At 56.1% G+C, this 114,472-nt stretch carries 111 protein-coding genes, 1 tRNA gene, 1 other RNA gene and 1 pseudogene (2 of these 114 cut by a window edge); 39 read left to right on the top strand and 75 right to left on the bottom strand.

The window, feature by feature from the left end:
- The 9 genes from recC to rppH all read right to left on the bottom strand — a co-directional run.
- Positions 1–1,770, bottom strand: partial view of an exodeoxyribonuclease V subunit gamma gene (recC, locus tag ACOTX5_RS02205; protein WP_045910744.1) — the 5' portion only. 1,605 nt of this gene lie to the left of the window's left edge; only the first 1,770 of its 3,375 coding nucleotides appear in the window; the start codon lies at positions 1,768–1,770; the stop codon falls past the left edge of the window.
- A 12-nt stretch (positions 1,771–1,782) separates the two neighbouring features.
- Positions 1,783–2,106, bottom strand: coding sequence for a prepilin-type N-terminal cleavage/methylation domain-containing protein (locus ACOTX5_RS02200; protein WP_023295356.1), 324 nt, complete (start codon positions 2,104–2,106; stop codon positions 1,783–1,785).
- Positions 2,091–2,489 (bottom strand): DUF2509 family protein, encoded by a 399-nt coding sequence (locus ACOTX5_RS02195; RefSeq protein WP_023295357.1) that lies wholly within the window; start codon positions 2,487–2,489, stop codon positions 2,091–2,093. Before ACOTX5_RS02195 ends, ACOTX5_RS02200 begins: the two co-directional genes overlap by 16 nt.
- Positions 2,486–3,046 carry a prepilin peptidase-dependent protein gene (locus ACOTX5_RS02190; protein ID WP_015571748.1) on the bottom strand — a complete coding sequence of 187 codons (561 nt, stop codon included), beginning with the start codon at positions 3,044–3,046 and terminating at the stop codon, positions 2,486–2,488. Before ACOTX5_RS02190 ends, ACOTX5_RS02195 begins: the two co-directional genes overlap by 4 nt.
- Positions 3,037–3,501, bottom strand: coding sequence for a prepilin peptidase-dependent protein (locus ACOTX5_RS02185; RefSeq protein ID WP_039269872.1), 465 nt, complete (start codon positions 3,499–3,501; stop codon positions 3,037–3,039). The genes ACOTX5_RS02190 and ACOTX5_RS02185 overlap by 10 nt, the downstream gene beginning before the upstream one ends.
- 184 nt (positions 3,502–3,685) lie before the next feature.
- Entirely contained in the window at positions 3,686–4,480 is a 795-nt protein-coding gene (thyA, locus tag ACOTX5_RS02180; protein WP_015571751.1) for a thymidylate synthase, read from the bottom strand.
- A gap of 6 nt (positions 4,481–4,486) precedes the next feature.
- Positions 4,487–5,362 carry a prolipoprotein diacylglyceryl transferase gene (gene lgt, locus ACOTX5_RS02175; RefSeq protein ID WP_003862787.1) on the bottom strand — a complete coding sequence of 292 codons (876 nt, stop codon included), beginning with the start codon at positions 5,360–5,362 and terminating at the stop codon, positions 4,487–4,489.
- A gap of 228 nt (positions 5,363–5,590) precedes the next feature.
- Positions 5,591–7,837 (bottom strand): phosphoenolpyruvate--protein phosphotransferase, encoded by a 2,247-nt coding sequence (gene ptsP, locus ACOTX5_RS02170; protein ID WP_015571752.1) that lies wholly within the window; start codon positions 7,835–7,837, stop codon positions 5,591–5,593.
- Between the two features lie 12 nt (positions 7,838–7,849).
- Entirely contained in the window at positions 7,850–8,380 is a 531-nt protein-coding gene (rppH, locus tag ACOTX5_RS02165; RefSeq protein ID WP_003862791.1) for an RNA pyrophosphohydrolase, read from the bottom strand.
- Between the two features lie 683 nt (positions 8,381–9,063).
- On the opposite strand from rppH, the gene mutH reads away from it, so the two are divergent.
- The 3 genes and pseudogenes from mutH to ACOTX5_RS02150 all read left to right on the top strand — a co-directional run bounded on the left by mutH (position 9,064) and on the right by ACOTX5_RS02150 (position 11,276).
- Positions 9,064–9,756 (top strand): DNA mismatch repair endonuclease MutH, encoded by a 693-nt coding sequence (gene mutH, locus ACOTX5_RS02160; protein ID WP_017692735.1) that lies wholly within the window; start codon positions 9,064–9,066, stop codon positions 9,754–9,756.
- 128 nt (positions 9,757–9,884) lie between these two features.
- Positions 9,885–10,103 (top strand): YgdI/YgdR family lipoprotein, encoded by a 219-nt coding sequence (locus ACOTX5_RS02155; RefSeq protein ID WP_003862794.1) that lies wholly within the window; start codon positions 9,885–9,887, stop codon positions 10,101–10,103.
- A 132-nt stretch (positions 10,104–10,235) separates the two neighbouring features.
- A pseudogene (locus ACOTX5_RS02150) lies at positions 10,236–11,276 on the top strand (NADP(H)-dependent aldo-keto reductase).
- Positions 11,277–11,369: 93 nt separating this feature from the next.
- On the opposite strand, the gene lplT reads toward ACOTX5_RS02150, so the two are convergent.
- Positions 11,370–12,563: a lysophospholipid transporter LplT gene (gene lplT / locus ACOTX5_RS02145; protein WP_045333553.1), complete on the bottom strand. Its 1,194-nt coding sequence runs from the start codon at positions 12,561–12,563 to the stop codon at positions 11,370–11,372.
- Positions 12,556–14,715, bottom strand: coding sequence for a bifunctional acyl-ACP--phospholipid O-acyltransferase/long-chain-fatty-acid--ACP ligase (aas, locus tag ACOTX5_RS02140; protein WP_045910746.1), 2,160 nt, complete (start codon positions 14,713–14,715; stop codon positions 12,556–12,558). The genes lplT and aas overlap by 8 nt, the downstream gene beginning before the upstream one ends.
- Before the next feature lie 617 nt (positions 14,716–15,332).
- Here aas and galR point away from each other — a divergent pair.
- Complete coding sequence (gene galR / locus ACOTX5_RS02135) at positions 15,333–16,355, top strand: HTH-type transcriptional regulator GalR (RefSeq protein WP_003862806.1); 1,023 nt, start codon at positions 15,333–15,335, stop codon at positions 16,353–16,355.
- Here the strand turns inward: galR and ACOTX5_RS02130 are convergent.
- From ACOTX5_RS02130 to ACOTX5_RS02115, 4 genes are all read right to left on the bottom strand, one after another.
- Entirely contained in the window at positions 16,310–16,786 is a 477-nt protein-coding gene (locus ACOTX5_RS02130; protein WP_045910747.1) for a GNAT family N-acetyltransferase, read from the bottom strand. The two genes, galR and ACOTX5_RS02130, sit on opposite strands and share 46 nt — an antisense overlap.
- Entirely contained in the window at positions 16,783–17,556 is a 774-nt protein-coding gene (locus ACOTX5_RS02125; protein WP_003862809.1) for a GntR family transcriptional regulator, read from the bottom strand. Before ACOTX5_RS02125 ends, ACOTX5_RS02130 begins: the two co-directional genes overlap by 4 nt.
- A 78-nt stretch (positions 17,557–17,634) precedes the next feature.
- Positions 17,635–19,062 carry a glycoside hydrolase family 1 protein gene (locus ACOTX5_RS02120; protein ID WP_045910748.1) on the bottom strand — a complete coding sequence of 476 codons (1,428 nt, stop codon included), beginning with the start codon at positions 19,060–19,062 and terminating at the stop codon, positions 17,635–17,637.
- A gap of 7 nt (positions 19,063–19,069) precedes the next feature.
- A complete protein-coding gene (locus ACOTX5_RS02115) occupies positions 19,070–20,395 on the bottom strand; it encodes a PTS sugar transporter subunit IIC (protein WP_032649375.1) in 1,326 nt (441 codons plus the stop codon).
- Positions 20,396–20,694: 299 nt separating this feature from the next.
- On the opposite strand from ACOTX5_RS02115, the gene ACOTX5_RS02110 reads away from it, so the two are divergent.
- Positions 20,695–21,732: a LacI family DNA-binding transcriptional regulator gene (locus tag ACOTX5_RS02110; RefSeq protein ID WP_003862814.1), complete on the top strand. Its 1,038-nt coding sequence runs from the start codon at positions 20,695–20,697 to the stop codon at positions 21,730–21,732.
- Here the strand turns inward: ACOTX5_RS02110 and lysA are convergent.
- The gene (lysA, locus tag ACOTX5_RS02105; RefSeq protein WP_017692727.1) at positions 21,702–22,964 is read right to left on the bottom strand and encodes a diaminopimelate decarboxylase; all 1,263 of its coding nucleotides are present in this window, start codon (positions 22,962–22,964) and stop codon (positions 21,702–21,704) included. The two genes, ACOTX5_RS02110 and lysA, sit on opposite strands and share 31 nt — an antisense overlap.
- A 120-nt stretch (positions 22,965–23,084) precedes the next feature.
- On the opposite strand from lysA, the gene ACOTX5_RS02100 reads away from it, so the two are divergent.
- Positions 23,085–24,011 carry a LysR family transcriptional regulator gene (locus ACOTX5_RS02100; RefSeq protein ID WP_017382857.1) on the top strand — a complete coding sequence of 309 codons (927 nt, stop codon included), beginning with the start codon at positions 23,085–23,087 and terminating at the stop codon, positions 24,009–24,011.
- On the opposite strand, the gene ACOTX5_RS02095 is transcribed toward ACOTX5_RS02100, so the two are convergent.
- Entirely contained in the window at positions 24,006–24,698 is a 693-nt protein-coding gene (locus ACOTX5_RS02095; RefSeq protein ID WP_045910749.1) for an aspartate/glutamate racemase, read from the bottom strand. The two genes, ACOTX5_RS02100 and ACOTX5_RS02095, sit on opposite strands and share 6 nt — an antisense overlap.
- A 135-nt stretch (positions 24,699–24,833) precedes the next feature.
- Between ACOTX5_RS02095 and ACOTX5_RS02090 the strand changes: the two genes are divergently transcribed.
- Positions 24,834–25,157 carry a cupin domain-containing protein gene (locus ACOTX5_RS02090; protein WP_039269867.1) on the top strand — a complete coding sequence of 108 codons (324 nt, stop codon included), beginning with the start codon at positions 24,834–24,836 and terminating at the stop codon, positions 25,155–25,157.
- A gap of 33 nt (positions 25,158–25,190) precedes the next feature.
- On the opposite strand, the gene wzz(fepE) is transcribed toward ACOTX5_RS02090, so the two are convergent.
- Positions 25,191–26,327, bottom strand: coding sequence for an LPS O-antigen length regulator Wzz(fepE) (gene wzz(fepE), locus ACOTX5_RS02085; protein ID WP_017382859.1), 1,137 nt, complete (start codon positions 26,325–26,327; stop codon positions 25,191–25,193).
- Between the two features lie 544 nt (positions 26,328–26,871).
- Here wzz(fepE) and ACOTX5_RS02080 point away from each other — a divergent pair.
- Genes ACOTX5_RS02080 through ACOTX5_RS02065 form a run of 4 tightly spaced genes read left to right on the top strand, consistent with a single transcriptional unit; the run spans position 26,872 to position 31,097 of the window.
- Entirely contained in the window at positions 26,872–27,762 is an 891-nt protein-coding gene (locus tag ACOTX5_RS02080) for a carbohydrate ABC transporter permease (RefSeq protein WP_003862825.1), read from the top strand.
- Positions 27,755–28,657: a carbohydrate ABC transporter permease gene (locus ACOTX5_RS02075; RefSeq protein WP_017692724.1), complete on the top strand. Its 903-nt coding sequence runs from the start codon at positions 27,755–27,757 to the stop codon at positions 28,655–28,657. The genes ACOTX5_RS02080 and ACOTX5_RS02075 overlap by 8 nt, the downstream gene beginning before the upstream one ends.
- A gap of 12 nt (positions 28,658–28,669) precedes the next feature.
- On the top strand, positions 28,670–29,797 hold the full coding sequence (locus tag ACOTX5_RS02070; RefSeq protein WP_017382861.1) for an ABC transporter ATP-binding protein: 1,128 nt from the start codon (positions 28,670–28,672) through the stop codon (positions 29,795–29,797).
- Between the two features lie 13 nt (positions 29,798–29,810).
- Complete coding sequence (locus ACOTX5_RS02065; RefSeq protein WP_017382862.1) at positions 29,811–31,097, top strand: ABC transporter substrate-binding protein; 1,287 nt, start codon at positions 29,811–29,813, stop codon at positions 31,095–31,097.
- Between the two features lie 84 nt (positions 31,098–31,181).
- Here ACOTX5_RS02065 and ACOTX5_RS02060 read toward each other — a convergent pair whose 3' ends face one another.
- From ACOTX5_RS02060 to kduI, 3 genes are all read right to left on the bottom strand, one after another.
- The gene (locus ACOTX5_RS02060) at positions 31,182–32,597 is read right to left on the bottom strand and encodes a sugar porter family MFS transporter (protein WP_045910750.1); all 1,416 of its coding nucleotides are present in this window, start codon (positions 32,595–32,597) and stop codon (positions 31,182–31,184) included.
- A gap of 312 nt (positions 32,598–32,909) precedes the next feature.
- Positions 32,910–33,671 (bottom strand): 2-dehydro-3-deoxy-D-gluconate 5-dehydrogenase KduD, encoded by a 762-nt coding sequence (kduD, locus tag ACOTX5_RS02055; RefSeq protein ID WP_003862835.1) that lies wholly within the window; start codon positions 33,669–33,671, stop codon positions 32,910–32,912.
- A 63-nt stretch (positions 33,672–33,734) separates the two neighbouring features.
- Positions 33,735–34,571 carry a 5-dehydro-4-deoxy-D-glucuronate isomerase gene (gene kduI, locus ACOTX5_RS02050; RefSeq protein ID WP_017382863.1) on the bottom strand — a complete coding sequence of 279 codons (837 nt, stop codon included), beginning with the start codon at positions 34,569–34,571 and terminating at the stop codon, positions 33,735–33,737.
- A 300-nt stretch (positions 34,572–34,871) separates the two neighbouring features.
- On the opposite strand from kduI, the gene ACOTX5_RS02045 reads away from it, so the two are divergent.
- A complete protein-coding gene (locus ACOTX5_RS02045) occupies positions 34,872–36,047 on the top strand; it encodes an oligogalacturonate lyase family protein (protein ID WP_047727306.1) in 1,176 nt (391 codons plus the stop codon).
- A 153-nt stretch (positions 36,048–36,200) separates the two neighbouring features.
- On the opposite strand, the gene ACOTX5_RS02040 is transcribed toward ACOTX5_RS02045, so the two are convergent.
- The 3 genes from ACOTX5_RS02040 to ACOTX5_RS02030 all read right to left on the bottom strand — a co-directional run bounded on the left by ACOTX5_RS02040 (position 36,201) and on the right by ACOTX5_RS02030 (position 39,339).
- On the bottom strand, positions 36,201–36,884 hold the full coding sequence (locus ACOTX5_RS02040; RefSeq protein ID WP_003862842.1) for an oligogalacturonate-specific porin KdgM family protein: 684 nt from the start codon (positions 36,882–36,884) through the stop codon (positions 36,201–36,203).
- 317 nt (positions 36,885–37,201) lie between these two features.
- A complete protein-coding gene (locus ACOTX5_RS02035; protein WP_015571770.1) occupies positions 37,202–38,380 on the bottom strand; it encodes an acetyl-CoA C-acetyltransferase in 1,179 nt (392 codons plus the stop codon).
- Between the two features lie 92 nt (positions 38,381–38,472).
- Positions 38,473–39,339 (bottom strand): LysR family transcriptional regulator, encoded by an 867-nt coding sequence (locus ACOTX5_RS02030; RefSeq protein ID WP_032649394.1) that lies wholly within the window; start codon positions 39,337–39,339, stop codon positions 38,473–38,475.
- Positions 39,340–39,440: 101 nt separating this feature from the next.
- On the opposite strand from ACOTX5_RS02030, the gene ACOTX5_RS02025 reads away from it, so the two are divergent.
- Positions 39,441–39,905: a multidrug/biocide efflux PACE transporter gene (locus ACOTX5_RS02025; RefSeq protein WP_045344638.1), complete on the top strand. Its 465-nt coding sequence runs from the start codon at positions 39,441–39,443 to the stop codon at positions 39,903–39,905.
- 116 nt (positions 39,906–40,021) lie between these two features.
- Positions 40,022–41,251, top strand: coding sequence for an amino acid permease (locus tag ACOTX5_RS02020; RefSeq protein WP_003862847.1), 1,230 nt, complete (start codon positions 40,022–40,024; stop codon positions 41,249–41,251).
- A gap of 33 nt (positions 41,252–41,284) precedes the next feature.
- On the opposite strand, the gene ACOTX5_RS02015 is transcribed toward ACOTX5_RS02020, so the two are convergent.
- Together ACOTX5_RS02015 and yjdI are read right to left on the bottom strand one after the other, a co-directional pair.
- Positions 41,285–41,557: a GNAT family N-acetyltransferase gene (locus ACOTX5_RS02015; protein ID WP_003862848.1), complete on the bottom strand. Its 273-nt coding sequence runs from the start codon at positions 41,555–41,557 to the stop codon at positions 41,285–41,287.
- Between the two features lie 10 nt (positions 41,558–41,567).
- Complete coding sequence (gene yjdI / locus ACOTX5_RS02010) at positions 41,568–41,798, bottom strand: 4Fe-4S mono-cluster protein YjdI (RefSeq protein ID WP_015571774.1); 231 nt, start codon at positions 41,796–41,798, stop codon at positions 41,568–41,570.
- Positions 41,799–42,251: 453 nt separating this feature from the next.
- Here yjdI and ACOTX5_RS02005 point away from each other — a divergent pair, with 453 nt between their 5' ends.
- The 7 genes from ACOTX5_RS02005 to ACOTX5_RS01975 all read left to right on the top strand — a co-directional run bounded on the left by ACOTX5_RS02005 (position 42,252) and on the right by ACOTX5_RS01975 (position 48,604).
- Positions 42,252–42,440 (top strand): general stress protein, encoded by a 189-nt coding sequence (locus ACOTX5_RS02005; protein WP_015571775.1) that lies wholly within the window; start codon positions 42,252–42,254, stop codon positions 42,438–42,440.
- A 90-nt stretch (positions 42,441–42,530) separates the two neighbouring features.
- Positions 42,531–43,028, top strand: coding sequence for a ferritin-like domain-containing protein (locus ACOTX5_RS02000; protein ID WP_003862851.1), 498 nt, complete (start codon positions 42,531–42,533; stop codon positions 43,026–43,028).
- Positions 43,029–43,089: 61 nt separating this feature from the next.
- Positions 43,090–43,596, top strand: coding sequence for a ferritin-like domain-containing protein (locus tag ACOTX5_RS01995; RefSeq protein ID WP_017382870.1), 507 nt, complete (start codon positions 43,090–43,092; stop codon positions 43,594–43,596).
- A 17-nt stretch (positions 43,597–43,613) separates the two neighbouring features.
- Entirely contained in the window at positions 43,614–44,486 is an 873-nt protein-coding gene (locus ACOTX5_RS01990; protein WP_045910752.1) for a manganese catalase family protein, read from the top strand.
- A gap of 70 nt (positions 44,487–44,556) precedes the next feature.
- The gene (locus tag ACOTX5_RS01985; RefSeq protein WP_045910753.1) at positions 44,557–45,960 is read left to right on the top strand and encodes a cytochrome ubiquinol oxidase subunit I; all 1,404 of its coding nucleotides are present in this window, start codon (positions 44,557–44,559) and stop codon (positions 45,958–45,960) included.
- On the top strand, positions 45,960–46,970 hold the full coding sequence (cydB, locus tag ACOTX5_RS01980) for a cytochrome d ubiquinol oxidase subunit II (protein ID WP_015571779.1): 1,011 nt from the start codon (positions 45,960–45,962) through the stop codon (positions 46,968–46,970). Before ACOTX5_RS01985 ends, cydB begins: the two co-directional genes overlap by 1 nt.
- Positions 46,971–46,978: 8 nt before the next feature.
- Positions 46,979–48,604, top strand: coding sequence for an alpha-amylase family protein (locus tag ACOTX5_RS01975; protein ID WP_047727304.1), 1,626 nt, complete (start codon positions 46,979–46,981; stop codon positions 48,602–48,604).
- Here the strand turns inward: ACOTX5_RS01975 and ACOTX5_RS01970 are convergent, their stop codons facing one another.
- Genes ACOTX5_RS01970 through ACOTX5_RS01955 form a run of 4 tightly spaced genes read right to left on the bottom strand, consistent with a single transcriptional unit; the run spans position 48,605 to position 51,097 of the window.
- The gene (locus ACOTX5_RS01970; RefSeq protein WP_015571781.1) at positions 48,605–49,591 is read right to left on the bottom strand and encodes an SDR family oxidoreductase; all 987 of its coding nucleotides are present in this window, start codon (positions 49,589–49,591) and stop codon (positions 48,605–48,607) included.
- A 16-nt stretch (positions 49,592–49,607) separates the two neighbouring features.
- Complete coding sequence (locus ACOTX5_RS01965) at positions 49,608–50,126, bottom strand: 2-oxo-tetronate isomerase (protein ID WP_003862863.1); 519 nt, start codon at positions 50,124–50,126, stop codon at positions 49,608–49,610.
- Positions 50,127–50,137: 11 nt separating this feature from the next.
- Positions 50,138–50,584: a DUF421 domain-containing protein gene (locus tag ACOTX5_RS01960; RefSeq protein WP_006811854.1), complete on the bottom strand. Its 447-nt coding sequence runs from the start codon at positions 50,582–50,584 to the stop codon at positions 50,138–50,140.
- 9 nt (positions 50,585–50,593) lie between these two features.
- A complete protein-coding gene (locus ACOTX5_RS01955; protein ID WP_015571782.1) occupies positions 50,594–51,097 on the bottom strand; it encodes a hypothetical protein in 504 nt (167 codons plus the stop codon).
- Between the two features lie 139 nt (positions 51,098–51,236).
- Between ACOTX5_RS01955 and ACOTX5_RS01950 the strand changes: the two genes are divergently transcribed.
- Complete coding sequence (locus tag ACOTX5_RS01950; RefSeq protein WP_003862868.1) at positions 51,237–51,626, top strand: YdeI family stress tolerance OB fold protein; 390 nt, start codon at positions 51,237–51,239, stop codon at positions 51,624–51,626.
- Between the two features lie 61 nt (positions 51,627–51,687).
- Complete coding sequence (locus ACOTX5_RS01945) at positions 51,688–52,572, top strand: SDR family oxidoreductase (RefSeq protein ID WP_032649406.1); 885 nt, start codon at positions 51,688–51,690, stop codon at positions 52,570–52,572.
- A 102-nt stretch (positions 52,573–52,674) separates the two neighbouring features.
- Here ACOTX5_RS01945 and ACOTX5_RS01940 read toward each other — a convergent pair whose 3' ends face one another.
- Positions 52,675–54,657 (bottom strand): alkyl/aryl-sulfatase, encoded by a 1,983-nt coding sequence (locus tag ACOTX5_RS01940; RefSeq protein ID WP_045910755.1) that lies wholly within the window; start codon positions 54,655–54,657, stop codon positions 52,675–52,677.
- Positions 54,658–54,828: 171 nt separating this feature from the next.
- On the opposite strand from ACOTX5_RS01940, the gene ACOTX5_RS01935 reads away from it, so the two are divergent.
- A complete protein-coding gene (locus tag ACOTX5_RS01935; protein ID WP_045910756.1) occupies positions 54,829–55,227 on the top strand; it encodes a hypothetical protein in 399 nt (132 codons plus the stop codon).
- 59 nt (positions 55,228–55,286) lie between these two features.
- On the opposite strand, the gene ACOTX5_RS01930 is transcribed toward ACOTX5_RS01935, so the two are convergent.
- From ACOTX5_RS01930 to actS, 8 genes are all read right to left on the bottom strand, one after another.
- Positions 55,287–55,898: an outer membrane beta-barrel protein gene (locus tag ACOTX5_RS01930; protein WP_047727302.1), complete on the bottom strand. Its 612-nt coding sequence runs from the start codon at positions 55,896–55,898 to the stop codon at positions 55,287–55,289.
- Between the two features lie 100 nt (positions 55,899–55,998).
- Positions 55,999–56,628, bottom strand: a complete 630-nt coding sequence (locus ACOTX5_RS01925; protein ID WP_015571785.1) for a winged helix-turn-helix transcriptional regulator — start codon at positions 56,626–56,628, stop codon at positions 55,999–56,001.
- A 63-nt stretch (positions 56,629–56,691) separates the two neighbouring features.
- Complete coding sequence (locus tag ACOTX5_RS01920) at positions 56,692–57,867, bottom strand: OmpP1/FadL family transporter (protein WP_045910758.1); 1,176 nt, start codon at positions 57,865–57,867, stop codon at positions 56,692–56,694.
- Between the two features lie 222 nt (positions 57,868–58,089).
- Positions 58,090–58,758 (bottom strand): isochorismatase family protein, encoded by a 669-nt coding sequence (locus tag ACOTX5_RS01915; protein ID WP_023295377.1) that lies wholly within the window; start codon positions 58,756–58,758, stop codon positions 58,090–58,092.
- A 259-nt stretch (positions 58,759–59,017) separates the two neighbouring features.
- The gene (locus tag ACOTX5_RS01910; RefSeq protein ID WP_017382882.1) at positions 59,018–59,161 is read right to left on the bottom strand and encodes a hypothetical protein; all 144 of its coding nucleotides are present in this window, start codon (positions 59,159–59,161) and stop codon (positions 59,018–59,020) included.
- 295 nt (positions 59,162–59,456) lie between these two features.
- Positions 59,457–60,026 carry a hypothetical protein gene (locus ACOTX5_RS01905; protein WP_080340097.1) on the bottom strand — a complete coding sequence of 190 codons (570 nt, stop codon included), beginning with the start codon at positions 60,024–60,026 and terminating at the stop codon, positions 59,457–59,459.
- A gap of 548 nt (positions 60,027–60,574) precedes the next feature.
- Positions 60,575–60,648: transfer RNA gene (locus ACOTX5_RS01900), tRNA-Gly, on the bottom strand.
- An 80-nt stretch (positions 60,649–60,728) separates the two neighbouring features.
- Positions 60,729–61,469 carry an amidase activator ActS gene (actS, locus tag ACOTX5_RS01895; protein ID WP_022651807.1) on the bottom strand — a complete coding sequence of 247 codons (741 nt, stop codon included), beginning with the start codon at positions 61,467–61,469 and terminating at the stop codon, positions 60,729–60,731.
- A 163-nt stretch (positions 61,470–61,632) separates the two neighbouring features.
- Between actS and idi the strand changes: the two genes are divergently transcribed.
- Entirely contained in the window at positions 61,633–62,175 is a 543-nt protein-coding gene (gene idi / locus ACOTX5_RS01890) for an isopentenyl-diphosphate Delta-isomerase (RefSeq protein ID WP_047727300.1), read from the top strand.
- Between the two features lie 48 nt (positions 62,176–62,223).
- Here idi and lysS read toward each other — a convergent pair whose 3' ends face one another.
- From lysS to xerD, 5 genes are all read right to left on the bottom strand, one after another.
- Complete coding sequence (lysS, locus tag ACOTX5_RS01885) at positions 62,224–63,741, bottom strand: lysine--tRNA ligase (RefSeq protein WP_003863452.1); 1,518 nt, start codon at positions 63,739–63,741, stop codon at positions 62,224–62,226.
- 9 nt (positions 63,742–63,750) lie between these two features.
- Positions 63,751–64,849 (bottom strand): peptide chain release factor 2 gene (gene prfB, locus ACOTX5_RS01880; protein ID WP_096147815.1). Its coding sequence is split into 2 segments (ribosomal slippage): positions 63,751–64,773 and positions 64,775–64,849, totalling 1,098 coding nucleotides; the frame shifts between segments, so codons are not numbered across the junction.
- A 90-nt stretch (positions 64,850–64,939) separates the two neighbouring features.
- The gene (gene recJ / locus ACOTX5_RS01875; protein ID WP_017382886.1) at positions 64,940–66,673 is read right to left on the bottom strand and encodes a single-stranded-DNA-specific exonuclease RecJ; all 1,734 of its coding nucleotides are present in this window, start codon (positions 66,671–66,673) and stop codon (positions 64,940–64,942) included.
- Positions 66,674–66,678: 5 nt separating this feature from the next.
- Entirely contained in the window at positions 66,679–67,392 is a 714-nt protein-coding gene (gene dsbC, locus ACOTX5_RS01870) for a bifunctional protein-disulfide isomerase/oxidoreductase DsbC (RefSeq protein WP_003863443.1), read from the bottom strand.
- Positions 67,393–67,420: 28 nt separating this feature from the next.
- Positions 67,421–68,317 (bottom strand): site-specific tyrosine recombinase XerD, encoded by an 897-nt coding sequence (xerD, locus tag ACOTX5_RS01865; protein ID WP_003863442.1) that lies wholly within the window; start codon positions 68,315–68,317, stop codon positions 67,421–67,423.
- Positions 68,318–68,417: 100 nt separating this feature from the next.
- Between xerD and fldB the strand changes: the two genes are divergently transcribed.
- Positions 68,418–68,939, top strand: a complete 522-nt coding sequence (gene fldB, locus ACOTX5_RS01860; protein ID WP_015571793.1) for a flavodoxin FldB — start codon at positions 68,418–68,420, stop codon at positions 68,937–68,939.
- Position 68,940: 1 nt separating this feature from the next.
- Here fldB and ACOTX5_RS01855 read toward each other — a convergent pair whose 3' ends face one another.
- Together ACOTX5_RS01855 and sdhE are read right to left on the bottom strand one after the other, a co-directional pair.
- Entirely contained in the window at positions 68,941–69,351 is a 411-nt protein-coding gene (locus ACOTX5_RS01855) for a protein YgfX (RefSeq protein ID WP_023295382.1), read from the bottom strand.
- Complete coding sequence (sdhE, locus tag ACOTX5_RS01850; protein ID WP_003863437.1) at positions 69,332–69,598, bottom strand: FAD assembly factor SdhE; 267 nt, start codon at positions 69,596–69,598, stop codon at positions 69,332–69,334. The genes ACOTX5_RS01855 and sdhE overlap by 20 nt, the downstream gene beginning before the upstream one ends.
- A 294-nt stretch (positions 69,599–69,892) precedes the next feature.
- Between sdhE and ygfZ the strand changes: the two genes are divergently transcribed.
- Positions 69,893–70,873, top strand: coding sequence for a tRNA-modifying protein YgfZ (gene ygfZ / locus ACOTX5_RS01845; RefSeq protein WP_022649306.1), 981 nt, complete (start codon positions 69,893–69,895; stop codon positions 70,871–70,873).
- A 111-nt stretch (positions 70,874–70,984) separates the two neighbouring features.
- On the opposite strand, the gene trhA is transcribed toward ygfZ, so the two are convergent.
- On the bottom strand, positions 70,985–71,644 hold the full coding sequence (trhA, locus tag ACOTX5_RS01840) for a PAQR family membrane homeostasis protein TrhA (RefSeq protein ID WP_003863433.1): 660 nt from the start codon (positions 71,642–71,644) through the stop codon (positions 70,985–70,987).
- A 266-nt stretch (positions 71,645–71,910) separates the two neighbouring features.
- Here trhA and ACOTX5_RS01835 point away from each other — a divergent pair, with 266 nt between their 5' ends.
- From ACOTX5_RS01835 to ACOTX5_RS01810, 6 genes are all read left to right on the top strand, one after another.
- Positions 71,911–72,642: a MurR/RpiR family transcriptional regulator gene (locus ACOTX5_RS01835; RefSeq protein ID WP_015571796.1), complete on the top strand. Its 732-nt coding sequence runs from the start codon at positions 71,911–71,913 to the stop codon at positions 72,640–72,642.
- Positions 72,643–72,758: 116 nt separating this feature from the next.
- Entirely contained in the window at positions 72,759–74,192 is a 1,434-nt protein-coding gene (locus ACOTX5_RS01830; RefSeq protein WP_045910760.1) for a 6-phospho-beta-glucosidase, read from the top strand.
- Between the two features lie 124 nt (positions 74,193–74,316).
- On the top strand, positions 74,317–74,676 hold the full coding sequence (locus ACOTX5_RS01825) for a hypothetical protein (RefSeq protein WP_003863427.1): 360 nt from the start codon (positions 74,317–74,319) through the stop codon (positions 74,674–74,676).
- Between the two features lie 48 nt (positions 74,677–74,724).
- Positions 74,725–76,734 (top strand): protein-disulfide reductase DsbD family protein, encoded by a 2,010-nt coding sequence (locus ACOTX5_RS01820; protein WP_045910761.1) that lies wholly within the window; start codon positions 74,725–74,727, stop codon positions 76,732–76,734.
- Position 76,735: 1 nt separating this feature from the next.
- Entirely contained in the window at positions 76,736–77,338 is a 603-nt protein-coding gene (locus tag ACOTX5_RS01815; RefSeq protein ID WP_039269832.1) for a DsbA family protein, read from the top strand.
- Entirely contained in the window at positions 77,328–77,828 is a 501-nt protein-coding gene (locus tag ACOTX5_RS01810) for a protein disulfide oxidoreductase (RefSeq protein WP_045910762.1), read from the top strand. The genes ACOTX5_RS01815 and ACOTX5_RS01810 overlap by 11 nt, the downstream gene beginning before the upstream one ends.
- A gap of 2 nt (positions 77,829–77,830) precedes the next feature.
- Here ACOTX5_RS01810 and ACOTX5_RS01805 read toward each other — a convergent pair whose 3' ends face one another.
- The 8 genes from ACOTX5_RS01805 to ACOTX5_RS01770 form a co-directional block, all read right to left on the bottom strand.
- Positions 77,831–78,574 carry an SDR family oxidoreductase gene (locus ACOTX5_RS01805; RefSeq protein WP_045910763.1) on the bottom strand — a complete coding sequence of 248 codons (744 nt, stop codon included), beginning with the start codon at positions 78,572–78,574 and terminating at the stop codon, positions 77,831–77,833.
- A gap of 70 nt (positions 78,575–78,644) precedes the next feature.
- A complete protein-coding gene (gene gcvP / locus ACOTX5_RS01800) occupies positions 78,645–81,518 on the bottom strand; it encodes an aminomethyl-transferring glycine dehydrogenase (RefSeq protein ID WP_039269830.1) in 2,874 nt (957 codons plus the stop codon).
- A 124-nt stretch (positions 81,519–81,642) separates the two neighbouring features.
- Positions 81,643–82,032: a glycine cleavage system protein GcvH gene (gene gcvH, locus ACOTX5_RS01795; protein WP_006811885.1), complete on the bottom strand. Its 390-nt coding sequence runs from the start codon at positions 82,030–82,032 to the stop codon at positions 81,643–81,645.
- 23 nt (positions 82,033–82,055) lie between these two features.
- Positions 82,056–83,150 carry a glycine cleavage system aminomethyltransferase GcvT gene (gene gcvT, locus ACOTX5_RS01790; protein ID WP_023304391.1) on the bottom strand — a complete coding sequence of 365 codons (1,095 nt, stop codon included), beginning with the start codon at positions 83,148–83,150 and terminating at the stop codon, positions 82,056–82,058.
- 397 nt (positions 83,151–83,547) lie between these two features.
- Positions 83,548–84,750 carry an FAD-dependent 2-octaprenylphenol hydroxylase gene (ubiI, locus tag ACOTX5_RS01785; protein WP_023295388.1) on the bottom strand — a complete coding sequence of 401 codons (1,203 nt, stop codon included), beginning with the start codon at positions 84,748–84,750 and terminating at the stop codon, positions 83,548–83,550.
- A 12-nt stretch (positions 84,751–84,762) separates the two neighbouring features.
- Positions 84,763–85,941 (bottom strand): 2-octaprenyl-6-methoxyphenyl hydroxylase, encoded by a 1,179-nt coding sequence (gene ubiH / locus ACOTX5_RS01780; protein ID WP_063438899.1) that lies wholly within the window; start codon positions 85,939–85,941, stop codon positions 84,763–84,765.
- Positions 85,938–87,251, bottom strand: coding sequence for a Xaa-Pro aminopeptidase (gene pepP, locus ACOTX5_RS01775; protein ID WP_026080576.1), 1,314 nt, complete (start codon positions 87,249–87,251; stop codon positions 85,938–85,940). Before pepP ends, ubiH begins: the two co-directional genes overlap by 4 nt.
- 31 nt (positions 87,252–87,282) lie before the next feature.
- Positions 87,283–87,861, bottom strand: a complete 579-nt coding sequence (locus ACOTX5_RS01770) for a YecA family protein (protein ID WP_003860099.1) — start codon at positions 87,859–87,861, stop codon at positions 87,283–87,285.
- Positions 87,862–88,028: 167 nt separating this feature from the next.
- On the opposite strand from ACOTX5_RS01770, the gene zapA reads away from it, so the two are divergent.
- The 3 genes from zapA (at position 88,029) to ACOTX5_RS01755 (ending at position 89,204) form a co-directional block, all read left to right on the top strand.
- Positions 88,029–88,358, top strand: coding sequence for a cell division protein ZapA (gene zapA, locus ACOTX5_RS01765; protein WP_003860096.1), 330 nt, complete (start codon positions 88,029–88,031; stop codon positions 88,356–88,358).
- Positions 88,359–88,399: 41 nt separating this feature from the next.
- Positions 88,400–88,583: non-coding RNA, 6S RNA (ssrS, locus tag ACOTX5_RS01760), on the top strand.
- Positions 88,584–88,607: 24 nt separating this feature from the next.
- Positions 88,608–89,204: a 5-formyltetrahydrofolate cyclo-ligase gene (locus tag ACOTX5_RS01755; protein ID WP_015571804.1), complete on the top strand. Its 597-nt coding sequence runs from the start codon at positions 88,608–88,610 to the stop codon at positions 89,202–89,204.
- 154 nt (positions 89,205–89,358) lie between these two features.
- Here ACOTX5_RS01755 and serA read toward each other — a convergent pair whose 3' ends face one another.
- Positions 89,359–90,591: a phosphoglycerate dehydrogenase gene (gene serA / locus ACOTX5_RS01750; protein ID WP_017692705.1), complete on the bottom strand. Its 1,233-nt coding sequence runs from the start codon at positions 90,589–90,591 to the stop codon at positions 89,359–89,361.
- Between the two features lie 265 nt (positions 90,592–90,856).
- Entirely contained in the window at positions 90,857–91,516 is a 660-nt protein-coding gene (rpiA, locus tag ACOTX5_RS01745; RefSeq protein WP_003860091.1) for a ribose-5-phosphate isomerase RpiA, read from the bottom strand.
- A gap of 127 nt (positions 91,517–91,643) precedes the next feature.
- Here rpiA and argP point away from each other — a divergent pair, with 127 nt between their 5' ends.
- The gene (argP, locus tag ACOTX5_RS01740) at positions 91,644–92,537 is read left to right on the top strand and encodes a DNA-binding transcriptional regulator ArgP (protein ID WP_003860089.1); all 894 of its coding nucleotides are present in this window, start codon (positions 91,644–91,646) and stop codon (positions 92,535–92,537) included.
- A gap of 42 nt (positions 92,538–92,579) precedes the next feature.
- Here argP and ACOTX5_RS01735 read toward each other — a convergent pair whose 3' ends face one another.
- From ACOTX5_RS01735 to tkt, 7 genes are all read right to left on the bottom strand, one after another.
- Positions 92,580–93,302 (bottom strand): oxidative stress defense protein, encoded by a 723-nt coding sequence (locus ACOTX5_RS01735; protein ID WP_017382904.1) that lies wholly within the window; start codon positions 93,300–93,302, stop codon positions 92,580–92,582.
- Between the two features lie 92 nt (positions 93,303–93,394).
- Entirely contained in the window at positions 93,395–94,030 is a 636-nt protein-coding gene (argO, locus tag ACOTX5_RS01730; protein ID WP_003860085.1) for an arginine exporter ArgO, read from the bottom strand.
- A gap of 145 nt (positions 94,031–94,175) precedes the next feature.
- Positions 94,176–95,030: a small-conductance mechanosensitive channel MscS gene (mscS, locus tag ACOTX5_RS01725; RefSeq protein ID WP_045910765.1), complete on the bottom strand. Its 855-nt coding sequence runs from the start codon at positions 95,028–95,030 to the stop codon at positions 94,176–94,178.
- A 187-nt stretch (positions 95,031–95,217) separates the two neighbouring features.
- Positions 95,218–96,297: a class II fructose-bisphosphate aldolase gene (fbaA, locus tag ACOTX5_RS01720; protein WP_017692704.1), complete on the bottom strand. Its 1,080-nt coding sequence runs from the start codon at positions 96,295–96,297 to the stop codon at positions 95,218–95,220.
- A gap of 92 nt (positions 96,298–96,389) precedes the next feature.
- Positions 96,390–97,553, bottom strand: coding sequence for a phosphoglycerate kinase (gene pgk / locus ACOTX5_RS01715; RefSeq protein ID WP_032102947.1), 1,164 nt, complete (start codon positions 97,551–97,553; stop codon positions 96,390–96,392).
- A gap of 49 nt (positions 97,554–97,602) precedes the next feature.
- The gene (epd, locus tag ACOTX5_RS01710; protein WP_015571810.1) at positions 97,603–98,622 is read right to left on the bottom strand and encodes an erythrose-4-phosphate dehydrogenase; all 1,020 of its coding nucleotides are present in this window, start codon (positions 98,620–98,622) and stop codon (positions 97,603–97,605) included.
- A gap of 356 nt (positions 98,623–98,978) precedes the next feature.
- Positions 98,979–100,970, bottom strand: coding sequence for a transketolase (gene tkt / locus ACOTX5_RS01705; RefSeq protein WP_017382908.1), 1,992 nt, complete (start codon positions 100,968–100,970; stop codon positions 98,979–98,981).
- A 272-nt stretch (positions 100,971–101,242) separates the two neighbouring features.
- On the opposite strand from tkt, the gene ACOTX5_RS01700 reads away from it, so the two are divergent.
- Together ACOTX5_RS01700 and ACOTX5_RS01695 are read left to right on the top strand one after the other, a co-directional pair.
- Positions 101,243–102,001 (top strand): M48 family metallopeptidase, encoded by a 759-nt coding sequence (locus tag ACOTX5_RS01700; protein WP_017382909.1) that lies wholly within the window; start codon positions 101,243–101,245, stop codon positions 101,999–102,001.
- A 210-nt stretch (positions 102,002–102,211) separates the two neighbouring features.
- The gene (locus ACOTX5_RS01695) at positions 102,212–103,480 is read left to right on the top strand and encodes an OprD family outer membrane porin (RefSeq protein WP_032654949.1); all 1,269 of its coding nucleotides are present in this window, start codon (positions 102,212–102,214) and stop codon (positions 103,478–103,480) included.
- Positions 103,481–103,582: 102 nt separating this feature from the next.
- Here ACOTX5_RS01695 and ACOTX5_RS01690 read toward each other — a convergent pair whose 3' ends face one another.
- The 11 genes from ACOTX5_RS01690 to ACOTX5_RS01640 all read right to left on the bottom strand — a co-directional run.
- The gene (locus ACOTX5_RS01690) at positions 103,583–105,223 is read right to left on the bottom strand and encodes a thiamine pyrophosphate-binding protein (protein ID WP_045910766.1); all 1,641 of its coding nucleotides are present in this window, start codon (positions 105,221–105,223) and stop codon (positions 103,583–103,585) included.
- Positions 105,224–105,236: 13 nt separating this feature from the next.
- Positions 105,237–106,706 (bottom strand): aldehyde dehydrogenase, encoded by a 1,470-nt coding sequence (locus ACOTX5_RS01685; protein WP_045910767.1) that lies wholly within the window; start codon positions 106,704–106,706, stop codon positions 105,237–105,239.
- A 9-nt stretch (positions 106,707–106,715) separates the two neighbouring features.
- Positions 106,716–107,486: an aspartate dehydrogenase gene (locus tag ACOTX5_RS01680; RefSeq protein WP_023295404.1), complete on the bottom strand. Its 771-nt coding sequence runs from the start codon at positions 107,484–107,486 to the stop codon at positions 106,716–106,718.
- 9 nt (positions 107,487–107,495) lie between these two features.
- Positions 107,496–108,290 (bottom strand): SDR family oxidoreductase, encoded by a 795-nt coding sequence (locus tag ACOTX5_RS01675; protein ID WP_015571822.1) that lies wholly within the window; start codon positions 108,288–108,290, stop codon positions 107,496–107,498.
- Positions 108,274–109,044 (bottom strand): alpha/beta fold hydrolase, encoded by a 771-nt coding sequence (locus tag ACOTX5_RS01670; protein WP_032619068.1) that lies wholly within the window; start codon positions 109,042–109,044, stop codon positions 108,274–108,276. Before ACOTX5_RS01670 ends, ACOTX5_RS01675 begins: the two co-directional genes overlap by 17 nt.
- A 9-nt stretch (positions 109,045–109,053) precedes the next feature.
- The gene (locus ACOTX5_RS01665; RefSeq protein WP_045910769.1) at positions 109,054–109,584 is read right to left on the bottom strand and encodes a cupin domain-containing protein; all 531 of its coding nucleotides are present in this window, start codon (positions 109,582–109,584) and stop codon (positions 109,054–109,056) included.
- Positions 109,585–109,594: 10 nt separating this feature from the next.
- Entirely contained in the window at positions 109,595–110,851 is a 1,257-nt protein-coding gene (locus ACOTX5_RS01660) for an MFS transporter (protein ID WP_015571825.1), read from the bottom strand.
- A gap of 25 nt (positions 110,852–110,876) precedes the next feature.
- On the bottom strand, positions 110,877–112,064 hold the full coding sequence (locus tag ACOTX5_RS01655; RefSeq protein WP_045910770.1) for an NAD(P)/FAD-dependent oxidoreductase: 1,188 nt from the start codon (positions 112,062–112,064) through the stop codon (positions 110,877–110,879).
- Entirely contained in the window at positions 112,061–112,987 is a 927-nt protein-coding gene (locus ACOTX5_RS01650) for a VOC family protein (RefSeq protein ID WP_015571827.1), read from the bottom strand. Before ACOTX5_RS01650 ends, ACOTX5_RS01655 begins: the two co-directional genes overlap by 4 nt.
- 78 nt (positions 112,988–113,065) lie before the next feature.
- A complete protein-coding gene (locus ACOTX5_RS01645) occupies positions 113,066–113,854 on the bottom strand; it encodes an IclR family transcriptional regulator (protein ID WP_045910781.1) in 789 nt (262 codons plus the stop codon).
- Between the two features lie 12 nt (positions 113,855–113,866).
- Positions 113,867–114,472 carry the 3' portion of an SDR family oxidoreductase gene (locus ACOTX5_RS01640; protein ID WP_017382918.1) on the bottom strand. The gene runs 144 nt beyond the window's last position, so only the last 606 of its 750 coding nucleotides appear in the window; the start codon falls outside the window, past its right edge — the gene reads right to left on this strand; it ends in the stop codon at positions 113,867–113,869.

The raw sequence follows: 114,472 nt of genomic DNA, 5'->3' as shown, positions 1-114,472 counted from the left end.
CAGCCACTCTTCGAGCGGGCGGGGCTGCATCAACGCACGGCGCCAGCGGTTGAGCTGCATAAGCAGCGAGGCTAAGTGACCAACCAGTTCCGCGATCAACCCACTGGATTCATCGTACGGCAGCACGTCATTCCATTCGCCGTGGATGCTCTCCATCGCATACCCCAGCAGCATGCGCGTCAGGCCAAACTGCCAGGTATGCTGGCCGGTCGCAGGCAGTTCGAACTCCTGGACGTTATCATCGTCGATACCCCAGCGGACACCAGATTCGTTGACCCACTGGCGCAGATAGCGCAACCCCTCTTCGTTAATGTTGAAACGTGCGGCCAGAACTGGCACATCCAGCAGTGCCAGCACATCCTCAGAGATAAACCGGCTATCAGGCAGCAAAAGCAGGCTGAGAAAGGCCTGTAGCGCCGGGTGTGACTGACGAGCGCGACGGTCAGAGATTGCGTAGGGCAGATAGCGGTCGCCCGTTGCGCTGCCAAATACCGCCTGAATAAACGGGCTGTAGCTGTCGATATCCGCCACCATCACCACGATATCGCGCGGTGTCAGGGTTGGATCGTCCTGTAACATGGCCAGCAGGCGGTCATGAAGAATTTCAACTTCACGCTGTGGGCTGTGGCAAACGTGGATCGCGATACTGCGATCGTCAGGATCCAGTTTTCGCTTCTTGTCGCTTCGCGCAAACTCTTCGGCAGTGATCCCGGCAACGGCACGGTTTTCCAAATCCAGAATATCAAGCTGAATATTGTGCAGCAGGCTGTCCGGCGTAATATCCGCAAACGCATCCACATCCCCTTCTCCCGAAGAGGTGATATCTGAAAGCAGATAAATATAGTCGCGTCCGAGCTTGCCCCACGAGGCAAGCAGCGGGTTCGGCAGGTTCTGAATCCCTTCTTCATCAAAAAGCTGCGCCGCGTTTTCACTGTCTTTAAACAGCGGCACGGCGCGCTCTTCAAAGAGGCGCTTTCTCTGGCGGGTAACCAGCCGTGAAAGCCAGCGCGGATCCTGAATATCCCCCCAATAGTGTCGACACGGGTTGGTAAAGAGGATATGGATATCAGTGTGCTTACCGAGCGCTTTTAGCGCGTTCAGGTAGACAGGCGGCAGCGCGGAGATACCGCAAATGAACACGCGTGACGGCAAACGGGCTGGCCGTTCTGCGCTGTTCTCAAGTATTGAGATAAAGCGATCGTACAGGTTAGCACGGTGCCACTTAGGCTGACCGAGTTTCCCGGTATGCTCGACCAGCGCTTTCCAGAGCGGCGCCTGCCAGATTTGCGCTTCCGGTAACCCATCGACTAATTCTCCCGCTTCCCAGCGAATCAGCCATTCTGCACGGTAAACCAGATACTGGTCATAAAGGTCGGCAGTACGTGAGGCAAGCTGGAAAAGTTTACGCTTGTCGGTGTCGTCATTCAGGTAGTGCCGCAGCATGGCAAACTCATCATGCGCCAGCATGTCCGGCAGCAGCGTCATCAGTTTCCAGGCCATACTTTGTTTGTTGAAGGCGCTCTGCTCAGGAATATCCGGCAGGACGCGAACAAACATCTCCCAGATAAAGCTCGCGGGCAGCGGAAAATCGATGTTCGCCGCAATGCCAAATTTCTGCGAAAGGGACATTTGCAGCCACTGCGCCATACCGGTGCTCTGCACCAGCACCATTTCTGGCTCAAACGGATCGTCAAGACGCTCTTGCTCAACGATATACTCCATCAGTGCTTCCAGCACATCCAGACGATTTGAGTGGTAAACCCTTAGCATAAACGCTCCCGACTAGCGGCTAACCGGGCAATGCAGACGCGTCAACGCGCCCTGCCGCCCCATAGGAGAAATAAGTGTGACCGTGATGCTGACACATCCGGACTGTGTTGTCTGCCCCCGGCTGACCTGCCAGCCCGGCGGGAGCGTTAATGTTGAGATCTGCGACTGATTCCACGCATGATGCCATAGCTGACGATACTGGCTAAGCGCCGCATACCGGGCTGCCAGCGCGCGATGATAGCCGGATAACGCCATCACAACCACAACCAGCAACATCATTGCCAGCAAAACCTCAACCATGCTAAATCCTTTTTGTCTGCTCAGGGTAACTGACATAGCGTACTTTCCTTAAGGGGGCAGAAATCACTCCAGCCGTGGGCGGAAAAGCGTATCTGCCCCTCCGAGATGTCCCCGCCTCGCCATAGCAATAGATTGTCATTGCCGGCAATAAGCAACACACGCGCCCCAAACAGCCTTATACAGACCCGCAAACGTTGTGTCTGTTTGCACTGAACCTCTGGCTGTAAAGCCCATTCCTGAACGCGCCCCCACTCCAGTGCAGATTGCACGGTAGCCTGCTGGCGAACAGACAAACTCTCGCCACTTACCAGCGTGCTAAAGGTTTGCAGCTGCTGATTTAATCCGGTGAGGATCAGCGTGCCGAGCACCAGTAATAGCAGGACCAGCGCCAGCGATGACATGCCCCGCTGACGATTCACAGATTAAACCCCGTTACGGTATGGCGAGCCGAAAAGGGTGCGGCCAGTTCACCTTTGCGGCGGGCACGCAGCTCGATACTGATGACCGGCGCAAAGCCATCATGATCGGTTTTAGTGACCATAAATTGCTCTATCAGGACCCGATCCGGGTCGGTGAGCTTATCCCATCCCTTACCGTCACAGGATGTGGCGCCCCGCAGCGTTTCAAGCGATCCGGACTCAAGCCGGAATCCCGTACTGTCGTTTTCTGATGCGGTGCTATCCCACTGGCCGTTGCTGTTCGCATCCCATAGCACAATCGCACATCGTCCTTGCCTGCCGATGATCATCCCCTGCCCCTGGCAATGCCCTGCACAATATCCTGCCCTCTGAAACTGTTTACCGATCGCGAACAGACGTTGCCAGACCTCATCCTCCAGCTCCTGCTGTCCGGATTGCAGTAAAACACCCCGCTGTAGCCCCGGTAAAAAACGTGACGTGCTGAGTAACAGAATGCTGCTTATCGTCATCGCAATAAGCACTTCCAGCAGGGAAAACCCTTTTCGATTTACTGGCATGCACCTTCTCCTGCGGCATTACACAGCCTGATACGTCCGCCATTTGAGACAATAACCCACCACCCACCAGCGCGGCTCTGCACGCGGATATGTCCGGCCCATGCGGTATCCCTTAAACCGTAAAATCCCAGCGCAGGGGTTATGTCGCTTATCGTGACCTCGGGCCACATCGGCTTCATCACGAACGGTCCGCCGCTGTCACAACCGGTCACCGCTGAACTGGCCAGACACTCCTTTTCACCGTCGTTATACAGCGCGATCCTGTGCTCGCTGTTGTGACGGTTGGCGTCATTGCGCAAAAACACCAGGTAATCCCGCACCTGGCAGGCGGTTTGCCAAAGCCGCTGCCGCTGCTGCCAGCTGTCCCAGACATAGAGCCCTGTGGCGCTGAGGATCACTGTCAGCGAAACGGCGATAAGGGTTTCGATAAGCGTAAAGCCTTGTTCGTTTTTCATGGCGGGAGTGTGGCGGAATAGCAAAAACGGTGCGAGCGTCAAACCAGAACTTTACGAGCCGCTTTCCGGAGATTTTCACCCGTTGCAACGCGTTGCATCATCTCTGGAAACAGGCTCGAAAAACAAAACGGGCGTGAAAAAAAACCGGCGCTAAAGAGCACCGGTTGTGTCAGGATTTGCCGTATCAGATGGCGACAGGAGCTTTAATGCCGGGATGCGGGTCGTAACCCTCAATCTCGAAATCATCAAAACGGTAATCGAAGATCGATTCCGGTTTACGTTTGATCACCAGCTTCGGCAATGCACGCGGTTCGCGCGTCAGCTGGAGATGCGTCTGTTCCATATGATTACTGTAGAGGTGGGTATCACCGCCCGTCCAGACAAAATCGCCCACTTCAAGATCGCACTGCTGCGCCATCATGTGCACCAACAGCGCGTAGCTGGCGATGTTAAACGGCAAGCCGAGGAACACGTCGCAGGAGCGTTGATAGAGCTGGCAGGAGAGCTTGCCGTCCGCCACATAGAACTGGAAAAACGCGTGGCAAGGCGCCAGCGCCATTTTATCCAGTTCCCCCACGTTCCAGGCAGAGACAATGATACGGCGCGAGTCCGGGTCATTTTTCAGCTGGTTCATGACGGTCGTGATCTGGTCAATATGGCGGCCGTCCGGGGTAGGCCACGCGCGCCATTGCTTGCCGTAGACCGGCCCCAGGTCGCCGTTCTCATCTGCCCACTCGTCCCAGATGGAGACATTGTTTTCATGCAGATAAGCAACGTTGGTATCGCCTTGCAGGAACCAGAGCAGTTCATGAATGATCGAGCGCAGATGGCAGCGCTTCGTTGTCACCAGAGGAAAGCCTTCTTGCAGATTGAAGCGCATCTGGTGGCCAAAAATGGAGAGCGTACCGGTGCCGGTACGGTCGTTTTTCGGCGTGCCCTCGTCGAGCACTTTTTTCATCAATTCAAGATACTGTTTCATGATTCCTCAGGAAAGTTGTTGCTGTGGACGACGACGATACGCCCAAATCATCATAATGGCACCCGCGACAATCATCGGGATGGAGAGGATCTGCCCCATGCTGATGTACTGTACCCATTCCCCGGTAAACTGCGCATCCGGCTGGCGGAAGAACTCGACGATGATACGAAACGCGCCGTAGCCAATCAGGAACAGACCGGAGACAGCCCCCATTGGGCGCGGTTTGCGGATATACAGATTCAGGATGATGAACAGCACCACGCCTTCCAGCGCCAGCTCATAGAGCTGTGACATATGGCGCGGCAGAACGCCGTAGGTATCGAAAATGGACTGCCACTCAGGATGCGAAGGCAGCAGCGCGATGTCCTCCGCGCGGGAACCCGGGAACAGCATGGTAAACGGCACGCTCGGATCGACACGCCCCCACAGTTCACCGTTGATGAAGTTGCCAAGACGCCCTGCGCCCAGCCCAAACGGGATTAACGGCGCAATAAAATCAGCCACCTGGAAGAAGTTGCGTTTGGTGCGTCTGGCGAAGATCACCATGACCAGGATCACACCAATCAGCCCGCCGTGGAAAGACATGCCACCGTCCCAGACGCGGAACAGATAGAGCGGGTCGTTCAGGAATACCGGGAAATTATAGAACAGGACATAACCGATGCGACCGCCCAGGAACACGCCGAGGAAGCCGGCATAAAGCAGGTTTTCCACTTCGTTCTTCGTCCAGCCGCTGCCTGGACGACTGGCGCGACGGCCAGCAAGCCACATGGCAAAGACGAAGCCCACCAGGTACATCAGACCGTACCAGTGCAGCGCTACAGGTCCTATTGAGAAAATAACCGGATCGAATTCCGGAAAATGCAGATAACCACTGTTCATCTGTCACCACAAGATGTTGTTATTCCGCTGAAAGTGGACAGCGGGTGAATTGCATTCCCGCCGTTGGCAGGTGCTCCAAAGTTGCGAATCATAGCATAAGGCAGGCGTGGAGGATGCGCCTGAGATGTAAAAGATGTGTATAGGGTTTCATGCGCGCTGTTCCCCCTCACCCCATCCCTCTCCCTCAAGGGAGAGGGGGTCGTCGGAGCCGTCATTATTTTGTGGGGATCAGCGGCCGCCCCGGATCAAACCGCCCATGCCGCGTCGCTCCATAAACGCAGCCACCTGATGGCGCACTTCGGCTGCCAGCTGTGCTTCCAGGCTACGCGCGGCCAGTTCGCGCGCCTCATCTTGTTCGATGTGACGTAACAGGTATTTCACACGCGCAACGGAACGTCCGTTCATTGACAGGTGACGGAAACCGAGACCAATCAGGATCGCCACGCACATCGGATCGCCGGCCATTTCACCGCACAGGCGCAGGTCGATATTATGCTGCTCGGCTTCGCGGGCGATCATCGCCAGGGCACGAAGCATCGCCGGATGCAGGCTATCGTAGATGCTGGCAACGCGCGTATTGTTGCGATCGACCGCCAGAATGTATTGCGTTAAGTCGTTGGTGCCAACGGAGATAAAATCAACGCGGGTCGCCAGCTGCGGCAACATAAAGACCATCGAAGGCACTTCAAGCATCACGCCAATACGGGGTTTAGGGATCGCATAGCCGATCATCTCTTCCACTTCGCGCCCTGCACGTTCTATCAACCGCCGCGCTTCGTCGATCTCGTCAATACTGGTGACCATCGGCAGCAAAATGCTGAGATTCCCCGTGGCCGCGTTGGCACGCAGCATCGCACGAACCTGGATAAGGAAGATTTCCGGCTGATCGAGGGTTATGCGGATCCCACGCCAGCCGAGGCAGGGATTCTCTTCACTGATGGGCATATAGGGCAGTTGCTTATCCGCGCCGACGTCCAGGGTGCGCAACGTGACGGGTTTATCGTTAAACATCTGCAACATGCCCTGATACTGCGCCACCTGCTCCTCTTCTGACGGGAAGCCGCTTTGCAGCATAAACGGTATTTCGGTGCGGTAGAGGCCGATGCCATCGATGCGGCTGCCGAGCTTCTCTTCATGCTCAGGGCTTAAGCCAGCATTGAGCATCACCTTCACACGCTCACCGCTCTTGAGCTGCGCGGGCAGGTTGACGTCATCTTCCGCCAGCTTGCTTAATTCATTCTCTTCGCTGATAAGACGCTGGTACTCCTGAAGGAGAACCGGCTCAGGATCCACCAGCAACTCACCGCGGTATCCGTCCACCACCAGCGTACGGCGGTGCAGTACGGAGGGCTGAATATCCGCCCCCATCACGGTCGGAATACCGAGCGCGCGCACCATAATGGCGGCATGGGAGTTAGCTGCGCCATCGCGCACCACTACGCCCGCCAGCCTGTCCTGCGGTAATTCCGCCAGCGTCGTCGCCGAGAGTTCATCGGCCACCAGTACAAACCGGCTCGGCCAGGCATTCGCCCCCTGAATAGTATCATCAAGGTGGAACAGCAGACGTTGCCCAAGCGCGCGTAAATCGCCGGCGCGCTCTTTCAGATAACCGTCAGTCAGCACCGCAAACTGCTCGGCAAATTTTTCAATGACCTTTTTAACCGCCCACTCTGCCACCGAACCTTTATCGACCTCGGCAAATAACTCACGACGCAAACGCGCATCGGAAAGCAGGTGTGAGTAGAGGTCGAAAATGGCCGCCGTCTCTTTTTGAGCGCCAGCGGCAAAGCGTTTGCTGTAGCGACGAAACTCATTCGCCGCCTCTTCCAGCGCAGCGGTAAGCCGTTCGCGCTCAAGCGCTTCATCCAGCGTCGAGGCTTCATAGACCTGCTCCATCAGGGGGAGCGTGGCATCCATCCAGCCTTCGGCAATCGCGACGCCCGGCGAGGCCGGAAGCGCGCGGATGCGGGTATGACGATACTGCCCAAAAAGGGCTGCCAGCTGAGACTGGGAGAGGATCGCAGCCATCTGCGTTGCCAGCGTAACGAGGAAAGACTCCTCGCTTTCGTCGTACTGCCGCAACTCTCGTTGCTGGACAACAAGCACGCCAAGCAGTTGACGGCGCTGAATAATCGGCACGCCAAGGAAAGCGCGGAACCGCTCCTCTTTGACGGAAGGGATATATTTGAAGCTGGGGTGTTTTTGCGCATCGGCAAGGTTGATTGGCTCCGCCAGTCGCCCGACCAGGCCAACAATACCTTCATCAAACGCGAGCGTGACGGTGCGTCCCCGTGGTTTTTTTAAACCGCGGGTTGCCATCAGGTAGTAGCAACGTCGGTCATGGTCGGCCAGGTAGACCGAACAGACCTCGGTTTCCATCGCAAGACAGATGTCCGTCACCAGAATATTCAGCGCCTCGTTGAGGCGAGGCGCACTGGCAACCTTTTCAACTATTTCTCGCAAGCGGGTGAGCATGATTTGCGTAGCTTAACCTCTTTTACGTCGCCAGGCAGGTGCGCTCTGTGGCTTCGGAGGCGTCTCCTGAAGCTGCATCACGACACTTGCGAACTCTTTCATCACCCTACGATATACATCGCGCTTAAATGACACGACCTGACGAACCGGATACCAGTAGCTTACCCAGCGCCAGCCATCAAACTCTGGCGTGCTGCTGGTTTGCATATTGATATCTGAATCGTTGCCCACCAACTGCAAAAGAAACCACTTCTGTTTCTGGCCGATACAAACCGGCTTTGTGTCCCAACGCACCAAACGTTTCGGTAACTTGTAACGCAACCAGTTGCGGGTCGAAGCCAGGATGCGAACATCTTTTCGGCTTAAACCAACCTCTTCAAACAGCTCCCGGTACATCGCTTGTTCTGGGGACTCTCCGGGATTGATCCCGCCTTGCGGGAACTGCCAGGAGTGCTGACCATATCGCCGGGCCCACATCACCTGGCCCTGACGATTACAAATTACTATTCCTACGTTTGGGCGGTAGCCATCGTCATCAATCACCGGACTACCCCAAACTAAATCTGATATATGAATGATTGTTTCACACTACAGGGAGGCGGTAAACCACTCTCTTACAGGCCTGCAACCTAATAACATTTGAATAACTCACAATTTAGGGAGGAGTTATAAACAGATGCGGGCAACAGAGACCGTTTTTATTCACCTTTTCTGTGGATATAGTTGTGAAGAAGTACGGAATTACCGATGAACAACCTTGTAACCCGACGAGTCGCCAAGTTACCCCGCTTAGAATAAATCATATAAATTCATAGGATTATATTGAAATTAAGGGTGTCCAGGGCGATAAACGTGACGATCATCACATCAAAGATCCTCCTGCTGATGAAAGATCGAACAGCGTCGGTTTTATCCACAGTTTGTGCCAATAAGTTAGGCACAATTTGTGTGAAAATTCGATTTTCATCGCACGTCAAGGCTGTAAATTGAAACAGTAGTGGCAGTTATTCCCAGTTATCCCATTTTTCTGTGGATAACATGGTGTAAGATCCTGTTTATTGTCAGTGACCAGAATTGCACAACCTGTTTTTTAGCCGCCGCGGGACGGATTATATTCTAAAAAAGATGATATAAATCATCCACATGGAATAGGTGCACAGAAAAAGGTAAACTCTGTCCACAAGGGATAAAATATCAGCTCATTTTTAAATCAAAAGGTCGTTAGCATGCATTCTCTCGCCCCACTGCTCTCTCCTCCCGTCAGTGAAGCCCAGTTGCTCCAGCAGGCACAACGCCTGGCAGGCTATTCACTGGGCGAGCTGGCCGTGATGGCGGGGTTGACGATACCTAACGATCTAAAGCGTGATAAGGGCTGGATCGGCGTGTTGCTGGAACGCTGGCTGGGCGCAAGCGCGGGCAGTAAACCCGAGCAAGATTTTGCGGCGCTGGGGGTGGAACTGAAGACGATCCCCATCGATAGCCAGGGGCGGCCGCTGGAAACCACCTTTGTCTGCGTTGCGCCGCTCACAGGTAACAGCGGAGTGACATGGGAAACCAGCCACGTCAGGCATAAGCTGAAGCGGGTGTTGTGGGTACCCGTTGAGGGCGACAGGCAGATCCCGCTGGCTGAGCGTCGCGTTGGCGCCCCGCTGCTCTGGAGCCCGAATGAAGAAGAGGAGAGACAGCTTTCCCAGGACTGGGAAGAGCTGATGGACATGATTGTGCTGGGACAGGTTGAGCGTATCACCGCCCGGCATGGTGAAGTGCTGCAACTTCGTCCCAAAGCCGCCAACAGCAAAGCGCTCACTGAAGCGGTAGGCGCACAGGGCGAACCGATCCTGACGCTGCCGCGCGGTTTCTATCTTAAAAAGAATTTCACCGGGGCGCTGCTGGCACGCCACTTCCTGTTGAAAACATAGTTTTTTACCAATTTTGCGCTCCGGCTAACATAATCTCCTCCTTTTTAAGATTTCCCCCCTTTCACCTGTCGTAATATCAGGTTATTACTACACTATGATTTGATACGAGCCAGGTGAGGATGAGAACGATGAAAAAATGGGCAGTAATTATCTCAGCAGTCGGTTTAGCGTTTGCGGTATCGGGTTGCAGCAGCGACTATGTCATGTCAACGAAAGATGGTCGTATGATCCTGACCGATGGCAAACCCGAAGTCGACGACGATACCGGTCTGGTGAGTTACCGCGATCGCGAAGGCAATCAAATGCAGATTAATCGCGACGAAGTCTCCCAGATCATCGAGCGTTAAACAGATAAAGGTCAGTAGCTTGCTGGCCTTTTTGATTTTTTCCTTCCCCTTTTGCCTTCCCTCTGCCATGTTTATATTCCTTTGTCGGGAGGTTCCTGACGCAGTCTGTATGTCAAAAAAAGGAAACCGGCTATGCATTATCACCGTATCCCCCACAGCGCTCTGGAGATCAGCCAACTGGGGTTGGGCACCATGACTTTTGGTGAACAAAACAGCGAAGCCGATGCCCATGCACAACTCGATTACGCCGTCAGCCAGGGCATTAACCTGATTGACGTGGCGGAGATGTACCCCGTTCCTCCCCGCCCGGAAACACAAGGTCTTACTGAAACGTATGTCGGCAACTGGCTGGTGAAACGCGGCAATCGCGAAAAGCTGGTCATCGCCTCCAAAGTCAGCGGCCCTTCCCGTAATAACGATGCCGGGATCCGCCCTAACCAGATCCTCGATCGCAAGAATATCCGTGCCGCGCTGGATGCCAGCCTCAAGCGCCTGCAAACCGACTATCTCGATCTTTATCAGGTGCACTGGCCGCAGCGTCCGACGAACTGCTTCGGTAAGCTTGGCTACACCTGGAACGAAAGTGCTCCGGCAGTTACCCTGCTGTAAACGCTGGAAGCGCTCACGGAGTGCCAGCGGGCGGGTAAGATCCGCTACATTGGCGTTTCCAACGAGACGGCGTTTGGCGTGATGCGTTATCTGCATCTGGCCGATAAACACGACCTGCCGCGCATCGTGACCATTCAGAACCCGTACAGCCTGCTGAACCGCAGTTATGAAGTGGGTCTGGCGGAGGTGACGCAGTACGAAGAGGTGGAGCTGCTCGCCTACTCCTGTCTGGGCTTCGGTACCCTGACGGGCAAATACCTGAACGGCGCGAAACCGGCTGGCGCGCGTAACACGCTTTTCAGCCGCTTCACCCGCTATAGCGGCGAGCAGACGCAAAAAGCCGTTGCGGCCTACGTGGATATCGCGAAACGCCACGGACTCGATCCGGCGCAGATGGCGCTGGCCTTCGTGCGTCGTCAGCCGTTTGTGGCGAGTACCCTGCTCGGCGCAACGACGATGGATCAGTTGAAAACCAATATTGAGAGTTTCCATCTGAACCTGAGTGAAGAGGTATTAGCGGAGATTGAAGCGGTGCATCAGGTTTATACCTACCCGGCACCGTAATAAAAGCAAAACGGCAACGTGCGTTGCCGTTTTTAGGGTTTTCACCCTCTCCCCGTGGGAGAGGGCCGGGGTGAGGGCATCAGGCCGCACAATTCAACGACGACGCTGCCAGACCCACAGCCCGCTAATCGCCAGCGCGAACAGCGCGCCGAATCCTACCCCGATTGCCACGACCGGCGCACCTGCTTTTACCGCCAGCGAGTAAATCCCCAGCATCAGTAACATCGCCATGTTTTCACCAAGGTTTTGTACCGCAATGGCGTTGCCCGCCCCAACGGTCTGCTTGCCGCGCTCCTGCAACAGCGCGTTTAGCGGCACCACAAAGAAACCGCCTAACATGCCGATCAGCAACAGCAGGACATAGGCCGGCAATAGGGCATGTTGCAGGGAGAAGAACAGAACGCCGACGCCAATCAGGATCCCCGCAGGCATGCAGCGCGCGACGGTTTCCAGCGTCACCAGTTTTGCCGCAGCCCCGGCCCCGACAACAATCCCGACGGCGACCATGGCATTCAGATAAGTCGGCGTGGCGTTGTCAGTAATGCCCAGCGCCACCGGCACCCACAGCACCAGCAGGAAACGCAGCGTAACGCCGGCCCCCCAGAACATGCTGGTGCCCATCAGCGAGAAGCGTGTTTCACCGTTACGCCACAGTACGCGGCAGGCGTTGAAGAAGCTGCCGGTCATTGGCCCGAAGCGCCAGGATTGCCCCGGACGCGCCACGGCCAGTTTGGGGATAAACAGGTTGGCGATCACCGCGCCACCGTACATCAGGGCGCAGATGCCAAGCGCGGCGAGCACATGCCAGTCTGCCAGTACGCCACCCGCCACCGAACCCAGCAGAATAGCCGCAATGGTGGAGGACTCCATCAGGCCGTTGGCCTTCACCAGCTTATCACCGGTAGTGAGCTCACCCAGAATACCGTACTTCGCCGGGGAGTAGGCTGCCGCACCAATGCCCACCAGCGTGTAGCCGACAAACGGGTTGATACCAAAGCAGATACTTGCCGCGCCCAGGAGCTTAAGGCTGTTGGCAAACATCATGACCCGACCTTTCGGGAAGCTGTCCGCCACCTGGCCGACAAACGGCGCAAATACGATGTAAGCACCCACAAACACCATCTGTAGGATCGGCTGGCTCCAGTCGGGATAAAACTCAGCTTTCAGCAATGCCAGCGTGGCAAACAGCAACGCGTTATCGCCGAACGCGGAAAGAAACTGGGCGGCGATAACCGCCATCATGCCTTTCGACCAGATTGAAGTGTTAGTGTGCACTGACTCACGCATTTTGCTGTTCTGCCTCTTCAACCATGCCCTTCAGGGTCACGAAATCGGGTTTACCGCTGCCCAGCACCGGTAACTGTTTGAGGTAACGAATATCGCGGGGGACCGCCAGCTCGGGGATACCGTGTTCGCGTGCATACCTGAGCAGCGCGTCACGCTTCAGTTCACCGTCTGTCGTGAAGAGCACCAGCGCCTCGCCTTTACTGGCATCACTTTTCACCACGGTCGCATGCATTTTCTCCGCCGAGACGGCGGTCGCCAGCGTTTCGACCATTTCAAGAGAGACCATTTCCCCGGCGATTTTGGCGAAGCGTTTTGCACGTCCCTGGATCTGCACGAAGCCCTGATCGTCGAAGCGCACGATATCGCCCGTGTCGTACCAGCCCGTTTCAACCTCGCCATTGACGTTCTCGGCCGTCGGCGCCTCAAGCACGCCCGGGTTTTCCACACGCAGATAGCCGTTCATGACGTTCGGCCCTTTCAGCTGAAGACGTCCGCCGTCTTCAATACCCGGCACCGCCAGCAGACGTGCGTCCAGCCCCGGCAGAATGCGGCCAACCGTTCCCGGTTTTGCCGCCATCGGAACGTTGATGGAGACCACCGGCGCGCACTCCGTCACGCCATAGCCTTCCAGAATGCGCAGGCCAAACTTGTCCTGCCAGATCTGGCGCGTGCTGTCCTGGAGTTTTTCCGCGCCCGCCACCACGTAGCGTACGCGGAAGAAATCATACGGGTTGGCGAAGCGCGCGTAGTTACCGAGGAAGGTGGACGTCCCGAACAGCACCGTGCAGTTACGGTCATAAACCAGTTCCGGCACAATGCGGTAGTGCAGCGGGCTTGGGTAGAGGAACACCTCGGCACCGGTCAGCAGCGGCGTAAAGAGACCCACGGTCAGACCAAAGGAGTGGAACAGCGGCAGCGCCGACATAAAGCGATCGTTGGCGGTAAAGTCAGCAATAGTTTTAATCTGTTCGACGTTCGCCAGAATGCTTTTGTGGCTGTGAACCACACCTTTCGGGTTACCTTCAGAGCCAGAGGTAAAGAGGATAATGGCATCATCTTCCGGCTGCTGCTTAACCTGCGCCAGACGCGGCATCAGCAGGTGCGCGAAAATCCACAGCTTGTCGGCGGTCGTGACGTCTGCTTTCAGATCTTCCAGGAACACCCAGCGCACCTGCATCAGCTGTTCCGGCAGGTGCCACAGCTTGCCTTTATCCAGGAACTGGCGGGAGGTAAAGATGGTGTTGATTTGTGCTGCGGTAATCGCGCTGGAGAGCCCTTTCACGCCCGCCGTGTAGTTCATCATCGCCGGAATGCGGCCCCGGGAGACGGCACCAAAGATTACCGCCGCGCTGATACCCGCGTTTGGCAGCATCAGGCCGATCTTTTCGCCCTGTTTGCTGTACTTTTCCAGAATACGCCCGACAAACAGCGTTTTGGTCAACAGCTTACGGTAGGTATCTGGCGTAAAACTGATGTCTTCGATGCAGTTTTTCTTCGCACCGTAGCGATACTGCGCCGACAGCAACGATTCATACAGCGTTTCGCGCGGGCGAACGGCCATGCGCGCTTCCATCATAATCTGGTGCAGCATTTCCCCGGCGATTTTACGGCGGTCGCGCGCACGCGGCGCCTCGGGCATCGGCAGTGACGTCGGCGGTAATATATGCAGGGTAATTTTCGGGAACAGACGCTGCTTCACCAGCCCTTTCAGACGGCTGAAAAAGGTCAGCTCAGCCCCGTCGATGCGTAGCGGCACGACGGTGGCCTGAGACTTCGCCGCGACAAAACCGGCCCCGTCGTAAATTTTCATCAGGGAGCCCGTCACTGAAATACGCCCTTCCGGGAAGATAACCACCGGGCGCCCCTGCCCAATCAGACGCACCAGATGTTTAATCATCATCGGTTTGGTTGGGTCGAGCGGGACAAAATCAATCAGCGGTTTGAGCCAGCGCATGTACCATTTTTCACTGATGGAGCTGTACACCGCGAAGACGGGCCGCACGGGCAAAAACAGCGCCAGCAATACGCCATCAAGAAAAGAGACGTGATTCGGTGTGATAAGCACACGCTCGCCATAGAGTGCCTGCGTATCGCCAGTCACGCGGATGCGAAACAGGACACGAAACAGTGTGCGGAAGAACCCAAAAAGCATTTCAACTCCCTTTGCCAGCCAGTGTGAAAGGTATAAATGGTGGCAGATTACACGAGAAGTAGTGAGGGAGCGATAGCAAAAACAGAGGCGAAAAAAAACCTGCGCATCCGCGCAGGTTGGTGCAAGAGAAGAGTACGAAAACGTACCAGGAATTCTCACCAATCAATACCTCTGGGATCTTGATTGTGGCCTCCGGCGACAGGCTTCGCCAGCGGGAAAACGCAAGGGAATGAGCCGAAGTGCAACCAGGTGTGAATATTCTCTTTTGCTGTTACAGGTTGAACTTACAGGCAAAAAAAAACCTGCGTAAAACGCAGGTTGGTGTAAATCGTGTTAATCAACCGAAGTTGATTCCACCTATCAATACCTCTGGGATCTCGACTCTAGCAATTCACTACGCATCGTTGCTAACGGACAATCGCAACAGCCTGAGGCAAAGTGTAACTAAAGGTTCAGATTGACATTATTCAGACATGACTGGCCGTGTAACGATTACACCGTGAGGGAGGTTCTGCTTCACGTTTGCAGAGGACGCCCACCCGCTCCCCTTGAATGCGCGCTGCTTTTCCGCAACACTAGTTAGTGTGTAAACGCTTACCCCTATAAGAAGGTATTGAATGGCGACAATTAAGGATGTGGCTCGTCTGGCCGGTGTTTCCGTCGCGACCGTCTCCCGCGTGATCAACAACTCCCCTAAAGCGAGTGATGCATCGCGCCAGGCCGTGCAGGACGCCATGGAAAACCTGAATTATCACCCTAACGCCAACGCGCGCGCCCTTGCCCAGCAGTCGACAGAAACCATCGGGCTGGTGGTCGGGGATGTATCCGATCCGTTTTTCGGTGCAATGGTCAAAGCCGTAGAACAAGTCTCTTATCACACCGGAAATTTCCTGCTGATTGGTAATGGCTACCACAATGAACAGAAAGAGCGCCAGGCCATTGAGCAGCTGATCCGTCATCGCTGTGCGGCGCTGGTGGTCCATGCAAAAATGATCCCCGACGCCGAGCTGATCCATCTGATGAAACAGATGCCGGGGATGGTGATTATCAACCGTATTATTCCCGGTTTTGAAACCCGCTGCGTGGCGCTCGACGACCGTTACGGCGCATGGCTCGCAACCCGTCATCTGATCCAGCAGGGCCATACCCGAATTGGTTATCTGTGCTCCAACCACCCAATTTCCGATGCGGAAGATCGCCTTCAGGGCTATTACGACGCGCTGCGCGAAGCCGGTCTGCCGTGCAACGATCGTCTTGTGGCGTACGGAGAACCGGATGAGAGTGGCGGCGAGCAGGCGATGACGGAGCTGCTGGGCCGCGGGCGGAATTTCACCGCCGTGGCCAGCTATAACGACTCCATGGCCGCCGGCGCAATGGGCGTGCTGAATGATAACGGGATTGACGTCCCGGCAGAAATTTCGCTGATTGGCTTTGATGATGTGCTGGTGTCGCGCTACGTGCGCCCTCGCCTGACCACCGTGCGCTACCCGATTGTGACCATGGCAACGCAGGCGGCAGAACTGGCGTTAGCGCTGGCCGAGCATCGCCCGCCACCGGAAATTACCCACCTGTTCAGCCCAACCTTAGTGCGCCGTCACTCGGTGGTATCGCCCGCGGAAGCCGTGAGCGAACAGCGATAGAGATGGACGGTTTTATCCGGGTATTCCAGCGCATCGCCGATGTAGTGCCAGCCGTAACGTTCGTAGAAGTCGCGGCAGGCAGACCAGAGATGAAGCTCGTGATACCCGGCGCGTCGCGCGTAGCCGATAACATGCTGCTGAAGTTTTCCCGCCAGCCCGTTTCCCCGGGCGGCTTCATCGACATACAGCGCAGCCAGCCAGGGGTGGAGATCCTGCCGGGAAATTAAATCGCAACGCCACAACCCAACGGTGCCCAGCAGCTGGTCATCCTCAACGGCAATAAAGGTGAGCGGTAACTTGCCCGGCGTCAGGCTGTGCTCAACAATGCTCTGGAAAAAGGCACGCGGCATACCTTCACCAAACGCGTTCCAGATCCAGTCGATCACCCGCTGTGTAAACTGCGGCGCAGCGTGAAGCGGCAGTATATTCACACCAGTTTCCCCTGGAAAAGGGGGACCGATTCAAAGAGATAGCCGTCAAAATCGGGCGCGTCTTCGTCTGACAGCTCAAGCAGGCTCTTTTTGACGTTTTCAAGGTGCTGGAACATCGCCTGCCACGCCCCCATCACGTCGCGGCGGCGGAGCGCAGCGAGAATGGTTTGCCTGTCGCCGAGCCATTTCAGCCGCCATGCGCGGCTGGCGATGTGGCCGTTGAATTGCTGCCACAGTGGGCTGCTGTCCATGTGATGCCAGACGCTTTCAACGGTCGCCAGCAGCATCTGGTTTTGTGTGGCCCCCGCCAGCACCAGGTGGAACATTTTGTTGTTGTCCTGGCTGCGATCGTCGGCGGCAATTGCCCGTTGCTCCTGCTCGATGATGCGGCGCAGGTTGTCGATATCCGCCCGCGTCGCCATTTTTGCGGCAAAGGCGGCAATGTTGCTTTCAAGCAGCTGGCGCGCCTGAAGAATTTCAAACGGACCCACGTCACTGTTCAGAAAACGCTCTTCCTCGTTTTCATGCTCCTCCGGAATGCGCATCACGTACACGCCAGACCCCTGGCGAATATCCACCGTCCCCTGTAGCTCAAGCATCAGCAGCGCCTCGCGCACGATAGTGCGGCTCACGCCATACGTCTCGGCGATGTTGCGCTCCGGCGGCAGACGCGATCCCACGGGATAATGCCCCTGGATAATCTGCGCCCGTAAATCCTCGCCAATCTCCTGGTACTGTTTTTTTTCCGGCAGGATGACAGCCTTATCCACGTTTTCACCTGTGTTTTTCAGTTAATGCGCGGGCCGGACGTCCTCCCGGCCAGTTTGTGCGCTATTTTACCAGAAGGCTTACTTCCATTCATCGTCAACCCTGAGCGTCAGCACATGCTCATCGCGCATCTGGCGAAACCAGGATGCCGATTTCTTTGCCCGCCGTGCGCGATGGTTTTCAAGGTCGATCTCAATAAGCCCGTAGCGGTTTTTAAACGCGTTCATCGGGGAGACGTTGTCGGTGAAGGCCCACAGCATATAGCCGTGGCAGTTAGCCCCCGCCTCCCGCGCCAGCAGCGTGTAATAAAGATGTTCGCTGAGAAACGCAATGCGGTACGCGTCATCGATAATGCCGTCGCGATTGCGAAACTGCGCTTCGTTCTCCACGCCCATCCCGCTTTCCGCTACAAACCAGTCAATGTTGCGATAGTCGTTTTTAATCCGCATCGCCATGTCGTAAATAATGCGCGGGAAGATCTCCCAGCCGCGGGAGGTGTTCATCCTCCGCCCCGGCAGCTCGAACGGCTCGTAGTAGTACGCCGGGTGGAACGGCGTCTCCGGGTGCCAGGCGCGGGACGGGGCTTTGACGCGATGCGGGTAATAGAGGTTAATGCCCAGCTCGTCGACGGTGTTGTCGGCAATCAGCGCCAGCTCGTCAGCCGTGTAATCCCACTGCACCTGATGCTGCGCCAGCAGGGTAAAAAGCGCCTGCGGATAGCGCCCGTGCACCAGCGGGTCAAGAAAGACGCGGTTATAGAACAGATCGTACATCTCTGCCGCCCGCACGTCATGCGGCGCGCGCGAGCGCGGGTAGGTCACCTCCGGGTTGAGAATACAACCCACCGTGCCGTCATACCCTTTCTCGCGAAACAGCTTCACCACTTTCGCCGTCGCCAGCACCTTATGGTGGTTCCACTGCATCCAGGTGCTGGTGTTCTGCTCATAGGGCCAGCGCAGTGCGTCAAGGTAGACGCGCGTCTGGACCACAATCGGCTCGTTGAAGGTAAACCAGCGGGTGACTTTGCCGTGAAAGCGCTCAAACACCTTTTCCGCATAGCGAACGAACAGCTCGACGACGTGCTTCGACGCCCAGCCGCCGTAGGTCTCCAGCAGCACGCCCGGCAATTCGTAGTGTTCCAGGCAGATCATCGGCTCAATGCCCTGACGGTGCATTTCATCGAACAGCGCGTCGTAATAGGCGGCGTACTCTTCATCTACGGTAGCGTTTTCATAGTCGGTCAAAAAGCGCGACCAGTTGATCGAGGTGCGATAGTGCGTCAGTCCCGCCTGCTTCATCAGCGCCACGTCTTCGCGAAAGCGATTGATAAAGTCGGTTGCCACCGCCGGGCCGTAGCCGTTGTGCCAGACGTGACGATCGTTCTTGTACCAGAGATCGATCCACGAATCCTGCCCCGGCTTTTTGCCGCTCCAGCCCTCGGTCTGCCAGGCCGATGCCGCCGCGCCCAGCATAAAATCTGGCGGTATGGTTATCTGTTTTATGCTCATCCTGTCCTCATGCGTTATCGGTGGCTTGTTGCAGTGCGGCCTGATCTGCGCGGCGTGAGGCAATTTTCACAAACGGCAGATAGATAATCACCGCGGTCACGATGCAGATAAACTGGGTGATCACCGCCCCCATGGAGCCCGCGGTTGACAGCCAGGCGTTGATTAGCGGCGGCGTGGTCCACGGCACCATCACCACGGCTTTGCCGGCAAAACCGGTCACCGTCGCAAAATAACCGATGGAGCCCGTCACCAGAGGGGTAATGATGAACGGAATGGCAAGGATCGGGTTGAGCATGACTGGCATCCCGAAGATCACCGGCTCGTTGATGTTAAAAATACCCGGGCCGATGGAGAGCTTAGCGATCTCCTTCATCTCTTTACGTTTGGTGGCAATCATGACGGCTATCAGCAGGCCGATGGTCAGGCCGGAGCCGCCGATGCTCATATAGACGTCCCAGAACGGCATGGTGATGATGTTTGGCACCTCTTTGCCCTGCTCGAACGCGCTCATGTTAACGGTGATTGCCCCCAGCAGCAGCGGCTCGCGGATCGGCTTGATCATCTGGTTGCCGTGGATACCAATCACCCAGAACAGCTGGGCGACAAACATCAGCAGCAGGATCCCCGGCAGGCTTTGCACCACGCGCTCCAGCGGCTGTTGCACCACCTGGTAAACCGCGTCGTAGAGATACATTCCGGTAACCCGATGAAACACGAAGCCAAAGGTGGCGATGGCGGTGGTGGTGATAATGGCCGGGATCAGCGCAGAGAACGACGCGGCGACGTTCGGCGGCACCGTGTCTGGCATCCTGATTTTCAGCCCCTTGCGGTTTTCCAGCCAGCAGTAAATCTCCACTGACAGGATGGCGATAAACATGCCGAGGAACAGGCTGCGGGTATCCGAGAACTGGCGCAGCAGCACGTCTTTCACCACGTGCATCTCGCCGTCCACCAGCATTTCCACCGTGGTCGGCGTCACGCAGATAAAGCAGATCACCGCCAGCAGGCCGGGGAACAGGGACTTAATGCCGTTAATACGCCCCAGCTCAATGCCGATTAAAAACACCGCGCCGATGTTGAGAAAGTTGAGCGTGGCATAGTTCAGCGCGCTGGTGATCGGCTTTAACGCCGCCAGAAACGACAGCGACTGAAAGCTCGCCAGGCCGTTTTTCGGATCCAGCACCATATTGGAGATCAGTACCGAGAACGCCCCCACAATGATGACCGGCATTAAGGTAATAAACGCAGACTTGATCGCCTGGATATAGCGATAGCTGTTGAAGGTGGTGGCAAAACTGCCCAGAGCGTCGATCAGTTTTTCCTGAAATGCCATAGGGTAATACCTCAGTAAAAGGGCTTTTATTGAATAAGATGGACAGCCGGATACTATTGGTATGCCAAAAATAGCGTCCACAGGCGCTTTGTTCTGTGATTAAGCTCTCAATGAGGTAAGAGGTATTCCAGATTGCGATTTATCACCATTTTGGCATGCCAATGACAGGCATTTATCCCGCGGGCGAGGATCGTTACCGAAAAGCGTGATCGTTATGGGGTTTTGCCCTTCCCACGTCGCTTATGCGCCGGATGGTCTGTGTTAAACTGCAAACCATTACGTGGAAACAGGAATTTCGAATGGCAACAATGCTGGATGTCTCACTGCGTGCGGGCGTGTCGAAGGCCACCGTTTCGCGCGTGCTGAACGGCACAGGTCAGGTTAAAGAGAGCACGCGTCAGCAGGTATTTCGCGCGATGGAGGAGCTGGGCTATCGTCCGAACTTTCTCGCGCGTTCGCTGGCTAACCAGACCAGCAACAGCATTGGTCTGGTCGTCTCGACGTTCGACGGTTTTTACTTTGGTCGTTTGCTACAGCAGGCGTCACGGCAGACCGAAAAGCACGGAAAACAGCTGATTGTTACCGACGGTCACGACGCCCCTGAGCAGGAAGAACAGGCGGTCCAGATGCTCGCCGATCGCAAGTGCGACGCCATCGTGCTGTATACGCGTTACATGAGCGAAAAGACGATCCTGAAGCTGATCAACAGCGTGCAGACGCCGCTGGTGATCATTAACCGTGAAGTGAGCCAGGCGGCGGATCGCTGCGTCTTCTTTGAACAGCAGGACGCAGCCTTCAAAGCGGTGGATTACCTGATAAGCCAGGGCCACCGGGAGATCGCCTGTATCACCGTCCCGATCCACACGCCAACGGGTAAAGCGCGACTGATGGGCTACCGTAAGGCGCTGGAGAAGCACGGTATTCGTCTCGACGAGCGGCGGATTAAATACGGCGATGCAGGCATGACGCGGGGTTACGAGCTGTGCAAGGAGCTGATTGCGGAAAAGACATCGTTCAGCGCCCTGTTTGCCTGTAACGATGATATGGCCCTGGGCGCCTCCAAAGCATTACACCAGGCCGGGCTGAAGATCCCGCAGGATATTTCGCTGTTTGGTTTTGACGATGCCCCCAGCGCAAAGTGGCTGGAGCCTGCCCTGTCGTCGGTGTATCTGCCGATCGACAACATGATCGTCACGGCGATCGACCAGGCGATCCGGCTGGCAAAAAACCAGCCGGTTGAAGCGATCCCGCCGTTCACCGGCACCCTGGTGTTACGCGATTCGGTGACAACAGGGCCCTGGTTTAATCAGACCAGCTCTAACGCCAGCAGCTCCTGAATGGTCTGGCGACGGCGAATCAGCCGCGCCACGCCGTTATCAAACAGCACTTCCGGCAGCAGCGGGCGGCTATTGTAGTTGGAAGACATAGACGCCCCGTACGCACCGGTATCATGCAGCACCAGATAATCTCCCGGTTTTACCTCTGGCAGCGAACGGGTTTCGACTTTCCCGCCTTCCTGCTGAGTAAAGACGTCACCGGATTCACACAGCGGGCCGGCAACAACGGTCTCGATGCGCGGGGCGTTGACCAGATCGCGGCCATCGGCGGCAAGCGCGGTGATGTGATGATAACTGCCGTACATGGACGGGCGCATCAGGTCGTTGAAGCCAGCATCAATCAGCACAAAGTGACGGCTTCCCATCTCCTTCACGCTCCGCACCTGCGCCACCAGCACGCCGGCTTCAGCGACCAGGAAACGACCCGGCTCAATCTCCAGCTTCACCGCATGGCCCAGATGGGCGGCGATGCTGTCACGCGCGGCGCTCCACAGGCCGTAATAGTGATCCGTGTCGATCGCCTCTTCCCCTTCGCGGTAAGGAATCGAAAGCCCTCCCCCGGCGGAGATCGCCTCCAGATCCTGACCAAAATCGATAACCTGACGCACCATGGCGCCACAGACCTGCTCAAGATGGCCGTAATCCACGCCGGACCCGATATGCATGTGAATGCCCACCAGCTTGAGGTTGTAGCGTTGTAAAACCTCCAGCGCCGCAGGCATATCGGCATACCAGATCCCGTGCTTGCTGTTTTCGCCCCCGGTGTTGGTTTTCTGACTGTGACCGTGACCAAAGCCCGGGTTGATGCGCAGCCAGACGCGATGGCCAGGAGAGACCTGCCCAAGCTGTTCCAGCATATCCACCGAACCGGCATTGACCGGGATTTGCAGCTCGTGCACGCGCGCCAGCGTGGCGTCGTCAATCAGGTCAGCGGTGAAGACGATCGCGTCGCTGTCGGCTTTCGGATCAAACCCGGCCGCCAGCGCACGTTCGATTTCACCCAGCGATACGGAGTCAACCTTCACGCCCTGCTCGCGCATCAGGCGCAGAATATGAATATTGGAGCAGGCCTTCTGCGCAAAACGCACCACATCAAACTGATGCAGCGCGGCGATCTTCTCGCGCACAATCTGCGCATCGTAGACCCACACCGGGCAGCCGAATTCGGCAGGCAGGCGCAGCAGGTTATCGGCGTTTAAATCGGTCTCAGTCTGGTTGAGTGGGCGTGGCATGGTCGTCTCCGGAAATCTGTTTTTTATCATTACGCCATAGCCTGAAGAGAATAAAAAATATCGTTTTATCGTGAGTCTATGCAAAAATGATATGGACTACGCTCAGCCATCAGGTGCCCTATGCCCGCCGTTAACCTACGCCATATCGAGATTTTTCATGCGGTAATGACCACCGGCAATCTCACTGAAGCCGCGCACATGCTGCACACCTCGCAGCCGACGGTCAGCCGCGAGCTGGCGCGTTTTGAGAAAGTGCTGGGGCTGAAGCTGTTTGAACGCGCCCGCGGCAGGCTGCATCCAACGGTGCAGGGTTTACGCCTGTTTGAGGAGGTTCAGCGCTCCTGGTACGGGCTGGACAGGATCGTGAGCGCGGCAGAGAGCCTGAGGGAGTTCCGCCAGGGCGAGCTGTCCATCGTCTGCCTGCCGGTCTTTTCCCAGTCATTCCTGCCGGTACTGTTACAGCCGTTTCTGGCCCGCTATCCGGAGGTCAGCCTGACCATCGTGCCGCAGGAGTCGCCGCTGCTGGAGGAGTGGCTTTCGGCCCAGCGCCACGATCTGGGTCTGACCGAAACCCTCGTCACGCCAGCGGGAACGGAACGCACGGAGCTGCTGTCGCTGGATGAGGTCTGCGTGCTACCTGCCAGCCACCCGCTTGCCCACAAAGCGGAGCTGACGCCGGCGGATTTTCACGGTGAGAACTATATCAGCCTGTCGCAGACCGACAGCTACCGGCAGCTTCTGGATGGCCTGTTTGCCGAACATCAGGTGAAGCGGCGGATGGTGATGGAAACGCACAGTGCGGCGTCTATTTGCGCGATGGTGCGCGCGGGCGTGGGTATTTCGGTGGTGAACCCGCTCACGGCCATGGACTACGCCAGCAGCGGCGTGGTTCTGCGCCGTTTTAGCGTTTCCGTTCCCTTTACCGTGAGCCTGATCCGCCCGCTGCACCGGCCCGCCTCAGCGCTGGTTGATGCCTTTAGTGAACACCTGATTGCGCACGCGCGTCAGGTGGCGCTTCGCTTACCTGACCTGCAAAAACCACTATGACAGCATGAACTCCACCGCATCCGCGGCATGGATGGCGGCGGTATCGAAGACCGTTATCGGGCTTTGGTCTGCCGGCACCAGCAGGCCAATTTCGGTACAGCCGAAGATAATCCCTTCCGCCCCCTGCTGCGCCAGTTTCTCAATCACGCTGACGTACCATGCGCGCGACGTTTCGCTGAAGGTGCCCAGACACAGCTCATCAAAAATAATCTGGTTAATGCGCGCCCGGTCAGCCTCTTCAGGGATCAGGCTTTCAATTCCGAACTGGCTGTTCAGCCGCCCGCGGTAAAAATCCTGCTCCATGGTGTAGCGCGTCCCCAGCAGCGCCACGCGCGTCATGCCGGCGGCACGTATGGCACGCCCGGTGGCATCCGCGATATGTAAGAACGGCAGCGAACAGCGGTCTTCAATCTGCGACGCCACCTTATGCATGGTGTTGGTACACAGCAGAATACCCTGCGCGCCCGCACGCTCCAGCCCGAGCGCGGCGTCCGCCAGCATCTGCCCCGCTTTGTCCCACTCCCCGCTCGACTGGCAGGCTTCTATTTCATGGAAATCCACGCTGTGCAGCAGCAGGCTGGCCGAATGCAGACCGCCCAGACGCTGTTTGACACCTTCATTAATCAGGCGGTAGTACGGGATCGTTGATTCCCAGCTCATGCCCCCTAACAGACCGATCGTTTTCATCTTTCCTCCTGTGCGTTTCACCCAGTGAAGCAAACTTGTGATCGCCTTTCCAGTTATTTGGCTAAACGTTTCCTTTTCGCCGCGGGTGCGATAAGTTAAATGAAACAATGTTTCATTACATAACAGGGCGAAAATATGTTTATTTTCCATAAAGAGACCACGCTTGAGGATCTGGGCAACGGCGTGACGCGTCGTATTCTGGCGCACGACGGCAGGATGATGGCGGTGGAAGTGAATTTCGAGCAAGGCGCGATTGGCCCGATGCATAACCACCCGCATGAGCAGCTCACCTACGTTCTCTCGGGGGAGTTTGAATTCACCATCGGTGAGGAGAAACATGTGGTGACGGCGGGCGATACCCTCTATAAAGCGCCGCACGTGATGCACGGCTGCGTTTGCCTGAAACCCGGCACCCTGCTGGATACCTTTACGCCGGTTCGCGAAGATTTCCTGAAATAAAAAAAGGCGCTCAGTTGAGCGCCTTTTTTGAAGTTATTCCGTAACCGGCTCAGGAAGTTGTTCCGGCAGCGGGTTGCGGGTGCTCATAGCCTCGCGCAGCAGCACGCTGCCACAGGCGAACAGACCACCCAGAATACACGCCAGCAGCACGATCAGGGCTTTGCCCGGGCCATCTTTTTTCACCGGCATAGAAGGTGAAAGCTGGTATTTGAACGGCTCCAGGCTCACATCTTCGAAGGAAAGTTTTTGCAGCTGTGCCAGATAGTATTCGCGGTTCTGGAAATCGGCGTTCAGCTCAGAAACGTCCTTCAGATTTTTTTCAATCTGCAATTTCTGCGCAATCCCGTCCGCACCGAGGGCGACGGAATAATCCGGATCGTCTTTCACCGCCTGTCCATTGCTGTAGACCGGCTTTTTGATCCCTGCCGCGTTCGCCACTTCCAGCGAGTAGTTCAGGCGTTGCAGGTTGGTATTATGGATATTTGTCAGACGGACCCGATCCAGCTCCAGCTGCTGCTGAACCGTTTTGGTTCTCAGGATCAGCTGATCGCGAATGTTTTGCATGGTCTCCTGCTCGACGATGCGGGAGATGTACTGAATGTAACCATTCAACACTTTCTGCGCGTCCTCTGCCGTTGGGGCAGTGAAGCTTAACGTCCAGGAGAGGTACGGTGCTTTATCGGCATTTTTTTCCTGCGTGTTATCAACGGCTTTCATCTTTTCGGCAATATTGACCACCGCGCGGTGCAGCTCCAGCGGGTCAACCTGAGCGCCATCGAGCTGAGCCATCACGTAAGGTGAGCTCTTCATGTACTCTTCAAGCAGAGACTGGGACTGAAACTTTTTGATAAACAGATTAAACACATCCGCACGGGTAATTTTCACGTCGACATCAAGCACCTGGAGCGCCACCATCATCTGGCGCAGCGAACTCCACTGCGTCTGTTCCGCGGGCGTAATGACCGCTTTACTGGTCCATTTTTGCGGTATCAGAAAGGCGATTGCCAGGCCGACCAGTGCAAATGCAAAGACAATGGTGATGATGCGTTTTTTTGCTGCCAGCAGGACGTCCAGCAGACCCAGAAGATCTATTTCTTTAGCGCTGACCGCCGGGGGAGCATAGTGAGGAAAGTTGAGATCCGTATGTTTTTTGAAATCCATCGCTGACATAACTGTTCTTCTTTTAAGGATGCAGTGAAATTCTGCCTGACTGGTTCCGGTGTAACAAATCATACAAGAATGTAAGAATTATCTGAATGACGAATTGGTACATCTGTAGACCTGCTATCAGATCTGGTAGTTAGCCACGCTGCGTGACTATTCTTATTCCCGCTCCCTTTTTGCTTCGTTATCTCTTCCTCATGGCCGGCGGCAAAGCTTCGTGAAAAGTCAAAAATGCCACCTCCCTCACTATATTGAAACAGCGTTTCGACGCCGATCACATTTCCACCATTAAGCGAATGACGCAGAAATAAATCGCAATAATATAAAATAAAACGATGTTTTAGTATCCAAGAACGCCGGTTCATCTCTTTTGAAACCAGAAGCGCTTACAGCACAAAGAAAGACAAAAAAGCGTTAAAAAACAAACATAGATTTCGCCGTTGCCAGACGTTGCACCCTGAATTTGAGCTCTCATGCCGCGCATCGCAGGCCTGGGAAAATGTAACAAAGCAGATTTCGTATTAAACCATTGATTGCCAGGTAGGTATGTATGAATGAAAACAAGCTGCTGGGGCTCGCATGGATATCACCCTACATCATCGGGCTGATACTCTTTACGGCATTCCCCTTCGTCTCATCGTTTTTCCTCAGCTTTACGGATTACGATTTGATGAGTCCGCCGGTGTTTAACGGCATTGAAAACTATCGCTACATGTTTACCGAAGACACGCTCTTCTGGAAATCCATGGGCGTGACCTTTGCCTATGTATTTTTAACCATCCCGTTAAAGCTCGCCTTTGCATTAGGCATTGCCTTTGTCCTGAACTTTAAATTACGCGGCATCGGCTTTTTCCGAACGGCCTACTATATTCCGTCGATCCTCGGCAGTTCCGTCGCCATTGCCGTATTGTGGCGCGCCTTATTTGCCATTGATGGTCTGCTGAACAGCTTTATCGGTGTATTTGGCTTTGATCCGGTGAACTGGCTGGGCGAGCCGTCGCTGGCGCTGATGTCCGTTACCCTGCTACGTGTCTGGCAGTTCGGTTCCGCGATGGTCATCTTCCTGGCCGCGCTGCAAAACGTCCCGCAGTCCCAGTATGAAGCGGCGATGATCGATGGCGCATCGAAATGGCAGATGTTCATGAAGGTGACCGTGCCGCTGATTACGCCGGTGATCTTCTTCAACTTCATCATGCAGACCACGCAGGCGTTCCAGGAATTTACCGGGCCGTACGTCATTACCGGCGGCGGGCCAACCTATTCGACCTATCTGTTCTCGCTCTACATCTACGACACCGCGTTCAAGTATTTCGATATGGGCTATGGCGCGGCGCTGGCGTGGATCCTGTTCCTGGTGGTGGCCGTCTTCGCCGGTATCGCCTTTAAGTCGTCGAAATACTGGGTGTTTTACTCAGCCGATAAAGGAGGCAAAAATGGCTGATATTCAACAACTCTCCACGGCAAGAAGCGTCGCCGAACGCGAAGTGGCCCGCACGCTGCGCAGAGAGAAAATCAACGCCTCCGTTCGCTATGTGATCCTGCTGGTTGTCGGCCTGCTGATGCTTTACCCGCTGGTGTGGATGTTCTCCGCGTCGTTCAAACCGAACCACGAGATCTTCACCACCCTGAGCCTGTGGCCAGCCCACGCCACCTGGGATGGTTTCGTGAACGGCTGGAAAACCGGCACCGAGTACAACTTCGGCCATTACATGCTGAATACCTTTAAGTATGTGATCCCGAAAGTGATCCTGACCATTATCTCCTCCACCATCGTGGCGTACGGCTTTGCCCGCTTCGAGATCCCGTGGAAGAAGTTCTGGTTCGCCACGCTCATCACCACCATGCTGCTGCCCAGCACCGTGCTGCTGATCCCGCAGTACCTCATGTTCCGTGAAATGGGCATGCTCAACAGCTATATGCCGCTGTACCTGCCGCTGGCCTTCGCCACTCAGGGGTTCTTCGTCTTCATGCTGATCCAGTTCCTGCGCGGCGTCCCGCGTGACATGGAAGAGGCGGCGCAGATTGACGGCTGTAACTCCTTCCAGGTGCTGTGGTACGTGGTGGTACCGATCCTGAAACCGGCCATTATCTCCGTCGCCCTGTTCCAGTTCATGTGGTCCATGAACGACTTTATCGGGCCGCTGATTTACGTCTACAGCGTGGATAAATACCCCATCGCACTGGCGCTGAAAATGTCCATCGACGTCACCGAAGGCGCGCCGTGGAACGAAATTCTGGCAATGGCGAGCATCTCCATTCTGCCATCCATCATTGTCTTCTTCCTGGCACAGCGCTACTTCGTACAGGGCGTCACCAGCAGCGGAATTAAAGGTTAAGAGGGAAATACCATGGCTGAAGTTATTTTCAACAAGCTGGAAAAGGTCTACTCCAACGGCTTTAAAGCGGTACACGCTATCGATCTTAAAATTGCTGAAGGGGAATTCATGGTGATCGTCGGCCCATCCGGCTGCGCCAAATCCACGACCCTGCGCATGCTGGCGGGGCTGGAAACCATCAGCGGCGGCGAGGTGCGCATCGGCGACAAGATCGTGAACAACCTCGCGCCGAAAGAGCGCGGTATTGCAATGGTGTTCCAGAACTACGCCCTCTATCCGCACATGACGGTGCGCGAGAATCTGGCCTTTGGTCTCAAGCTGAGCAAACTGCCGAAAGATCAGATTGAGTCTCAGGTGAATGAAGCCGCCAAAATTCTTGAGCTGGAAGAGCTGCTCGACCGCCTGCCGCGCCAGCTTTCCGGCGGCCAGGCGCAGCGCGTGGCGGTAGGCCGTGCGATTGTGAAAAAGCCGGATGTGTTCCTGTTCGATGAGCCGCTTTCAAACCTCGACGCCAAACTGCGCGCTTCGATGCGTATCCGTATTTCTGACCTGCACAAGCAGCTGAAGAAATCGGGTAAACCAGCAACTACCGTTTACGTGACCCACGACCAGACCGAAGCGATGACCATGGGCGACCGCATCTGCGTGATGAAGCTCGGCCATATCATGCAGGTGGACACGCCGGACAACCTCTACCACAAGCCGAAGAACATGTTCGTGGCGGGCTTTATCGGCGCGCCGGAGATGAATATACGCAAAAGCGTGCTGGTCGAAAAAGCGGGTCAGCTGCACATCGCCATTGGCGATGAAACCATGCCGCTGAACGCGGAGAAGCAGGAGAAAGTCGCGGCTTACGCGGGTCAGGAGATCTTCTACGGCGTGCGCCCGGAATTTGTATCGCTCTCTGATGAGCCCTTCCCGGACGGCGGCTGTAGCGGGGAGATGGTGCGCGTTGAGAACATGGGCCACGAATTCTTTGTGTACCTGAAGGTCGCGGACTACGAACTGACCGCCCGAATCCCGTCCGATGAGGCTAAGCCAATGATTGATAAGGGGCTTCATCGTAAGGTGTATTTCACGTTTGAGATGAACAAGTGTCATATTTTTGACGCAAAAACTGAACAGAACCTCTCTCTCTGATGGAGTGATAAAAATGAAAAAAGTGCTTTTAAGCGCAGCAATCTCCGCGACCCTCGGCCTTACCGCTTTGCCATCGATGGCGCAGAATGTGGATTTACGGATGTCCTGGTGGGGCGGCAACGGCCGTCACCAGGTCACCCTGAAAGCGCTGGAAGAGTTCCATAAGCAGAACCCGGACATCAACGTGAAAGCGGAATACACCGGCTGGGATGGTCACCTCTCCCGTCTGACTACCCAGATTGCGGGCGGCACCGAGCCGGACGTGATGCAGACCAACTGGAACTGGCTGCCGATCTTCTCCAAAACCGGTGACGGCTTCTACGATCTGAACAAGATGAAGGACGTGATCGACCTGTCGCAGTTCGATCCCAAAGAGCTGCAAACCACCACCGTGGACGGCAAGCTGAACGGCATTCCGATCTCGGTGACGGCGCGCGTGTTCTACTTCAATGACGAAACCTGGAAAAAAGCGGGTATTGCGTACCCGAAAACCTGGGACGAGCTGATGGCGGCCGGTAAAACCTTCGAGAGCAAGCTCGGCAAGCAATACTATCCGGTGATCCTGGAGCACCAGGATACGCTGGCGCTGCTGAATTCGTACATGATCCAGAAGTACAACATTCCTGCGGTGGATGAGAAAACCAAAAAGTTCAGCTACACAAAGGAACAGTGGGTGGAGTTTTTCCAGACCTACAAAAAGCTGATCGACAGCCACGTCATGCCGGACACCAAATACTATGCCTCGTTCGGTAAGAGCAACATGTATGAGATGAAGCCGTGGATCCAGGGTGAATGGGGCGGCACCTACATGTGGAACTCCACCATCAACAAATATTCCGACAACCTGAAGCCACCGGCGAAACTGGAGCTGGGCAGCTACCCAATGCTGCCGGGCGCCACCGACGCGGGTCTGTTCTTCAAACCGGCGCAGATGCTGTCGATTGGTAAGACAACCAAAAACCCGGAAGCGGCAGCGAAGCTGATTAACTTCCTGCTCAACAGCAAAGAAGGGGTTGATACGCTGGGCCTTGAGCGCGGCGTGCCGTTGAGCAAAGTGGCGGTGCAGTATCTGACCGAAGACGGCACCATTAAAGAGGACGATCCATCCGTGGCGGGCCTGCGCCTGGCGCAGTCGCTGCCGGCGAAACTCACCGTCTCGCCATACTTTGACGACCCACAGATTGTGGCGCAGTTCGGTACTTCTTTGCAGTATATCGACTACGGGCAGAAAACCGTGGAAGAGACGGCCGCTGACTTCCAGCGTCAGGCGGAGCGTATTTTGAGACGTGCGATGCGGTAAATACAAAGCCGGGTGGCGGCTACGCCTTACCCGGCCTACAGGCTATCGTAGGCCCGGTAAGCGAAGCGCCACCGGGCAATGACATTACACGCCGATATTACGTAGTTTCTCCCCTCTCATCAGCTTGCGTTCAATATGCTCCAGGGTCACGCCTTTGGTTTCCGGAATCAGCCAGAAGGTCACGCCGATAAACGCCACGTTCAGCACCGTATAGAGCCAGAAGGTGCCTGCCGCGCCAATCGCCTCCAGCAGCGTCAGGAAGGTCGCGCCAATGATCATGTTCGACACCCAGTTGGTGGTGGTGGAACAGGTGATACCAAAGTCGCGGCATTTCAGCGGCTGAATTTCAGAGCACAGGATCCACACCACCGGCGCGGCGCTCATCGCGTAACCGGCGATGCACATCATGGTCATGCCAACGGAGAGCCAGGAGAGGCCGCTGGACGCCGTGCCGTTATCGAACTGCATCAGGCAGTAGCCAAGGATCAAGGTGCCGAGCGCCATCACGCTAAAGCCAATTTTCAGGGCCGGCTTACGACCGGCCTTATCGACGGTGAACACCGCGATAAAGGTGGCGAACATAAAGGTCAGCCCCACTACCAGCGTGGCGATCATCTGCTGTTCGGTGGTGGTAAATCCGGCCATTTTAAAGATGCGTGGGGCGTAGTACATGATGATGTTCATCCCCGTGAACTGCTGCATCGCCTGTAACAGCATGCCGAGGAACACCGCGCGGCGCACGTTGCGGTTCGCCTTAAACAGCGACCAGCCGCCCTGCTTCAGCTTCAGGCTCTCGCGGATTTCGTTCAGCTCTTCACGCGCTTTTTCAGACGTGTCGCGCAGCATGCGCAGCACCTCTTCCGCCTCCACGTGACGCCCTTTTTGCGCCAGCCAGCGCGGGCTGTTCGGCAGGAAAATGACTAACACAATCAGCAGCACCGCAGGCAGCGCCAGCACGCCAAGCATTGCCCGCCAGTTGCCGCTGTAGCTGAAGTATGTATCCGACAGGAACGCCAGCACGATACCGAGCGTCACCATCAGCTGGTACATGCTGATCATCTTCCCGCGCACGTTTTCACTCGCCATTTCGGAGAGGTAAAGTGGCGCGGTGTAGGACGCGATACCCACCGCCACGCCCAGCAGCACGCGGGAGAGCAGCAGCACTTCAACGTTGGTGGCAAACGCCGAGCCAATGGAACCGGCAACAAACAGGATCGCCCCAACCATCAGGCTGTATTTGCGCCCGAGACGGAACGACAGCCAGCCATTAAACAGTGCGCCGATGGCCGCACCCAGCATCATGCTGCTCACCACCCACTCTTGCAGGCGGTTGCTTAACGTAAAGTGGTCGGTAATAAAGGGCAGTGCGCCAGCGATAACGCCGATATCCAGACCAAACAGTAAACCGGCTACGGCGGCCGCAACAGAAACAAACTGGTTCATGCGTCGGGTATCGCGCAGCGCAGCGGGCATAAGGGTAGAGTCATTTACAGATGTCATAGTTTCCTGCCTCAACAGCGAAATTCGTTAAGTGAAATTACGAGATACCGGAAGAAAGTGTCAGGCCGGAACTGGTGAAGATATGGATTATTTCGCTACGACATACCGATCTGTGATGGACATTACAATTTAAAATCAGGGTGGTTTAACCTTATTTTTTATTAATTAGTTAATATTTAAGCAATAAATGTGTGATACCCATCATCCATTCCTTTTCAGTATGGATTTTTCATCTTTAAGGATATGGATAAAGCCAATTTTGGCGCAAAAAAAAACCTCTGCCTGAGGGCAGAGGTTCTTTATTCGGGCTGATTAACGAGCCAGCCAGCCGCCGTCAACGGCAACGGTGTAGCCGTTAATGTAATCCGAAGCCGGGGACGCCAGGAACACAACCGGGCCCATCAGATCGCTCGGCAGACCCCAGCGGCCCGCTGGAATACGCTCCAGGATAGCTGCACTGCGCTCTTCATCCGCACGCAGCTGCTGGGTATTGTTGGTGGCCATGTAGCCCGGCGCAATCGCGTTGACGTTGATGTTGTGCTGCGCCCACTCGTTCGCCAGCAGACGGGTCACGCCCATCACGGCGCTCTTCGATGCGGTGTAAGACGGCACGCGGATGCCGCCCTGGAAAGAGAGCATGGAGGCAATATTGATGATCTTGCCCCCTTTCCCCTGGGCGATGAAGTGCTTCGCAGCCGCCTGGGACATAAAGAACACGCTCTTGATGTTCAGATTCATCACGTCGTCCCAGTCCGTTTCGCTGAAGTTAATCGCGTCTTCACGACGGATCAGGCCGGCGTTGTTGACCAGAATATCGATATGCCCAAACTCCGCCACCGCGCGATCCAGCAGCTCAGGGATCGCATCGATTTTGCGCAGGTCCGCGGTCAGGCTCAGGAAACGGCGGCCCAGTGCGGTAACGCGCTCGATGGTTTCCGTTGGCTCAACGATGTTAATCCCGACGATATCGCAGCCCGCTTCAGCCAGACCTAACGCCATACCCTGCCCCAGCCCGGTGTCACAACCGGAAACCACAGCCACTTTACCTTGCAGAGAAAATGCATCCAGAATCATGTTTATTCCTTAATCGTTCAGCGCCTGTCAGCAACAGGCAGATATATACTTAACTGCCTGCGACTAGCGCAGATCCTTAACAGCGACGTGGTCCATGTCATCGAAGACCTGGTTTTCACCGACCATACCCCAGATAAAGGTATAGGCTTTCGTTCCCACGCCAGAGTGGATGGACCAGCTCGGCGAAATGACCGCCTGCTCGTTGTGCATAACGATATGGCGCGTCTCCTGCGGCTGTCCCATCATGTGGAACACGCAGGCGTCTTCATCCATGTTGAAATAGAAGTAGACCTCCATGCGGCGCTCGTGGGTATGGCAAGGCATGGTGTTCCACAGGTTGCCCGGCGCAAGCTCGGTCAGCCCCATGCTGAGCTGACAGGTTTCCAGCACATCCGGAACAAAGTATTTGTTGATGGTGCGACGGTTGCTGGTGAGGTTATCGCCAAGGGTCACCGGGGCAACATCCGCTGGCGTGACTTTTTTGGTGGGGTAAGTCGTATGAGCCGGGGCGCAGTTGTAGTAAAACTTCGCCGGTTTGCTGCCATCAATGCTGGCGAACACCACTTCTTTCGCGCCTTTGCCGACGTACAGCGCGTCGCGGTGACCAATTTCGTAGCACTGGCCATCAACGGTAATGGTGCCCGGCCCGCCGATGTTAATCACGCCCAGTTCACGGCGTTCGAGGAAGTAGCTCACGCCCAGCTGTTTGCCCACTTCACCGCCCACGGAGACGGTTTTCGCCACCGGCATAATCCCGCCCACAATAATGCGGTCAATATGGCTGTAGACCATGGTGTACTTGTCGGCTTCGAACACTTGCTCAACTAAAAACTCACTGCGCAGCCCCTGAGTATCCAGCGTTTTAGCGTGCGCACTGTGGATGCTTTGTCTGACGTCCACGTAAACCTCCAGAAATGATCGTGCCCGAAGGCAAAGACAATTAACGAAACAACGTTCCGTTTTCGTGATGAACACATATTATCCCCTGACCACGGGGTTTTCAATTGCATTTAAAACAACGTTTCATTTTTTCTGCTTGTTTATGCCAGAAATGGTGTTTCGATCACGATAAATCTTTAAGACCCTCAATCTGGTTAATGAAACTGAGAAAGTGCGCTGTCAGTCACACATAATGAAACAACGTTTTGATAATTTAACACCCAGTTTTCAACCTACATTACGCGTTCAAAGGAGTGCATTATGGCTAAAGGTATGCGGGTCAAGCTGAGCTATGAGGTCAGCCGCGATCCGGATACAGGCGTGGAAGTCACCCGCCTGACCCCACCGGAAGTAACCTGTCATCGCAACTACTTTTACCAGAAGTGCTTCTTTAACGATGGCAGCCACCTGCTGCTCGCCGGGGAGTTCGACGGTCACTGGAACTATTACCTGTTGGATCTGAAAAACGCCGAAGCGGTACAGTTGACCGAAGGCGCGGGCGATAACACCTTTGGCGGGTTCCTCTCTCCGGACGATAAATCCCTCTACTATGTGAAGAACGATCGCACCCTGCTGGAGGTGGATTTACAGACGCTGGCAGAGCGCGAAGTGTACCGCGTCCCGGAAGAGTGGGTCGGCTACGGCACCTGGGTCGCGAACAGCGACTGCACCAAACTGGTGGGTATTGAGATTGCCAGACGTGACTGGACGCCACTCAACGACTGGAAAATTTTCCACGACTTCTTCCACAAAGGGCCGCACTGCCGCCTGCTGCGCGTTGATCTGAAAACGGGTGAAAGCACCACCATTCATGACGAGAAGATCTGGCTGGGACATCCGATTTATCGCCCGTTCGATGACAATACCGTGGCCTTCTGTCATGAAGGGCCGCACGACCTGGTCGACGCCCGCATGTGGCTGGTCAACGAAGATGGCAGCAACGTGCGGAAAGTGAAAACGCACGCGGAAGGTGAAAGCTGTACACATGAATTTTGGGTGCCGGACGGGTCCGCGCTGATCTACGTTTCTTACCTGAAAGGTCAGCAAGGGCGCACCATCTCCCGCTTCAACCCGGACACCGGCGTGAATGAAGCGGTAATGAATATGCCCGCCTGTTCGCACCTGATGAGCAACGTCGACGGCACCCTGCTGGTTGGCGACGGCTCCGGTACGCCTGTCGATGTGAAAGACACCGGCGGCTACACCATTGATAACGATCCTTATCTGTATGCCTTTGACGTGGCGAAGAAAGCCTGTTACCGCATCGCCCGTCATGACACCTCATGGGCTACGGTGGCGAACAGCCGCCAGGTAACCCACCCGCATCCGTCCTTCACGCCGGACGAAAAAGCGGTGCTGTACAGTTCCGATAAAGACGGCAAACCGGCCCTCTATATCGCGAAACTCCCTGAGCAACCTGAAATGTTGCATGCCTGACTTGAGTTAGTGTTTCTGTAACTGGCCTTGCCCTCCGATTCGGAGGGCTTTTTTTTGAGTGATTACGCGACATACGAAACGACGGAGTGGAAGGAAGGTGTAGGCCGGGTAAGCGAAGCGCCACCCGGCGGTTTTAGCGAAGAAGATAAATTATCAGAAGGAGTACGCCACGCCTAAACGGAACCGGGTCTGGCGTTCGTCCGTGTCTTTAACCCCCACGTTGCCCACCTCCACATACGGCGCCCAGTTTTTATCCCATTTGTAGGCCAGCTTGGCATTATATTCGTTGGAATAATCTTTATTGTTATTTCGGGCCACGCCTTCAGAACTTTTCGCGTAAACATAGTTCAGCTCGGTACGCCAGTCACCTAATACCCAACCGACCCACGCATCGCCACGGTTAACTTTATCATCGTCCTTATTTGAGCTTGACGGGTAGCGGGTATATTCGTAACGGTAACGCGCAGCCACGTAGAAGCCATTATCGAAGCTATATTGCACATGCAGATTCGGTTTATAAATGGTGCGACTGTCTGTGCTTTCAATCGTAAACGCAGGGGTCAGGGCGATATTGTCTGTCGCTTTCCAGCGCCAGCTTATCTGATCTTCGTGACCGTTCCCCACTACATCCGCGAATGGCTGATCTGCCTTGTCCCCGCCTGATTTCCACTTCGCCTCGACTGAAAAACCAAAGCCATTATCAAAGCGGTGCGAGACGGCAACACGGTCGGCATTCGAGCCGCTGTCAATATATTCGTGACGCAGATCGACGGTAACGGCGCTAGCCGCAAAAGAGGCACTAATAAGGGAAGCAAGGAGCAGAGATTTCTTAAACATGAAAAAACCCTCAATTAAAATAACGTTTCGTTTTTATGAAACTTGAGTTTATTTTTTATGCACCGTTATTTTAGTGACAAGGATCGAAATTATTTGTTTCATTTTTTTTGGCAAAGATCGACGTGAACCCCATCAACAAAAAAAGGGTATTAACCGTAAATTTCAGGCGTGAGATCACATTAAGCACTTCACAAAGCCAATAATTAACCGCGCAATAATTATTGCGGGCTTCAGAAAGAACGCATAAGTGTTAAAAAAGGATTCTGCGGACACAAAAAAACCTCCCGTGGGAGGTTTTCTGTGCGCAGAGGGAGAAATTACCGTTCGATAGCCAGGGCCACCCCCTGCCCCCCGCCAATACAGAGCGTTGCGATCCCTTTTCGGGCGTTACGCTTTTTCATTTCGTGGACCAGCGACACCAGAATGCGGCAGCCGGAGGCGCCAATGGGATGGCCCAGCGCGATGGCTCCGCCGTTGACGTTGACCCGCAGCGGATCCCATTCCAGCATTTTCCCGACCGAGATCGCCTGTGCAGCAAAAGCTTCGTTGACCTCAATCAGATCCACATCGTTCAGCTCCCAGCCCGCCCGCTCCAGGCAGCGGCGCGTGGCATAGACCGGGGCGATCCCCATTAACGCGGGATCAACGCCCACGCTGGCAAACGCTTTGATCCGCGCCAGCACCGGCAGCGCCAGCTCCTGGGCTTTGCTTTCACTCATCATCATCACCGCCGCCGCACCGTCGTTAATGGATGAGGCGTTGCCTGCCGTTACGGAACCGAGCGTTTCAAAGGCCGGATCGAGTTTTGCCAGCCCTTCTGCGCTGGCATCGGTGCGCGGCTGCTCGTCGGTATCGACGATGAGCGCTTCACCGTTCTGGCGCTGGGTACTGACCGGGACAATTTCATCGCGAAAACGCCCGGAGTCGATCGCTGCACGCGCTTTTTGCTGTGAGCTGAGGGCATATGCATCCTGAAGCTCGCGGCTGATACCGTATTCCCGCGCCAGGTTTTCCGCCGTTACGCCCATATGGTAGTCGTTGAAGGCGTCCCACAGCCCGTCGTGAACCAGGCTGTCAAGCAGCTGACTGTTCCCGAGCTGCGCGCCGGTCCGGCTGTCGGTCAGGACATGCGGGGCGCGGCTCATATTCTCCTGCCCGCCGGCAATGACCACATCCGCTTCACCACACTGGATGGCCTGCGTTGCAAGATGGAGCGCTTTCAAACCTGAACCACAGACATCGTTGATGGTAATTGCCGAAACGGTATTAGGCAGTCCGCCCTTCAGCGCCGCCTGGCGCGCAGGGTTTTGTCCCGCGCCAGCGGTCAGCACCTGGCCCAGGATCACCTCATCAATTTCATGTGCGGCAATCCCGCTGCGTTCCACCAGCGCTCTTACCACCACGCTGCCAAGATCAACCGCAGAGTGACGCGCAAGCGCTCCCTGAAAACAGCCGATAGCCGTACGTAACGCACCCACTATAACGACATCTTTCATCACGACCTCTGTGCAAAATGACATGACGATAGTAGAGGATTGTTATCAACAATTGACGCAAATGTTTAAAATTAGTGAGTTTAGTCACAGGATTATCGTGCGTCCTGCAAGTACTGGCGCAGCCAGCTTCCGGCGACGCCGGGCGGGGTTCGTTTGTTCCATACCAGATCGATGGCAATCGACCTCGGCCAGCCCGGCACGTTCAGCTGCACCAGCGATTTCGACGCGGCAAATTCGTCGACCAGCGCGCAGGGTAACGCGCACCAGCCAAAGCCCTGTACCGCCATGCTCAGCAGTAACAGGTAATTCGGCGCAGACCAGACCGGCCCGCGCGAAAGGGGCGCTTCCCGTTCAAGATAGGTGCTCAGCCGCAGCTCGCGCCAGCCATGCAGCTCGTCCGCCTGCGTCTCATGTTGCCCTGCCAGAGGATGTCCGGCAGAAACGTAGATGGCCATCCGCGTCTGCATAGGCAGACGGGTCGCGCCAATATCGGTCGGGTAGCTGTCGCGCGCTTCCGTCAGGCCAATTTGCGCCCGCTCCTTTTGCAGTAGATCGATCACGTCCTCCTCTTCTCCAATCAGGCACTCAAATTCCGTGTGCGGAAAACGCTGGTCGAACTGGCTCATCATCTGTTCCAGCACGGCCGGGTTAAGCGTATCGGAGAGAACAAAGGTAAAACGCGCCTCCGTTTGCGCGGTTAAAGATACGGCCAGCTCATCCAGGCGCGCGCTGGCGGCGAGTATCGACTGGACATAGCCCAGCACCTGTTCACCCTGGGCGGTTAATACCGGGTGACGCGCCGAGCGATCGAACAGCTCAAAGCCAAGGTCAGCTTCAAGGTTGGCAATGGAGGTGCTGATGGTGGACTGGCTTTTACGCAGCCGCCGTGCCGCAGCAGAAAACGAACCTGCGGCGACAGTTTCAACAAACGCGGTCAGTGCTTCGGGAGAGTAACGCATGATGTATCTACTTTATCGATGGATACCATCTTTTATATATCACCTTAAACGATAAGAATAGGCCGCATCAACGCCCATACTGGCGTCAATATGAGGTAAATATGCAACATCAGGATGCACTCCAACGTAAATTGCCGGAGCGGATCTTCCATGCCGTCTGTTTTGAAGGCATTGCTACGGCGATCCTCGCCCCGACGGCCGCGTGGCTAATGCAGCGCTCGGTGGTTGAAATGGGGGGTCTCACCATTATTCTGGCGACCACGGCAATGCTCTGGAACATTATCTATAACTTTGGCTTCGACCGTTTCTGGCCCGTCCAGCGGGTGAAGCGCACGGCGAAAGTGCGCGCCCTGCATGCCCTGGGTTTTGAATGCGGCTTTATTGTGATTGGCGTAACCATCGTTGCCGCCGTGCTGGGCGTGACGCTGCTCCAGGCTTTTACCCTGGAATTTGGTTTCTTTCTGTTCTTCCTGCCGTACACCATGCTCTACAACTGGGCGTACGACACCCTGCGGGAGAAAATCATCAAGCGCCGCCAGCAACGACGCGCCCTGGCAAGCGAATAACCTTCCGGCCGGAGACCTGCTCCGGCCCACCCCCTGCGAAGCAACGGCGACCTCAACGCATAATTATGGTAAATTGCACTCCTTTTTGTTCGTTTTATAGTTGATACGTTGCTCTAATGTCGAAAATTTGGTCAAAAGAAGAGACTCTCTGGAGTTTCGCCCTCTACGGCACTGCCGTGGGCGCAGGAACCCTGTTCTTGCCCATTCAGCTCGGCTCTGCTGGCGCGATTGTCCTGCTGATCACCGCCCTTGTGGCGTATCCCTTAACCTACTGGCCGCATAAAGCGCTGGCGCAATTTATTCTGTCGTCGAAGACGAAAGGCAACGAAGGGATCACCGGTGCCGTTTCGCATTACTACGGCAAAAAGATCGGCAACCTGATCACCACACTCTATTTTGTGGCCTTCTTTGTGGTAGTTCTGATTTACGCGGTGGCGATAACCAACTCACTCACTGAACAGCTGGCGAAACGGATGACGGTGGATACCGGCATGCGGATGCTGGTGAGCTTTGGCGTAGTGCTGATTTTGAATCTGATCTTCCTGATGGGGCGGCACATCACCATTAAGGTGATGGGTTTCCTTGTCTTTCCGCTGATCGCCTATTTTCTGTTTGTCTCGCTGTATCTGACGGGCAGCTGGCAGCCGTCGCTGCTGACCAGCCAGATGGCCTTCGACCAGCATACGCTGCACCAGGTGTGGATTTCGATCCCGGTGATGGTTTTCGCTTTTAGCCATACTCCGATCATCTCGACCTTCGCCGTAGACCGTCGCGAGAAATACGGTGAAGAGGCGATGGGTAAATGCAAAAAAATCATGAAAGTGGCGTACCTGATCATCTGCCTCAGCGTGCTGTTCTTTGTGTTCAGCTGCCTGCTTTCGATTCCACCGTCGTATATCGTGGCGGCAAAAGAGGAAGGGGTGACGATCCTGTCCGCGCTGTCGATGATGCCTTCCTCCCCGGCATGGCTGGGCATTTCCGGCATTATCGTGGCGATTATTGCGATGTCGAAATCGTTCCTCGGCACCTATTTTGGCGTGATTGAAGGGGCAACGGAAATTGTGAAATCGTCGCTGAATCAGGTGGGTGTGAAGAAAAGTCGCGCCTTTAACCGCGCGGTTTCGATTCTCGGCGTGTCGCTGATTACCTTTGCGGTCTGCTGCATCAACCCGAATGCGATCTCAATGATTTATGCCATCAGCGGTCCGCTTATCGCCATGATCCTGTTCATCATGCCGACGCTGTCGACGTACCTGATCCCGTCATTAAAACCGTACCGCTCCATCGGTAACCTGCTGACGCTGATTGTGGGTGTGCTGTGTGTGTCGGTGATGTTTGTGGGTTGAGTATGCTGCCCGGCGCAATGCCGGGCATCTTTTTTACGCCCGAATATCGTCATACTCCCGCGTATTATCAAACTCATGCTTCGCAAATGGACACAGCGGGATAATTTTACGATTCTCACCGCGCATCTTCTCTACCACCTTCGCCACCAGCTGTTTACCCACACCCTGCCCTTTCAGGCTCGGATCCACATCGGTGTGCTCAATGATGCTCAGATGCTCGCCGGTCGGGACAAAGACGATCTCCGCTACCTGATTGCCTTCGGCGTCGTTGACGTAAAACTTGTTATGGCCTTCAAGAATTTCCATGGTTCCTCACTTATTTTTGGCGGTACTTCAGCGCACCGCTCGGGCAGGTATCAATTACGCGCATAACCGTTTCTGCATCTACTTCATCCGGCGCGATCCATGGTTTACGCTTCAGATCGAACAGCTTCGCGCTGCCGCGCACGCAGTTGCCCGAGTGTTTGCAGATCCCGGTGTTGAAGTAGACATCGATTTTCTCACCGGTATAGGCCCGGTACCCCGCATCCAGTAGCTCCTGATCCATGACATTGCCTCTGTAATTATTGTGGTGACAAAAGAAGCATACCCTCACCCGATCCGCCTGACCACGTCAAAAACGAGGTTTAGCCACACTCTTTTCAGCGCATGACTTCTTCACGTTCATAGGATTATTCCGAATACAAGAACACCCGTTGCGAAGATATATTTTTGCGCTGTGTCAATTCTTGTAATAATTCACGCCACGTTCACATTAGGATTATTAGCTAAGCGCAATCTTAACCTCCGGATTTATTTTCATCTAACTGATGGATTTCCCATCCGTTTTTAAAACTCGTAACGAAGCGGTATTTCTTCACTCCCTGCAAAATTACCGCAAAACAACCCAGACAAGAAATTTGACTCTTCTCACATAACGACTAATGTTAATTTCTGAACGACAACTGATACGAATTACTTATCGTATCTCCTGACATAAACGCAACATGAGGGTTGATATATGGCAGAGCAACATCGTGGTGGTTCCGGTAATTTCGCTGAAGACCGTGAAAAGGCATCAGAAGCTGGACGTAAAGGCGGCCAGCACAGCGGCGGTAATTTCAAAAACGATCCGCAACGCGCATCTGAAGCGGGTAAGAAAGGGGGACAGAGCAGTCACGGCGGAGGCCGTAAATCTGATAACTCCTGATCTTATTTAAAGCTCTTATAAATATACCGAGAGCATGCTGCGGGCCCGTCGGCTCGCAGTACCTTCCCTTTATTTCACTGGAGCGAAAATATGAATATGAAAACTGTTGAAGATGTATTTATTCACCTGTTATCCGACACCTACAGCGCTGAGAAGCAGCTGACCCGCGCGCTAAGCAAATTAGCTCGCGCCGCATCCAGCGAGAAGCTGAGTGCCGCGTTCACGGCTCACCTCGAAGAGACGCAGGGACAGATCGAACGTATCGATCAGATTATTGAGCAGGAATCCGGCCTCAAACTGAAGCGCATGAAATGCGTTGCGATGGAAGGCTTAATTGAAGAAGCCAACGAAGTTATTGAGAGCACTGAGAAAAATGAAGTGCGTGACGCTGCATTAATTGCCGCAGCTCAGAAAGTTGAACATTACGAAATTGCCAGCTACGGCACCCTGGCCACCCTGGCTGAACAATTAGGCTATAAAAAAGCCGTTAAACTTCTTGCCGAAACGCTGGAAGAAGAAAAAGAAACCGATCTCAAATTAACCGATCTGGCTGTCGGTAATATTAATCAAAAAGCCCAGAAAGGATAATTAATATCTGATGAGCATCAGCACCAAAAATTAACCAGAAAATAAATCACAGGAGTTAATTATGAATCATGTAGAACACTACCATGATTGGCTACGCGATGCCCATGCGATGGAAAAGCAAGCCGAATCCATGCTGGAATCAATGGCCAGCCGTATTGATAATTATCCCGACTTACGTGCACGAATTGAACAACACGTTAATGAAACTAAACACCAAATTACCGTGCTGGAAGAAATTCTCGACCGCAATGATATTTCCCGTTCGGTCATAAAAGATTCCATGAGTAAAATGGCGGCGCTCGGCCAGTCCATTGGCGGCATGTTCCCTTCCGACGAAATTGTTAAAGGCTCTATCAGCGGCTACGTTTTTGAGCAGTTTGAAATTGCCTGCTACACCTCTCTGCTGGCTGCGGCCAAACAAGCGGGCGATACCGCCTCCATTCCAGCCCTTGAATCCATTCTGGAAGAAGAGCGCCAGATGGCAGACTGGCTGCTCCAGCATATTCCACAGACGACGGAACAGTTCCTGCTGCGCTCCGACGCGGATGGCGTTGAAGCTAAAAAATAACGAAATAGGGAGAATGTATGTTTCGACACGTAAAACAGCTGCAATACACGGTACGCGTAGCCGAACCGAATCCGGGCCTGGCCAATCTTCTGCTTGAGCAGTTTGGCGGGCCACAGGGCGAACTTGCCGCGGCATGTCGTTACTTTACGCAAGGATTGAGCGACGACGATCCCGGTCGTAAAGATATGTTGATGGATATCGCGACCGAGGAGTTAAGTCACCTGGAAATTATCGGCACCCTGGTGGGTATGCTGAATAAGGGTGCGAAAGGCGAACTGGCGGAAGGCGTTGAAAATGAAGCGGAACTGTACCGCTCCATGACCGAGAACGGCAACGACAGTCATATCACCTCGCTGCTCTACGGCGGCGGTACTCCGCTTACTAACTCCGCAGGCGTACCGTGGACGGCGGCGTACGTGGATACCATTGGCGAACCGACCGCGGATCTGCGCTCTAACATAGCGGCCGAGGCGCGCGCCAAAATTATCTACGAACGGCTTATTAACGTAACGGACGATCCGGGTGTTAAAGATGCGCTGGCGTTTTTAATGACGCGTGAGGCAGCACACCAGCTCTCGTTTGAGAAGGCGCTCCAGTCGATCCGTAACAATTTCCCACCGGGTAAATTGCCGCCAATCGAAGAGTACACCAACAAGTACTACAATATGTCTGAGGGGGGAGAAGTTCGCGGCAGCTGGAACAGCGATAAGCACTTCGACTACGTGGAATCTCCTCAGCCAGCGGTCAATGGCGGTGACGGCGGCGCAAGCGTAACGCTCACTACAGAGCAGGAAACGCTGGTCAAAGCGATGTGCGCACGCACGAAATCCGACCCCAATGCCGATCCGCTTACCGGTGCCGAGCTTGGTGCAGGTAAGAAAAAACCGTAACCGGTTTTGCCAGGCAGCCTGAGGCTGTCTGGCAATGCCTTGTGCGCTATCAGTTCCAGAGGTACGGAGCATGTTCGAGCTTGATGCGTTTCATCTGGCCAGGATACAGTTCGCCTTTACCGTCTCTTTTCATATTCTCTTCCCGGCGATCACCATCGGGCTTGCGAGCTATCTGGTGGTTCTCGAAGGCATGTGGCTTCGCACCAAAAATGATGTCTGGCGCTCGCTATACCATTTCTGGCTGAAAATTTTCGCCGTCAACTTTGGTATGGGCGTGGTTTCCGGGCTGGTCATGGCTTACCAGTTTGGGACTAACTGGAGCGGCTTTTCCCAGTTCGCAGGCAGCATAACCGGCCCTCTGCTCACCTATGAAGTCTTAACCGCCTTCTTCCTGGAAGCTGGTTTCTTAGGCGTGATGCTGTTCGGCTGGAACAAGGTCGGCCCCGGCCTGCACTTCTTTGCCACCTGCATGGTGGCGCTGGGCACGCTGATGTCCACCTTCTGGATCCTCGCCTCTAACAGCTGGATGCACACCCCGCAGGGCTTCAGTATTCAGAACGGTCAGGTCATTCCCGAAGACTGGCTGGCCATTATCTTTAACCCTTCATTCCCTTACCGCCTGATCCATATGTCCATCGCCGCCTTCCTGTGCAGCGCCTTGTTTGTGGGCGCATCCGGGGCATGGCATCTGCTGCGCGGTAACGATACGCCCGCTATTCGCACAATGTTCTCCATGGCCATGTGGATGGCGCTGCTGGTCGCGCCCATTCAGGCCGTGGTTGGGGATATGCACGGCCTGAATACGCTTGAGCACCAGCCTGCCAAAATCGCCGCGATTGAAGGCCACTGGGAAAACCCGCCCGGCGAGGCCACCCCGCTGCTGCTGTTTGGCGTACCGGATATGGAAGAGGAGCGCACCAAATACGGGCTTGAAATTCCCGCGCTCGGCAGCCTGATCCTGACGCACAGCCTGGATAAACAGGTCCCGGCGCTGAAGGATTTCCCGAAAGAGGACCGCCCGAACTCGCTCATCGTCTTCTGGTCCTTCCGCATTATGGTCGGCATGGGGCTGCTGATGATTACCCTTGGCGTGCTGAGCGTCTGGCTGCGCTATCGCCGTCGTCTCTATCACTCGCGGCCATTCCTCTGGTTTGCCCTCTGCATGGGGCCTGCCGGACTGCTCGCGCTGCTCGCCGGCTGGGTCACCACCGAAGTGGGCCGCCAGCCGTGGGTCGTTTACGGCTATCTGCGCACGATAGATGCGGTGTCTCTGCACAGCACGTTGCAGATGAGCATCAGCCTGCTGGCCTTTATCGTGGTCTACTGTTCGGTGTTTGGCGTGGGTTATGTGTATCTCGCCCGGTTGATTAAGAAAGGTCCGCAGCCTGTGGGCACGCTAACGTCTAATACGTCGGGCACTCCTGCCCGTCCGCTGTCCGCCGCCGAGTCCGTTCCGGAAGAGGAGAAGATCTGATGGGCGTCGATATCCCGGTCATCTGGTTTGCCATTATTGTCTTCGCCACGCTGATGTACATCATCATGGACGGTTTCGATCTCGGTATCGGCATGCTGTTCAGCTTTGTGGGCGATGCCAAAGAGCGCGACGTGATGGTGAACAGCGTCGCCCCGGTCTGGGACGGAAATGAAACCTGGCTGGTTCTCGGCGGTGCAGGGTTGTTCGGCGCGTTTCCGCTGGCCTACGCAGTGATTATCGATGCCCTGACCATCCCGCTGACGGCCATGCTGATCGGGCTTATTTTCCGCGGGGTGGCGTTTGAGTTTCGCTTTAAGGCGACCCCTTCACATCGCAAATTCTGGGACTACTCCTTTGCCGGCGGTTCCCTGCTGGCAACCTTCAGCCAGGGGATCGTGGTTGGCGCGATGATCAACGGCTTTGACGTGGAAGGGCGTCGCTTTGTGGGCTCCTCGCTGGACTGGTTCACCCCGTTTAATCTGTTCTGCGGGCTGGGCTTAATTGTCGCCTATACCCTGCTGGCTACCACGTGGCTGATCATGAAAAGTGAAGGCGCGCTGCAAAACCGGATGCGCGAGCTGACCCGCCACGTGCTGCTGGCGCTGATTGCCGTTATTGCGGTGGTAAGTATCTGGACCCCGCTCGGCTGGCAGTTTGTCGCCGAGCGCTGGTTTACTCTGCCTAACTTCTTCTGGTTCCTGCCAGTTCCGGTTCTGGTCGCGGTATTCAGCCTGTGGATCTGGCGGCTGACGCGCAATCCCGACAGCCATGCCCGTCCGTTCCTGTTAACGCTGGGCCTGATCTTCCTCGGCTTTAGCGGCCTGGGCATCAGCCTGTGGCCACACATTATTCCGCCGCACATCACCCTGTGGGAAGCCGCCGCGCCGCCTGCCAGCCAGCTGTTTATGCTAATTGGTACGCTGTTAATCATCCCGGTGATCCTGGTTTATACCGCCTGGAGCTACTACGTCTTCCGGGGCAAAGTGTCTGATACCGAAGGTTATCATTAAGGATTGCTATGGCAGGCTGGCATACACGCGCCATTATTTACCAGATTGATACCGCCCTGTTTTACGATCTTAACGGCGATGGCTGTGGCGACATAGCCGGAATCACCGCGAAGCTGCGCTACATCCGCCGGATGGGCGCGACGGTTATCTGGATCACCCCGTTTTACCTCACGCCTTTTCTCGATGAAGGCTATGACGTGAGCGACCATTTGCAGGTCGATCCCCGCTTCGGCAAGCTCAACGATATCATCGCCTTTATTGAACAGGCGCGGGAGCTGGGGATGCAGGTCATTATTGAGCTGCTGATCCAGCATACCTCGGATGCGCATCCCTGGTTTCAACAGGCCCGCCGCAACCCCCAGTCACCCTACCGTGACTATTACCTGTGGTCCGACACGGACGACGACGATACGCCACCGATGTTCCCCGGCGTGGAGAAGAGCATCTGGACATGGGACGACGAGGCGGGGCAATACTACCGGCATATGTTTTATCACCACGAGCCGGATCTCAATCTGGCCTCCCCTGCGGTGCTAAAGGAGATTGAGAACATCATCATCTTCTGGCTAAAGCTCGGGGTGTCGGGCTTTCGCCTGGATGCGGCATCGCACCTGACAAAACAGGCCGGACGTGGGGATGAAAAACGCGGCCTGTGGATCCTGGAGCATCTGCGCCGTCTTATCGGGCAGCGTAACCCGAACGCGATCCTGCTCGGCGAAGTCGACGTGGAGGTCGAGGCTTACAAAGATTATTTTGGTCAGAACGACCGGCTCAACCTGGTGCTGAATTTCTGGCTCAATAAGTACTTTTACGTCAGCCTAGCAGAGAAGAGCGCACGACCGCTGCGCAACGCGGTGAAGAAGATGATTGTGCCGCCGGACTCCTGCTGCTTCGCCAACTGGCTGCGCAATCATGATGAGCTGGATCTGGAAGGGATAGGAAAAAAAGCGAAGCAGACCGTCATCGATACCTTTGCCCCTGATGAAGAGATGAGTGTGTATCAGCGAGGTATCCGCCGCCGTCTGGCGCCGATGCTTAATGGCGATCGAAAGCGGCTGGCCTTTTGCCATGCGGTCTTGTTTTCGCTACCGGGCGTACCGGTCATGCGCTACGGGGATGAGATTGGTATGGGGGATGATTTGGATCTTGAGGAGCGTTACGCCGTACGCACCCCGATGCAGTGGGCCGGATCGCAAGGCGGCGGTTTCTCAGATGCCGACCCGGAAACTTTTGTCGCCCCGATGATTGACCACGGCCCGTACCGCTATCAAAAAATCAACGTGGCGGATTCGCTGTTGCACCGCAACTCACTCCTGCACTGCATTATCGATATCGCCAATACGCGCTCGGAGTTCCCTGAGATCGGCGTCGCGCCGTTTCGTCTTATTAATATCGACAGCGATGCGGTACTGGGGATCTATTACGAAACCGACACGCGCAGCATTCTGACCTTCGTAAACTTCAGCGATAAGCCCGTTAATTTTACCGCCAGAGGGATCCGGCATGCGACCTGGACCGCCTGCCTGGCGGACAAACGCTACGACGACGCGCTGGTGTGCGGCAAAACCGTCGCGCTTAACCTCAGCGGCTATGGCTACCGCTGGTTCTGGACCGATCGTACCGCACTGCGCTGATTATCGTCTCCGCGAGAGCAGCAGACGGGCCACGATCGCGCCCGTGACGGCAAGGGAGCCGAGCAGCACTTTCCCCGGCATGCCGGAGGTGACGCTGATAGCGCGCTCTTTTGCTTCGTCGGTGAAGTGCCCGTGGATTTTATGCAGGTCGTTAACCGGCTGATCCAGATAGTCCTGACGGTCATCCGCATTTAACGTATCGGTCATCTGCCCTTCCCAGGCCTTTTTAACCATCAGCCGATCCAGAAAGCCGGGGAAAAGAAATTGCCCGACAATCGACTGGACGGTGCTGCTGCCCACCCACAGTTCCCGCACCGGTTTCTGCGCCACCTTAAAAATAGCGCTGGCAGCTACTTCCGGCTGAAAAACGGGAGGAACCGGGCGCATCGCCCAGGCAAATTTATTCCTCGCCCACTCGAACTGCGGCGTATTGAGGCCCGGCATCTGTACCATTGCGATCTGCACCCGGCTGTTTTCATGCATCAGTTCGGTGCGCACAGCATCGGTAAATCCGCGGATTGCGGCTTTCGCCCCGCAGTAGGCTGACTGCAAGGGAATGGAACGGTAGGCCAGCGCGGAGCCAACCTGAATAATCGTTCCGCGATCGCGTGGGGTCATTAACTCCAGCGCGGCGCGGGTGCCGTTAACATAGCCCAGATAGGTCACCTCGGTGACGCGGCGAAACTCCTCCGGGGACATGGTGCGAAACGGCGCCAGCATCCCGCCCATAGCGTTATTCACCCACACATCGATGGCCCCAAGCCGGTATTCAATCTCGTTAGCAGCATCGGTCACCGCCTTGCTGTCGGCCACGTCGGCCTGAACGGCACGGGCGTTGATCCCAAAACGGCGCAACTCCTCTTCTGTGGAGCGCAGGCTCTGCTCGTCGCGGGCAATGATGCCCACATCGTAGCCCGCTTTGGCAAAGTGCAGCGCCGTGGCTTTCCCCACGCCCGCCGTACCGCCGGTAATAACGATCACAGCCATAGCCTTTCCCCTTGTTTCAGACGTTATCCCAGCCGGAGAGTATTTCGATCAGTTCAGACAGGGAATAACGCACCGCTTTATCCACCACATCCTGACATTCACCGGAAAACAGCACGGTGCGGGTTTCCGTCTGTCCGCGAATATTCCAGCCGAAGCAGACCGTACCGGCTGCGGTGCCATCGTCGCCGCCTTCCGGTCCCGCATAGCCGCTGATGGCAAGGCCGATATCCGCCTCGGCAATTTCGCGAATTTTAGCGGCCATCTCGGTCACCGTTTGTTCACTGACGGCGGTGAAGCGCTCAATGGTTTCGTGCCGCACGCCGAGGATCCTCTCCTTCGCCGCATCGCTGAACACCACCATGCCAACGTCATAAAATTCCGCCGTGTTCTCTTCGGCACAAAGCGCAACCGCGAGATTGCCGCCGGTACAGGACTCTGCGGTGGTTAACCGCAAACCTCTGTCCGTAAGCTGAGTGGCGAGCTTTTTCGTCAGCTCGCTGATGGTGCTGTTGCTGTCGTGAATAAGGTTGCTCATCGCGTTGCCCCTTAATTTTCGTCAGGAATAATAGAAATATGACCATTACGCTCAAGAATAGCGTATTTAATCTCCTTCAATTCTGTAATACCGTGATTCTGGCGGGCTGATACCAATATATCATCACAGGACACATCGACCTTTTTCAGTTTATCGGCAAGGGGAACACCGTTCTCCACCAATATCACCGGCGTGCCATCAAGAATATTCTCAACAGTGGAAAAATATTTTTTCAGCAGGCCAAAAATAATATCCACAACCACCAGCGTCGTTATTGTAATCATTGCTCCGGTGACGGAGAAATCTTCGCCAAGCAGCGCCTGTTGTGTCGCCTCACTGATAATTAAGAGCAAAATAAGGTCAAAACTGGTCATTTGTAGCAGAGCGCGTCGCCCGGCAACTTTAAACACAATGACCAGAAACAGGTAAATTGCCAGGGCACGAAAAACCATGTCCATATTTGACTCCTAGGGGTAAATAAACTGCCAGAAATGGATATCTGGCTCGTTGTTTACGCGGATACTGTTTGTCCACTTCCCTGCTTTTGACGGCGTGATAAATAACAAAACGGTAAATTTATCGGTCTGTTGTAAACGATCGTAGACGAGAAACAGGGTATTCCCCCGGCTGTACATGCTGTCCGGCTGTGGCCAGACGCTGCCTGGCTCATACGCGTCGCTGCTTTCGCTGGTCATGCTGAGGGTATATTTCCCCTCAGACGTCACCGGAAACGTCAGTGCCATCCGCGATTCGGTCTGGCGGCGACCGAAGCGCTCATAGCTCAGGGTCAGGGATTTTGCTTCGTTTGTTTTCTCCACGTCGCTGACCGCGCCGCTGGAAAACAGGCCGGCTATCGCGGCCACGATAATAGCTAACAGCACAATAAAACCCACCTGGCGAAATGCATACTCAAACGTCAGTAAACGGCTACTCTCTTTTATCCCAGGCACTTTTTCATTTTTTGGTTCCATGGCTGTGGTCACCGTTTCGCTTAATTGCCGAAATTTATGATTTTCCTGTGCAAATGCTTTTAAGACTTATCACATTTGCCACATAAAGGAATAGCAACAATACTTAATAAGTCAAGACATCCAAAATGAAGGATATCAGATGAAATTATCAGTGATTTCAGCCTTGTTAATATTAATTATCCCTACTGCATGGGCAGATAATAACGGCGGGTTACAAAAGGGTGACGCGCCGCCACCGCCGCATGCGCTGGACAGCGGTTATCGTGGTACCGATGATGCGCGCATTATGACCATTACTCAGGCGAAAGAGATGCATGATGGTGCCTCTATTTCATTGCGCGGCAATCTTATTGATGGCAATGGCGATAAATACGTTTTCCAGGATAAAACCGGGAAAATCGACGTTATTATCCCGAAAGCCGTATTTGACGACAGAACCGTGGAACCTGACAACATGATCAGTATTAGCGGCTCGCTCGATAAAAAATCATCCCCACCCGTAGTGCGGGTCAGCCACTTGCAAAAATAATTCAGCGAAGCGTTAACGCTGTAACTATCCATCAAATCTCACCCCTAACAAGGAGTTAGCTATGAGTGATAATGAACAACGTACGAACGCTTACCCAACGCCACCTTTCCCGGAGCAGCCTCAGACGCCACCGGGCCTGGCCTCAGAGATGGAACCCGTACCCGACCACGGCGAGAAGAGCTACAAAGGGCATGGTCGTCTTGCCGGTAAGAAGGCGCTAATTACCGGGGGCGATTCCGGCATAGGACGCGCGGTAGCCATTGCCTATGCCCGCGAAGGGGCAGATGTCGCGATTAACTATTTGCCGGAAGAGGAAGAAGACGCAGCGGAAGTCATCGCCCTGATTAAAGCGGAAGGACGGAATGCCGTCGCGCTTCCGGGCGATGTGCGGGACGAAACTTTTTGTCAGAACCTGGTGGAGCAGGCCGTCTCAAAACTGGGCGGGCTGGATATCCTGGTGAATAACGCAGGCCGCCAGCAGTACCGTGAATCGCTGGAAGAACTGACCACGGAAGATTTTGACGCGACCTTTAAGACCAACGTCTATGCGCCTTTCTGGATCACAAAGGCGGCGTTGCGCCATATGAAAGCCCCTGCTTCCATCATTAACACCTCCTCCGTTCAGGCGGTTAAACCGAGCGCCGTACTGCTTGACTATGCGCAGACCAAAGCCTGTCTCGCGGTGTTCACCAAAGCGCTGGCGAAACAGCTGGGACCGAAGGGGATCCGCGTGAACGCGGTAGCGCCGGGACCTTACTGGACCGTGCTTCAGCCCAGCGGTGGGCAGCCACAGGAAAAAGTGAAACATTTTGGCGAGAGTACCCCTCTGGGACGCCCGGGACAGCCCGTGGAGATCGCACCGCTGTATGTCACCCTGGCCTCGGATGAGTGTTCATACACCTCCGGGCAGGTGTGGTGTTCAGACGGCGGGGATGGCGTCATCTAGCGCTCAAGGCGCGCAGAGTGTAGGCCGGGTAAGGTGAAGCCGCCACCCGGCAAACTGTTGCAGGCGAATGCTAAAGGGCTGCGAAAGCAGCGTTTTTTACGTTTAAGGGGTGACGACAGGAAACCAGAAGCTGAAGCTCTCCATGCAGCGCAGCATTTCGTTTACCTTCGCGGCATTGCCGACGATCGTCACCTCTCCTGCCTGTTGCGCCTTTTTCAACGTGGTCTCTTTGAGGATGATTTTATTCAGCGTTTCGCGGCTGAGCGTGATGGTTGCATCCGGATCTTCTGCCTGAGCGTTGGCGATATGGTTCAGCACGCCATTCTCCAGCTCCAGCTTGTACCTGCCGCCCTCGCGACCCAGATCAACGTTAAAAATCCCTCTGGCATTCGCAGCTCTGACGCCGTTAAGGTGAACGCCGAAGTAGTCAAAAATCATCTCAGTCGACATGGCACGAACCGCATCCGGGCTGGCGGTATTGGGCGTCGGCATCCTCTTCACCCCGTTACGCAACTCCTGCGCACCGGTGAGGTAGGCGTTACGCCAGGGTCCTGACTCGGCCTGGTATCCCAGCTGTTCAACCGCGTCCGCTTCCAGTTCGCGCGCCGCCTTATTATTTGGATCGGCAAAAACGACTTTACTCACTACCTGCGCCACCCAGCGGTAATTTCCCCGGGCATAATCAACCCGGGCTTTTTCAAGGATCGCGCGGGCTCCGCCCATGTAATCGACATATTTTTTCGCTGCCTCGACCGGAGGCAGTTCATTGAGCGTCGCCGGATTTCCGTCGAACCAGCCAAGATAGTAGACATAGGTGGCTTTGACATTGTTACTTACCGAGCCGTAATAGCCACGGCCTGCCCAGGATTTTGCCAGCCCGTAAGGCAGGGCGAAATTAGCGGCTATCTCATCCCTCGTCAGCCCTTTATTCGCCAGCCTCAGCGTCTGGTCGTTGATATAGCGGTAGATATCACGCTGGCTTTTCATCAGCTTCACCACTTTCTTATTACCCCATGTGGGCCAGTGGTGCTGCGCGATAATAATTTCCGCTTTATCCCCCCAACGATCGAGGGCGTTATTGATGTATTTTGACCATGCCAGCGGATCGTGTATCTTCGCCCCGCGCAGCGAGTAAGTATTGTGCAGGGTGTGAGTGACGTTCTCTGCTGCTTCAATCAGCTTTTTCTCTTCCACATACCAGAGCATTTCAGACGGCGCTTCCGACCCCGGCGCCAGCATAAAATCATAGGTGAGACCGTCGATGATCTCTTTCTGCCCGTCTTCGGTAATGGCGTGAGTGGGCGCGATAAGCGTGACCGTCCCGGCTGAGGTGGTCGTCCCCAGACCCGCCCCTACCTGACCTTTTACATTGGCCTTTAACAGGTTTCCGTAGATATAACTGGCACGGCGGCTCATGGCATTTCCGGCCATGATATTTTCCGATACCGCCTCTTCCATAAAACCTGCTGGAGCATAGACTTTCACTTTGCCGGTTATCACTCCCGCTTCATCGACTACGCCACGCACGCCGCCATAATGATCGACATGACTATGGGTATAAATAACGGCAACAACCGGGCGTTTGCCACGATGTTGAACGTAAAGATCCATGCCCGCTTTGGCCGTTTCCGCAGACACCAGCGGATCGATAACCGTGATCCCCTCTTTGCCCTCTATAATCGTCATATTCGACAGATCGAGGTTACGGATCTGGTAGACGCCTTCCGTGACCTCAAACAGACCACCAATATTATTCAGCTGCGCCTGACGCCACAGGCTCGGGTTGACGGTATCCGGCGCTTTTTGCCCTTCTTTGATAAAAGCGTATTTCTGGGGGTTCCAGATAACGGCGCCTTTTTCGCCTTTAATCACCGCGGGTGGCAGCGGGGCAATAAAGCCTTTGTGCGCATTTCGGAAATCGGTCTTATCAAAGAAGGGCAGTTGACCATAAAGTGCATCATTCATCTCTTTCGTATGGGCAGTGGCTCCCTTCCCTTCCTTTTGTGCCAGGACAGGCAATGAGGTCAACGACACTAATAGCAGACCAGCAACGGCCATCGCACTAACGAGAGTTTTAAATTTCATACTTCCTCGAGGAGTTATATTCACGCTGGCGGTATATGGGGGGAAAGGAGGCTATCACCAGGCTTATCTTTAACCTATGGAAATAACGTTTATAAATAAATTAGTTTATTCTTTCGTCGCTGCGTCCTTAAGGGATAATGCTGAGTCCAGTTATTTCCCCGGAGTGATTCGATGAAGAGCCTGCCGTTCTTTTTCGCTGTATTAACCCTCAGCACATTAACAGCCTGTAGTTCTCCCCAACCAGACAATGTTGAAAAAATTAATCATCTGCAAATTCCACTGGTGTTGCCGGGGGAAAAACCGCCGCAGGCACAGATATCGCATATCGCGTCTCTTTATCAGGAAAATAAACAGCAGATCGAGACCTTAACGCGCAGCGTAAAATCACAGTATCTACAGGACACCACCGCAAAAGAAATTTTTGTTGCGGACGGTGACGTTCAACGCGTCTATGCCTCGCTGACCAAACTGGAACAGTTAGATATGGTTAATCAGCAATACCTGAAAGATAATAATGTCACGGGCCTGCAAAATATTCATATCATTCTTGAACCGTTATTCACCAGCTGAAAATAAAAAACCCGGCAACATAAGCAGCCGGGTTTTTATTAATGGGCATATCACGGGCATCAGTCGTACTGACCAAAGCGATAGCTAAGCCCTGCGGTGACGGAACTCAGGTCGCTGCTCACGCCGATCTGGTTAACATTGCCCACGTTGCTTACCCACTGATATTCCAGGCGGCCCGCCCAGTTTTTATTGAAAGCGTATTCAGTACCCACGGCTGCAAGCGGGCGCACACCGGTTTCAAAACGATTGTGACCACTTACATCGGATTCAGCGCGATAGCCCATTGCGCCGGCACGGCCGTAAATATCCCAGTCACTGGTCAGGGCATAACTGGCCTTCAGAGACATTTGCAGGCCCTGCGTCTTCATTTGCGCCCCGGCGCCATGCTGACCTTTAATCTGCATGTTACCTAAATAATCATAACCACCTTCTATCGCAAGCCATGGGGTAATCTGATAACCCGTATAAACACCCCCGCCGACATTATCATGGTTAAAATCGAAGTGATCGGAATACGTGTTCTCAAACGCTTTTGAACCCATATTGGTATCAAAATAGTGAGACCAGCCGAATTTAGCCCCGCTATACCAGGTGCCCGCATCAGCGGCGGCGAACGCGGAAGTGGCGGTAAATGCATTAGCCATAATCAATGCGATAACTGTCTTTTTCATAAATATACCGTTTACTTGATAATGTTAAATCTGAGAAAGCAAACGATATAGAAAATTAACGGTAGCGTTAATTGCATTTCTGTTTAATTTTAAACTTCCGCTAGAATGACTCGGGTAAATGTCTGACCTCAAGCAGATATCCACCGCGCTTAAAGGCGATATATTCCCCCTGCTTAAGGGCAGATAATACATTGAGTATACTGCTGCGAGAGAGCAGCGTACGATCCTGGATATATTCCAGAATCGTGGTACGCAAACGCGTCTCTTCCGGGAGCAAAATCATTTCCTGAAGGTGGTTACGAATAACGGAATAGGTACGCTGCTGGAGTACCTGGGCATCACGGAATATTAAATAGGCCGTATGGTATGAGAGCAGCGCGGCGACATCCTCCCAGACGCCCTCGGCACGAAACAACTCAGCCGCCTTGTCCGCATCGAGACGTAAAATAGTCGACTCTCTTTCAGCACGGAGAAGGTGCCCCTGCGTAGGCTGGATCATCTCTGCAATACCAAACAAATGCGGCTCGTAAACGGTCACTACCACCAGTCCATCCGAAGCCCGCAGCAGGGACAACTCCCCTTCCAGAAAGAGGTACATCTGCTGTTTCCCCTTCCGTAACCAGGTGAGTCGTTTACGCGGAACAACGTGCACTTTCTCCGCTATCGGCTCAAGGATGGCGGTCAGTCGTTCGATGGATTTTTCGGGTCGAACAGGCGGTAAAATATGCATGGTACAACCTTCTGACATTCAATATCTGCCATTATAGACCATATATTTTAAGCGGTTAGCCGATCAAAACTGATAGCTGTAGTTGACGCTGGCAAACCAAAGATAAGGATGATCGTAACTTCCGGCAAACGCCGTCGGGGATTTCACATGCGACGACTGCATATGAAGATACGACACGGCAATACCAATATTGCTGGCCGGGGTGATCTGATACTGGGCTCCCGTGCCAAATCGCCACTCATCCCCGGTGGGTAAAGTTAAGGCCACATCACTCTGACTCTCATACGGCGAGCTGTCGAACGCCACACCGATATTCAGTCGCCACTGAGGTGTTGGACGATACTGCACGCCCACCGCGCCGTGCCACGTATCCTTCAGGCGGCTGACGTTGTTCAGTTGCCGATCCCCAACGACGATTTGCGGGGCACCGAACTGGCTCCAGTCCTGCCAGCCGAGATCGCCCATAACCGACCACCGAGGGTTAATATCATGCACAAGACTGAGCATGATTTGCTGCGGCGCGCTGATTTGTGCCGACACCGGGAGGTCGTAGGCACCATTCTGTACTCGAGCTTTGCCGTTAACAGAGTAGCGATAGTTCGTCTCGCTGTTCCATGTAATACCGGCTCGCGTCTGGTCGGTCAGTTGCATGAGTAGCCCAAGCCGATAGCTCATGGCCCAGTCCTCATCATGCTGCCGATAGTCATTATCATTAACGTTGCGGGTCAGCGAGAAATAACCGTAATTAACGTTGGCGGACGCCCCTATTGAGAGTCGGTCGTTGAGCTTGTATGCCAGTGACGGACTGAGCGTCATTGCAACCAGGGTGCTCTTTTTAATCAGCCTGTCGCCCGCCCAGCTACCGTAATCGATCCCCAGACCGTAATTACCGTAAAGCCCGATCCCGGCATAAAGATCATCGTTTATCTTCTGGCTATAAAAGGCGCTGGCATTCGGGATGGTTTTCATCACGTCGCCGGGGCTTTGATGGGCATGGTTATCCAGCTGGTTGTCGATGGAGCCATCCATAACCTGTAACCCACCGGTGACCATATGATCCGGCAGGCGCGTCATGCCAGCAGGGTTGGTCATGATTGTCGAGGCGTCCTGCGCACGAGCCGCCTGCCCTGCTCCGGCAAGCGCGGTATCTTCGGTGCCGGCTTCATAAAAATAGAGGGCGCTGGCATGGGCACTGGAGGCGGCAAATAAGCCCGCGCACAGGAGGAGTCGTGTTTTCATCTGCGATCCGGGAAATAAAAAATTTGCCGACAGATATAACAGGGGCGCCTGATGACGTAAAAAGGAAGAGGGTTTAATTTTAAATTATGCGTGGTTCAGCCCCTCTTAATATCTCTGACAATTCAGCGACGTCCGGAATACGACGCCGCTACGTCCTGCACCTGTAATACGCTCAGGTACAGGACGATAAAATCCAGGAATTTTGTTCAGGTTTATCCGGCCTTACTTATAATGCTCCAGATTGGTTTCCGGGCCCGTTCTGGCAATTTCCTGAGCTTTGCCGAAACTTTCAATCAGGCACTTATATTCCGGACAGACATGCTCTGCCAGGATCTCAGCAAAGCGAGAACCTTCCGCGCGGTTCCAGGTTCTCATTAATTCAGCGACAATGGCAAACGTATCGGTAGGGATCGCCCCCGCCTGAGCCACGCGCGCGATGGTGGTATCGGTCGCGATTTTGGACCAGTTCCCCGAGGCATCCACAACACAGTAAACCTTATACCCCTCCTGGACAGCGCTAACCGCAGGGAACGCCATGCAGACGCTGGTGAGCGTGCCGGCAATAATCAGGGTCTTTCTGCCCGTCTTTTCCACTTCCTTCACAAACGCCGGATTATCCCAGGTATTAATCTGCCCGGTGCGTGGAACATACACGGCATGGGGTGCATATTTGTGAATTTCCGGGATGAGCGGGCCATTGGGACCGTCAGGAACAGAGGCCGTGGTGATCACCGGGATATTTAAAAGCGTGGCAACTTTGGCTATCGCTGTCACATAATTACGAAGGTCTGGTACAGGCACATCACGTACCGTGTTAAATAAGCCACTCTGATGGTCGATGAGTAAAATTACAGCGTCATCAGTATCAATCATACCGTTTGTAGCAGCCATATTTCTTTCCTCATGATTTCTTTTACATTGCCGTCAACTCTCCCGGCTCCGCGATTTTACATGCACATGGTCAGGGTATAATGCATTGATAAATCATAATGAATAGTAGTCCGATCCGGTCTGAATACCGCATCATTTCAGGACAATTTCTGGCACGGTACGCTGAGCCATCGACGCTGACGGAAAGCCCTCGTGAGGAGAAGAAATCTTTACAATGCCGTTACGCGGCCATTCGTATTCGTTCGGCTGAAGGCAAGCGTTATTCATTACTGGGATCGCCCTTATCCTCCCGCATGGATTCGATAAACTCCCGTTGCTCCTCTGTGAGTTCAAGCTCATCCAGCAAGCGATCTAACTCTTCTTCAGGTGATTCCTTTTGGTTCTTTCTCTTCCCGGTAGCCATACTCACCCTTGAGTTATTAGGATTAATCTCAGGGTATCCAGGGTGCAGAAAATGTGCAACTTAGCGTGTTATGCCGTGGGTGATTCGTCGTTTAGCAGAGGAGGAGCGGACGCAGAACGGAAAAACACTTTGCACGTATCAACCTGTTCACCTGGGTAACCAGCGTTCAGCGTTATCCCTATGCGAAACATTCAATACAGAGGATTCATCGGAAAAACTAGTTGATTGAGGTATTCAACCGTAAAGAAGCCAGGCCCCACATTACCTGAAACCATAATTAATCAGCAGTATTGGCTTATTTATTTTGCACCAATTCACAACGATCCCATTGTTCAGTGCTTCTAGCGATGCGGTCACTAATTGCAAAGTTCTTCAGCGACGGATCATAAGCATAAACTTTGCTTTTATCATCTGCCATCATCAATATCCCCTTAGTTTTCAGCTTTGGCGTGAGCAGGTATGTACCGTCCAGACGGTTTGCTTTGAAGCTATCAACATACAACGTTACCTCAGCCTTACCCAGCACACGCAATGCGCCTATTCTCCCATTCTGTACCGCAGCAATAGCATACTGACAGAGATAAGTTTTCGCAGTTGACGCCGTGTTTTTTCCGCCACCCTTAGCTGATGGGGAATGTGAAGAAGATTTCGTGGTTGAACTATGAAAAGAAGATGACGGGTAAGAGTAGGAATAATTTTTATATGTAGATGCGGAGCTTGATCCAATCCGGCACGTTTTTCCAACCGCAATGCATGAATTACCGCATGGAATCCCTTTCTTACAGTTCTTTGCGTATGCAGAAGACGACAATCCAGCTAACAGAAATATGCCAATGGTTATCCTAACCAACGAAGACCAGCCCATAAACCACCCTTCTTTTAAGATTTTCCTCCCATGATACCATACTCAAATCAAGGCAATTAAGGCCAATAAGCCCGTTGGTGGTAAGACAACGTGCGGAGCCGTTAGGCGACTTCAGCAGGGGTTATGTCAGACAGTGAAGTTTATCAGGATGACCATGTATCCGAAGGAGCGAGGCCGAACCGCTGGCAGAGCCTGCATATCGTTTTTAGGTACGAACACCGCCATAAAACCTGTTTATTCCCTGCAATGTCATCTCGACGTGTGGCATGTGGGAGCATCGGCAAAAAATGCGCTTCACTGTAAGGTTATGAGAATCAATGCCCGGATCAGGCTTTGCGTTCACGTTGTGCTATCGTGGTGTTAGGTTGGAACTGCCGCCGTCGAATAGTTATACTCTTACTTCCATAGTAACTATCCGTGACAACTAACAGTGTACCTCTTGTTGGTACTTTGTCGTTCAATGATAGAACGATCGCGACAACTTATGTTATGTAACTTGTTGAATGAAAAGCGAGATTTATCGAAGTTTTGCCACAAGGGGAGAAGTCTGGAGCGGGCGAAGGGAATCGAACCCTCGTATAGAGCTTGGGAAGCTCTCGTTCTACCATTGAACTACGCCCGCTTTGAGGTGCGTAAGGCATTATAGACCTTACGCCTCTTCATACAAGCCTTTACCCCACTAAGTGGCGATTAAATAATCACTTAACACTTCGGCTTACTGCCCTGCGCCGGAAGATAACGCTGCGGATCGATGGCCGTGGCCTTATAGCGGATCTGGAAGTGCAGCTTAACCGTATCCGTCCCGGTACTGCCCATGGTCGCAATCTTCTGCCCCGCCTTCACGTTCTGCCCGTTATTGACCAACATCGTGTCGTTATGCGCATACGCCGTAATGTAGTCCTCACCATGCTTAATCATGATCAGGTTACCGTATCCACGAAGCTGGTTACCGACATAGACCACCTTCCCGGCCCCTGAAGCGTAAACCGGTGTGCCGCGTGCGGCAGCGATATCAATACCTTTATTGCCACCTTCCGAGAGCGAGTACGGCGCAACCACTTTTCCGCTTGCAGGCCAGATCCAGCAGCGCTGACCGACCGGCGGCCAGGATGATTTAGGCACCTGATAGGATGGCGTGACTTTGGCTGTTTTACGCGTTGAGGACTTTTTCCCTGAGGAGGAACCGCCGTTAACCTTGAGCTTCTGCCCTACCTCAATAGTATACGGTGGAGAGATATTATTCAGGCGCGCCAGCTCCTTCACGCTGGTTCCCGTGGCGCGTGAGATGCGGTAGAGCGTGTCCCCGCGCTTAACGGTATAGACTGCACCGGAATAACTGCCCATATCCGAAGATTTACTCCCCGAGCATCCTGCTACAAGTAGCGTCAGCGTCAGGCAGAAAACGGCAATGATCGGGTTTCTCGTCAGGCTTCCTGCAAACAAAACAGCTCCTCGGTCAGCGTGAATGGCGCACTATGATAGCAGCCCAAACTGATGCCGGTCATGCCCTTTTCCGCTCTGTGGGCCAAACCGTTCGCATAAGAATGCAGTATAATAATTCCGCTGATGGTGCTGAACCATTAAGCATTTTGGCACTGGAGCATCAATGAGTATTCAAGAACACGTTATTTTGGTAAATGACCAGGGAAAGGTGATTGGCACTCAGGAGAAGTACGCCGCGCACACGTCACACACCCCGCTACACCTGGCCTTCTCTTCATGGCTGTTTAACGCTAATGGAGAATGTCTGATCACCCGGCGCGCATTAAGTAAAAAAGCCTGGCCCGGCGTATGGACCAACTCCGTTTGCGGTCATCCACAGGCCGACGAAGCGACAGAGCAGGCGATTATCCGCCGCTGTCGCTTTGAAGTCGGCGCCGAAATCACAGACATCACCCCCATTGCCCCGGAGTTCCGCTACCGTGAAGCCGACCCGTCAGGGATCATTGAAAACGAAATCTGCCCGGTCTATGCCGCCCGCGTAACGAATACCCTCGCAATCAATGACGATGAAGTAATGGAGTATCAGTGGGTGGAGCTGGACGCGCTATTCCGCGCGCTGGACGCCACACCGTGGGCATTTAGCCCGTGGATGGTGCAGGAAGCGAACACCGCGCGTGAAAAACTCAGCGCCTTCGCGGCGCAATAAAAAAGCCCCGGCGATAAACGCACGGGGCTTTTTTTACGTCTTAAAGGCTTATTTCACCGGACGCATCGCCGGGAACAGGATCACGTCGCGGATGGTGTGGCTGTTGGTGAACAGCATCACCATACGGTCGATACCGATACCCAGGCCAGCCGTCGGCGGCAGGCCGTGCTCCAGCGCGGTCACGTAGTCTTCGTCGAAGAACATCGCTTCGTCGTCGCCTGCCGCTTTCGCGTTAACCTGATCCTGGAAGCGCTGCGCCTGATCTTCTGCATCGTTCAGCTCGCTAAAACCGTTACCGATTTCGCGGCCACCGATGAAGAATTCGAAGCGGTCAGTGATTTCCGGGTTCTCGTCATTACGACGCGCCAGGGGAGACACCTCCGCTGGGTATTCGGTGATGAAGGTCGGCTGAATCAGATGCGCTTCGGCCACTTCTTCGAAGATCTCGGTCACGATACGGCCCAGACCCCAGCTCTTCTCAACCTTAATACCGATGCTTTCAGCGATCGCTTTCGCAGAGTCGAAGTTATCCAGATCCGCCATGTTGGTTTCCGGACGGTATTTCTTGATCGCTTCGCGCATGGTCAGTTTTTCGAACGGCTTGCCGAAGTCGAACACCTCTTCACCGTAAGGCACCTGGGTGGTGCCCAGAATGTCCTGCGCCAGGGTGCGGAACAGGGATTCGGTCAGCTCGATCAGATCTTTGTAATCCGCATACGCCATATAGAGTTCCATCATGGTGAACTCTGGGTTATGACGTACGGAGATACCTTCGTTACGGAAGTTACGGTTGATCTCAAACACACGGTCGAAACCGCCGACCACCAGACGCTTCAGATACAGTTCCGGCGCGATACGCAGGTACATGTCCAGGTCCAGGGCGTTGTGATGGGTGATGAACGGACGGGCGGAGGCACCGCCTGGGATCACCTGCATCATCGGGGTTTCTACTTCCATAAAGTCGCGGTTAACCATGAACTGGCGAATACCGGCCATGATCTGGGAGCGAATTTTGAAGGTCTTACGGGATTCATCGTTAGAGATGAGATCCAGGTAACGCTGACGATAGCGCGCTTCCTGATCCTGCAAACCGTGGAACTTGTCCGGCAGCGGGCGCAGGGCTTTGGTCAGCAGACGCAGTTCGGTGCAGTGGATAGACAGTTCACCGGTCTTGGTTTTGAACAGTTTACCTTTAGCGCCCAGGATATCGCCGAGGTCCCACTTTTTGAACTGCTCGTTGTAGATGCCTTCCGGCAGGTCGTCACGAGAGACGTACAGCTGAATGCGGCCGCCAACGTCCTGTAAGGTCACGAAGGACGCTTTACCCATGATACGACGGGTCATCATGCGGCCCGCCACGGACACTTCAACGTTCAGCGCTTCCAGCTCTTCGTTCTCTTTACCGTCGAAGTCTGCGTGCAGTTGGTCTGAGGTGTGGTCACGACGAAAATCGTTCGGGAACGGCACGCCCTGCTCGCGCAGCGCTGCCAGCTTCTCGCGGCGGGTTTTCAGTTCGTTGTTAAGATCGACTACCGCGTCAGCGCCCTGTGCTTGTTGTTCAGACATGTTGGTTCCTCATAACCCTGCTTTCAAACTTGCTTCGATAAATTGGTCCAGGCTGCCGTCCAGCACCGCCTGCGTGTTGCGGGTTTCAACCCCGGTACGCAGGTCTTTGATGCGGGAGTCATCAAGGACGTAAGAACGGATCTGGCTGCCCCAGCCGATATCGGACTTGTTGTCTTCCATCGCCTGCTTCTCAGCATTTTTCTTCTGCATCTCCAGCTCATAAAGCTTCGCTTTCATCTGCTTCATGGCCTGGTCTTTGTTCTTATGCTGGGAACGGTCGTTCTGGCACTGTGTTACCAGCCCGGTTGGAATGTGGGTAATACGCACCGCAGATTCCGTACGGTTAACGTGCTGACCACCCGCGCCGGATGCGCGGTAAACGTCGATACGCAGGTCCGCCGGGTTGATGTCGATATCGATATCTTCATCCACTTCCGGGTAGACAAACGCGGAGCTGAAGGAGGTGTGACGACGGCCGCCGGAATCGAACGGGCTCTTACGCACCAGGCGGTGAACGCCGGTTTCAGTACGCAGCCAGCCGTAGGCGTAATCGCCAATAATCTTGATGGTGACGGATTTGATACCCGCCACTTCACCTTCGGACTCTTCGATAATCTCGGTTTTGAAACCGCGCGCTTCCGCCCAGCGCAGGTACATGCGCATCAGCATGCTCGCCCAGTCCTGCGCTTCGGTACCGCCAGAACCTGCCTGAATATCGAGATAGCAGTCAGCGCTATCGTATTCGCCGGAGAACATGCGACGGAATTCCAGCTGCGCCAGCTTCTCTTCCAGCACGTCGAGCTCTGCCACGGCTTCGTTAAAGGTTTCTTCGTCGTCGGCTTCGACAGCCAGCTCCAGCAGCCCAGAAACATCTTCCAGACCCTGCGCCATTTGATCCAGCGTATCTACGATGGCTTCGAGGGAGGAACGCTCTTTACCCAGCGCCTGAGCGCGCTCAGGTTCGTTCCAGACATCCGGCTGTTCCAGCTCGGCGTTTACTTCTTCGAGACGCTCTTTCTTGGCATCGTAGTCAAAGATACCCCCTAAGAACGTCAGAGCGCTCCGTGAGGTCCTGAATGCGGTTTTTTACCGGATTAATTTCAAACATGGTCTGTTTTCTTTTATGAGCTTGTCAAAATGCGGTGATAAGAGCGGGATTGTACCGAATCCACGCCCTTTTTTATAGAGATTACTGACGCTAAATTGGCCAGATATTGTCGATGATGATCTGAAGGGAGCGGTTACCGCGGAACTCGTTAATATCCAGCTTATAGGCCAGCTCAACCTCGCGCACGCCGTTGTCCGGCCAAATGGAGGTATCAACGTTAAAGGCGATGCCGTCGAGCAGCGGTCCGCCGCCGACCGGTTCCACCATCACTTTGAGATGGCGTTCGCCCACGATGCGCTGTTGCAGCAAACGAAAACGTCCGTCGAAAAGCGGCTCCGGGAACATCTGCCCCCACGGGCCGGCATCGCGCAGCATCTGCGCCACCTCCATGGTCATTTCAGCCGGTGAAAGCTCACCGTCAGAAACCACTTCACCCTGCAACAGAGCCGGATCGATCCACTCGGTGACCAGTTCGCCAAACAGACGCTGGAATTCGTCGAACTTCGCCTCTTCCAGCGACAGGCCTGCCGCCATCGCGTGACCGCCGAACTTAATCATCAGGTTCGGATGCAGCGTATCCAGACGCTCCAGCGCATCGCGCATATGCAGACCCTGAATGGAACGACCGGAGCCTTTCAGCGTGCCGTCCCCGGCGGGGGCGAACGCGATCACCGGGCGGTGGAAACGCTCTTTAATGCGCGACGCCAGAATGCCCACCACGCCCTGGTGCCATTCGGGGTGATACATCGCCAGCCCGCCCGGCAGGGTATCGCCGCTGCGCTCCAGCTTTTCGCACAGGGTCAGCGCTTCGGCCTGCATGCCCTGCTCAATCTCTTTACGGGTCTGGTTGAGTGCGTCCAGCTCACTGGCCAGCACGCGCGCTTCGCCGATGTTGTCGCACAGCAGCAGCGCAACGCCAACCGACATATCATCCAGCCGCCCCGCCGCGTTCAGGCGCGGGCCGAGGGCAAAGCCTAAATCGCTTGCCGCAAGCTTCAGCGGATCGCGGTTGGCAATTTCCAGCAGCGCCTTAATCCCCGGACGGCATTTACCTGCCCGAATGCGGCTTAAGCCCTGCCAGGTGAGAATACGGTTATTGGTATCGAGCGGCACCACGTCCGCCACGGTTCCCAGCGCCACCAGATCGAGATACTCCGCGAGGTTCGGCACGGCAATCCCGCGCGATTCGAACCAGCCCTTATCTCGCAGCAGCGTGCGTAACGCCAGCATCAGATAAAACGCCACCCCTACTCCGGCCAGCGATTTCGACGGGAAATCGCAGTCGCGCAGGTTCGGGTTAATGATGGCTTCGGCGGCAGGCAGAGTTTCGCCTGGCAGGTGGTGATCGGTGACCAGTACCGGGATCCCCAGCGCATGGGCATGATCGACCCCCGCATGAGAAGAGATCCCGTTATCCACGGTCATGATCATCTGTGCGCCACGGGCGTGGGCCTGATCGACCACTTCCGGGCTGAGGCCGTAGCCGTCTTCAAACCGGTTCGGCACCAGGTAAGTCACATTATCGCAGCCCAGCGCACGCAGGCTGAGCACGCTCAGCGCGGTACTGGTTGCGCCGTCGGCATCGAAATCGCCCACCACGACAATCCGCGTGCCTTCCCGGAACGCGTCGTAGAGCATTTCAGTCGCTTTTTCGATGCCACTCAGCGCTTGCCAGGGCAGCATGCCTTTGACGCTGCGCTCAAGATCGCTTGCCGTACGCACGCCACGGCTGGCGTACAGCCGCTTTAACAGCAGCGGAAGCGTGTCTGGTAAATCCGCGGTTTCACCCGCATCGCGGCGGCGCAGTTTTATCGGGGCTTTCACGCGAATTATTTACCACCCATCTGTTTCTGGTGCTCGTCGAGGAACGCTTTCATCTCTTTTGGCCCCTGGTAGCCCGGCACCACGTAGCCGTTACTCAGCACAATGGCTGGCGTACCGCTCACGCCAAACTGTACGCCCAGCGCGTAGTGGTTAGCGATGTCGATATCGCAGGACGCGGGCTTCACGCCTTTGCCGTTCATCGCGTCATCAAAGGCCTTGTTGCGGTCTTTCGCACACCAGATCGCTTTCATATCCTGCTCAGGCTGGCTCTGCACGCCGGCGCGTGGGAAAGCCAGATAACGCACGGTAATGCCCAGCGCGTTGTAGTCTTTCATCTCTTCATGCAGCTTGTGGCAGTAGCCGCAGGTGATGTCGGTGAAGACAGTAATAACGTGCTTTTCCTGCGCCGCTTTGTAGACAATCATCTCTTTTTCGAGCGCGTTCAGGTTTTTCATCAGCAGCTGGTTGGTGACGTTCACCGGCTGCGCGCCGCTCACGTCGTACATAGGCCCCTGAATGATGTGCTTGCCGTCTTCGGTCACGTACAGCACGCCGCTGTTGGTCAGCACCGTTTTCATGCCAGCCACTGGCGCTGGCTGGATCTCGCTGCTGGCGACGCCGAGTTTCGTCAGAGACTGTTTAATGGCGGCATCGTCCGCATGGGCAAAACCGGAAACCGAAGCTGCCAGCAGGGTGAACAGCGCTAAAGACTTTTTCATATTTGTTCCTGTAACAATTCGTCGGCACTCACGCGCGAGGGTGGTGCTGTTGGTGTAGCTGCCGCAGGCGTTCCGTCGCGACATGGGTGTATATTTGCGTCGTTGAAAGATCGCTGTGTCCAAGCAACATCTGCACCACGCGTAAATCAGCGCCGTGGTTTAACAGATGCGTCGCGAAGGCGTGACGCAAAACGTGCGGCGACAGCTTCTCACTGTCAATACCCGCCAGTGTGGCGTAATGTTTAATGCGATGCCAGAACGTTTGTCGCGTCATCTGCTGCGCGCGCTGGCTCGGGAACAATACATCTATGGAGACGCCGTTCAGCAGCCATGGACGCCCGTGTTCCAGATACGTCTCCAGCCAGTAGACCGCCTCTTCACCCAGCGGCACCAGCCGTTCTTTGTTCCCTTTACCGATAACGCGCACCACGCCCTGACGCAGGCTGATATCGCTCATCGTCAGGCCCACCAGCTCGGAAACGCGCAAGCCCGTGGCATACAATAGTTCAAGCATGGCTTTATCGCGTAACTCCAGCGGAAGGTCAACTGCGGGCGACTGTAATAATCTCTCAACTTGTGCTTCGCTGAGATCTTTTGGCAGCCGCTGAGGCAGTTTAGGCGATGCCAGCAGTGCGCTGGGGTCATCCGCGCGGATCTTCTCGCGGTACAGGTGCTGGAACAGGCGGCGCATGGCGCTCAGCAGACGTGCGGAGCTGGTGGCTTTGTACCCCCCTTCCATCCGCTCAGCCAGTAACCCTTGCAGGTCATCGCTTTGCGCGCTTTCAAGCGTCAGCCCCCGATGCGCCAGCCACTCGACCAGCAGCGTGAGATCCCGACGATAGGCGCTGAGCGTATTTTCAGCGAGGTTTTTCTCCAGCCACAGCGCGTCGAGAAACTGTTCGATGAGTGCGAGATCCTTTTCCACATCAGCCCCTTTGGTTCTGCAATCTGGCCATTATGCCTGATTGCCATCGGTTTCTGGTACACTACGCGCAAGTCATAGCAAGAATTGAGATAGTTACGCGATGAATATTGGTCTGTTCTATGGTTCCAGCACCTGCTACACCGAAATGGCGGCGGAGAAAATTCGTGACATCATTGGCCCGGAACTGGTGACGTTGCATAACCTGAAAGATGACGCGGTTGCCTTGATGGAGCAGTACGATGTGCTGATTCTGGGTATCCCTACCTGGGACTTTGGTGAGATTCAGGAAGACTGGGAAGCCATCTGGGATCAGCTCGATTCAGTTAATTTTGAAGGCAAAATCATTGCGATGTACGGCATGGGCGACCAGCTGGGCTACGGGGAGTGGTTCCTTGATGCACTCGGCATGCTGCACGACAAACTGGCGCCAAAGGGCGCGACCTTTATCGGCTACTGGCCTACGGAAGGCTATGAGTTCACCAGTCAAAAACCGATTATTGCCGACGGTCAGCTGTTTGTCGGGCTCGCGCTGGATGAAACCAACCAGTACGATCTTAGCGACGAGCGCCTCCAGAGCTGGTGCGAGCAGATTCTGGGTGAGATGGCCGAGCAATTCAGCTGATTTACTCCTGCGTCGGCTGTTGCACGATCAACCGGCGCAGATCTCGCCACTCCGCGGGATCCATACTGTCTGCGGCCAGCCACAGGTGCTGGCGACGGTTATCCTCGACCCGACGCAGCCGTAGCATCATCCCGGTGTTAAGCATCCACGGCGCGCCCATCATCTCCCACTCTTTTCCCTGCCAGCGCAGGCGAGAATCCATCAGCAGCTTAATTTCACCCTGACGGGCGTTGATTCGACGCTGGCTGCGCACGCTGTCAAACACCACAAACGACAGCAATAGCAACCACAGAGGGGTATAGCTAAGCGGCCACGGCACCAATAACACCAGTGCTGCCACCAGACCGTGGAGCAGTAAGGACATCCACTGTGAGCGCCATGAGACGCGAAGATCAGATTGCCACAGGACCACGTTCCTGATTCCGTGTTTGAATTAATTGCACCATCCGTTGCAACTCGGTGTCGGCGGGCTTGCCGTGATTCATCAGCCAGTTGAATAAATCCGGATCGTCAGACTCAAGCAGACGGACAAACAGGCGCTTATCGTCATCGCTTAAGCTGTCGTACTCATACTCGAAGAAAGGCATGATGGAGATATCAAGTTCACGCATGCCGCGACGGCACGCCCAGTGAATACGGGCCTTGTTGTTAATATCCATGTTCTGTTTCCTGCATTACGTTTGGCACAGTCGGTATCCCGTTTGGTATTCATTATTGCTCTCCGGGAACACCTGCTAGTGTAACGTGTTTTTGACCGTTTCTTTACTGGAATATTGCGAACCTCGAGCAGGCTCCCTGAATAATCCTTATAAAGACAGCGGATTACACTATTTTGCGTAGCGCCACGCATAACCGCGTAATGGCACGAATGGCCTGCTGAAAGCGCTTGCATTGAATACAGTCTCTTTTACCATTAGGTATTATCAAAGCGTTAAGCAATTCAGGACATCACTATGGCATTTACACCATTTTCTCCTCGCCAGCCCGCCGCCTCTGCGCGTCTGCCGCTGACGCTGATTACTCTTGATGACTGGGCACTGGCGACACTGACTGGTGCGGACAGTGAAAAATACCTGCAAGGCCAGGTCACGGCGGACGTGGCGCAGTTGACTGAGCACCAGCATCTGCTGGCCGCGCATTGCGATCCAAAAGGCAAAATGTGGAGCAACCTGCGTCTGTTCCGCCGTCAGGACGGATTCGCCTTTATTGAGCGCCGCAGCCTGCGTGACGCCCAGCTTAAAGAGCTGAAAAAATACGCGGTCTTTTCTAAAGTCACCATCGCCCCGGACGATGAACACGTTCTGCTGGGGGTCGCGGGTTTCCAGGCGCGTGCAGCGCTGAAAAACCTGTTTGCCGAGCTGCCGGATGCTGAAAAACAGCTGGTCAGCGAGGGAGCGACCTCCATTCTGTGGTTCGAACACCCGGCGGAGCGCTTCCTGCTGGTAACCGACGAAGCAACGGCGGAACGCGTCACTGACGCCCTGCGCGGTGAAGCACAGCTCAACAACAGCCAGCAGTGGCTGGCGCTGAACATCGAAGCGGGCCTGCCGGTGATTGACGCGGCAAACAGCGCGCAGTTTATCCCGCAGGCGACAAACATCCAGGCGCTGGGTGGTATCAGCTTTAAGAAGGGCTGCTACACCGGTCAGGAAATGGTGGCGCGTGCGAAATTCCGCGGCGCGAACAAACGCGCCCTGTGGACGCTGGCTGGTCACGCCAGCCGTGTGCCGGAAGCGGGTGAAGATCTTGAGATGAAGATGGGCGAAAACTGGCGCCGTACCGGCACCGTGTTAGCCGCCGTCCAGCTCGATGATGGCCGCCTGCTGGTGCAGGTTGTCATGAATAATGATATGGAGCCCGACAGCGTGTTCCGCGTGCGGGATGATGCAAACACGCTCAGCATTGAGCCGCTACCGTATTCTCTGGAAGATTGATGCTGTATCGCCCGGTGGCGCTGCGCTTACCGGGCCTACGGTGTTGATATTCTCCCTCTCCCTGTGGGAGAGGGTCGGGGTGAGGGCATCAGACCGCACCTTACAAAAAAACTACACCTGCCCAACATACAGATAAATTGCCAGGAAGTGGCACACGCTGCCGCCCAGCACAAAGCCGTGCCAGATGGCATGGTTGTACGGAATACGCTTGCAGACGTAGAAAATAACGCCCAGCGAGTAGACCACCCCGCCCACCGCCAGAAGCGTCACGCCCCCCACCGCCAGCTTAATGGCTAACTGATACACCACAATCAGCGACAGCCAGCCCATTGTCAGATAGGTAACCAGCGACAACACTTTAAACCGGTGCGCAATAGTCAGCTTAAACAGGATCCCCAGCAGCGCCAGGCTCCAGATCACAATCATCAGGCCACGCGACAGCGGTGAGTTGAGCCCCACCAGCAAAAACGGCGTATAGGTACCCGCAATAAGAAGATAGATAGCGCAGTGGTCAAATTTCTTGAGCCATATCTTCGCCCGTTGATGCGGAATAGCGTGATACAGCGTTGAGGCCAGGAAAAGCAGGATCATACTCCCGCCATACAGACTGTAGCTGGTAATGGCCATCGCGCTGGCGTTGGTATCCACTGCCTGTACCAGCAATAACACTAAGCCGACAATCCCAAAAACCAGGCCAATGCCGTGGCTTATACTGTTGGCTACTTCCTCAGCCAGCGAATATCCCTGTGCGATTAATGGTCTGCTCACCATACTTAACTCCGGGAAAACAAAAGATGATTATTCATCGCCAGTCTATGCTAACTGAGAATGATTCCAGTGAACACCTGTTAGCTAAAATAAATCCACATTCAAGATTTATCCTTATAAATCAGCATAATGTAAAAACAATCCACCGCACAGGTGTAAATGATTTCATTAACATCTAAGTAATCAAGGAGATAAATCCGTCTCCCGCCCTTCGTCATCATGGTATGCTTCAGGAATAGTGTCCGACAGCGAGTTTAGCCATTGTGAGTATGTTCAGCCATTCCGCCATTGCCAGCCTCAACAATCTGGAAATGATGGTCTACAACTATGTCATTAAGAACCGCGATAAAGTGATGTACATGACCATCCGCGAGCTGGCGGATGCGGCGGGCGTTTCCACTACCACTATCCTGCGCTTCTGCCGCAAGCTCAACTGCGATGGTTACTCGGAATTTCGGGTGCGCTTTAAACTCTATCTGGAGCAGAACGAGCCGCAGCAGGCGAATTTTGGTGCCAGTGAAATCATCAGCTTCTTTAAAAGCGTAAATAACGAAGAGTTTGATGCGCTATTAGATAACGCGGTCGATATTATTTTATCATCTGAACGAATTATTTTTGTCGGTGCGGGCACCTCCGGATCGCTGGCAAAATATGGCGCACGTTTCTTTTCAAATATCGGGAAATTCAGTAACCATATCGACGATCCTTATTTCCCGGTCACTAACGACATGGCTAAAAATGCGCTGGCCATTGTACTCTCCGTCTCCGGCGAGACCGAGGAGATCCTGCGCTTCGCCAGCCAGTTCAGCCTGCACCACTGCAAGGTGCTCTCAGTCACCAGCCACGAACATTCACGTCTCGCAAAGCTGGCGGACTTTAACCTCTCCTGGCACGTACCGCAAACGCGCATTGGCGGCGTTTACGATATCACCACGCAAATTCCCGTCATCTATATTCTGGAATCATTAGGCCGGAAACTGGCGAAGAAATTAACAGAATAAAACATCCTGTTTTTTTGATGTGACAAATTACAATTTCCGCAAAATGTTATATCGTGACATTTAATTCCGCTTTGCTAGACTCGAAATCAATAAGTCCTGAATTGAGAATAGCAAAGATGAAAAAACTCACCTTACCGAAAGATTTTTTATGGGGCGGCGCGGTAGCGGCGCACCAGGTTGAAGGCGGCTGGAACAAAGGCGGCAAAGGGCCAAGCATCTGCGACGTGCTCACCGGCGGCGCACACGGCGTTCCGCGAGAAATCACGCAGGAAGTGATTGAAGGCAAATATTACCCCAACCACGAAGCCGTCGACTTCTACGGCCATTACAAAGAAGACATCAGGCTGTTTGCCGAGATGGGCTTCAAATGTTTCCGTACCTCCATCGCCTGGACGCGCATCTTCCCGAAAGGCGACGAAACTCAGCCAAACGAAGAGGGGCTGAAGTTTTACGACGACATGTTCGATGAACTGCTGAAGTACAACATCGAGCCGGTGATCACCCTTTCCCACTTTGAAATGCCGCTGCACCTCGTTCAGGAATATGGCGGATGGACCAACCGTAAAGTGGTCGATTTCTTTGTGCGCTTCTCGGAAGTGGTATTTGAGCGCTACAAAAATAAGGTCAAATACTGGATGACCTTCAACGAAATCAACAACCAGCGCAACTGGCGTGCGCCGCTGTTCGGCTACTGCTGCTCTGGCGTGGTCTATACCGAGCACGACAACCCGGAAGAGACCATGTACCAGGTGCTGCACCACCAGTTCGTGGCCAGCGCGCTGGCGGTGAAAGCCGCACGCCGCATTAACCCGGAAATGAAAGTCGGCTGCATGCTGGCGATGGTGGCGCTCTATCCATACTCCTGCAAGCCAGAAGATGTCATGTTCGCTCAGGAATCCATGCGCGAGCGCTACGTCTTCACCGACGTGCAGCTGCGCGGCTACTACCCGTCTTACGTGCTGAACGAGTGGGAGCGCCGTGGCTTCTCCATCAAAATGGAAGCGGGCGACGAGCAGATCCTGCGTGAAGGCACCTGCGATTACTTAGGTTTCAGCTACTACATGACCAACGCGGTCAAAGCGGAAGGCGGTACCGGTGACGCCATTTCCGGCTTCGAGGGCAGCGTGCCGAACCCACACGTCAAGGCGTCCGACTGGGGCTGGCAGATTGATCCGGTAGGCCTGCGCTATTCGCTGTGTGAACTGTACGAACGTTATCAGAAGCCGCTGTTTATCGTGGAAAATGGTTTCGGCGCCTACGACACCGTGGAAGAGGACGGCAGCATCAACGATGACTATCGCACCGACTACCTGCGCGCCCACGTGGAAGAGATGATGAAGGCGGTGACCTGGGATGGCGTGGATCTGATGGGCTACACGCCGTGGGGCTGCATCGACTGCGTCTCCTTCACCACCGGCCAGTACAGTAAGCGCTACGGCTTTATCTACGTCAACAAGCACGATGACGGTACCGGTGACATGTCCCGCTCCCGTAAGAAGAGCTTCGAGTGGTATAAAACCGTCATTGCCAGCAACGGCGAAACGCTGTAATGGCTCGCCCTCTCTGCAAGCGGAGAGGGCAAACCGCTTATCTTCCAGACACTTCTTTACAGCTTTTGCGTTGCCAAAATATGTTCGCCCGATAATATAGGCGTCCTGAATATTTGAGGCGAACATGATCAAGCGACAACGCAACGCTATCCTGCTTGTAGCCCTGGCCTGCCTGGTGGTGCTGATATGCACCGCCCAGCGGATGGCCGGGATGCACGCGCTTGTCATGAACGTCACCGCCACGAGCCAGTCTGTCCAGCAGGGGCAGGAGAGTACCGACGCACCGGTAACCCCGTGTGAGCTTAGCGCCAAGTCGCTGATGTCGGTCCCGCCTGTTTTATTTGAAGGCGCCCTGATTGCCGTCACCCTGCTGCTGGCGTTGCTGGCAGCCAGTCCACCGCGCCGCGAACGGCAGTGGCCTCCCCGCGTTATCTCCCCGCCCCGGTTAAGGGTGCATCTGCGATTATGCGTTTTCCGTGAATGAGTCTTCGCCTGTTACTTCAGGTTAATTCATCATTTACGGAGAAAATTTATGTTTACTGTATTCAGGCGACTGCTGGTCTGCCTGCTTTGGCTATGGCTGCCCCTCAGCCAGGCTGCCGACAGCGGCTGGCTGCGCGCCGCCGATAATCAGCACGCCAGCGTCAGGCTGCGTGCGCAACCCGAAAGCACTGGCGAAACCCGCCTGCTGCTGGACGTCGCCCTGCAAAAAGGCTGGAAAACCTACTGGCGCTCGCCGGGTGAAGGCGGCGTCGCACCCGCGATTAAATGGCATCAGCCCGTCGAGGCGATCTGGCGCTGGCCTGTGCCGCAGCGTTTCGACGTCGCGGGCATCACCACGCAGGGCTACCACGGCGATGTCAGCTTTCCCATCACTCTGCGGGGCGACGTCCCGAAGATCCTGAGCGGCGTACTGACGCTCTCCACCTGTAGCAACGTCTGTATTCTTACCGACTACCCGTTTTCGCTGAACATGACCGCATCCGCAGGCGCCGGTTTTGATTACGATTTCAGTCGGGCCATGGGCACCCTTCCGCTCAGCGGCGGGTTGACCTCAACGCTTAACGCCACCTATGCCCCCGGCAAGCTGACCGTAACGGCGCAGCGTGACGCAGGCTGGCAGGCACCGTCCCTGTTTATCGACGGTATGGATGATGTTGATTTCGGCAAACCGGCCCTCACCGTTCGCGGTGACTCGCTGGTCGCCACCGTGCCCGTGACGGACAACTGGGGCGAGGCCGCGCCCAACCTCAGCGGCAAAACCCTGTCGCTGGTTCTGGCCGATAGCGGGCAGGCGCAGGAGTTCAGCCTGAGCATTCAGCCGGGGAACGCCGCGCCGACGCTCTCGTTAGGCTGGGTGCTGCTGATGGCGCTGGCGGGCGGTCTGATCCTTAACGTCATGCCCTGCGTACTGCCCGTGCTGGCCATGAAGCTAGGCACGCTGATGCAAACCGAACGGCAGGCGCGGGGTCAGGTACGCCGACAGTTTCTTGCGTCGGTAGCCGGGATCGTGATCTCGTTCCTCGCGCTGGCGCTGATGATGACGGTTTTACGCTTAGGCAATCAGGCGCTCGGCTGGGGGATCCAGTTCCAGAATCCGTGGTTTATTGGCGCGATGGCGCTGGTGATGGTGCTTTTCAGCGCCAGCCTGCTGGGGTTGTTTGAAATCCGTCTCCCTTCCGGCGCCAGCACCTTCATCGCCACGCGCGGCGGCAACGGGCTTGCGGGTCATTTCTGGCAAGGCGCGTTTGCCACGCTGCTGGCGACACCCTGCACCGCGCCGTTCCTGGGTACGGCGGTCTCGGTCGCGCTGGCGGCGCCGCTTCCCCTGCTGTGGGGGATCTTCCTGGCGATGGGTATCGGCATGAGCCTGCCGTGGCTGCTGGTGGCGGCCTGGCCGGGGCTGGCCCAGCGGTTGCCGCGTCCGGGACGCTGGATGAACGTCGTACGCGTAGTGCTGGGGATGATGATGCTCGGCTCATCGCTGTGGCTGCTGAGCCTGCTGACGGTGCACATTGGCAGCCTGCCCGTCATCACGCTGGGCGTGTTCCTGATCCTTACGCTGCTGCTGGTCACCGCCTGGCGCTACCGCTGGCAAACGGCACTGCGCGCCGGGGTATTAGCTGTAGTGGTGGCCGGGGCGGTCGCGTTTGTATCCGGTTCCGGCGGCGAGGGTTCCCGCCGCGATCGTATTCACTGGCAGCCGCTCAGCGAGCAGGCCATTGCCCGCGCGCTGGCGGAGAACAAACGGGTGTTCGTCGACGTGACCGCCGACTGGTGCGTGACCTGTAAAGCCAATAAATACAACGTGCTGCTGCGCGACGACGTGCAGGATGCGCTCTCCGCCCCGGACGTTGTCGCCCTGCGCGGCGACTGGAGCCGCCCCTCAGATACCATCAGCCAGTTCTTAACCACGCGCGGCAGCGCCGCCGTACCGTTTAACCAGATCTACGGACCGGGATTACCGCAGGGCCACGTGCTGCCTGCGTTGTTAAGCCGCGAAGCGGTGCTGAGCACCCTGTCCGATGCAAAAGGAAAATAGCATGAGAGCCTTCGTTGCCTTACTTCTGCTGTCGTTATCAACATTCGGTTTCGCCGCACCTTCTGATGACGCTTCCAGCGACCAGCTGGCAAAACTGCTGTTTAACGACCCCAACAGCCCGCGAACCGGCGCGACATCGCCGAAGCTGACCATCGTCTCCTTCACGGACTACAACTGCCCGTATTGCAAGCAGTTCGACCCAATGCTTGAGAAAATCGTGCAGGAAAATCCCGACGTGCAGCTCATCGTCAAACTGCTGCCGTTCAAGGGACAAAGCTCGGTAAATGCCGCGAAAGCGGCTCTCTCAACGTGGCAGCAGGCGCCGGATAAATTCTGGGCGCTGCACCAGCGGCTGATGATGAAAAAGGGCTATCACGATGACGCCAGCATCGCCGCCGCGCAGGTCAAGACCGGAACGGACAGCATTAAAACGGATGATAAAACCATGGACAGCCTAAAGATGAACCTCATCCTGGCGCAGGTGCTGAATATTCAGGGTACCCCGGCGACCATTATCGGCGACCAGATGGTGGCGGGCGCAATCCCGTATGACGACCTGGAGGGGCTGGTCAAAGAACAGCTGGCAAACGCCCGTGGCAAGTAAGCTTCCGCGCCTGCTGCGCGAGCTGGGCGTGTGGCTGCTGATTGGCGTAGCCGTGAGCCTGGCGGTGGACTATTTCCGCCAGCCCGCGCTGCCGCAGAATTTCTCCGCGACGGCACTGCACACCCTCGACGGTCAGCCCGTCGATCTTATCGCCATGAGTAAGGAGCGACCGCTGCTGGTCTACGTCTGGGCGACATGGTGCGGCGTCTGCCGCTACACCACGCCGTCGGTGGCGGCGCTTTCCGCGGACGGGGGTAACGTGATGTCGGTTGCGCTGCGCTCGGGCGATAACGCGACGCTCGAAACCTGGATGAGGAAGAAGAAGGCGATGATGCCCACGGTCAACGACGCCAGCGGAGAACTGGCGCGTAAGTGGGATGTTAAGGTGACGCCAACGCTGGTGGTGATCTCTCACGGTGAAGTGAAGTCGATCACCACCGGCTGGACCAGCGGCTGGGGAATGCGCCTGCGGCTGTGGCTGGCGTCGTAGCGTTACTTCCCGCCAGCCAGCTCCAGGAAGCTACCGGTGACATAGGAGGCTTTGTCGCTCAGCAGCCAGACAATGGCCTGGGCGACCTCCACCGGCTGACCGCCACGCTGCATCGGTAACATCGACTTCACCCGATCCACACGCCCCGGCTCGCCGCCGGAGGCGTGAATATCGGTATAAATCAGGCCTGGCCGCACGCCGTTAACGCGAATGCCCTGCGCCGCCACCTCCAGCGCGAGGCCGGTGGTCAGGGAATCCACCGCCCCTTTTGAGGCGGCATAATCCACATATTCCCCCGGCGCGCCCAGCCGTGATGCCGCCGAGGAGACATTCACAATCGCGCCGCCCTTGCCGCCGTGTTTATGCGACATGCGTTTCACCGCTTCACGGCAACAGAGAAAATAGCCGGTGACGTTGGTAGCCAGCACGCGGTTAATACGTTCAGCGGAGAGGTTTTCGATCGTGGATTGTTCAAACAAAATCCCGGCGTTGTTCACCAGCGCGGCGAGCGGCTCACCTTCGCGATCGATGCTGTCGAACATCGCCATCACCTGCGCTTCATCGCTGATGTCCGCGGGCACGGCAAAGGCTTTACCACCCGCGTCCACGATCTGATTAATGACGTCCGTCGCGGCTTTGATGTTGTGATGAAAATTCACCGCAACGGTGTAGCCTTCGCTTGCCAGCTGTAGCGCGGTGGCTTTACCAATACCCCGGCTGGCGCCGGTGACCAGTGCAATTGCCATTCTTTTCTCCCAATAAAAAAGCCGGGTGGCGGCTTCGCCTTACCCGGCCTACGTTACTACAGGAACAACGTTACTGGTATTCGCTCATCGGTACGCAGGAGCAGAACAGGTTACGGTCGCCGTAAACATCATCAAGACGTTTCACGGTTGGCCAGTATTTGTTTGCCACACCTGCCGGGAAGACAGCCAGCTCGCGGGTATAACCGTGGTTCCACTCTGCCACCAGTTCGTTCTGTGTATGCGGCGCGTTCACCAGCGGGTTATCTTCCAGCGTCCACTCCCCGCCTTTCACGCGGTCGATTTCGCTGCGGATAGCCAGCATGGCGTCGATAAAGCGATCCAGCTCCACCTTGCTTTCAGATTCGGTCGGCTCAACCATCAGCGTTCCCGCAACCGGGAAGGACATGGTTGGCGCGTGGAAGCCGTAGTCGATCAGGCGCTTGGCAATATCCAGCTCGCTGATGCCCGTCTCTTCTTTCAGAGGACGAATATCGAGGATGCATTCGTGCGCCACGCGACCGTCGCGGCCGGTATAGAGCACCGGATAGGCGTCCTTCAGACGCGTTGCGATGTAGTTGGCGTTGAGGATCGCCACCTGGCTGGCCTGCTTCAGCCCTTCCGCGCCCATCATGCGGATGTACATCCAGCTGATTGGCAGGATAGAGGCGCTGCCGAACGGTGCCGCGGAGACCGCGCCCTGACGGGTCAGCATGCCTTCAATCTGCACCACGCTGTGGCCCGGCACAAACGGTGCCAGGTGCGCTTTCACGCCGATAGGACCCATCCCCGGGCCGCCACCGCCGTGCGGAATGCAGAACGTTTTATGCAGGTTCAGGTGCGACACATCCGCGCCAATAAAGCCCGGAGAGGTGATGCCCACCTGGGCGTTCATGTTTGCGCCGTCGAGGTAAACCTGGCCACCGAACTGATGCACCACATCACACACTTCACGGATAGTTTCTTCGTACACGCCGTGGGTGGACGGGTAGGTCACCATGATGCAGGAGAGTTTGTCGCCCGCCTGCTCGGCTTTGGCGCGCAGGTCGGCCAGATCGATGTTGCCGTTTTTGTCGCACGCCACAACCACCACTTCCATTCCTGCCATCTGGGCAGAAGCCGGGTTGGTACCGTGGGCAGAGCTTGGGATCAGGCAGATATCACGGTGGCCTTCATTGCGGCTTTCGTGATAGTGACGGATCGCCAGCAGACCAGCGTATTCACCCTGCGCACCGGAGTTCGGCTGCATGCAGAGCGCGTCGTACCCGGTCAGCTTCACCAGCCAGTCGGAGAGCTGGTTGATCATCATGTGATAACCTTCCGCCTGCTCAGCCGGGCAGAACGGGTGTAGCTCAGAGAATTCAGGCCAGGTAATTGGGATCATCTCAGCCGCGGCGTTCAGCTTCATGGTGCAGGAGCCCAGCGGGATCATCGCCTGGTTCAGCGCCAGATCTTTACGTTCCAGAGAGTGCATGTAACGCATCATCTCGGTTTCGCTGTGATAGCGGTTGAACACCGGGTGAGTCAGGATCGCGTCGTCGCGCAGCATGCTTTCCTGAATGGAGCGGCTGTCGAGCGCAACCTCTTTGTCGAGCGTATCAACGTCCAGACCGTGTGCGTCACCCAGCAATACGTTGAACAGGGTCAGGATATCGTCACGGGTGGTGCTTTCGTCCAGCGTAATGCCGACCGCATTGTGAATGTCGCTGCGCAGGTTGATTTGCGCTGCCTCGGCGCGCGCCAGCACGGCCGCTTTGTCTGCCACCTCGACGCACAGGGTATCGAAATAGTGTTCATGACGCAGTCTGAGACCTTTCTGTTGCAGACCGCAGGCCAGGATATCGGCCAGACGGTGGATGCGGCTGGCAATGCGCTTCAGGCCTGCCGGACCGTGGAACACCGCGTACAGGCTGGCAATGTTAGCCAGCAGTACCTGCGAGGTACAGATATTGGAGTTCGCTTTCTCGCGGCGGATATGCTGCTCGCGGGTCTGCATCGCCATGCGCAGCGCGGTGTTACCGGCGGCATCTTTCGATACGCCGATAATACGGCCTGGCATGGAACGTTTAAATTCATCTTTCGCGCCAAAGAACGCCGCGTGCGGGCCGCCGTAGCCCATCGGCACGCCGAAACGCTGGGCTGAGCCGAAGACAATATCCGCGCCCTGTTTACCTGGCGCCGTCAGCAGCACCAGTGCCATAAAATCAGCGGCGACGCTAATAATAACCTTACGGGATTTTAGCTCGGCGATCAGTGCGCCGTAGTCGTGTACTTCGCCGGTGGTGCCCACCTGCTGCAACAGCACGCCGAAGACGTCCTGGTGATCCAGCACTTTTTCAGCGTCGTCGACAATCACCTCAAAGCCGAAGGTTTCCGCACGGGTGCGCACCACGTCCAGCGTCTGGGGATGCACGTCCGCCGCGACGAAGAAGCGGTTGGCGTTTTTCAGCTTGCTCACGCGCTTCGCCATCGCCATCGCTTCGGCGGCGGCGGTGGCTTCGTCCAGCAGCGAGGCAGAGGCGATATCCATACCGGTCAGATCCAGCGTCACCTGCTGGAAGTTCAGCAGCGCTTCCAGACGGCCCTGGGAGACTTCTGGCTGATACGGGGTATAAGCGGTATACCAGCCCGGGTTTTCCAGCATATTACGCAGGATCACCGGCGGTAACTGCACGTTGGTGTAGCCCATGCCGATATAAGACTTATAGCGCTTGTTAAGGCCGGCGATGGCCTTCAGCTCCGCCAGCGCGGCGAACTCCGTCGTGGACTCGCCTACCTGCGGCGGCGTAGCAAGCTGGATGTCTTTTGGCACGATCTGGCCGATCAGTGCGTTTAATGAATCCGCGCCAACTGTCTTCAGCATCTCCTGCTGTTGCTGAGCATCCGGCCCAATGTGACGTTCAATGAAAGCGCCACGGTTTTCAAGCTGGCTTAAAGTCTGTGTCATGAGCGATGGTTCCTGAAACGTGCAGTGAATTTAAGTTCCCTCTCCCTTTGGGAGAGGGTTAGGGTGAGGGGAAGATTGGCACCCTCACCCCTGCCCTCTCCCAAAGGGAGAGGGGGATTACTGATTACTCGTCTTCTAACAGTGCTTCATACGCGGTCGCATCCAGCAGCGCGGCAACCTGCGCTTCGTCGCTGGCTTTGATCTTGAAGATCCAGCCGCCTTCATACGGTTCGCTGTTGACCAGCTCCGGGGAGTCGCTCAGCGCGTCGTTCACGGCAACAATTTCACCGCTCACCGGGGCGTAGATGTCAGAGGCCGCTTTAACGGATTCCGCCACCGCACAGTCGTCGCCTGCGCTCACGGTTGCGCCCACTTCCGGCAGATCAACAAACACCATGTCGCCCAGCAGCTCCTGCGCGTGCTCGGTGATCCCAACGGTGTAAGTGCCGTCCGCCTCTTTGCGCAGCCACTCGTGTTCTTTGCTGTATTTCAGTTCTGCTGGCACATTGCTCATTGAAGTTCTCCTGATAAAAATAGTTAGGCGACCGGCTTACCGGCGCGAACAAAAATCGGTTTGGTCACGTTGACCGGCATTTCGCGGTTGCGGATCTGCACCACCGCCGTTTCGCCAATCCCCGCCGGCACGCGTGCCAGGGCAATACTGTAGCCGAGCGTCGGGGAGAACGTTCCGCTGGTGATCACGCCTTCGCGATGATTGCCATCGGCATCGGTGAAGCGCACCGGCAGCTCGCCGCGCAGCACGCCTTTTTCTTTCATCACCAGGCCAACCAGCTGTTCAGTGCCCTTCTCGCGCTGCATCTCCAGCGCTTCACGACCAATAAAATCACGGTCAGCCGGTTCCCACGCGATGGTCCAGCCCATGTTGGCCGCCAGCGGAGAGACGCCTTCGTCCATCTCCTGACCGTAGAGGTTCATCCCCGCTTCCAGACGCAGCGTATCGCGCGCGCCCAGGCCCGCAGGCTTCACGCCCGCCTCCACCAGCGCACGCCAGAAATCAGCGGCCTTATCGTTTGGCATGGCAATTTCGTAGCCCGCTTCACCGGTGTAGCCGGTGGTGGCGATAAACAGATCGCCCGCCTGCACGCCGAAGAACGGCTTCATGCCTTCGGTGGCTTTGCGCTGCTCGTCGCTGAACAGAGACGCGGCTTTCGCCTGCGCGTTCGGCCCCTGCACGGCGATCAGTGACAGATCGTCACGGACGGTGATGTCGATGGCATAAGGTTCGGCGTGTTGGGTGATCCAGGAGAGGTCTTTTTCGCGGGTGGCGGAGTTTACAACGAGGCGGAAGAAATCTTCAGTGAAGTAATAGACGATAAGGTCATCAATCACGCCGCCCGAGGCATTCAGCATGCCGGTATAGAGCGCTTTGCCCGGCGTCTTCAGTTTGGCGACGTCATTTGCCAGCAGATAACGCAAAAACTCCCGGGTGCGGCTACCGCGCAGGTCGACAATCGTCATATGAGACACGTCGAACATACCGGCATCGGTGCGCACCGCGTGGTGCTCATCAATCTGCGAGCCGTAGTGCAGCGGCATCATCCAGCCGTGGAAGTCCACCATGCGGGCGCCGCACAACACGTGCTGTTCGTACAAAGGAGTCTGTTGAGCCATCTTTTCCTCGTTGAAAAATTCACCGTGAAACCCGGTGTCGGCCTCGCGATCGGGGGCCGACGCAAACGTTCTCTTTTACCTGAACTTACCACCGAAACCGGCGGTTAACCATAAGGTAAAACGGGTCATCACATTAGCTTATGACCAAAAATCGCTGAAAAGCCTACAGAGTTATTCACTGGGAAAATGCGATTAAACCCGCATAAAATTAACAATGATCTAACAGAATTTAGCAGATGGTGATATTTCGTGCGGAAAAACGGGCCGAATTTCCGTAACATAAAAATAGTAAGATTAGATTTTCTAATGCGAAAAATGACGTGAAATTAGATTATTTCAAACGAGGAAATTTCCCCGGCGCGGAGGCCGGGAAAATAAAGTGTGACGGGGATCGAGATTAACGTAACCAGTCGGGAAGATCGTTGAGGCCCATTGCCTGACGAAGAAGCTGCGGTTTTACGCCGGGAAGAGTGTCGGCCAGCTTGAGGCCAATATCGCGCAGCAGTTTTTTCGCCGGATTCGCTCCGGCAAACAGCTCGCGGAAACCCTGCATCCCCGCCAGCATCATCGCCGCACTGTGTTTGCGGCTGCGCTCGTAGCGACGCAGATACAGATGCTGGCCAATATCTTTGCCTTCCCGATGCAGGCGACGCAGCTCTTCAACCAGCTCAGCCGCGTCCATAAAGCCGAGGTTCACCCCCTGCCCGGCCAGCGGATGAATGGTATGCGCCGCATCCCCCACCAGCGCCAGACGGTGCGCGGCAAACTGACGCGCGTAGCGACCGGTTAACGGAAACGTCTGGCGTTCGCTTTCAAGCATGCACAGGCCCAGACGGTTATCAAACGCCACGCATAGCGCCTGACTGAAGGCATCCGGCGTCGCCTCCTGCATCTGCTGCGCTTTCTCCGGCTCTAAGGACCAGACGATGGAGCAGAGATGCGGATCGGCAAGCGGCAGGAAGGCCAGAATGCCGTCATTATGGAAAATCTGGCGCGCCACGCCGCCGTGCGGCTCTTCGGTGCGGATTGTGGCCACCAACGCGTGATGGCGGTAATCCCAGAAGGTCAGCGGAATATCCGCTTTGTTACGCAGCCAGGAATTGGCGCCGTCGGCACCCACCACCAGACGCGCGGTCAGCATGTCGCCACTTTCAAGAGTGATAAACGCGTCGTTTTCGCCCCACGCCACCTGCTGGAGTTTCGCCGGTGCGATCAGCGTGACGTCGCTGCACTGCTGTGCTTTCTGCCACAGCGCGTGGTGGATCACCGCGTTTTCAACGATGTGTCCAAGGTGGCTATAGCCCATGCTTTCATCGTCAAACGCGATATGGCCGAAGCTGTCTTTGTCCCACACTTCCATGCCATGGTAACAGCTGGCACGCAGCGCCACGATTTCAGACCAGACGCCAAGGTGCGTCAGTAGCTTTTCGCTGGCGGCATTGATCGCCGAGACGCGCAGCTCCGGCGGTGCATCCTGCGCCACAGGCTGCGGCGCTTTTTGCTCAAGCACGGCCACGCGCAGGCCGCTGCCCTGTAAACCACAGGCCAGCGCCAGTCCTACCATTCCGCCACCCACAATGGCGACATCAACATTTTGCACGGTCAATACTCCTTAACGCGCGACCCAACCCAGGGTCCGCTGCGCCAGCACGTCACGTGCCGGAATGAACAGTTCCATCGCCATCAGCCCAAGGTTGCGACCCGCAACCAGCGGTGCCCAGCGATTGGCAAACAGGTGGACTAAACCGTCGGTGACGCCAATGGTCGCCGCTTTGTCCGCCTGGCGTCGTTTCTGGTAATGGCTTAGCACCGAGTATGCGCCACAATCCTGTTGTTCGCTCCACGTCCGGGCCAGTTGCTCTGCCAGGCTTATCACGTCACGGAGGCCAAGGTTGAAGCCTTGCCCGGCGATGGGGTGCAGCGTCTGCGCGGCGTTGCCGACCAGGGCGACGCGATGGGAGACAGTCAGCGATGCGGTCGTCAGCGCGAGCGGATAGGCCACGCGTTTTCCGGCATGGGTGATGCGCCCAAGCCGCCAGCCGAAGGCTTTTTGCAGCTCGGAACAAAAACGTTCGTCGGACCAGGAGAGAACCTCATCGGCCCGATCCTGCGCATGGCACCATACCAGCGAGCAGCGCCCGTTCGACATCGGCAGCATGGCCAGCGGGCCGTGCTCCGTGAAGCGCTCAAATGCCCTGCCGTTATGCGCGCCAGCCGTAGAGACGTTAGCGATGACCGCCGCCTGCCCATAGGGTTCAGAGCGCCATTCGACGCCGCACTGCGTGGCGATCGCGGAGCGTGAACCATCTGCCGCCACCAGCAGTTGCCCCTCCAGCGTGGTGCCGTTGTCCAGCGTCACGCTGACGGCCTCGTCACGACGGCTAAAGCTGGCGACGCGCGCCGGACAGTGCAGCGTGACGCCAGGCGCGTCCTGTAACAGACGGAACAGCCGCAGCCCTACGTTATGCAGCTCGACAACCTGCCCCAGCGCCTCGATCCGGTAATCGTGGGCATCCAGCGTCACAAACCCGGCATGCCCGCGATCGCTGACGTGAACGGTGCCGATCGCCGTTGCGCAATCCGCTATCGCCTGCCAGATCCCAATACGCGCAAGCTGCTGACAGGTTCCCTGCGCCAGCGCGATAGCGCGGGCGTCGAAACCGGGATGATCGGCCGCCTGCGGCGCGACCGCCTCGACGAGATGCACCGGAAGCTGGCCCTGGGTTAACTGCGAAATAGCCAGCGCCAGAGTAGCGCCGGTCATGCCTCCGCCAACGATGATTACGCTCATCCGCGTGCCGCCGCCATCAGCGCCTCGATGTCGTCAGCTTTTTTCACCACGGTCGCGGTCAGGTTTTCGTTACCGGTTTCGGTGATGACGATATCATCTTCAATACGAATGCCGATCCCGCGGTACTGTTCCGGCACGTCGGCATCCGGCGCGATGTACAGCCCCGGCTCAACGGTCAGCACCATGCCAGGCTCCAGCACGCGCGAACGTTCCGGACCGTATGCCCCGACGTCATGCACATCCAGCCCCAGCCAGTGGCTCAGGCCGTGCATAAAGTACGGACGATGGGCGTTTTCGGTTATAAGGGTGTCCACATCGCCTTTCAGAATGCCGAGCTTCACCAGCCCGGTAATCATGATGCGCACCACCTCGCCCGTAACCTCCTGGATGGAGGTGCCAGGACGGAACAGCGTCAGCGCGGTCTCCAGAGACTCAAGCACGATGTCATAGATTTCACGCTGCGCGGAGGTGAATTTACCGTTCACCGGGAAGGTACGGGTGATGTCGCCCGCGTAACCCTGATATTCACAGCCGGCGTCAATCAGCACCAGATCGCCGTCGCGCAGTTCACTTTCGTTTTCGGTGTAGTGCAGAATGCAGCCATTTTCCCCGCCGCCTACGATGGTGTTATAGGACGGGAAGCGCGCGCCGTGACGGTTAAATTCATGGTGAATTTCGCCTTCAAGCTGGTACTCGAACATACCGGGACGGCACTTTTCCATGGCGCGGGTATGCGCCAGGGCGCTGATTTCGCCCGCGCGGCGCATCACGTTCAGCTCTTCTTCAGACTTGAACAGGCGCATCTCATGCACCATCGGTCGCCAGTCCGTCAGGGTGGCGGGTGCAGACAAATTCTGACGTGAGCCTTTACGCAGCTTATCCAGCGCGGTGAAAACAATGTCATCCGCATACGCGTATTCGCCCTGGGCGTGATAGAGCACGTCCAGACCGTTCAGCAGTTGGTAGAGCTGCTGGTTGATTTCGCTGTAGGCCAGCGCGCGGTCCACGCCCAGTTTTTCTGGCGCCGCCTCCTGTCCTAAGCGGCGGCCAAACCAGATTTCCGCGGTCAGATCGCGCACGCGGTTAAAAATCACGCTGTGGTTGTGGGTGTCATTGCTTTTAATCAGCACCAGTACCGCTTCCGGCTCGTTAAACCCGGTGAAGTACCAGAAATCACTGCTCTGGCGATAGGGGTATTCGCTGTCGGCGCTGCGCGTCACTTCCGGCGCGGCGAAAATCAGGGCAGCGCTTCCCGGCTGCATTTTTGCCAGCAGCGCCTGACGACGGCGAGAATACTCTTGACTGGAGATAACCATGACACCCTCCTGTGCGTTATTTTTCTTAGTGTAATGTTGGCTTGCGAACTTCCGGCGCGGTCGGCTGCGAGCGCGTAAAGTTGTCGTGGCACAGCAGAGACGCCACGCGTACGTACTCGATAATCTCTTCGAGAGACATCTCCAGCTCTTCCTGGTCTTCGTCTTCATCGTAGCCGAGCTGGGCGATGTTGCGCAGATCGTCGATCGCTTCACCCGCTTCGCCGGTCACTTTATCCAGTTTAGGCTGGGTTACGCCCAGGCCAAGAAGATAGTGGTTTACCCAACCCGCGAGCGCATCAGCGCGATCGAAGACGCTGACATCGTCGCCTTCAGGCAGATAAAGCTGAAAAAGAAAGCCATCGTCTTCCAGGGAATCGCTGGTTGCGGCGTGCATTTTACGCAGCGCTTCCGCCAGTTCGTGGCCAAACGCCAGCCCTTCGTTGGTGAGGTCGTGGATCAGCGGCTGCCATGAGCTGTCGCTGTTTCCGCCGCACAGTATGCCGCTGATCAGACCGTGCATTTCGGCAGGGGTCAGACCGACTCCCTGCTGGTTCAGTAACTGGTTTAAATCCTTGTAACCAGGCATTTCGTTCTGTATAGACATACGCATTCGTCATCAAAGGGAGGATATTCATGATATGCTACCACTTTGGACCCTGGTGATACCAGAAAAGGGCTTGTATCTTCACATCAGGGTAGCTATAGTGTCGCCCCTTCGCAGCCCCCGGGGCAGTATGCGAAGGCAGCGCAGTCAATCAGCAGGAAGGTGGCATGTCTGCACAACCCGTCGATCTCCAGATTTTTGGCCGTTCACTGCGAGTGAATTGTCCGCCTGAACAAAGGGATGCCTTGAATCAGGCTGCGGACGATTTGAATCAGCGGTTGCAAGATCTAAAAGAACGCACTAGAGTCACAAATACTGAGCAGCTGGTTTTCATCGCCGCGTTGAACATCAGCTATGAACTGACTCAGGAAAAAGCGAAGACCCGCGATTACGCGGCAAGCATGGAGCAGCGCATTAAAATGCTCCAGCAGACCATAGAACAGGCATTGCTTGATCAAGGTCGCAGTCCCGAAAGACCGGGACCAAAGTTTGAATAACACTTCTCAGTTGACTATGGTAGAGTAACTGTGAAGACAAAATTTCTCTGAGATGTTCGCAAGCGGGCCAGTCCCCTGAGCCGATATTTCATACCACAAGAATGTGGCGCTCCATGGTTGGTGAGCATGCTCGGTTCGTCCGAGAAGCCTTAAAACTATGACGACACATTCACCTTGAACCAAGGGTTCAAGGGTTACAGCCTGCGGCGGCATCTCGGAGATTCCCTCTCTTTTCTTCTACCGACTACCATGACTCAACTCCCTGAAGTTTCTGCTTCACGCCAGGACATCCGTCAGCTTATTCGCCAGCGTCGTCGCGCCCTAAGCGCCGAGCAACAGGCACAGTTTGCTCAGCAGGCCGCCGCCCGCATGATGGCCTATCCCCCTGTGGTGATGGCAAACACCGTCGCCCTGTTTATCTCGTTTGATGGTGAGCTGGATACCCAACCGCTTATCGACCAGCTCTGGCGCGCCGGGAAAAAAGTTTACCTGCCGGTTCTGCATCCCTTTAGCCCGGGCAATCTGCTGTTTCTGCACTACCATCCGCACAGCGAGCTGGTGGTGAATCGTCTGAAAATCACCGAACCCAAACTCGACGTGCGCGACGTGCTCCCGCTTTCCGGGCTGGATGTGCTGATTACGCCGCTGGTGGCGTTTGACGAGCAGGGCCAGCGATTAGGCATGGGCGGGGGATTCTATGACAGGACGCTACAAAACTGGCAGCAGTACGGATTGCAGCCGGTGGGGTATGCGCATGATTGCCAGGGCGTGGAGGCATTACCCGTAGAGAAATGGGATGTGCCGTTGCCGGCGGTGGTGACGCCCAGTAAAACCTGGACCTGGTAGAACAAAGCCGGGTGGCGGCTACGCCTTACCCGGCCTACATAAATCCTCGAACATTGTAGGTCGGGTAAGCGTAAGCGCCACCCGACACACAAACCGCACGACAACTGTAGGTCGGGTAAGGCGCAGCCGCCACCCGACGCCACAAACTGCACCATCAGTACAACAGGCGCGCTCGAATCGTCCCCGGAATGGCCTTCATGCTCTGCAATGCTTTCTCGGCGATGTCTTCATCCGCTTCGATATCAATCACCACATATCCCATCTGCGAGTTAGTTTGCAGATACTGCGCGGCAATGTTAACACCCTGCTCAGCAAAGATCTGGTTGATGGCGGTCAGCACGCCAGGACGGTTTTCGTGGATGTGCAGCAGACGACGCCCACCGTGCAGCGGCAGAGACACCTCCGGGAAGTTCACCGCAGAGAGCGTTGAACCGTTGTCGGAATATTTGCTCAGCTTACCCGCCACTTCCAGGCCGATATTCTCCTGCGCTTCCTGAGTAGAACCGCCGATGTGCGGCGTCAGGATCACGTTGTCGAACTCGCACAGCGGAGAGGTGAACGGATCGCTGTTGGTGGCCGGTTCCGTCGGGAATACGTCAATCGCCGCACCCGCCAGATGCTTACGCTTCAGCGCGTCGCACAGCGCAGGAATGTCAACCACAGTGCCGCGCGCGGCGTTGATCAGCAGAGAGCCCGGCTTCATCAGCGCCAGCTCTTCCGCCCCCATCATGTTTTTGGTGGACGCATTTTCCGGCACGTGCAGACTGACCACGTCACTCATATTCAGCAGATCAGAGAGATGCTGCACCTGCGTCGCGTTACCCAGCGGCAGCTTGCTTTCGATATCGTAGAAAAACACGTGCATGCCGAGGGATTCCGCCAGAATACCGAGCTGCGTACCGATGTGGCCGTAACCGATAATCCCAAGCTTTTTACCACGCGCTTCGTAGGAGCCCGCAGCCAGCTTATTCCACACGCCGCGGTGTGCTTTGGCGTTAGCTTCCGGAATGCCGCGAAGGAGCAGCAGCAGCTCGCCAATCACCAGCTCCGCCACGGAACGGGTGTTAGAGAACGGCGCGTTAAAGACCGGGATACCACGTTTTGCGGCGGCATTCAGATCAACCTGGTTGGTGCCGATGCAGAAACAGCCAATCGCCACCAGCTTTTCCGCCGCAGCAATAACGTCTTCAGTCAGTTGGGTACGGGATCGCAGGCCAATGAAATGGGCATCACGGATGGACGCTTTCAGCTCTTCAGTGTCCAGCGCGCCTTTGTGAAATTCGATGTTGGTGTAGCCTGCTGCGCGAAGGCTATCGAGCGCTTTCTGGTGCACGCCTTCAACCAGCAGGAATTTAATCTTGTCTTTCTCCAGTGATACCTTTGCCATTTAGCCGACCCTGTTTTTATCTGAACTGATGTTGTGCTGGATATAAATCCCGTGCAGCCAACATATCAAAAAAAACTATTGCAGCAATATGAACGTTTGCGTCGGCACTCTGAAGAAAAGTCATACAGAGCAAAATGGCAGAGGAAAATGCTGCGGAAAATTACGAACGTGGCAGGATCGGCAAAAGAGGCGGAAAAACGTGACACAAGTCACCGAATTTAGCTTTTCAAATTTTTTTAGCGGGGGGAGCGTTCCCCCCGTCAGATCATTTTACGATGGTTTTTACACCGTCAGCCGTGCCGATCAGCGCCACATCCGCGCCACGGTTGGCAAATAACCCTACGGTAACGACGCCTGGAATGCCGTTGATCGCATTTTCCAGCGCAATGGCATCGAGGATCTCAAGGCCGTGAACATCGAGGATCACGTTGCCGTTGTCGGTCACCACACCCTGACGGTATTCCGGACGACCGCCCAGCTTCACCAGTTGACGTGCCACGGCGCTGCGCGCCATCGGGATCACTTCGACCGGCAGCGGGAAATTCCCCAGAATGTCGACCTGCTTGGAGGCGTCCGCGATGCAGATGAACTTATCCGCCACGGAAGCGATGATCTTCTCGCGCGTCAGCGCCGCGCCGCCGCCTTTGATCATCTGCATATGGCCGTTGATTTCATCCGCGCCATCAACGTAAATGCCCAGACGGTCCACTTCGTTGAGGTCGAAAACGGTGATGCCGAGACTTTTCAGCTTTTCCGTGGAAGCATCGGAGCTGGAAACCGCGCCCTCGATCTGCCCCTTCATCGTGCCCAGCGCATCGATAAAGTGCGCCGCCGTCGACCCCGTACCAACACCGACAATGGTACCCGGCTGTACGTACTGGAGAGCGGCCCATCCTACTGCTTTTTTCAGTTCATCCTGCGTCATGATCGTTTTGCCTGTGGTGTGAAAACTCAGGGCGCATTATAGAACACGTCGAATGGATTTCGTCTGCCACGAAGGGAAAATTGTGTCATAGTGCAGATTAAGCAAAATTAAGGAGTCAGCCAGAGCAATGAAACGTCCGGACTACAGAACACTACAGGCACTTGATGCAGTTATTCGTGAACGCGGTTTTGAGCGCGCGGCGCAAAAGCTGTGCATCACCCAGTCCGCCGTATCACAGCGTATCAAACAGCTTGAAAACATGTTCGGGCAGCCGCTGCTGGTGCGTACCGTACCGCCGCGTCCGACGGAGCAAGGACAAAAGCTCCTCGCCCTGCTGCGGCAAGTTGAACTGCTGGAAGATGAGTGGCTGGGCGATGAACAGACCGGCTCCACGCCGCTGCTGCTGTCGCTGGCGGTGAACGCCGACAGTCTGGCGACCTGGCTGCTGCCGGCCCTTGCGCCGGTGCTGGCCGACTCCCCTATCCGCCTGAATCTCCAGGTTGAAGACGAAACCCGCACCCAGGAGCGCCTGCGTCGCGGCGAAGTGGTTGGTGCGGTCAGTATTCAGCCTCAGGCGTTGCCAAGCTGTCTGGTGGATCAGCTGGGCGCGCTGGATTACCTGTTTGTCGGTTCAAAAGCTTTTGCCGAGCGCTACTTCCCGAACGGTGTGACCCGCGCCGCGCTGCTGAAAGCGCCTGCCGTCGCTTTCGACCATCTGGACGATATGCATCAGGCCTTCCTGCAACAAAACTTCGATCTGCCGCCGGGCAGCGTACCGTGTCATATCGTTAACTCGTCCGAAGCCTTCGTACAGCTCGCGCGTCAGGGAACCACCTGCTGCATGATCCCGCATTTGCAGATTGAGAAAGAGTTGAAAAGCGGTGAGCTGATTGATTTAACCCCGGGGCTGTATCAGCGCCGGATGCTGTACTGGCACCGTTTTGCGCCGGAAAGCCGCATGATGCGCAACGTCACTGACGCGCTGCTGGCGTTTGGGCATAAGGTGTTAAGACAGGATTGAAAAACTAGCCGGGTGGCGGCTTCGCCTTACCCGGCCTACGGGTTACTGAGCGGGCTTTTCAGTCGGCTCCAGCTGGAACACCACATCAACCTGATCGTCGAACTGAATGGTTGGCTGCTCATAGGTTTCCTGAGCAGAAACCGGCGCGGCGTCCGCCTTCATCATCCGAACCATCGGGCTTGGCTGGTAGTTTGAAACGTGGTAGCGCACGCTGTAAACCGGACCGAGCTTGGTCTTGAAGCCGGATGCCAGCTGCTGCGCCTGATGAATGGCATCATCAATCGCCGCTTTACGCGCTTCGTCTTTATATTTCTCCGGTTGCGCAACGCCCAGCGAGACGGAACGAATTTCGTTCAGCCCAGCCTTCAGCGCACCATCCAGCAATCCGTTGAGCTTATCTAGCTGGCGTACAGTCACTTCCACAGTACGCACGGCGCGATAGCCTTTCAGGATGCTTTTGCCGTTCTGGTAGTCGTAATCCGGTTGGGTACGCAGGTTCGCAGAGCTGATGTCTTTTTTCGCGACACCGTTCTGTTCCAGGAAAGAGAGGTATTGCGCAACACGATCGTCTGCCTGTTTCTTGGCGGAAGCAGCATCTTTCGCCGCCACGTTCACTTCAATTGCCAGGGTTGCAACATCCGGTACCGCATCCACGCTTGCCGTGCCTGAAGTGACAATGTGCGGGCCGTTTGGCAGTTCATTCGCCTGCACCGACACCGCACCTAAACTTACTAATGCCGCCAGGGCCATCACCTTAAACTTCACTGTCATTCCTCCATGTTGCGAAGAGTGCCCCATCAACAGGGCTCATGCCAGCAAGCTTAGCGGGTCTTGTTCAGATGTCCATAAGACAACGCTTAGTTGAACAATCCCTGTACGTGATGAATGCCCTCTTTCGCCAGCTGGAAGGCAATAAACCACATCACCAGCCCAACCAGGGTATTGATAATGCGCTGCGCTTTAGCGGTGCGCAGACGTGGCGCCAGCCATGCCGCCAGGATCGCAAGACCAAAGAACCAGAGGAAGGAGGCGCTGACCGTACCGAGCGCAAACCAGCGCTTGGGCTCAACGTCCAGCTGTCCACCCAGGCTGCCGAGCACCACGAACGTATCAAGATAAACGTGCGGGTTAAGCCACGTTACGGCGAGCATGGTGACGATAATCTTCCAGCGCCCCTGCTTCATCACTTCGGCGCTCGCCAGTTCAAGATTGCTGCTCATGGCCGTTTTCAGGGCGCCAAACCCGTACCACAGCAGAAACGCTACGCCGCCCCAGGTAACCAGCGCCAGCAGCCACGGCGACTGCATCAGCAAGGCGCTGCCGCCAAAAATCCCGGCGCAAATCAGTAGCAAATCGCTCACCGCGCACAGCAGGGCAATCATCAGATGATACTGGCGGCGAATGCCCTGGTTCATCACGAACGCATTTTGTGGACCAAGGGGAAGGATCATGGCCGCGCCTAACGCAAGCCCCTGAAAATAATAAGATAACATGACGTAATTCTCACAGAGTTGTCCTGGAGGCAGACTATACTGCGGGAACGACATTAGAGGAAATTGATAATATTAATTGGGGATTAGCCGGGCTAATAAAAGAAAAGCCCGGTGTCGCTGACGCTTACCGGGCCTACGGGAGACGTTACTCTGCTTCTTTGACTTTTTTGACGTTTACGTCCATCTGCGGGTACGGGAAGCTGATGCCGTTGGCATCGAAATCACGCTTGATGCGTTCCAGCACGTCCCAGTAAACGTTTTGCAGATCGCCGCTTTTGCTCCAGATGCGCACCACAAAATTAATGGATGACGCGCCCAGCTCGTTCAGGCGAACGGTCATTTCGCGATCTTTAAGAATGCGATCATCTGATTCGATGATATCGGTAATCAGCTTTTTCACCAGCTCAGTATCTGAATCATAGCCAACCCCGATAATGAGTTCATTACGGCGAACCGGCTCACGAGAGAAGTTAGTAATGTTGCCATCAATCACTTTCTTGTTTGGCACAATGACGATTTTGCCGTCTGCCGAACGCAGCGTGGTAGAAAAAATCTGCACGTTCAGCACGGTGCCCGCAGTGCCACCGAGATCAACATACTCTCCGGCACGGAAAGGACGGAACGTCACTAACAGTACGCCAGCTGCAAGGTTAGCCAGCGAGCCCTGAAGAGCGAGACCTACGGCCAGACCAGCGGCACCAAGTACGGCAATGACCGAAGCGGTCTGTACACCGACCCGCCCCATTGCCGCAATGAGGGTAAACGCAATAATCCCGTAACGCACCAGCGCAGAAAGGAAATCAGCAACGGTTGCATCGATATGACGGGATAGCATTACGCGATTAACGCCCCGGGAAACCGTGCGGGCAACGATCATCCCCACAATAATAATGGCGATTGCCGCCGCAATATTCACAGCGTAACTAATCAGGAGCGCCTGGTTGCGCACCAGCCAGGAGCCAGCGTTATTGATGCTATCTACAACACCGAGATCTTCCATTTATCTTTCCTTATGCTCATATAAACCACAAAATCTATCCCACACGGAGACAGGCAGGTCAGTAAAGGGTAAACAAAAAGCCATGATATTGCCAAACAGATCACAAAAACAGAGGCATCAGGCTATTGAAAAGGCATAAAAAAAGGCCCGCATATGCGGACCTTCTTGACGCTATGAACAGCTCAAATTACAGAACGTCAACCGCGTTCAGTTCTTTGAATGCCTGCTCCAGACGAGTAATCATAGAAGTCTGGGCAGCGCGCAGCCATACGCGTGGATCGTAGTATTTCTTGTTCGGCTGGTCTTCGCCTTTCGGGTTGCCCAGCTGACCTTGCAGGTAAGCTTCGTTGGTTTTGTAGTATTGCAGGATACCGTCCCAGGTTGCCCACTGGGTGTCGGTATCGATGTTCATTTTCACTACGCCGTAGCTTACGGAATCTTTGATTTCCTGAGCAGAAGAACCGGAACCGCCGTGGAAGACGAAGTTCAGGCTGTTGTGCGGCAGGTTGTGTTTCTTAGACACATATTCCTGAGAATCACGCAGGATGGTCGGGGTCAGAACCACGTTACCTGGTTTGTATACGCCGTGTACGTTACCGAAGGACGCTGCGATGGTGAAGCGTGGGCTGATTTTGCTCAGCTCGGTGTAAGCGTAATCAACGTCTTCTGGCTGAGTGTACAGAGCAGAAGCGTCCATGTGGCTGTTGTCCACACCGTCTTCTTCACCGCCGGTGCAACCCAGTTCGATTTCCAGGGTCATGCCCATTTTGGACATACGCGCCAGGTACTTAGAGCAGATCTCGATGTTTTCTTCCAGAGACTCTTCGGACAGGTCGATCATGTGAGAAGAGAACAGTGGCTTACCGGTTGCTGCGAAGTGTTTTTCACCTGCGTCCAGCAGACCGTCGATCCATGGCAGCAGTTTTTTCGCGCAGTGGTCAGTGTGCAGGATAACCGGAACACCGTAGTGCTCAGCCATCTGGTGAACGTGATGTGCGCCAGAGATAGCACCCAGGATAGCAGCGCCCTGAGGAACGTCAGTTTTCACGCCTTTACCTGCGATGAACGCAGCGCCGCCGTTAGAGAACTGAACGATAACCGGTGCTTTAACTTTTGCAGCGGTTTCCAGTACGGCGTTGATGGAGTCGGTACCTACGCAGTTAACTGCTGGCAGAGCGAAGTTGTTTTCTTTAGCTACCTGGAACACTTTCTGTACGTCATCACCAGTGATAACGCCAGGTTTTACGAAATCAAAAATTTTAGACATGTTGCTTAGTCCTGTATCTTCGGCCGTTAGAAAAGGTGCGAGCTCTGATAAGCGCGCTGAAAATTGGGCAGGTTTCCCTGCCCCTGAATGGCTTACTTCTTAGCGCGCTCTTCGAGCATTGCTACTGCTGGCAGGACTTTACCTTCCACGAATTCGAGGAATGCGCCGCCACCAGTGGAGATGTAGGAGATCTTGTCAGCGATACCGAACAGATCGATAGCTGCCAGGGTGTCACCACCGCCTGCGATAGAGAACGCTTCGCTGTCTGCGATAGCGTTAGCCACGATCTCAGTCCCTTTGCGGAAGTTCGGGAATTCGAACACGCCGACAGGACCGTTCCACAGGATAGTTTTTGCGTTTTTCAGGATTTCAGCCAGTTTCTGTGCAGAAACGTCGCCCAGGTCCAGAATCTGCTCTTCATCTTTGATGTCGTTAACAGATTTCAGGGTTGCGGTAGCGGTTTCGGAGAACTCGGTAGCTACACGAACGTCAGTTGGAACCGGGATATCACAGGTGCTCAGCAGACGTTTGGCTTCGTCAACCAGATCCGCTTCGTACAGGGATTTACCCACGTTGTGGCCTTGCGCAGCAACGAAGGTATTCGCGATACCACCACCAACGATCAGCTGGTCAGCGATTTTGGACAGGGAATCCAGTACGGTCAGTTTGGTAGAAACTTTAGAACCACCAACGATAGCGACCATTGGACGAGCAGGTTCTTTCAGAGCTTTACCCAGCGCTTCCAGTTCGTCAGCCAGCAGCGGACCTGCACAGGCGACGTCTGCGAATTTACCGATACCGTGGGTAGATGCCTGCGCACGGTGAGCCGTACCGAATGCATCCATCACGAATACGTCGCACAGCGCAGCGTATTTTTTGGACAGGGTTTCGTCGTCTTTCTTTTCGCCTTTGTTGAAGCGAACGTTTTCCAGAACAACCAGCTCACCTTCGGCAACGTCTACGCCGTCCAGGTAATCTTTCACCAGGCGAACCGGGCTGGACAGTTTGTCTTTCAGGTAATTAACAACCGGCAGCAGAGAGAACTCTTCGTTGTACTCGCCTTCAGTTGGACGGCCCAGGTGGGAGGTGACCATCACTTTAGCGCCCTGCTTCAGAGCCAGTTCAATGGTTGGCAGAGATGCACGGATACGCGCGTCGCTGGTCACTTTGCCATCTTTAACCGGTACGTTCAGATCGGCACGGATGAAAACGCGTTTACCTGCCAGATCCAGATCGGTCATCTTAATTACAGACATGGTGAATCCTCTCGTTGATTCTTAAAGTTTTGCAAGCGCAAGGTGCGCTCTACCTGAAACCTTTTGCGGCCATGGCTAACGTGGTGTCGAGCATTCGGTTAGCAAAGCCCCATTCGTTATCACACCAGACCAGCGTCTTGATAAGGTGCGCACCACTGACTCGCGTCTGCGTGCCATCCACGATGGCGCTGTGCGGGTCGTGGTTAAAATCTACTGAGACCAACGGTAATTCCGTATAGTCAACTATACCATGAAATGCTCCCTGTGCCGCTTTTTGCAGCAACAGGTTGACTTCACAGGCTTTTACCGGTTTTTTCACCGTCACGCTAAGATCGATTGCGGTGACGTTTATCGTCGGCACGCGCACGGCAATCGCTTCGAAACGGTCGTTAAACTGCGGGAAAATACGGGTGATCCCGGCAGCCAGTTTCGTATCCACCGGAATGATGGACTGGCTCGCCGCGCGAGTGCGCCGTAAATCCGGATGGTAGGCGTCGATGACCTGCTGATCGTGCATGGCGGAGTGAATCGTGGTCACGGTGCCGGATTCAATGCCATACGCATCGTCTAACAGTTTAATGACCGGAATAATGCAGTTGGTGGTGCAGGAGGCGTTGGAGACAATGCGGTGTTCAGCTTGCAGCTCGTGCTGGTTGACGCCAAACACGACGGTGGCGTCGAGGTCGTTACTGCCGGGATGGGAGAACAGCACTTTTTTCGCGCCAGCATTCAGATGCGCTTCGCCATGTTCACGGTTACCGTACACGCCGGTACAGTCCAGCACCACATCCACACCCAGTTCGCGCCAGGGCAGCCCTTCAATACTGTTCTCATGCAGCACGCGGATGGCATCGTCACCGACGAACAGCTGTTCCCTTTCCTGGCGAACGTCCCAGGCAAAGCGACCGTGGCTGGTGTCATATTTCAACAAATGCGCCATGCCCGCAGCATCCGCCAGTTCATTGATTGCCACCACGGTGATTTCCGCACGACGCCCGGATTCATATAAAGCACGAACCACGTTGCGTCCGATGCGACCGAAGCCATTAATCGCTACGCGTACGGTCATAGATCTCCTGCAAAGCTATCCCTGAGTTTGAGGTGGCTGAAAGAGTAATCCAGCGACGCCCGAAGGGGAATCCTTGCTGTCACAAACTGCGATTGATTGGTCAATTGTCGAACATTTAATCGACTGAAACGCTTCAGCAAGAATAAGCGAATCGGGGAATAAAAGGAATCTCTGTCCAGATGAATAAGCGAGCTATATGACTTGCATCACATTTTCGGTGGAATAATTTACAGAGCAGTTACATGTCTGAGGAATCGTGCATACAAAAAAGCCGGGTGGCGCTAACGCTTACCCGGCCTACATTTTATGCCATTTGTAGGCCCGGTAAGCGTTAGCGCCACCGGGCAAAACGGCAATTACAGCAGTTCTTTCGCCTTAGCGACAACGTTCTCAACGGTGAAGCCAAACTCTTCAAACAGCTGTTCAGCTGGCGCAGACTCACCAAACGTGGTCATACCGACGATAGCGCCGTTCAGGCCAACGTATTTGAACCAGTAGTCAGCGATACCCGCTTCCACTGCCACGCGAGCGGAGACCGCTTTAGGCAGTACGGATTCGCGGTACGCGGCATCCTGCTTGTCGAACGCATCGGTAGATGGCATAGAAACCACACGCGCTTTCACGCCTTCAGCAGTCAGTTTTTCCCATGCGGCAACGGCCAGTTCAACTTCAGAACCGGTCGCGATGAAGATCAGCTCAGGCTGGCCTGCGCAATCTTTCAGCACGTAACCACCGCGCGCGATGTTTGCCAGCTGCTCTGGGGTACGCTCCTGCTGCGCCAGGTTCTGACGGGAGAGGATCAGTGCGGTCGGGCCATCATGACGCTCAACGCCGTATTTCCACGCCACCGCAGATTCAACCTGGTCACATGGACGCCATGTGCTCATGTTCGGGGTCACGCGCAGAGAAGCCACCTGCTCTACTGGCTGGTGGGTAGGACCGTCTTCGCCCAGACCGATAGAGTCGTGGGTGTAGACCATCACCTGACGCTGTTTCATCAGCGCAGCCATACGTACGGCGTTACGTGCATATTCCACAAACATCAGGAAGGTAGAGGTGTACGGCAGGAAGCCACCGTGCAGAGCGATACCGTTGGCAATCGCGGTCATACCGAATTCACGTACACCGTAATGGATGTAGTTACCGGCAGTATCTTCGTTGATTGGCTTAGATCCGGACCACAGGGTCAGGTTTGATGGCGCCAGGTCAGCGGAGCCGCCGAGGAATTCTGGAAGCAGAGGACCAAACGCTTCGATCGCATTCTGAGATGCTTTACGGCTGGCGATCTTGGCTGGGTTCGCCTGCAACTTCGCGATGAACTCGTTCGCTTTCGCGTCGAAGTCAGACGGCATGTCGCCTTTCATACGACGGGTGAATTCAGCCGCTTCCTGAGGGAAGGCTTTCGCGTATGCCGCGAACTTCTCGTTCCAGGCCGCTTCTTTCGCCTGGCCCACTTCTTTCGCATCCCACTGAGCGTAGATTTCAGACGGGATTTCGAAGGCAGGGTGTTTCCAGCCAAGCGCTTCACGGGTCAGTGCAATTTCCGCGTCGCCCAGCGGTGCGCCGTGGGAGTCGTGAGTGCCCGCTTTGTTCGGAGAACCGAAGCCGATGATGGTTTTGCACATCAGCAGGGACGGTTTGTCGGTCACGGCGCGCGCTTCTTCTACGGCACGTTTAATCGAGTCAGCATCGTGGCCATCAACGCCGCGCACAACGTGCCAGCCGTAGGCTTCGAAACGTGCGGCGGTGTCGTCAGTGAACCAGCCTTCAACATGACCGTCGATGGAGATGCCGTTGTCGTCGTAGAACGCAACCAGTTTACCCAGCTTCAGGGTGCCTGCCAGGGAGCACACTTCGTGAGAAATGCCTTCCATCATGCAGCCGTCGCCCAGGAAGGCGTAGGTGAAGTGGTCAACGATGTCGTGGCCAGGACGGTTAAACTGCGCCGCCAGGGTCTTCTCTGCAATCGCCATCCCTACGGCGTTAGCGATGCCCTGACCCAGCGGACCGGTAGTGGTTTCAACGCCAGCGGTGTAGCCCACTTCCGGGTGACCTGGAGTTTTGGAGTGCAGCTGACGGAAGTTTTTCAGCTCTTCGATTGGCAGATCGTAGCCAGTGAGGTGCAGCAGGCTGTAGATCAGCATAGAGCCGTGGCCGTTAGACAGCACGAAACGGTCGCGGTCTGCCCATGCCGGGTTCTGCGGGTTGTGGTTAAGGAAATCACGCCACAGGACTTCGGCGATGTCAGCCATGCCCATAGGGGCGCCCGGGTGGCCGGATTTGGCTTTCTGTACTGCGTCCATGCTCAGCGCACGAATAGCATTAGCAAGCTCTTTACGTGAGGACATTTTAACTCCAGATCGGACTGTTAAAGGCCATGCCCTTGACGACAGCGCGTTTTGGGCTACGCCGGAAAAAAGTGCCAACAATGTAACCCAAGCCGCAGGGCATGTACATGGACCATTCTTTTGCAGCTTAAGAAATCTCTGGATCATGCTCGCATGTTGCGCAATCTGCTCGCCCGCCTCTGTCGATATTCCTTATACTTAGCCCGACACCGGCTTCGTTGACGGTGCATTTTTCGGAATTAATTCAGATTAACGAGTACGGAAGCAACATCATGAAAATGCGTGCAATCGGGCTGGCTGTGGGAACAACGCTCCTGCTAAGCGGCTGTCAGAATATGGATTCTAACGGCCTGATGACCTCAGGCGCAGAAGCTTTTCAGGCCTACTCATTGAGCGATGCGCAGGTGAAAGCGCTGAGCGACGAGGCCTGTAAGGATATGGATGGAAAAGCTACGCTTGCCCCGGCAAACAGCACCTACACGCAGCGTCTGAACAAGATTGCTTCCGCGCTGGGCGACAACATTAACGGTCAGCCGGTGAACTACAAGGTGTATATGGCGAAAGACGTCAACGCCTTTGCGATGGCGAACGGCTGTATCCGCGTTTACAGCGGCCTGATGGACATGATGACCGACAACGAAGTGGAAGCGGTGATCGGCCATGAAATGGGTCACGTTGCACTGGGTCACGTGAAGAAAGGGATGCAGGTTGCGCTGGGCACCAATGCCGTGCGCGCAGCGGCGGCCTCTGCGGGCGGCATCGTCGGCAGCCTGTCCCAGTCGCAGCTGGGCGACGTGGGCGAAAAACTGGTGAACTCGCAGTTCTCCCAGCGTCAGGAGTCGGAAGCGGATGACTACTCTTACGATCTGTTGCGCAAACGCGGCATCAATCCATCGGGTTTAGCTACCAGCTTCGAAAAACTGGCGAAACTGGAGGAGGGCCGTCAAAGCTCCATGTTTGACGATCACCCGGCTTCGGAAGAGCGTGCGCAGCATATTCGCGACCGTATGGCGGCAGACGGAATTAAATAATTTCAGAAGGAGGCAGTTTTGCCTCCTTTTTATTTCGCATGAATTGTTAACTTAAAAGCACGTATCGATAACACCCCTGAAAGCCCCGCCAAATCCACCCTGCCACTCTGAAATGTCTGGTCACATAATTATTGCAAAGGTTACTTTTTCCGGTAATTCTCTCTTCCGCAGTTATTCAAATTAATATATCCAGACAGAGACGTTCCCTCCGTGAAAAAAGAATTATCATTAATTGCTTTAAGTTTATTTGCCGCATTACCTGCCGCCGCAAGCCAGCAATCCGACAGCAAGGGTTTTATTGACGACAGCCATCTGGATCTGTTTTTACGCAATGCGTATATCAGCCGCGACTACCATCAGGGCCAGCAGGACAAAGCCGAATGGGGTCAGGGGATCATCGCCACGTTTGCATCCGGCTATACCGAAGGGCTGGTGGGCTTCGGCGTGGACGGTATTGCGCAGTATGGCGTGCGTCTGGACGGTGGCCGCGGCAAGAGCGGCGCGGGCGGCATCGACTTCTTTAAACAGGAAGATGATGGCCGGGCAAAATCCGATCTGGCAAAGTTTGGCGCAACCGCCAAAATGCGCATATCGAATACCGTACTGAGCTACGGGAATCAGCGCCCTGAGCTGCCAATCATTACATCCGACAGCTCCCGCCTGCTGTTTGAAAGCTACACCGGCACCATGCTGACCTCGAAAGAGATCGACGGTCTGGAAGTCAACGCCGGTTACTTCACCGACGAGCAGCGTAAAAGCGATGACCGCCACGACAGCGGGCTGAAGAGCCTCTCCTTCGGCGGTGCGAGCTATCAGTTTAACGACCAGTTCAGCGGCGCGCTGTACGCCTCTCATAACGAAGAGGTGATGAACAAGCAGTACCTGGGCATGAACTTCAAACAGCCGTTCAGTACCGGGCAGCAGCTGGTGCTCGACTTCAACGGCTATAACTCCCGTCTCGACCAGCATTACGCGGACAGCCTCGACACGGGCCGCAGCAACACCATCTGGAGCCTGGCGGCGAGCTATATCTGGGACATTCACACGTTCAAAGTGGCGTACCAGCAGAGCAGCGGCAGTACCGGCTACAACTACGGCGGCTATCGCGACAAAGGCGGCGTGGGTGACGGCGGTAACACCATCTGGCTGGCGAACTCCTACTGGTCTGATTTCAACGGCGAAGATGAACGTTCCTGGCAGGCATCCTACGGTCTGGACTTTGGCGGCCTTGGTTTACCGGGCCTGAGCTGGACCACCGCCTACGTGCGCGGCGATAACATCAAAACCTCTGAAACCAGCAATGGCAAAGAGCACGAGTGGTTTAACCAGATCCAGTACCAGGTGCAGGATGGCCCGGCGAAAGATCTGAAGCTGAAGCTGCGCTACTCCGTACTGCGCGTCTCCAGCAACGCCAGCGAGTACAACGTGGGCGGGGACGAGATCCGCGCTTACGTGGAATACCCGTTTAACGTGTTCTGATTTACCCCCTCACCCTAACCCTCTCCCAAAGGGAGAGGGAACGCTGTCACCCTCTCCCTTTGGGAGAGGGCTGGGGTGAGGGCTTCAGACCGCACTGCACTGCTAGTAAAGCGTCTTCTGCGGCGGCCCCGCAAACTTCAGGGCACCAATCTGCCCCATTCGCACTTCCACTACCGACGGCCCCGGCATCGCCAGCGCCTCCGTCATCACCGCATCAAAATCCTCTGCCCGCTCAACGCTCCACGCCTGAAGGCCAATCGCCTGCGCCAGCAGGGTAAAGTCCGGCGTATGCAGCGCGTTATAATACTGACGCCCGCCGAAATACTTATCCTGAATACCGCGCATCACCCCGTAGCCGCCGTCGTTCATGACCAGCAGCGTCACGTTGGCTTTCTCCTGCGCCAGCGTCGCCAGCTCGCCTAAATTCAGGCTCAAGCCGCCGTCGCCCACCAGCCCCACCACCTTGCGCTGCGGGTTGGCAATCGCGGTGCCGATGGCCATCGGCAGCCCCATACCAATCGCCCCGGCGAGGGAGTGAATGTTCATCATCGGACCGTTAGCCCTGAACAGGCGGCTACCCCACAGGCTGCCGGACACGGTGATATCGCGCACCAGCAGGCCGTCTGTCGGCAGGGCTTTTGCTATGGCGTCGTTAAGCTTCGCATAGGCGCCGCACTGCTCGCGCAGCCCCTGTTCGGCTTGCCCGACCGCCTGCTGCACCTGCATATCCCACTGTGCGTTGCCCCACTCGCGGCCCTGAATTTTGTCTGCAAGCGCGCCAAGCACCGCTGAACAATCGGCTATCAACGTGCTATCCATCAGATAGTTACGGCTTGCTGCCGCCGGGTCGATATCGATCTGCACCCGCGGGGAAGGCAGCTCAAGCGTCCAGGAACGGGTTTCGTTGCTGCGCAGGCGAGAACCGGCCACCAGCGTAAAATCGCACTGCGCGATCAGCGCCTCCACCGACGGCGAGTTGTGAAACGCCCGCAGGCTGGCGCGGTGGCTGTCCGGCAGCACGCCGCGCGCATGGGTGCTGGAAATCACGGTGATGCCCGCATCCGCCAGCGTTTTAACCGCGTCTGCGCTGCCCAGCGCCCCGCCCCCCAGCCACAGCAGCGGCTGTTTCGCCTGTTTTAGCTGCGCCCACAGCGCGTCAACCATTCCGGTATCCATGGCTGGAACCGATGCCGGTTTAACCGGTTTAGTCACCAGCGATAGCGGAATCTTGGCGCCCTGAATATCAATCGGGATTTCCACCGAGACCGGTCCGCACGGCGGGGTCTGCGCGTCCTGGATAGCTTTATGCAGAATCGCTATCGCCTGATTCGCATTGCTGATGCGGTACGCCCGTTTTGAGCTGGCCTTCAGGAAGGTCAGTTGGTCACGGGTTTCATGGATAAACCCGGTGTCGGCGTCCAGCCAGGCTTTCTCTACCTGCCCGGTTAAATGCAGCAGCGGCGTGCAGGCATTCATGGCTTCCACCAGCGCGCCTACCGCATTGCCCGCCCCCGCGCCGGTGCTGGTCAGCGCCACGCCGAGGCCGGAAAAGCGCCCGTGGGCGTCGGCCATGGTGACGGAACCGGCTTCACCGCGCGCGGGCACAAAGCGGATATTGCCCCGCTGCCCAACCGCATCCGCGATCGGCAGGTTGTGAATGGAGATGACGCCATAGATGGCCTCAACCTGATACTGCTCCAGCGTTCTGGCGATGGCGTCGCCGACGGTTATCATTTCGCTCATTGCTCACCCTTTCTCAGTCGCACCAGTGGTTGACGCTGTTACCCGTCGCCAGATAAATGCTCTTTTGTTGCATCCAGGCTTTCAGCCCCTGGATACCCTTCTCGCGGCCCAGACCGCTCTCTTTAAAGCCCCCGAACGGGGTCGAAATCGCAAAAACCTTGTAGGTGTTGATCCACACCGTGCCTGCCTCCAGCTGCTCGCTGAGACGCAGGGCGCGTCCGGTATCGCGCGTCCAGATCCCCGCCGCCAGGCCGTAAACCGAGTCGTTCGCCTCGCGGATAAGCGTGGCTTCATCGCCAAACGGCATCGCCACCAGCACCGGGCCGAAGATCTCTTCCTGACAGGCGCGGGCGCTGTTGCTCAGCCCTTCGATAATCGTGGGCAGGAAAAAGCTGCCGTTTGCCAGAGCGGGATCGGCGGGTATCTCACCGCCGCACAGCACCCGCCCCCCTTCACGCTTCGCCAGTTCGACGTACTCGATCACGCTCTGGCGATGTTTTTCGTTGATCAGCGGTCCGACATGCACGCCGTCGGTAAACGGGTGTCCGACGCGCAGCCCGCGAGTTAATTCCAGCAGCCTCGCCATCAGCGGGGCGTAAATGCTCTCGTGGATAAACAGCCGCGACCCGGCGATACACGCCTGCCCCGCCGAGCTGAAAATGCCGTAGCAGATCCCGCGCGCGGCCTGTTCGATATCGGCATCCTCCAGCACGATGGTCGGCGATTTGCCGCCCAGCTCCAGCGAGGCCGGGATCAGTTTTTCCGCCGCCACGTGCGCCAGATGACGGCCCGTGGTGGTTCCGCCGGTAAAGGAAATTTTGCGCACGCGAGGATGACGCGCCAGCGCATCGCCAATCACCGAGCCTTTGCCTGGCAACACGCTCAGCAGCCCGGCGGGCAGCCCGGCCTGTTCAAAAATCCGCGCCAGCTCGAGCGCCATCAGCGGCGTGGCTTCGGCGGGCTTGAGGATCACCGCGTTCCCGGCGGCAATGGCTGGCGCGACCTTCTGCATTTCGCTGGCAATCGGCGAGTTCCACGGCGTGATGGCCGCCACCACGCCGAGCGGCTCGTAGCGGCTCAGCGTCAGCAGATCCGGCTGGCGCGGCGTGGGCAATTCCCCTTCCAGCAGCTCGCAGGCGGCGGCAAAGTAGCGCGCCGTTCCCGCCGCGCTCATCACCAGTCCGCGCGCTTCCGCCAGCGGCTTGCCGTTATCACGGCTCTGCATCTGCGCCAGCGCGTCGAGGCGGGATTCAATAAGATCGGCAACCTTATGCAGGATCTTCGCGCGCATGTGCGGCAGGCTGTTACACCATGCGGGATCGCGCCAGGCGCGCTCTCCGGCGTCTACCGCCTCCTCCAGGTCATCCAGACTGGCGGCATTCAGCGTCGCGTTGATCGACCCGTCTGCCGGAAAGTGGCTCTGCATCGGGTTGCCGCCGCCGTGTCGCCACTGGCCGCCGATAAAAATCTTCAGATCGTCCATCGTCTCTCCTCAGCTCAGGGCCAGCTCGCGGCAGGCGCGCACCGCGCTCAGTGCCGCCAGGGTGGAGGTTTTAGGATTAGAAGCCAGCGGCAGTCCGCTCAGCTCCAGATGAAACTCGCCGAACAATCCTTCCACGTGGAGCGTGTGGGTATTGCGTTTCGTTGCCGGGTCAACCATCAGCTGCACGCGGGTGTCGTCCATCCCGACGCCGCCGAGCGCCACGGTCGCCGCCACGTTGGCGTTCGCCGGGAACAGCCGCGCCGCCTCGCGGGCGCTGCCTTCAAAAAAGACCTTTGCCTCTGACACCGCATTCAGATCGATAAGCTGCTCGGCATAGCTGCCGCGCCAGCTGGCCGGGCTTTTGCGCGACTGATAGGTAACGCGCTCAAGGCCGCCCTCTTTCGCCGCCGCCAGCCCGTCGATACCGGCCACCGCACCGGAAAGCAGGGTCAGTTTTCCGCCCGCAGCGAGCAGACGCTGCTCCAGCGCGCTGTCCGCCAGCGCGCCGGTGGAAATGACGGCCAGATGCCAGCCGCGACGCAGGATCTCTTCCCCGTACTGGGCCACCGCCTGCTGGCTGGCGCATTCCAGCACCAGATCCGGCGTTTGTGCGCACGCCATCGGCGACGTCAGCGCCTCAACCGCATCGCCAAACTGGTCGTGAATGGCGGCATGGTGAGACGCGCGCGCCACGATCCAGCCGATAGCCACGCCGGCGGGCAGGCGCTCAATCACCGCCTGCGCCATGGCGCCAAAACCAATCAACATTACCTTTTTCATGATGTGTCCTTACAGATGGCGGCAGAAGCCGCCGGAAACGTCCAGCGCCGCGCCGGTGGTAAACGAGGCCAGCGGCGAAGCGAGGAACAGCAGCGCCTGCGCGGGCTCCTGCGGCTTGCCGAGGCGCGCCATCGGAATGCCGCGCTTGCGCGCGATATCCGCCGTCCACTCCGGCCAGCTCTGGCTTTTGTCCGCCCGGTTTTCAAAGCGGCGCTGCCACTGGCCGGATTCCACCATGCCGAGCAGAATGGAATTGACGCGAATACCTTTGCCCACCAGCTCTTTCGAGAGCGTCAGCGTCATGTTCAGCAGCGCGGCACGAGCGGCAGAGGTGGCGATCATGTGCTCCTCCGGCTGTAGCGCCAGCAGGGAGTTCACACAGGTAACAGAGGCAATGTCGGACTGCTCCAGCAGAGGCTGAAACGCCTGCACCGGGTTAATCACCCCGAACAGTTTGAGTTCGGCTTCGTGCAGCCACGCCTCGCGCGGGGTATCATGGAAGTGCGCCACGTAGCCCTGCCCGGCGTTGTTGATCAGCATATCCGCCGCGCCAAAGCGCGCCTGCACCGCATCCGCAAAGGCCTGAACTTCGTCGGCGTTCAGCACGTCGCAGCGGTAAGCAAAAATCTCCCCGTGAGGAAATTCGTTTTGCAGCGTCGCATGGGCGCTGGCGAGCCGGTCCGGGTCACGGCCGCAGAAGGCGACTTTCGCCCCTTCACCCAGCAGCAGGCGCAGCGTTTCAAAGCCAATGCCGGAAGAACCGCCGGTAACGACCGCTACGCGCCCGTCAATTTGTGCATTCATCGCGCACCTCTTCGTTAATGCGTAAAAGCTGTTGGTTGAAAAACGCGTCGTTATCGAGATAGCTGGCGTGCCCGGCCTGCGGAATGGCGATAAACGGCATGCCGTAGCGCAGCGCCAGACCCTGAACCAGTTCCGGCTGGGTGATGGCATCCTGCTCGCCGCACCAGACTTCAAACGTGCCTGAGTAGCGTTTAAGCCAGCCGTGAATGTCGTCATGTGCCAGCATCCACGCGGCAGCGAGGTAGCCTTCCGGGCGCAGCGCCCGCATGCCCGCCGCGACGGTGGCGATATCTTCCGCGCGCGCGCCGGGGCGCAGCAGCTTCGCGGCGCGGGTCTGGGCGAGGATGTCGCCCCCCAGCGCCATCTGCTGCTCGCGGTTGCGCCAGACCTGCTCCCGCTGCTCCGGCGCGGCATTGCCGTACCCCTGCGCGGCGTCGGCCAGCACCAGATGAATGACGCGATCCGGGAACTTTGCCGCAAAGGCGCTGGCCACCAGCGCCCCCAGGGAATGGCCGACCAGCACTGCCTGCCAGACACCGGCGCGATCCAGCATGGCCGCCAGCGCGTCGGCGTAATCCCCCGCGTTTGCCCGCGCTACGGCCAGCATCGGGCTTTCGCCGTAACCGGGCATGTCCCACGCCAGCACGCGAAAACCGTTCAGCGCCATCTGCTTGTGCCAGGAAGCGGCGCCGGAGCTGATCCCGTGCAGCAGCATCAGCGGAATGCCGCTTCCCTGTTCACGAAAACCCGTCATCATGCCCCCTTAGTTCCGCTTCACTTTGGAAAGCGGATGGTCGGACGGATAGGTTGGGATTTCCGGCTTGTTGGTCCCCAGCATGACGCACATCAGCGCTTCTTCTTCGCCGTGGTTAAACAGGCCGCGATAGATGCCCGGCGGAACGGAGATCAGGTCACGCTCACGCAGCACGGTTTCGGTGTAGTTGTCGCCGTCCTGGATCATCAGCGTGATCTGCCCCTTGAGCATGAAGAACACCTCTTCCACGTCGTCGTGCAGGTGCAGCGGTCCTTCGCACTTCGACGGCAGCACCATGGTGGAGAAGGTAAAATGGTCCGCCTGCACGGTGTTGGTGTCGTTCGCGACGCCCGTTGCGCCGGTGCCGATGTAGCGCATCTGCGCCCGGCGGTATTTCGGGTCAAAATCGGCCTGGAACTTCAGCGCGTTCCAGTCGTATTTACGCCCTTCGAAGCGCGCGATGCGCGACTCGACCCACTCTTCCATCGTCAGATGGTCAGGTTTCATGCCTGTTGTGTTGGTTACGGTTGAATCAGTCATGACACTCTCCTCAGTAACGTCTCAGCAGCGGCAGTAACAGGACGCAGCCCACCGCCGCCATCACCGCCAGAAAAATCAGCCCGGAATCCATGCTGTGGGTGAAGGCGATAAGCGCGCCCATCACCGCCGGCGACAGCGCGCCCGCAAAGTTTCCCAGCCCGTTGAAGATACCGCCCGCCGTGGCGCTCACCCGGGGATGGGTGGCCTTCGCCAGCAGGGCGAAAATGTTGGGTGCGCCTGTGCCCCACATAAAGGTGCTGAAGCTCATCGCCGCGATGACGGCCAGCGGGGTATCAAGGTGCATCACCGCCGCCAGCCCGACGGCCGCCCCCGCCATGGAGATAAAGCAGGCCGCCGCGCGCTTATCGACCCTGTCCGAGAGCCACGCGCCAATCACTTCCCCTGCCAGCATGGCGATGAACGGCATCGACGACAGCCAGCCCGCGTGCTCCAGATGAATGCCTTTGCCTTTGATCAGGTAGCCCGGCAGCCAGCCGTTGATGCCCCACAGGTAGGTCAGGAAAGCGATGTTAAAGATGCAGATGATCCAGAAGTGCGGGCTGACAAACAGCTCGCGCCGCGCCGCGCGCCGCTCGTCCCGGGACGCCTGCGAGGTGCCGGGTTTTGCCTCCAGGCGGATCCCGCGCAGACCTATGCGCACAAAGATAAGCACCGGCACGGTAAGCATGGCCATCACAAAGAAAGTGCTCTGCCAGCCGAAGGTGTTCAGCAGCCAGAGGGAAAGCGGGAAACCAATCGCCGCGCCAACCGGGGTGCCCAGCAGCCACAGCATGGTGGCGCGCGCCTGCAAATGCTGCGGGAAGTTGTGACGCACGATGGCGAAAGCCAGCGGGAACAGCGGTCCTTCCGCCACGCCCAGCAGAATACGCAGGACGATCATCAGCGTGTAGTTATGGGTAAAGCCCATCGCCACCATCAGCACGCACCACACCGCCATCATCCCGGTGAGCAGGCGCAGCGGCGCGATTTTGTCGCCTAAACCGCTTAAAAACACCGATGAGAAGCCATAGCTCAGCAGGAAAGCGCTCATCAAAATGCCGAGACGCGTGGTGTCGAAATCAATGCCCATCGCCTGCTGGAAATGGGTATCCGAAAAGAGCGCCGCGATGCTGATTTTGTCGAAAAACGCCAGCAGCACGCAGGCCAGCAGCGACAGCGGGATGGCCCAGCGCACCGCTTTTTCGGGCGTGCGGGTCCCCTCACCGCTCGCCTCAACCGGTGCGGTGTTAGTCTCTAGTGTGGTCATCTCTCCCCCTACGGGTGCGGGTTAGCTATCGCAGTGACATCAGTGAAAAGGTCGGGTCGGCGAGCGGCACGTCGGACAGATCCCGCCCCGCCGCCATCCAGCGCTTCGCCAGCTTGACGGTACGCGCATCGTCGAACGCCACCAGCTGCGTCAGCCTCCCGTTGTCGTCCAGCGAGAAATACAGCGCCTCTTCACGCACGACCGTTCTGCTGCCTGGCTGCGGAATACCGAGGATCTGGATGTTGTGCTGGTATTGATCCGACCATAGCCACGGCGCGTCGTCATAGCCCGGCGCATCGGGGTTGAGCATCGCTTTCGCCGTCGCCGCAGCCTGATTCTGGGCGAAGGCCCAGGACTGGATGCACAGCCCGTAGTGATGGTGCTGGGCGACATCTCCTGCGGCAAAGATGAACGGATCCGACGTGCGTCCCTGGGCATCAACCACGATCCCGCGCCCGGTTTTCAGCCCCGCATCGCGCGCCAGCTCCAGATTGAGATCGACGCCGATCCCGACCACGACCGCATCAAAGGTTTCACGCTGGCCGTCGCAGTGGATGACCGGCAGGCCGCCGTCGTCCTCCAGCTCCAGCGCACCGCAGCCGGTACGGATATCCACGCCCTGCTCGCGGTGAAGGGCCTCTAAGCGCTGCGATACCTCGCCGCTCACCGAGCGCATGCAGAGCGCTGGCTGCTGCTCGAACAGGGTGACCGCCACGCCGCTTTTCCGCGCCGAGGCAGCAATCTCCAGTCCGATCCAGCCGCCGCCGACGATCGCCAGTTTTTTACTTTCCGCCAGACGACTTTTCAGGCGCTGCGCGTCCTGCCAGTGGCGCAGGGTATAGACCTGCGGATGGCTGGCCCACGCCTGCGAAGGCAGGCGCGCCCGACCGCCGGTAGCGATTAAAAGGATGTTGTAACTAAGATGCTCGCCGTTGCTAAGAACAACTTTTTTCTCATCGCGATCGACAGATTCAGCGCGCAGCGGCCGGTACCAGGCCAGGTTCAGCGCCTGCTGCACCTCGTCGCTAAACAGCCTTGGGAGCGCCGCGTCCGGCTCCAGCAAAGACGCTTTTGACAGCGGCGGGCGCTCGTAGAAATCCCACTCTTCTTCCGCTACCACGCAAATCTCGCCGTCGAAACCCTCATCGCGCAGGGTTTTCGCCGCCCAGCCGCCCGCCTGGCCGCCGCCGATAATGACAACGCGCGACGTCATACCGCCTCCGGCTTTTTCTGCTGACGGCGCGTGTCGTGGTCAATCCCGCCTTCCACCGCCCACTCGGTAAAGGAGACCAGGGAATGCTCCAGCTCACGCGGCTGCCAGTTTTCCGTCAGGTAATCATCGTTGGTGTAATACTCAAACGCCCCGCCGGTCGGGCTGTTGACGTACCAGAAGTACGCCGACGACACCGGATGACGGCCCGGCCCGATAAAGGTGCTCCAGTCATGTTTATTCATCGCGATACCGCCGCCGATCACCTCGTGGATGTCGCGCACGGTGAAGGCCACGTGGTTGAGGCCGCGCTTGCGGTTCGGCAGTTGCAGCAGGAACAGGTTGTGATGGCCGCCGCGCACGCCGCAGCGCAGGAACACGGCGCGGTTGATATAGCGGTCCGAGACCTGGAAGCCGAGCACCTCGCGGTAGAATTTCTCCACTGCCGCCAGCTCTTCCACGAAGAACACCACATGCCCCACGTTGATCGGCTGGGCGCGATCGTAAACCGGGCTGGGGGTGTCGATACGGCGGGCATCGCCCCACTGGTTAATCGGCTCGACGTTCAGTTCCACGTCAGTTTGCTGGGTCACCTGCACGCGCAGCGTCATGCCGTTCGGGTCCAGGCACTCCAGCGCGTCGCCCACTTCACGAAAACCTGGCTGTTGCGCCAGCTTCGGGCGCAGCGCATCCAGATCTGACTGGCTGGCAACCGCCCAGGTCATGCGGCGCAGGGTGTTGCCCGCTTCAAACGCGGGCGGCAGGTCGGGGCTGTCGATCGGGTTAAGCTCCACGCGCGCGCCGCTCAGGGTGGTGAAACGCTGGCCGCTGGCATCGCCCGTCAGGCCAAAATCACGCATAAATTTGGCGCAGTGCGTCAGGTCTTCCACACCAAATTCCAGCTTTTCAATTCCGGTTACACTCATCGTTCGTTGCCTCATCTGGCCCAGATTGGGCGTAAAACATGCCCGACGCAGTCAAGCGCCTGACGTTAACTCACTGATTTAACTGGCCTGTGACAAATACCCTAAGAAGCCAGAAATTTTATCCGCCGCGAGGCGAACCTCGTTTTGCAGGCGCTCGCGGTCGCTCTGCGGGATCTCCTCCGACGGCACCAGAATGCTGACCACCGCCGCCACGCGGCCGCTTCGGTCATACACCGGGTAGACGATGGAAGAGATGCCGTGGCGGAAGAAGGATTCGCCGATGACATACCCGCGGGCTTTGTCCTGCTGCACCATCTGCCACAGGGCTTCGCGGTCGTGAAGCTGACCCGGCGTGTTGCCCGGCAGACGCTCATGCGGGAACAGCTGTTCGAAATCAGCGCGGGAAATATCGGTCAACAGCATGCGGCCGAGCGAGGTGCAGTGCACCGGCAGGCGGGTACCAATGCTGACCTGGTTGATGCGCGACCCGGCGGCGCTGACGCGGGCGATGTAGATAATGTCGCGCCCGTCGCGGATCGCCAGATGGCTGCTGCACTGGCTCACGTCGCGCAATTGCTCGATCACCGGCTGGCCGACCTGCGCCACGTCCAGCGAGGCGATGTACTCAAAGCCCAGGCGCAGCACGTTCATGCCCAGCGAGAAGGTATTGGTGCGCGCGTTGCGCTCCAGAAAGCCCATGAACTCCAGCGTCTGTACCACGCGGTAGGCGGTGGCCTTCGGCATATCCACCAGCCGGTGCAGCTCGGCAAAGGTCAGTTCGCGATGCTGCTCGCCAAAGGCCAACAGCAGCTGTAAACCGCGCTCCAGCCCCGGCACCAGATACTTCACTTCCCGATCGTTTGCCATCATCGCCCTACCTCAATTAAAGACAAAACCGCCGTTGACCGGGATCAGCTGTCCGGTGATGAATCGCGACAGATCGCTAAGCAGCCAGACCACGCTGCCGGTGACATCCTCCGGCTGCTGCGCCCCCGTTAATGCGCGACCGTTTTCGTAAAGCTGATGCCGCTCGGCCGGCACATATTCGGTTGCCTCGACGCGGGTTAATCCCGGGGCGATGGCGTTGATTCGAATGCGCTTTTCGCCAAGCTCGCGCGCCATTGAGCGGGTCATGGCAATCACCGCGCCCTTGCTGGCGACGTAGGCCATCAGGCGCGGCGCGCCCCACAGCGCGGTGTCGGACGCCACGTTCACAATGCCTGCCCCTTCGCGCAGCAGCGGCACGGCGGCGCGCGTCACCAGCCAGGTGCCTTTGACGTTGACGCTCATCACCCGATCCCAGAGATCCGGATCGTAATCAAGCATGTTTTTGCCGCCCACGCCCGTCGCCATCGCCGCGTTGTTCACCAGGCCGTCAATCTGCCCTTGCTCGCCAATGGCGCTGAACACCTGGTCGATAGAGTGCTGATCGGCCAGATCGATAACGTGCGATTCGATCGCATAGCCCTGCTCGCGCAGCCGGTG

The sequence above is a fragment of the Enterobacter cloacae complex sp. IR5441 genome, assembly GCF_049238215.1.
GTDB classification, from domain to species: Bacteria; Pseudomonadota; Gammaproteobacteria; order Enterobacterales; family Enterobacteriaceae; genus Enterobacter; species Enterobacter hormaechei_C.
This window is presented reverse-complemented; position numbering and strand designations above follow the sequence as displayed.

Bases quoted from the DNA above. Each gene is read 5' to 3' on its own strand.
- ACOTX5_RS01960 (WP_006811854.1), bottom strand. From the start codon at position 50,584: ATGGACATGGTTTTTCGTGCCCTGGCAATTTACCTGTTTCTGGTCATT.
- ACOTX5_RS01985 (WP_045910753.1), top strand. From the start codon at position 44,557: ATGTTCGAGCTTGATGCGTTTCATCTGGCCAGGATACAGTTCGCCTTT.
- ACOTX5_RS01680 (WP_023295404.1), bottom strand. From the start codon at position 107,486: ATGAAAAAGGTAATGTTGATTGGTTTTGGCGCCATGGCGCAGGCGGTG.
- galR (WP_003862806.1), top strand. From the start codon at position 15,333: ATGGCGACAATTAAGGATGTGGCTCGTCTGGCCGGTGTTTCCGTCGCG.
- idi (WP_047727300.1), top strand. From the start codon at position 61,633: ATGAGTATTCAAGAACACGTTATTTTGGTAAATGACCAGGGAAAGGTG.
- ACOTX5_RS02075 (WP_017692724.1), top strand. From the start codon at position 27,755: ATGGCTGATATTCAACAACTCTCCACGGCAAGAAGCGTCGCCGAACGC.
- ACOTX5_RS01670 (WP_032619068.1), bottom strand. From the start codon at position 109,044: ATGACGGGTTTTCGTGAACAGGGAAGCGGCATTCCGCTGATGCTGCTG.
- ACOTX5_RS02005 (WP_015571775.1), top strand. From the start codon at position 42,252: ATGGCAGAGCAACATCGTGGTGGTTCCGGTAATTTCGCTGAAGACCGT.
- ACOTX5_RS02155 (WP_003862794.1), top strand. From the start codon at position 9,885: ATGAAAAAATGGGCAGTAATTATCTCAGCAGTCGGTTTAGCGTTTGCG.
- fbaA (WP_017692704.1), bottom strand. From the start codon at position 96,297: ATGTCTAAAATTTTTGATTTCGTAAAACCTGGCGTTATCACTGGTGAT.
- pgk (WP_032102947.1), bottom strand. From the start codon at position 97,553: ATGTCTGTAATTAAGATGACCGATCTGGATCTGGCAGGTAAACGCGTT.
- ACOTX5_RS02040 (WP_003862842.1), bottom strand. From the start codon at position 36,884: ATGTTTAAGAAATCTCTGCTCCTTGCTTCCCTTATTAGTGCCTCTTTT.
- ACOTX5_RS01935 (WP_045910756.1), top strand. From the start codon at position 54,829: ATGAAGAGCCTGCCGTTCTTTTTCGCTGTATTAACCCTCAGCACATTA.
- ACOTX5_RS01675 (WP_015571822.1), bottom strand. From the start codon at position 108,290: ATGAATGCACAAATTGACGGGCGCGTAGCGGTCGTTACCGGCGGTTCT.
- ACOTX5_RS02045 (WP_047727306.1), top strand. From the start codon at position 34,872: ATGGCTAAAGGTATGCGGGTCAAGCTGAGCTATGAGGTCAGCCGCGAT.
- argP (WP_003860089.1), top strand. From the start codon at position 91,644: ATGAAACGTCCGGACTACAGAACACTACAGGCACTTGATGCAGTTATT.
- trhA (WP_003863433.1), bottom strand. From the start codon at position 71,644: ATGGTGAGCAGACCATTAATCGCACAGGGATATTCGCTGGCTGAGGAA.
- gcvP (WP_039269830.1), bottom strand. From the start codon at position 81,518: ATGACACAGACTTTAAGCCAGCTTGAAAACCGTGGCGCTTTCATTGAA.
- ACOTX5_RS02090 (WP_039269867.1), top strand. From the start codon at position 24,834: ATGTTTATTTTCCATAAAGAGACCACGCTTGAGGATCTGGGCAACGGC.
- ACOTX5_RS01820 (WP_045910761.1), top strand. From the start codon at position 74,725: ATGTTTACTGTATTCAGGCGACTGCTGGTCTGCCTGCTTTGGCTATGG.
- rpiA (WP_003860091.1), bottom strand. From the start codon at position 91,516: ATGACGCAGGATGAACTGAAAAAAGCAGTAGGATGGGCCGCTCTCCAG.
- ACOTX5_RS01920 (WP_045910758.1), bottom strand. From the start codon at position 57,867: ATGAAAACACGACTCCTCCTGTGCGCGGGCTTATTTGCCGCCTCCAGT.
- ACOTX5_RS01650 (WP_015571827.1), bottom strand. From the start codon at position 112,987: ATGAGTGTAACCGGAATTGAAAAGCTGGAATTTGGTGTGGAAGACCTG.
- ACOTX5_RS01965 (WP_003862863.1), bottom strand. From the start codon at position 50,126: ATGAGCAACCTTATTCACGACAGCAACAGCACCATCAGCGAGCTGACG.
- ACOTX5_RS02070 (WP_017382861.1), top strand. From the start codon at position 28,670: ATGGCTGAAGTTATTTTCAACAAGCTGGAAAAGGTCTACTCCAACGGC.
- ACOTX5_RS02185 (WP_039269872.1), bottom strand. From the start codon at position 3,501: ATGAAAAACGAACAAGGCTTTACGCTTATCGAAACCCTTATCGCCGTT.
- ACOTX5_RS01755 (WP_015571804.1), top strand. From the start codon at position 88,608: ATGACTCAACTCCCTGAAGTTTCTGCTTCACGCCAGGACATCCGTCAG.
- ACOTX5_RS01925 (WP_015571785.1), bottom strand. From the start codon at position 56,628: ATGCATATTTTACCGCCTGTTCGACCCGAAAAATCCATCGAACGACTG.
- ACOTX5_RS02190 (WP_015571748.1), bottom strand. From the start codon at position 3,046: ATGCCAGTAAATCGAAAAGGGTTTTCCCTGCTGGAAGTGCTTATTGCG.
- ACOTX5_RS02095 (WP_045910749.1), bottom strand. From the start codon at position 24,698: ATGAAAACGATCGGTCTGTTAGGGGGCATGAGCTGGGAATCAACGATC.
- ACOTX5_RS01645 (WP_045910781.1), bottom strand. From the start codon at position 113,854: ATGGCAAACGATCGGGAAGTGAAGTATCTGGTGCCGGGGCTGGAGCGC.
- gcvH (WP_006811885.1), bottom strand. From the start codon at position 82,032: ATGAGCAATGTGCCAGCAGAACTGAAATACAGCAAAGAACACGAGTGG.
- ACOTX5_RS01910 (WP_017382882.1), bottom strand. From the start codon at position 59,161: ATGGCTACCGGGAAGAGAAAGAACCAAAAGGAATCACCTGAAGAAGAG.
- lysA (WP_017692727.1), bottom strand. From the start codon at position 22,964: ATGCCACGCCCACTCAACCAGACTGAGACCGATTTAAACGCCGATAAC.
- ACOTX5_RS02025 (WP_045344638.1), top strand. From the start codon at position 39,441: ATGCAACATCAGGATGCACTCCAACGTAAATTGCCGGAGCGGATCTTC.
- cydB (WP_015571779.1), top strand. From the start codon at position 45,960: ATGGGCGTCGATATCCCGGTCATCTGGTTTGCCATTATTGTCTTCGCC.
- ACOTX5_RS01655 (WP_045910770.1), bottom strand. From the start codon at position 112,064: ATGACGTCGCGCGTTGTCATTATCGGCGGCGGCCAGGCGGGCGGCTGG.
- ygfZ (WP_022649306.1), top strand. From the start codon at position 69,893: ATGGCATTTACACCATTTTCTCCTCGCCAGCCCGCCGCCTCTGCGCGT.
- ACOTX5_RS02100 (WP_017382857.1), top strand. From the start codon at position 23,085: ATGCCCGCCGTTAACCTACGCCATATCGAGATTTTTCATGCGGTAATG.
- ACOTX5_RS01975 (WP_047727304.1), top strand. From the start codon at position 46,979: ATGGCAGGCTGGCATACACGCGCCATTATTTACCAGATTGATACCGCC.
- ACOTX5_RS01940 (WP_045910755.1), bottom strand. From the start codon at position 54,657: ATGAAATTTAAAACTCTCGTTAGTGCGATGGCCGTTGCTGGTCTGCTA.
- ACOTX5_RS02030 (WP_032649394.1), bottom strand. From the start codon at position 39,339: ATGCGTTACTCTCCCGAAGCACTGACCGCGTTTGTTGAAACTGTCGCC.
- ACOTX5_RS02035 (WP_015571770.1), bottom strand. From the start codon at position 38,380: ATGAAAGATGTCGTTATAGTGGGTGCGTTACGTACGGCTATCGGCTGT.
- ACOTX5_RS02065 (WP_017382862.1), top strand. From the start codon at position 29,811: ATGAAAAAAGTGCTTTTAAGCGCAGCAATCTCCGCGACCCTCGGCCTT.
- ACOTX5_RS01970 (WP_015571781.1), bottom strand. From the start codon at position 49,591: ATGGCTGTGATCGTTATTACCGGCGGTACGGCGGGCGTGGGGAAAGCC.
- epd (WP_015571810.1), bottom strand. From the start codon at position 98,622: ATGACCGTACGCGTAGCGATTAATGGCTTCGGTCGCATCGGACGCAAC.
- aas (WP_045910746.1), bottom strand. From the start codon at position 14,715: ATGCTTTTTGGGTTCTTCCGCACACTGTTTCGTGTCCTGTTTCGCATC.
- ACOTX5_RS01690 (WP_045910766.1), bottom strand. From the start codon at position 105,223: ATGAGCGAAATGATAACCGTCGGCGACGCCATCGCCAGAACGCTGGAG.
- ACOTX5_RS01905 (WP_080340097.1), bottom strand. From the start codon at position 60,026: ATGGGCTGGTCTTCGTTGGTTAGGATAACCATTGGCATATTTCTGTTA.
- ACOTX5_RS01700 (WP_017382909.1), top strand. From the start codon at position 101,243: ATGAAAATGCGTGCAATCGGGCTGGCTGTGGGAACAACGCTCCTGCTA.
- serA (WP_017692705.1), bottom strand. From the start codon at position 90,591: ATGGCAAAGGTATCACTGGAGAAAGACAAGATTAAATTCCTGCTGGTT.
- gcvT (WP_023304391.1), bottom strand. From the start codon at position 83,150: ATGGCTCAACAGACTCCTTTGTACGAACAGCACGTGTTGTGCGGCGCC.
- fldB (WP_015571793.1), top strand. From the start codon at position 68,418: ATGAATATTGGTCTGTTCTATGGTTCCAGCACCTGCTACACCGAAATG.
- dsbC (WP_003863443.1), bottom strand. From the start codon at position 67,392: ATGAAAAAGTCTTTAGCGCTGTTCACCCTGCTGGCAGCTTCGGTTTCC.
- tkt (WP_017382908.1), bottom strand. From the start codon at position 100,970: ATGTCCTCACGTAAAGAGCTTGCTAATGCTATTCGTGCGCTGAGCATG.
- ACOTX5_RS01815 (WP_039269832.1), top strand. From the start codon at position 76,736: ATGAGAGCCTTCGTTGCCTTACTTCTGCTGTCGTTATCAACATTCGGT.
- ACOTX5_RS01770 (WP_003860099.1), bottom strand. From the start codon at position 87,861: ATGTCTATACAGAACGAAATGCCTGGTTACAAGGATTTAAACCAGTTA.
- ptsP (WP_015571752.1), bottom strand. From the start codon at position 7,837: ATGCTCACCCGCTTGCGAGAAATAGTTGAAAAGGTTGCCAGTGCGCCT.
- zapA (WP_003860096.1), top strand. From the start codon at position 88,029: ATGTCTGCACAACCCGTCGATCTCCAGATTTTTGGCCGTTCACTGCGA.
- ACOTX5_RS02060 (WP_045910750.1), bottom strand. From the start codon at position 32,597: ATGACATCTGTAAATGACTCTACCCTTATGCCCGCTGCGCTGCGCGAT.
- ACOTX5_RS01805 (WP_045910763.1), bottom strand. From the start codon at position 78,574: ATGGCAATTGCACTGGTCACCGGCGCCAGCCGGGGTATTGGTAAAGCC.
- ACOTX5_RS02120 (WP_045910748.1), bottom strand. From the start codon at position 19,062: ATGAGCATAAAACAGATAACCATACCGCCAGATTTTATGCTGGGCGCG.
- ACOTX5_RS02015 (WP_003862848.1), bottom strand. From the start codon at position 41,557: ATGGAAATTCTTGAAGGCCATAACAAGTTTTACGTCAACGACGCCGAA.
- ACOTX5_RS01950 (WP_003862868.1), top strand. From the start codon at position 51,237: ATGAAATTATCAGTGATTTCAGCCTTGTTAATATTAATTATCCCTACT.
- ACOTX5_RS01825 (WP_003863427.1), top strand. From the start codon at position 74,317: ATGATCAAGCGACAACGCAACGCTATCCTGCTTGTAGCCCTGGCCTGC.
- ACOTX5_RS01955 (WP_015571782.1), bottom strand. From the start codon at position 51,097: ATGGAACCAAAAAATGAAAAAGTGCCTGGGATAAAAGAGAGTAGCCGT.
- ACOTX5_RS01930 (WP_047727302.1), bottom strand. From the start codon at position 55,898: ATGAAAAAGACAGTTATCGCATTGATTATGGCTAATGCATTTACCGCC.
- kduD (WP_003862835.1), bottom strand. From the start codon at position 33,671: ATGATTCTGGATGCATTTTCTCTGCAAGGTAAAGTGGCTGTGGTTTCC.
- ACOTX5_RS01660 (WP_015571825.1), bottom strand. From the start codon at position 110,851: ATGACCACACTAGAGACTAACACCGCACCGGTTGAGGCGAGCGGTGAG.
- lgt (WP_003862787.1), bottom strand. From the start codon at position 5,362: ATGAACAGTGGTTATCTGCATTTTCCGGAATTCGATCCGGTTATTTTC.
- lysS (WP_003863452.1), bottom strand. From the start codon at position 63,741: ATGTCTGAACAACAAGCACAGGGCGCTGACGCGGTAGTCGATCTTAAC.
- mscS (WP_045910765.1), bottom strand. From the start codon at position 95,030: ATGGAAGATCTCGGTGTTGTAGATAGCATCAATAACGCTGGCTCCTGG.
- lplT (WP_045333553.1), bottom strand. From the start codon at position 12,563: ATGCGTGAGTCAGTGCACACTAACACTTCAATCTGGTCGAAAGGCATG.
- sdhE (WP_003863437.1), bottom strand. From the start codon at position 69,598: ATGGATATTAACAACAAGGCCCGTATTCACTGGGCGTGCCGTCGCGGC.
- ACOTX5_RS01945 (WP_032649406.1), top strand. From the start codon at position 51,688: ATGAGTGATAATGAACAACGTACGAACGCTTACCCAACGCCACCTTTC.
- ACOTX5_RS01990 (WP_045910752.1), top strand. From the start codon at position 43,614: ATGTTTCGACACGTAAAACAGCTGCAATACACGGTACGCGTAGCCGAA.
- ubiH (WP_063438899.1), bottom strand. From the start codon at position 85,941: ATGAGCGTAATCATCGTTGGCGGAGGCATGACCGGCGCTACTCTGGCG.
- ACOTX5_RS01665 (WP_045910769.1), bottom strand. From the start codon at position 109,584: ATGACTGATTCAACCGTAACCAACACAACAGGCATGAAACCTGACCAT.
- yjdI (WP_015571774.1), bottom strand. From the start codon at position 41,798: ATGGATCAGGAGCTACTGGATGCGGGGTACCGGGCCTATACCGGTGAG.
- ACOTX5_RS01830 (WP_045910760.1), top strand. From the start codon at position 72,759: ATGAAAAAACTCACCTTACCGAAAGATTTTTTATGGGGCGGCGCGGTA.
- ACOTX5_RS01915 (WP_023295377.1), bottom strand. From the start codon at position 58,758: ATGGCTGCTACAAACGGTATGATTGATACTGATGACGCTGTAATTTTA.
- ACOTX5_RS01995 (WP_017382870.1), top strand. From the start codon at position 43,090: ATGAATCATGTAGAACACTACCATGATTGGCTACGCGATGCCCATGCG.
- ACOTX5_RS02200 (WP_023295356.1), bottom strand. From the start codon at position 2,106: ATGTCAGTTACCCTGAGCAGACAAAAAGGATTTAGCATGGTTGAGGTT.
- ACOTX5_RS01835 (WP_015571796.1), top strand. From the start codon at position 71,911: ATGTTCAGCCATTCCGCCATTGCCAGCCTCAACAATCTGGAAATGATG.
- ACOTX5_RS02080 (WP_003862825.1), top strand. From the start codon at position 26,872: ATGAATGAAAACAAGCTGCTGGGGCTCGCATGGATATCACCCTACATC.
- mutH (WP_017692735.1), top strand. From the start codon at position 9,064: ATGCATTCTCTCGCCCCACTGCTCTCTCCTCCCGTCAGTGAAGCCCAG.
- ACOTX5_RS02110 (WP_003862814.1), top strand. From the start codon at position 20,695: ATGGCAACAATGCTGGATGTCTCACTGCGTGCGGGCGTGTCGAAGGCC.
- argO (WP_003860085.1), bottom strand. From the start codon at position 94,030: ATGTTATCTTATTATTTTCAGGGGCTTGCGTTAGGCGCGGCCATGATC.
- ACOTX5_RS02115 (WP_032649375.1), bottom strand. From the start codon at position 20,395: ATGGCATTTCAGGAAAAACTGATCGACGCTCTGGGCAGTTTTGCCACC.
- thyA (WP_015571751.1), bottom strand. From the start codon at position 4,480: ATGAAACAGTATCTTGAATTGATGAAAAAAGTGCTCGACGAGGGCACG.
- ACOTX5_RS01685 (WP_045910767.1), bottom strand. From the start codon at position 106,706: ATGGACGATCTGAAGATTTTTATCGGCGGCCAGTGGCGACACGGCGGC.
- ACOTX5_RS02020 (WP_003862847.1), top strand. From the start codon at position 40,022: ATGTCGAAAATTTGGTCAAAAGAAGAGACTCTCTGGAGTTTCGCCCTC.
- ACOTX5_RS02000 (WP_003862851.1), top strand. From the start codon at position 42,531: ATGAATATGAAAACTGTTGAAGATGTATTTATTCACCTGTTATCCGAC.